The following is a 115,343-nucleotide window of genomic DNA, read 5'->3' on the forward strand; positions in this document are numbered from 1 at the left end:
CATTTCACGGTACCAATGATGCTAAGGGAATTGAAAAAACAATAAGAAACGTTGTACCACAATTAATTAGAGATACGATTGGCGATATGATTGATACAGAAATGCAAACCATGTAGGAGGGTGGAGTTTGATGTGGTTTTGAGAGTGGAATTTATAGAAAATTGTTCCATAATGTTGCCTTTCCTATTATGAATGACTGGGAGGTGATAAAGATGAAAATAACAGAATTAGATTACAACAAATTAGCTAACGCACTCTTAAAAACTCCGTTAGTTTCTATGAAACTAAATCATAAACATTTAAGTAGCTCTTTAAGAGATTATGTTTCACCAGATGCAGGATTGGAAGTTGAATATGTCAGAGATTTGTTTACTTTGACTACTGATGAAATCATTACGAAATGGTATGGTGGAGATGAAAAAGCCCCCGAGTTACTTTCAAATTTATAGCATTTAGGACTGCGCTCTATAAGAGGCAGTCTTTTTATTTTTTATTAAGCAACTAGCATAATGGGGTGATGCCATTGATTGAACGAAAATTAAATCCAAAGCAACAAGCCTTTGCTGACTACTACATTGAGTTTGGGAATGCTACTGAAGCTTATATTAAAGCAGGATATAACGAAAAGGGTTCTCGTGCTAATTCTGCAACATTGATAGCAAATGATAGCGTTAAAGCCTATATAGACAATCTTATGGAGGAGTTGAGCAGTTAACCAAGAAGAGATGAAGGAAGATGACTGATATTTATGTTTCTTGTAAAATATTTGATAAATCAAATAATAATGGAGGTATGGTTGTGGCTAAAAAAAACGAAATAAACCAGGTTAATATTGAGGTTAAAATAGCTGAACTCGAACTAGAAATTGTTAAATTAAAAATTCAGCAGGTAGCGGAAGAGGCATTTTTACAAGGAGTAGAGTATGGAAAGCAACAGCATAAATGGCCTCCTTTGTTAACCAATTCGGATTTAAAAGAAATATTTCAGTGTAGTGATACTGTAGTACATCAATTAAAAAAAATATCCGGCTTTCCGAAATTCCCATATATGCAAGCTAGATACCCAAGAGACGAGGTATTCGAGTGGATAAAAAATAATTCAATTTAATAGCTTACAGCATGTTTCACCAATTCAAAAGTTTCGAAGTCGTTAGTGAGAGACTAGTAGATTACCTGTATCAAAGCAGCATTTGAAATATAGCTTATATTGAGCATTCAATACGACGTTACAACTAATCCATAAACAAAAAATGCATCCGCTCTATAAGAGTAGATGCTTTTTGTGATGTATTTAGATTTTGTCCCCATCTTCCAAGAAGAAAAATCCTTCATATTTAATGCCTAATGCTTCAGCAATCTCAATCAATTCTTTCTCACTAAAGTTGTCACGTTTAAATTTATTGTATAAGTTTTGAGGTTTAGTGCCTAATTTTTCAGCGAGATCAACTGCAGATATTCCTTTTTTGATTAAAAGAATTTTAATTTTTTCAGCCATCATTTTATAACCACCTCCTATAAGTATTATAACATTAAAAAGTTTGTTTTTGTAACTATTAAATTTAATAATGTAACTAATATGTGTTGACAATGAAACTGTTTAGTTTTATTATGTAATCAATAAGTTACATTTTTTGTTTAGTAGACCATCAATGGTTAGTCGGTGAATGGACAAGAAATAGCCGACGTGTTGCAGGAAGGCAGGTGAGACAGATGATGTACTTTGGTTTTGTAATCAGTCGTGAAGATGAAGCGAATTTCCCTCACTTCTCAAATGTGACTGAGGCGCGTGCTTATTTTCAAAAGCGCTATGGAGATCTTTATAACCTCGGAAGTAGAGAAAGACAATTCGATGGCTACTGGGGTGGTTATATTTATTTTGATGATGTTGATGGGCAACCGGTTCAAATCGGTGAAGATGGATCCGTGCATGTAGTTTATTAATTTATGAGGATTAGAAATCGAGGAGGGAGTGAGGATACATGAAAGTAACAGCTAAAGAATGGTGTGCCATGTCAGACCGCAACAAGCAATTACTTTTGAATGCAGTAGCTAGATAAAGGACAAGGTGGACTTCATAAAGCAATTAACAGACAAGGCTAGCAAAAAATAACAAAAGCTATGTTAAAAGGGTATATGTGCTACTTACACAGCGCATTAAATAATGGTTGAAAGCGAGGAATATTGTAATGGCAACGAAAAAACCTAACTACTTTATTCGTAGCAAGTACGCAGACGGATATTTACTACTGGAAGCGGTGCACGTTGAAACTGATATAGTTTTTCATAACTATCAAATTATTGCCGAAAATGAGCAAGATGCGAATCTCACAATAGAAGCCTACAAGCGTTTTATGTCTAAAAATGACAATGCTTTACGCTTTATGGCGTTGCATTTGGCGGATACTTTAGAAGTGGATTATAAAGGAAAATCTGCTAATGAAATAGCATTTTTAATAGTTGCTAAAATAAAAGAATCTGATATACGAGGGGAGCAATGATAATGAAATTACGGCAGTTCGTGGTAGAAAATTATCGTGTTTCGTTACATTACAAAGCTGGTATAGCAAAGGTGGCTTTAGAAAGTACGGATAACCACTTTGCGGTGCATTGCTATTGTACACAAGTAGAAGATATGCGTGAAGCGTTTATTTTGTATCAGGCATATAGTCGATTCATAGAAAGTCATTATGTTTATGTTTTACTAAATTTTGCTATATATGAGCATTATGGGGCGGAAATAGTTGGGTGTTATTTGGATGAACTAACTTCTGAAATCCAGACAGTAGTACAACAAATGAAAGAGGTGCAAGCAGATGAGAAACATTAAAAATATTGATTTTATGGAAGGTTCAAACTTAGCCATTTTAGAGGAATATTGTACAGATCGTTGGAACGCATTGGCTGAACGTACTAACACAGAGTCATTCATTCGTATGACTGGTAGACAACCAGTGAACTATGAAGAAGTGCAAACGTGGGTGAAAGGATTGTCAGAAAGAAAAGAAGTAGCCGCAGCGTTGGCAGACGCTACAGCCGAATTGATTCATGCCCTTTGATGTGCAGGGATAGTTTATCATACAGTTTTATTATATGGCAATTAGAAGAGTCTTACAGTACAATGTAAGGCTTTTTATGTTGTTTTGAACTGCCTCAAACAGCCAAAATACTATGAAATGAGAATGAAGAGTTAGGTGTTGCTTTGAGGGCAAAAAGTTATTACATATATTTCATCTTCTGGGTTATGATTGGGTGGGGGTGAATTGAAATGAACAATATCTATCTAATTACTATTCAAGATATTTCTATTTTGGAACTTGAAGAGGGGGAAGAATTTTGTGATTTTGAGGAAGCTAACATGGGTTATTTTTCAGGTACAGAAATAGAAGTCCAAAGTAAGTGTAGAGAATTGGAAAATAATATGTCAAACAGACATTTTATAGATGAAAATAATATATTCCCTAGATTTGTGTACGAAAAATTAAATGAAATAAAATAAGTGCAAAATTTTTCAATATAGACGAAAGTTTAATAATGAAAATAAATATCCTTCGGGATGTTTTTAATTTGCATAATAAAATAGGTACTAACTGCCTGCCTTCATAATTTTAAGGTATTCGGTAGAACTTTTGAAATTGTAATATTGTATCAAAATGTTATTTCAAATTTTAAAAAAATTGGATTATTATTTTATTTTATAATATTTTGTAAATGAAGATGAGGAAGATATAAAAAAACAAATCATTCTGTAAATATTCAAAAAGGTATACACATTGTGGATGGTCAGGTGATTAAAGGAATGGTTAGACATATCCCGTTCGAATTAAATTTCTAAAGGAATTAAACGGAATATGTGGAATAAATAATGGTGATAATGGTAGCATAAAATTAAAAAGATAAGTATAATTTTTATGCTTAGGGCTGTTTAAATTGTGGAGGTGAAGAAAATGCAAATTTACAAATTATTTTATAAAAATCCAAACCTGAAGGATATTAGTAAAATTGTTGGTGGTGCGCCGGTGATTATCGGGAAATCCTCAGAAAGTTTTGGTGTTAGGGTTGATCCGGAACATTACCGTGAATTTATAAATGGCATTAGTAAACACTTGAAAAATGCAAAAATTAAGCAGCATATTATGACCGATTTTAAATTTATAGAATTAATCAAGAGGATGGAAACATTAAATATCTGTGTAAAAGATATTAATTTCTATGACGCAGACCAATTACAGGACGATGAAATTGTACAGGAATTAAAATCAGCACTATGGAAAGAGAGTAATAATGAGATAAAAGAGCTTATTATAGAAGCTGTAGAAGCTGGTATGAAAATCCAAAGTATAATAGTTTATCTGGATAAAGGTGATCAAAGTCAAGAAAGAGTTGGGATTTTTTCAAATGGAACAATTACTATTGAGAATTCATCCACGTTAAAAAAAGAAAATTTACGGATAATTGATTTTTTAGTAAAGGGGCCAACTGCCATTTGAAGAAAAAAATTGTACCTATTTTGATTCAAGCCGGATCTAACATATTAGCTCTTTGGTTTGTTTTTGTAAAACAGGAAGGCTTTTTCATTAGTGTCCTGCAAAAGTTTGATATAAACACCCAAGCTGCACAACGCGGTATTTTGGCTGCATTGGCTGTATTGTTTGCTAGTTTAACTATAAATTTTTTAGAGTGGTTAATTTTCGAAATTATTTTTAAGCCTGTTGAAATTAAAGTCAATTTCAAGAATATAAAAAATAATCAAATAAAAAAACTTCTTATTAATTATTCTGCATCTAAAATGTTGGAAGCAAAAGCTGTTTACTTATTTCATATAAATATAAGTGGAGGTAATAAACTAACCAACATTTTATTAAACTGTTTGAAAAGCGATATTATTATTAAATACAGACCTGAATATTATCAAACTGAAATAAGTAATGGTTGGATTGATGAAAAACCAAGTAATCAAAATTTTGTATATAAAGACAAAAAAGAGAATACTAGAATTTATTGGACTCACGTTGTTCAAAAATCAGGGGAAATTGAAGATTCTATTGAATTAAGACCTGAACTAATTATTTGTCCTACGAACTTCAATTCACCCAAGTCACAAGTGGAATATGTAATAGGATCACATTATCATAGTTTTAAAATTTTGAGATTTGTATTTAAAATAATTAATAGATATTTAGTGAAAATAGATAGCAACAAACTACAAATTATGCTTAAGGAGGAAAGGAACTAGTGGCAGGTACTACTATTTTGAGTATAAACGAAGAGATTAAAACTCTAGAACAAGTTGAAGAAAAGATTTTGAGTATAAATTGTTCAAGTACTATAAAGCACGTTAGTGAACAAGTATTAGAAGCATTATCAGAGCAAGAAAAGCAATTGCTCTCATTATGGCGTAGAAGTGATGATTTCCCTGGGGAAATTCAAAATTTTACTTTGCCAAATGAAATACAAATTCGTTATTTAGTAAGGGAAACTTTCATAGAGACTTCTAGAAGAAAGGTTAACATGTTTGATGAAGAAGGTAAATTATTACCTAAATCTCAACGTACTATTACGGATTCTATTCAGACAGTTTTTTTTGAAATTGGGGATCGTATTTATGTCATATTAAACTCCACTAATTTGATTTCAATAAATAAATCAAAAAAACTATTTGGTGATAAGTTGAAAGAGACTGCTGCAGGAGAAATCGAAATTACAGAATATATGATAGATCCAGATTTGTTTTATTGGTTATTTTTTAAACATGAAAAAGATAATGGAATATTAGAACCACGGTTTGAAGTATCGGATATTGCTGGTTTTGTAGGTAATATTGCAGATGAAAATCACACTATTAAAGGGAATAGTGTGGATACACCATCGTTGTTAGTAACAAAAGCCTTTGTTAGTAAATTTCACCCTTTCAGATCATTGCATGTTGTATTAAAGTATCAGAATTATACTTTAGATTTTATACTAAATGATCGTTCGGAATGTTATATTAATCCTGGTTGTTCAATACCGAATATAAGAATTGATAAACAAATTGCAGCTAGTATAATTATCTATGGTTTTATTATACCTAGACTATATGAAATTTTTAGTGAAGATGAAGTTTGGAAAAGAGATACCACAAAGCAGGATTTTACTAAGAATATGGGTCTTGAAGTTATAAAAGAAATAGCTGATTTTCATGGAATCAGTGCAGAAGAAATTAAAGCTTTGATCAAGTCTGAAGATGCAAAAGAAGCATAATAAAAGAAAGGTTGAATCAGTCATTTAATGATTCGATCTTTCTTTTATTTATTAACTATTTACTACGTTATAGTTAAGCGCTTTATTCTAATTCGGTTACATACCCATTCCTGTACACACGCTCGCCATTTTATTATCCAGTCTCATTCAGTCACACATTAGCCCCACTTAGCCCCAAAACAATGCTATTACAAGCAGTATTTTGCATTATAAAAAATTGGATAGATACTTAAACTGTTGATATATCAATGGTTCATTAGACTTTCGTGTTCACTTTGCAACCGTCCCATATTAGGCTGGGTAAAATAAATAAGACATTGTAAATATGATTGGTTGAATGGGGTTAGCTATGAGCTAGCCCCATTTTATATTTTTGAAATGAAGAATGAGCCTTAGCATAAAATTGAAACTTATTTTATTTTGTTGCGTAGATAAAATAGGTAATAGTTTATATATTACAAAAGAGAGAAAGATTGTTGAAAATAAAATGTATGTTTCTTCAATTTAAATAAAGGAAGGAGGAGTATTATGATTTGGTCACTTCTCATTAATGATTTATTCATTTTTGTCAGTTCAATGGAATACTTTTGGCTATTAGCATCTTTGGTTTTAACTGTACTAAGTGTTCATTTGCATCTGTATCTTGTTCATGAAATAACCGTTCAAGAAGTGAAGGACGAAGAGTTTGAAGTTGACTATAATATCACTAATACTTGGACTCCACCTATGCTAACGTGGTTTGTATTGTGTATTAGAATGTCAGAAAACAATGAGGAAGAAAGTGTATCTCCTAGTTTGAATTAAACTATAAACTAGGAGGAAAACCATTGTTAACATTTTTAGCACAACCTATTATTAGTCTCATTCATTTCATCCATTCTTTTACAGGGAGCTATGCAGTGAGTGTCATTGGCATAACGATTGCAGTCAGATTAATTCTTATGCCGTTATTTATTCAATCGGCAAAACACCAAAAACACTCAAAAGAATTAATGACTACCATTAAGCCTGAATTAGATGCGCTTACAGACAAATATAAGAATAGTCAAAGCGAATCTGAAAAAAGAATGGTACAACATAAAATCCAAGAGCTAACTTCAGATTCATTGAAAAGTTCTTTATTAGGATGTTTACCAATTATCATTCAATTACCGATATTATTTTCACTGTACTACGCAATTAAGCTAGATTCAGTGATAGCCAGTGAAAATTTCCTTTGGATGAATTTAGGTACGATTGATATGGGGATTTCGATGATTGCTTGTTTGATTTATTTCATTCAAAGCTGTATAGCCCTAGAGAAAAGTCAACCATTAAATATGAAGATAATGGTATTTATTAATCCAATCATGATCCTCATTTTTAGTCTGTTCAACCCAGCGATTATCCCCATCTATTGGACTGTTAGTGCTTTATTGTTAATCGTTCAACAATTGATTATAAAAAAATGGTATAGATAAAATGAAATCCTCTCTCTCCGTTATTGGAAGGAGAGGGTTTTTATTTTCTCTAATAAACTTGTTATGGAGCTTTACATCACTTCTATCTTGAAAAACCATAAGTATTCATCCTATAATAAAAAGGTTATAGTAAAAGACTAAAAAGGGGCATCCGTTATGACGAACGAAGTAAGATCGCAGGTGAACATTAAGCTCATTTCTACCATTCGTCCAAATGATGGGGAGTCCGAAAGTTATGAAATGTGGCTCAAAGGGCAACTACTTGAAAAAGCGGGAAGCTTGTATTTGAAATATGATGAGGTGCAGGAGGATAAAACTATCCGCACAACGATGAAGTTAGGTCATGAGAAGGCACTCATTATGCGTGCTGGAGCGGTTAATATGCGGTTACCACTGAACATAATCGAACACCAAAAGGGGCATTATGAAAGTGAGTTTGGTTCTATGCCACTTGTGATTGATACGAAAAATATGATGTTTACAAAACAGGCAACAAGCGGAGATTTCCATGTACAGTACGATTTACTAATGGGTGGGCAATCGGTTGGCAATTATACATTAGATATTACATTTACGGAGGTACAATGATGAATGCAGTAGAACAAGTACAACAGGCTATTAAAGCAGCGATCGTGCAGGCTGTTGAAAAAGCTGGCTTAGTTGAGTCTGGCACAGAATTATCGATTCACTTAGAAACACCAAAGGATAAAGCAAATGGTGACTATGCAACAAACATTGCGATGCAATTAACGAAGTTAGCTAAAAAACCACCTCGTGCTATCGCGGAAGCTATTTTAGAAAACCTTGATACAACAGGCACAGATATTGAAAAGATTGATATTGCTGGTCCTGGCTTCATGAATATCACAGTGCGTAAAGATTTCCTAACAGCGGTAGTTACGCAGGTGCTTGAGCAAGCTACTGACTATGGCCGCTCAAATGCTGGCGCTGGGGAAAAGATTCAAGTGGAGTTCGTTTCAGCAAATCCTACTGGAGATCTTCACCTAGGACATGCTCGTGGCGCTTCTGTTGGTGATTCCTTATGTAATGTGTTAGATATGGCTGGTTACAGTGTCTCTCGTGAATATTATATTAATGATGCAGGTAATCAAATTAATAACTTAGCTTACTCATTAGAAGCTCGTTATAAACAAGCATTAGGAATGGCAGCTGAGATGCCTGAAGATGGCTATCATGGGCAAGATATTATTGATATTGCGGGTAAATTAGCTGAGGAGCATGGTGAAGCGATTCTAGCAAAATCAGATGAAGATCGTTTTGCCTTCTTCCGTCAGCATGGTTTAGCTTTAGAATTAGATAAATTAAAAACAGACCTAGCAAACTTCCGTGTAAATTTTGATGTCTGGTATTCTGAAACATCTCTATATGAAAACGGGAAAATCGAAGTAGCATTAGATAAATTAAAAGCTAATGGACATGTGTTTGAAGAGGATGGTGCCACTTGGTTCCGCTCTACAACATTTGGTGATGATAAAGATCGTGTACTAATTAAAAATGATGGGTCATTCACCTATTTAACGCCAGATATTGCTTACCATGAAGATAAAATTGTCCGTGGCTTCGATAAATTAATCAATATTTGGGGAGCGGACCATCACGGTTATATTCCACGTATGAAAGCAGCGATTCAAGCACTTGGCTATGATCGTGATACGTTAGAAGTGGAAGTTATTCAAATGGTTCAGCTTTATAAAAACGGTGAAAAATTCAAAATGTCTAAGCGTACAGGGAATGCAGTAACAATGCGTGAGCTTGTAGAAGAGGTTGGCCTTGACGCAGTTCGTTACTTCTTTGTCAAAACAGCTGGCGATTCTCATATGGACTTTGATCTTGATCTTGCAGTATCACAATCTAATGAAAATCCTGTGTACTATGCACAATATGCGCATGCACGTATTTCGTCTATTTTACGTTCAGCAAATGAACAAGGCTTTGCTGCTACAACAGTACACCTCAATTTGTTAACAGCAGAAAAAGAAATTGATTTACTGAAAAAGATTGGCGATTTCCCAAAAGTGGTAGCTGAAGCAGCGAAACACCGCACACCACATCGTATCGCAAACTATATTCAAGAGACAGCAGCTGCATTCCACAGCTTCTATAATGCAGAAAAAGTATTAGATGCTTCAAACAAAGAGTTAACAGAGGCTCGTTTAGCATTAATCACGGCAGTGCGCACAACAATTGCGAACGCACTACGTTTAATCGGGGTATCTGCACCTGAAAAAATGTAATTAGATTTTAAGCTCCTAACATTTAAAAGTGTTTGGGGCTTTTTTTTCTTGGATAAAGTGCTAAAAGTGGCGGATATAACGGTAAAAGTGACGGATAGAGTGTCAAAAGTATGGGATAGACCGTGGGGAATTAGCTGTCTCAAACTTTATTTTTCTGTTAATTTCGAAAATTTTGTTGAAGTTTACGTTAACGTCAATGGTATACTGTTGCCAATTAGGAAAGGGGAGATGGTTTTGAAGACGATTCAGGAGGTAGCAAAGGAGTTTAATGTGTCTACGCGGACAATTCGTTATTATGAGGAACTTGGACTTCTTTGTCCCCATCGCTCATCTACCAATCAACGAACCTTTTCCAAAAAAGAATTGGCGAAGCTCAAGCTTATTTTCAGAGGTAAGCGTTACGGATTTTCGTTGGAAGAAATCAAAGAGATGGTTTTACTATTTGATTTTGATCGCTCGGGGATTCAGCAACTAGAGCGAACGGTTGAATACGGAGAACAAAAAATTCAAGAGATTGAGAGTAAAATAGCTGAGCTGACGCAGATGAAACATGAATTACAACAAATGCATGGCATGTTTAGTGAAAAATTAGCGACTTTTAAGGGAGAGATGCAAGATGAATAGTTCCAATTTGTTAGCACGTAATGCCCGTAAATATCCGAAAAATGAAGCCGTTATTTGTCATGGCAGAAGAGTAACCTATCAAGATTTAGATCAGCAGGTGACATGCTTCAGTCATGCTTTACTAGAGCAGGGAGTAAGGCAGGGGGATAAGGTTTTAATTTTTATGCCAAACGTTTTAGAGTTTGTTGTTAGCTACTTTGCTATTCAGCGTATCGGAGCGATCGTTGTGCCAGTCAATGCAAAGTTTACATTACAGGAAGTAGAGTACGTGGCGCAGCATGCCGAAGCCAAGGCCATTGTCGTACATGAGGCTATTTTTGCAGCAGTTGAACAGCTAGCTGGTATTCCGATAAAAATTAAAACAGGTCAAGAAAAAGCAGGATGGTATCAGTATGAAACAATGCTACAAAATGCTAGTACACAAACGATTGATTGTCAGTTGCAGGAGGATGATCCTTCCACGATTTTATATACATCTGGTACGACAGGAAAACCAAAGGGTGTGTTATTTAGCTACCGTAATATTTTAACAGTGGCGCAAATGATTGCTGTTGAAATGGAGGTAAAACCTGAGAGCCGTATTTTGCTCATGATGCCATTAACACACTCAGCACCATTACATTTATTTTTAATGGCTGGTGTATTGGTAGGCTCAACAAATGTATTAACACCAACTTTTACACCCGATTTATTCATTGATTCCATTGAAAAGGAGAAAACAACACATTTCTTTGGTGCACCTGTTGCTTATTTATTAACGGCACAGCTGCCAAGACTCCATTCGGCAGATTTGTCTTCTATGAAATGGTGGGTCTATGGAGGGGCACCGTTATCTCAAAGTGAGGTTCGATTCATTCAGCAGGCATTCCGCACAAATAATTTGACTTGTGTATATGGATTAACAGAGGCAGGTCCAAGTGGTTCATTATTATTTGGCAAGGAGCATGAAGCAAAGGCAGGAAGTATTGGTCAGCGGGCGCCACTTGGTACAGAGTTGCGTATTGTGAATGACAGTGGAGAAGATGTAAATGTAGGCGAAGTGGGGGAAATTGTCTTGTTGGGTGAGGGCAACATGCTTGGCTACTATAAGGATGAAGTAGCTACTAATGAAGCCTTTATTGACGGTTGGTTAAAAACAGGAGATCTAGCTCGCAAGGATGAAGATGGTTTTATTTGGATCGTTGATCGTAAAAAGGATGTCATTATTTCGGGTGGTGTCAACATTTATCCGAAAGAAATTGAAGATTGTTTATTGAGCTTTGAAGGGATATTCGAGGCTGCGGTAATTGGTGTACCACATCCGCAATGGGGGGAAACTGTAAAGGCGGTGTATTCTGCTAAACAAGACATCGATGAGGAAGCTTTGAAAGCTTATTTAGAAGAACATCTTGCAAAGTTTAAAATACCACGTATTTTCGAAAAAGTGGAAGCGCTACCACGCAATGCATCAGGCAAAATATTAAAACAATCTTTGAAGGGGCAAGAGGTGAGATAGCATGAAAGTATTACAACAAGAAGAAATGCGTACTTCGAACTTTTTTACCGAGGATGAAACGCTTCAAAAAATATTAGAAATGATGTTAGATAAAGAGTTTTTATCCTATGCACATCGAGAGTTAACAGATTTTGGTGAGCTATGTGCAGGTGATATTGATACGAGGGCAAAGTATACAGATCGACAGGGAGAGCCTCGCCTTCAAAGATATGATGCCTATGGTGAAGAGATATCAGAGGTTTGGGTTAATGATGGCTATAAAAAGACGATTGAAGAGACATATAATACAGGGATTGTCGGTTATGTACACAAGGATATTCCGCAGCTAGGTCACAAGGGTAATTATGTTTATAGCTTTGCGCAAGGTTATATGCTATCACATGCAGAGCCTGGTTTTTACTGTCCCGTAACATTGACGATGGCTACTGCCTATCTATTAGATCATTATGCGGATGAAGAGGTAAAGCAGCGTTTTTTACCACATGTTTGTGCAACAGGTGACACAGATTTATATGAAGGTGCGACATTTTTAACAGAACGTCAAGGAGGCTCTGATGTTGGTGCAAATGTGGTGGAGGCTAGAAAGGATGGCACTGCGTATCGTCTATATGGTGAAAAATACTTTGCCTCCAATGCAGGCATGTGTGGTGTAGCGATGGTATTGGCGCGACTAGAAGATGCGCCAGCAGGTTCCAAAGGCTTAACGTTGTTTGCAGTTCCATGGCGCAAAGAAGATGGAACAGCGAATCATCTACGTATTCGCCGACTGAAAGATAAACTAGGGGTTCGGGCTGTTCCCTCTGGTGAGGTAGAATTTGAAGGTGCACTTGCCTATGTTGTAGGAGAGCAAAATAAAGGGATTTATTACATGCTAGAAGCACTAAATCTATCAAGAATTTGTAATGCAGTCGCTTCAATTGGTATTATGCGCCGCGGCTTCTTAGAGGCAAAACATTATGTAACCAATCGACATGCATTTGGCAAGCCCTTAACACAATACCCTATGATTCAGGATGCTTTAGGTAAATTTGCAGCTAAGTTGCACGTGGAGGTAGCGACAGTTTTTGATCTTATTCAGTTATACGATAAAGTGACGAGTGGACAGGGAACACAGCAAGACCTTATTATGAATCGTTTATATATTGCCATTATGAAAAAGGAAACGGCAGAGCAAGCCGTTCATTATGCTAGTGAGGCAATTGAATTACACGGAGGTAATGGCTATATCGAAGACTTTGTAACGCCACGCTTATTAAGAGACGCGCAAGTGTTGACGGTGTGGGAGGGGACGGCTAATATTTTGGCCTTAGAACTCATTCGTTTGGTAGATAAGTTCCATGCCCATGAATTGTTTGTACATGAGATGAAGGAACGATTAGACAAATTAGCTGACAGCTCATTGGTACAAATCGTTAAAGAAAAATTGGAGGATATGTCTGCGAAACTACAACTCTTTAGCGCTTTAGACGAAGCGACGAAAACTTTTGAAGCAAAAGATATGGCGAAAAAGATGGCTCATCTTTATGAAAGTGTTGTAGCGGTTGAATGGGCACATAAATTTGGTGGGAAATATGAAAAACTTGCGGACGTTTATTTAGAGCAGACATGGTCATTAAGAGAAATGGGTGCTCAAATGAAAACAGTCCAATACTTTTCTGAAATTGTATAATAGCTTGGAAGTCGTCTTGAATGGAGGCGACTTCTTTCATTTTCATGTATAATGAAATCAACTGAATATTATAAAGGTTCTTTACTTAAGTAAAGTGAAAAGGGAAATCGGTGTAATTCCGATGCGGTCCCGCCACTGTAAGTGTGAGTTTTTTCAAATGATGCCACTGAATATTTCGGGAAGGCTTGAAAAATCGCAAGCAGCACTAGCCAGGAGACCTGCCTTTATAACGACATACAACCTACGAGGATAGGGTGGTGGATTTTGTATCAGTTTTTTGGTGCGATTTTGACCCCTCATCTTTCAAAGATGAGGGGTATTATTTTGATTAGAATAAGAAATATCGCACGGATCAACCAAGGAGGATTCACATGAAGAAATTTTGGAAAATAGGATTATCAGCATTTTTAGCAGTGGGCTTGCTAGCTGCTTGTGGACAGGAAGCAAAGGATAACAAGCCAGCTAATGAGCAGCAAACACAGCAAGAAAAGGCACAGGTGGATGAAGCAACATTCCCAATGACAATAACAGATGCCCTTGGTAAGGACATTACACTCGAAGCACCTCCGGAGAAAATTGTTTCACTTATTCCAAGTAACACTGAAATTCTTTTTGGACTCGGTTTAAATGATGAAATAGTTGGTGTTACTGACAACGACGATTATCCACCAGAGGCAGCTGAGAAGGATAAGGTTGGCGGCATGGAATACGATATTGAAAAAATTATTGCCTTAAAACCAGATATCGTTTTTTCTCACGAATCTAGCATGTCTCTTTCAGAAGAGGCTATTGCACAGCTTGAATCGGCAGGTTTAAAAGTATTTGTAGTAAAAAATGCACAAGACTTTAATGAAACATATACGACAATTGAGCAGCTTGGACGTGCTACAGGAAAATTACCAGAGGCAGAAAAAATTGTCGCTAATATGAAGGCTAAAGTAGAAGGAATTTTGACTAAAGTCAAGGACGTTGAACCAAAAAAAGTGTTAGTTGAAGCATCGGATGAGCCAGATATTTATACAGCTGGTAATGGCACATTTATGAATGCAATGCTTGAAATGCTCAATGCAGAGAATGTAGCTGTAGATGGCGATAATTGGTATAAAATTGATGCAGAGCAAATTATCGCGAAAAACCCAGATGTCATCGTGGTGACATATCATTATGTACCAGATATTTTAACGAAGATACCAAAACGTGCGGGCTTTGATACGATTAATGCCGTGAAAAATAATGCGATTGTGCAGGTAGATGAAAGCACAACAAGTCGTCAAGGACCACGTTTAGCAGAAGGTCTAGAAGAATTAGCAAAAGCGATCTATCCTGAGGTATTTAAGTGAAAAAAATAGCACTAGCCTATACACTAACATGTACGCTTCTTCTTATTAGCATCTGGTGTGGCGTAGCAATAGGCTCAGTTCATATTCCACTAGAAGTATTGTGGAATAAGGCGGTTGATGAAACAGCCGCCAATATCTTTTGGAAAATTCGTTTGCCTCGCGTGTTATTAGCGGGACTAGTAGGCGCATCTCTAGCTATTGCTGGAGCAGCATTCCAAGGTTTATTAAAAAATCCATTAGCAGATCCATATACACTAGGGGTTTCATCAGGGGCTTCTGTTGGTGCTGTTTTAACGATCTTTTTTAGTATTTCTATACCTGTTGTCGGTTTGTATGCGCTGCCAACCTTCAGTATGATTGGTGCTATCATCACGATGGTAGTTGTTATGAGCTTTGCTAGACTCGTAGACCGCTCATTGAAAATGGAAACGTTGATATTAACAGGTGTTATTTTTAGTTCATTTTTAGGTTCCCTTATTTCATTAATGATTGCCTTATCTGGTGAAGAATTACGTCAGGTAATAGGCTGGCTACTTGGTTCTGTTTCGATGCGTGGTTGGCCATATGTCCAAATGATCATTCCATTTGTGATTGTAGGTTCAATTATGCTATGGACGCAAAGACGAGAACTAAATGTTTTGTTGTATGGTGAAGAGCGAGCAAAACATTTAGGTGTTAATGTAAAGCGCAGTAAATATTTGATATTAGCAGGTGGCTCCATGTTAACTGGAGCGGCTGTAGCGGTTTCTGGCACAATTGGCTTTGTAGGATTAGTGGTGCCGCATATGACAAGGATGATTTGGGGTTCTGATCATCGCCACTTATTGCCATTATCTTTTTTTAATGGTGCAACATTACTTATTATTTGCGACTTAGTAGCACGAACAATCATTGTGCCAAGAGAGCTACCAATTGGTGTAATTACGGCATTTATTGGAGCACCTGTTTTCTCCTATATTTTTTATAAGCAGCGAAGAAGCAAGGGGGTACGGGCATGATTGTTGTTGAACATCTATCAGGTGGCTATGAAGATATACCAATCGTCAAGGACATTAGTTTTACCGTTGAAAAGGGGAAAATTCTTGGCATTCTAGGGCCGAATGGTAGCGGGAAATCTACATTATTAAAAGTAATGAGTGGTATTTTACCTGCTACTGCTGGAACCATTTCGATTGATGGACAAAATATTCTTTCTTATAATGCTCGTGCTTTGGCGAAAAAAATGGCTGTATTACCACAGCTTCATGCAAATGCTTTCTCGAACAGTGTGAGAGAGGCAGTTTCACTAGGGCGCTATCCGCATCAAACAGGCTTTTTCTCAAGTTGGTCTACACAAGATGAGCAGGCTGTTCAACATGCTATGCTTCAAACAGGTGTAAAGCGATATGAGCATACACCGATGGAATTTTTATCTGGCGGTGAACAACAAAGGGTATTTGTAGCACAGGCCTTAGCTCAAGCTGCAGAAATCCTATTACTGGATGAACCAACTAATCATTTAGATATTGCACACCAACGTCAAATTTTAGATATGGTTCGGAAGGAAGCTTTGGAATGTGGTTTAACGGTTGTTATGGTACTACATGATATGAATCTAGCGTCGCTTTATTGTGATGAATTGTTACTTATGGAGAGTGGGCAAGTGAGAGCAATGGGGGTACCCCATGAAGTATTAATTGCCTCTCAAATTGAAGAAGTTTACCAAGCACGGGTGACTACATATGCACATCCTGAAATACCAAAACCACAAATTACCATGATGCCGGCAGCTACTAACTACCAGCAGCGCGCTGTCATTACAAAAGAGCACTTTACGATAACCGAGCAATATATCAAACTTCAAGCAGAGCTTCCTTTGAAGACCGTATCCTCTGCAGTTCATAACCCAGGTATTGGCTGGCATAATTGCTTATTAAATCGCTCAGTTCTTGGTGATTATGTTATCAGCGATGTAAAAAGCGAAGTTAGTGATTTTTTAAAAAGGGAAAATTTTTCACCTACAAATACTGTTGTTATGCTAACAGCAGTACCAACAGCTCTAGTGGCCATTAATGAATTTTCAGCTCCTTTTGGCAGTTTAATCGTAGCTGTAACAGCTGGCGTAGGCAATGCAGTTGATGTATCTCGGGTGCATGAAAGACAAGATGAGCCATATATTGGTACTATTAATACATGGGTTATCATTAATGGTTGTTTATCGGAAGAGGCATTTTTTCAGGCATTAATGACAGCAACTGAGGCAAAAACAAAGGCGTTGCAATCAGAAAATATTCGTGATGAGCGCAGTGGAACCATTGCAACAGGTACTGCTACAGATAGTCTGTTAATTGCTGCAACTCAAAAAGGGGAAGAAATGCTGTATGGTGGCCCAATTACGGAAGTTGGTAAAATGATTGCAAAGGGTGTCTATGAAACAACAGTTCAGGCGATTAGGAATTATAAAAACCAGTTTTAGGAGATGAGAGAAATGAAGCTTTACACGAAAACAGGCGATACGGGGAAAACAAGTCTTATTGGAGGACGTGTTGATAAAGATAGTTTACGTGTGGAAACATATGGAGCAATTGATGAATTAAATTCCTTTATTGGGAAGGCTGTAAGTGAATTAGATCAAGCGCTTTTTAAAGATATTTTAACAGACCTAGAAACAATTCAGCATGAGCTGTTCGATGCTGGTGGAGACCTTGCTAATGTGATGAAAGAACGCCATTATAAATTAACAGAGCAACCGATTGAAGTACTTGAAGCTCGTATAGATGCTTTATCAGACGAAGCGCCACCTTTACAACGTTTTATTTTACCAGGAGGCGCACCAGCAGCGGCAACTTTACACATTGCCCGCACGGTTGCACGTCGAGCAGAGCGTGAAATGGTGACGCTTATGAAAGAAGTTGAAGATGTGCCAAAGGTTGTACAAAAATATTTAAATCGATTATCAGATTATTTATTTGCAGCTGCACGTGTTGTAAATGCGCGCTTAAACGTAGCGGATGTTGAATATATTCGCAGCGGAAATGTTTTTAAAAAATAAAAGTTTGATTTAGTAAATGTTTTTGTAGTCATATTAAAAGGTCAGATAATAAAGCCTCCTTTCCCCTATGAGGGATAGAGGCTTGTTTGCTTTTTTTAGCAATGTTCAAACGTTTACTGAATCTATGATATTCTGTAAGTATAAATTGATAAGGAAAGTAAAAAAATGCTACCTTGGAAAAATGAACTGCTCCCTGTCAAGTAGACAGTGGAAATAATAAAAAATGTATTAAGCGGCTTGAGCCCTGAATTCTAAAGGACTCAAGCCGTTTAATCGTTTCTGATAACGATAGTAATTATAAAAATGAATATAATCATCAATCGCTAGTTTTAACTCTTCATATGAATCGAACTTATGCAAATAATACTTCTCACACTTCAATGTGCCCCAAAATGATTCAATTGGTCCGTTATCAATACATCGACCAACACGGGACATACTTTGTGTCATATTGGCTGTTTCCACAATTCGTTTAAATCCCTTCGATGTATATTGAAAACCTCGATCACTATGTATTAATGGCTGCTCGCCTGATTGTAATGATTGAATAGCTGATTTTATTGTTTTGAAAACAAGGGAATTATTATTCGAATGACCGAACACATAACTTACAATTGAACCATCATATAAATCGATAATTGCACTTAAATAAGCTTTTTTCCCGTTTCCATACTTAAACTCTGTGACATCTGTACACCATTTTTCATTTGGCTTTTCCGAGGTAAATGCCCGATTTAATACGTTCTCCGCCACATGATGTGCTGGGGATTTACGATAAGGCTTTCTCTTTCGCCTAATAACGGACTTCAATCCACTCACCTGCATTAAACGATAAATACGCTTTTCGTTAACCGTCGCTTGATTATTTTCTTTTCGTTGACGATTGATTGTCAACGTCATACGACGATAGCCGTAAATGCCATCTACTTGGTGGTAAAGGAGATCAATATCCTTTGAAATGGCTTCATTTTCAACTTCTCTGTTAGATGGCTTGCGACTTAGCCACTTATAGTAAGCAGCGCGCGAAACACCCGCGATTTCACATAATAAAAGAATCGCAAGTTTCTCCTCTTGGTGTAATTCTTGAATTGCTAAATAGCGTTGTTGTAAGCGAATTTGGCTTAGTGACTCCTCCTTTCGATTTCCTCTAACTTTTTTAAAAATAGATTTTCAGCACGTAAGCGCTCATTTTCACGCTCGATTCGTTTGATTTCTAACCTTAATTTTTCTTCGGCTGTTAATTCAACTTCATTTTTTGTTCGACCGCGATGATCACGTAATCCCTCTTCACCAGTCGCTTCAAATTTCTTCACCCAATGGTATACCTGTTGATACGAAACATCATAGGCTTGTGCTGCTAATTGATAATTTTTCTGGCTCTTTAAACAGTAGTTGACAATTTGAATACGTTCCTCAAACGTTGTCTTTCTTCCTTTAGTCATAGTTTGGCTCATTCCTTTACCCGAATCTTTTATTTCACTATGACTAGTATACTTTTTCACCCAGCTTTTTAAAACAGAGATACTGCTAATCTTATATTGAGCGAGAATCTCCAGTAAAGTTAACCTTTCTTTAAGATAATCTTCTACCGCTTCTAGTTTTAATTCTTTGGAATACTTCGTCCAAGAGGTTGCTTCGATAAGTCCCTCTACTCCGTGTACTTCATATTTAATCTTCCAAATTTGAATAGTTTGCTTAGTTACTAAGAATTTTTCACATAATTCGTTGATAGAATAATAGCCTTCATTTAATAAATGAAGAACGTTTAATTTCACTTCAATTGTATGCTTACTTCGAGCCATGAAAAAACTCCCCTTAGATAAACAGATTTTATTTTTTAATCTGTCTACCTAATGGGGAGCATATCAAAATTCAGGGTGGCTTTTTTTCTTGTAAAATGTAAGAATATAAAATTATCAGAAATATTTCCGTTTTATGTTGACTGAATGCTCACTCATTTATTAGAATAGGAATATAATGATAAAGTGAAGTACATTTCTGTATGAACTAGCAAATTCGTCACAAAGAGAGAAAATTACGACAAACTAAAGGGGGGACCAACCATGAGTCCATTATTAATTGCTAACATTGTCTTAACAGTCGTGGTTGTGCTTTATGCAGTAGGATTGTTCTTCTACCTGTTGAAAACACGCTATAAGTATGTGCAATTGGGGAAAAAGGTTGAGTTTGATGAAAGTGTTAAAGAACGACTTCGTTATATTATGGTCAATGTATTTGGTCAAAATAAGCTATTAAAGGATCCAAAGAGTGGTTTAATCCACGTTATGTTTTTCTATGGATTTTTGATGGTACAGTTAGGGGCCATTGATTTAATTTGGAAAGGACTAGCACCAGAATCACATCTGCCATTAGGCATTTTCTATGGTGTCTTTACATTCTTCCAAGAGCTTGTAGTTTTAATGATTTTAATCGCGGTAGTGTGGGCATTTTACCGCCGCTATGTTGAAAAGCTGGTGCGGTTAAAACGAGGATGGAAAAATGGTCTTGTATTAATTTTCATTGGGGGATTAATGGTATCTACATTATTCGCTAATGGTATGGGATTAATTTGGCATGGTGAGGGATTAACTTATACGGAGCCAGTTGCTTCAAGTATTGCTGCTATTTTTGGCTTCCTACCTACATCAGTTGCCGCTGGCGTGTTTTATGTAATGTGGTGGGCACACCTTTTAATTCTATTAACGTTCCTTGTGTACGTACCGCAGTCTAAACATTTCCACTTAATTGTCAGTCCACTTAATGTTTACATGAATCGTTTAGATCGTACGGGCACATTAACACCAATTGATTTTGAGGCCTTAGAAGAAGCAGGAGAAAATGCTGAAAGCGAAGAGGATATGCCTTCTATTGGGGTAGGACGCATACAGGACTTCACGCAAAAGCAAATGCTCGATCTATACTCTTGTGTAGAATGTGGACGTTGTACAAACATGTGTCCAGCAACAGGAACAGGAAAAATGCTGTCTCCTATGGATTTAATCGTGAAATTGCGTGATCATTTAACATTTACGGGCGCTGTTGTAACAAAACAAAAACCATGGGTGCCTTATCAATTCTTTGCCAATACAAAGGGTAATCAACTTGCAATGGCAGCTGGTGCTGAAGGTGCTGTAATTGAGGATATTTACAGTCCATCTTTAATTGGCGATGTCATTACAGAAGAGGAAATTTGGGCTTGTACGACATGTCGTAACTGTGAAGATCAATGCCCAGTAATGAATGAGCATGTTGATAAAATCATTGATCTACGTCGTTATCTAACAATGACTGAAGGAAAAGTAAATCCTGATGCTCAACGTGCAATGACGAATATCGAACGACAAGGTAATCCTTGGGGCTTAAACCGTAAGGAAAAAGAAAATTGGCGTGATCTAGATCCAACAATCCAAATCCCAACTGTAAAAGAGCTAAAAAAATCTGGTGAGGAAATGGAATATTTATTCTGGGTTGGTTCGATGGGAGCTTTCGATAACCGCTCTCAAAAAATTGCTTTAGCTTTCTGTCGCCTATTAAACGAAGCTGGTGTGAAGTTTGCAATCTTAGGTAATAAAGAGAAAAACTCTGGGGATACACCTCGCCGTTTAGGGAATGAATTCTTATTCCAAGAGCTGGCTACAGCGAATATTGATGAGTTTGAGAAAAATGACGTGAAGAAAATTGTAACAATCGATCCTCATGCTTACAATATCTTTAAAAATGAATATCAAGACTTTGGCTGGAAAGGCGAAGTGTATCATCATACTGAGTTATTAAATCAGCTAATTGAGGAAAATCGTCTAGCGCTAAACTATGAGGTTCATGAAACGATTGTTTTCCATGATTCCTGTTATTTAGGCCGCTACAATGATGTGTACGATGCCCCACGTGAAATTCTTCGAGGTATCCCTGGCGTGAAGCTTGTTGAAATGGAACGTAATCGCGAAACAGCGATGTGCTGTGGTGCTGGTGGTGGCTTAATGTGGATGGAAGAGCATGTAGGAAATCGCATTAACGTAGCGCGAACTGAGCAGGCTCTTGCAACAAATGCATCAGTTATTTCATCGGGCTGTCCTTACTGCCTAACAATGCTAGAGGATGGTACAAAGGCTAAAGAGGTTGAAGACTCTATTGGAACATTTGATGTTGCAGAATTACTAGAGCGTTCCGTGTTCGGTGAAAAAGTAAAGGTAGTTAATCCTTCTTCAGAAGAAACAGAAGAAACATACGAAGAAGTGGTAGCATCTATAGAAAATGCTCAACAAGACGAGAATACGGAAGCAAACGCAGAAAAATGATTGCTATTGCAGAAATATTTTAGTTATCTGAAAAATATAAATTGCACAATAAAAAATTGTTTTGTAGAATAAGATTAAATGGGAATGGGAGTTGAGATAATAAACTCCCATTTTTCCTCGATAGAAGTCGAGCGAGCGTTCAGTCAATGATGCTTTGCAGCTTCATCGAGAACGTAAAACAAAAGGGGTGTTTTACTTGAATAGAGCTGTAATTTTAGCAGGAGCTAGAACTGCATTTGGTAAATTTGGAGGTTCATTATCAGCATTACATGCAAGTGATTTAGGTGCGATTGCAATCAAAGGGGCATTAGAGAAAGCAAATCTTGCACCTGAAGAAGTGGATGAGGTAATTTTAGGTTCTGTTTTACAAGGGGGACAGGGTCAAATTCCTTCTCGACAGGCTGCACTGAAGGCCAATTTACCAACAGCAGTAAAAACAGAAACAATCAATAAAGTTTGTGCTTCAGGGATGCGTGCGGTGACATTAGCAGATCAATTGATTCGTTTAGGGGACGAAGAAGTGATTATTGCGGGTGGCATGGAATCTATGTCCAATGCACCATATTATCTTCTGAATGGTCGAAACGGTTTGCGTATGGGAGATTCTACAATGGTAGATGGCATGCTATATGACGGCTTAACATGTGCTTTCGATAAAGCAAGACCGCATATGGGTAGCTATGGTAATGCAACAGCTAAAGAATTCTCGCTAAGTCGAGAAGAACAGGATACTTGGTCAGTACGCAGTCATGAACGCGCGCTAGCGGCAATTGAAAAAGGTTATTTTGCTGAAGAAATCGTACCAGTAGAGATTCCTCAACGAAAAGGTGAACCACTTATTGTTGATATAGACGAGGCGCCAAGAGCAGGAACGTCTTTGGAAATACTGGCGAAGTTAAAACCAGCCTTTGACAAGGATGGCACGATTACAGCAGGTAATGCACCTGGGGTTAACGACGGTGCATGTGCACTTGTCGTCATGAGTGAGGAACGTGCAAAACGTGAAGGTAGAGAACCATTGGCAGTAATTATTGGTCATGAAGAGCTTGCGCTTGAGCCTGAAAACTTCCCACAAACACCAGGTCTTGTTATTAATAAATTACTGAAAAAGACCAATAAATCATTAGCAGATATTGATTTAATTGAAATCAATGAAGCCTTTGCGGCGGTTGCTTTAGTTAGCAAGCAGTTGGCAGATTTAGATGCGGAAAAAGTGAATGTTAATGGTGGTGCAGTTGCTTTAGGTCATCCTATTGGGGCATCTGGTGCACGTATAATATTAACACTTGCACAGGAATTGAAGCGTCGTGGCGGTGGCATCGGCATTGCTGCAATCTGTTCAGGCGGCGGTCAAGGTGATGCAATTATGATTGAAGTACCAAAAACAGGGGGACTGAACTAATGGGAATTCAAAAGGTAATGGTCATTGGTGCGGGGCAAATGGGCTCTGGCATTGCCCAAGTTTGTGCACAAGCAGGCTTTGATGTGAAATTGAACGATATCAAACAAGAATTTTTCGAGCGTGGATTAGGGGTTATTACGAAAAATTTATCACGTGATGTAGAAAAAGGTCGTAAAACAGAAGATGAGAAGGCTGCTGTTCTAGGTCGAATTAGTATGTCACTAGATTTACAGGATGCTAGTGATGTAGATATTATCATTGAAGCAGCTGTAGAAAATATGGAAATTAAGCAGTCTATCTTTAAGCAACTTGATGGCATTGCGCCAGCACATGCTATTTTAGCTACGAATACATCTTCACTGCCTATTACGGAAATTGCAGCAGTAACAAAACGTCCAGAGCAAGTAATTGGTATGCATTTTATGAATCCTGTACCAGTTATGAAACTTGTCGAAATCATTCGAGGCTTAGCAACAACAGATGAAGTGTACAAAGCTGTTGAAGAGATGACGGTTAAATTATCGAAAACACCTGTAGAAGTGAATGATTTCCCAGGGTTTATTTCAAACCGAATCCTACTACCAATGATTAATGAAGCGATTTACGCACTTTACGAAGGTGTAGCGACAAAAGAAGCAATTGATGATGTGATGAAGCTTGGTATGAATCATCCGATGGGGCCATTAACATTGGCAGACTTCATTGGTTTAGATACTTGTCTTTACATCATGGAAATTTTACATGAGGGTCTCGGAGACAGTAAATATCGCCCTTGTCCACTGTTACGTAAATATGTTGCGGCTGGCTGGCTAGGTAAGAAATCAGGAAGAGGCTTTTACGTTTACGAATAATCCTATGGGGATGGGGTTATTTAGATGTTTTGGGACAACTTAGAGGGGTGACATTATAGATGCATTTGCAATTTACAGATGAGCAAATTATGATGCGCGATATGGTTCGTCAATTTGCTCAGGAAAAAATTCAACCATGGGTGGAGCGAATGGAAGTGGGAGAATTTCCACGTGAGCTTCTACAGCAAATGGGTGAACTTGGCTTAATGGGGATTACGACTCCAGAACACTTAGGTGGCTCTGGTATGGATTTTACATCTTATATTATTGCGATTAATGAACTATCAAAAGTAAGCGCTGTAATGGGTGTTATTTTATCCGTCCACACTTCAGTTGGAACGAATCCAATTATTTACTTTGGGAATGACGAACAAAAGAAACGTTATGTACCAAAGCTTGCAACAGGCGAATATTTAGGCGCATTTTGTTTAACAGAACCAAGTGCAGGCTCAGACGCTGGCTCTTTACAGTCAAAGGCAGTGCGTGATGGTGATGAATATGTGATTAACGGCTCCAAAGTATTTATTACAAATGGTGGAGAAGCTGATGTGTATATTGTATTCGCCTCTACTAACTCAGCTGAAAAAACAAAGGGTATCTCGGCATTTATTGTTGAAAAGGGAACACCTGGTTTAATCATCGGAAAAGATGAGCATAAGATGGGCTTACACGGCTCACGTACAGTTCAGCTGACATTCGATAATTGTCGCATTCCAGCCGACAACCTACTTGGGGAAGAGGGAGAAGGCTTTAAAATTGCGATGGCCAATTTAGATGTTGGACGAATCGGCATTGCGGCACAGGCGTTAGGAATTGCTGAGGCGGCACTAGAGGCGTCTACTACTTATGCTAAAGAACGCATTCAATTTGGCAAGCCGATTGCCGCACAACAAGGTGTTGGCTTTAAGCTTGCGGATATGGCAACGGCTGTTGAATCTGCAAAACTGTTAGTCTATCGTGCAGCTGATTTACGTGCAAAAGGTTTACCATGTGGAGCAGAAGCTTCAATGGCTAAACTTTTCTCATCACGAACAGCGGTACAAACGGCAATAGAAGCTGTTCAAATATTTGGCGGCTACGGCTATACGGAAGATTATCCAGTAGAGCGCTATTTCCGCGATGCAAAGGTGACAGAAATATATGAAGGTACAAGTGAAATTCAACGACTAGTCATTAGTAAACATTTACTGAAATAAAGCCTGATATTAGGAATGGTACAAAGTGGTGGAATCATTCCAGAGTGAGGGAGACACGCTCATAGAGGGTGTATATCTGCTCTAAAAAGTGAGAGAAGCGCTCAATCCAACCTAACAATAATCAGGTAACACAAAACAGAGTCTAACTAAAAAGGGGAAATGGACAATGAACTTTCAGTTAACAGAAGAGCATGAACAATTACGTGAAATGATTCGTGATTTTGCTATAAATGAAGTGGCGCCAACAGCTGCTGAACGTGACGAAAATGAAGAATTTGACCGTGCGATTTTCGACAAAATGGCGGAGCTTGGGCTTACTGGTATTCCATGGCCTGAGGAATATGGTGGTGCAGGATTTGATTACCTTGCATATGTCATTGCTGTTGAGGAACTATCACGTGTTTGTGCTTCGACTGGGGTAACTTTATCTGCACATACTTCACTGGCAGGTTGGCCTCTTTACAAGTTCGGTACAGAAGAACAAAAACAAAAATATCTTCGCCCAATGGCTGAAGGTAAACATATTGGTGCCTATGGTTTGACAGAACCTGGCTCTGGCTCTGATGCGGGCGGCATGAAAACTTATGCAAAACGTGATGGCGATGATTATATTTTAAATGGCTCAAAAATCTTTATTACGAACGGTGGAGTAGCAGATACATATATTGTATTTGCAGTAACAGATCCAGAAGCAAAACATGGCACATCCGCATTTATCGTGGAAGCTGGATTTGAAGGTTTCTCTGTAGGGAAGAAAGAAAAGAAATTAGGAATTCGTTCATCTCCAACAACAGAGATTATTTTTGATAACTGTCGTGTTCCAAAGGAAAATCTATTAGGAGCTGAAGGGGAAGGCTTTAAGATTGCGATGACGACACTGGATGGTGGACGTAATGGTATTGCGGCTCAAGCAGTAGGAATTGCACAAGGAGCTTTAGATGCAGCAGTTGACTACGCCAAAGAACGTGTGCAATTTGGTAAACCGATCACTGCAAATCAAGGTATTTCCTTCAAATTAGCAGATATGGCAACTCAAATAGAGGCTTCTCGACTTCTTACATACCAGGCGGCATGGTTAGAATCTAATAACCTACCATATGGTAAGGCATCTGCAATGGCGAAATTAATGGCTGGCGATACAGCAATGAGTGTAACGACAGAGGCGGTTCAAGTATTTGGTGGCTATGGTTATACAAAAGATTACCCAGTAGAGCGCTTTATGCGTGATGCTAAAATTACACAAATTTACGAAGGTACGCAGGAGATTCAACGTCTTGTAATCTCGCGTATGCTAACGAAATAATTGATGACTGAAAAAGATAAAAGGCCCCAAGTCCAGTCAACCGTAAAAGATGAAAATCTAATCGCCATTCGTCGTGAACAAATGATTCAAGGAGCTATTAAGTTATTTAAAGAAAAAGGCTTTCACCGTGCCACGACGAGAGAGATTGCAAAAGCTGCTGGCTTTAGTATCGGTACTTTGTATGAATATATTCGAACGAAAGAAGATGTTCTATACCTTGTTTGTGACAGTATCTATCACCATGCAATGGAGCGTCTTTCAAGTTATGAGATTAAAGCAGGAACTATTGATGAGCTAAAAGAAATGATCCGGGAATACTTCCTGCAAATCGATAGTATGGTTGATGAGCTAACAATCATGTATCAAGAAACAAAATCATTGTCAAAAGAAGCACAACGCTATGTCTTTAGTAAAGAATTTGAAATGGTTGCCACATTTGAACGCTTATTACAGCGATGCGTGCAGTCTGGCGAACTAACAATGACAGACAAGCAAATCCATTTAGCAGCCAATAACTTAGTTGTTTCAGGACAAAGTTGGGCGTTCCGCAAATGGGCTTTACATCGTCAGCATTCTATAGACGAATTCATTGACATGCAAATCACCTTGTTCATTTCAGGCATAAAGGGGTTCTAATATTTTGTAAGGGGTTTGTCAGCAATTGCATATAGCGATATTGCAATTGCTGGCTTTTTTTATTTAATAAGGGGAGAAAGTGGGGATTTCATATGACAAAGGTAGAAGTATATCGTCCAAAAAATCACGTACGTTTTGTGACAGCATCGAGTCTTTTTGATGGACATGATGCTTCAGTCAATATTATGCGACGCATTTTACAATCGAGCGGTGTAGAAGTAATCCATTTAGGTCATAACCGTTCTGTTGAAGAAGTCGTGAATGCTGCGATACAAGAAGATGCACAAGGGATTGCTGTTTCTTCTTATCAAGGCGGACATATGGAATACTTTAAATATATGTATGATTTACTGCGTGAAAAAGGAGCACCACATATTAAAATTTATGGCGGTGGTGGAGGAGTTATTTTACCACGTGAAATTAAAGAGCTTCATACGTATGGTATTGCAGGGATATTCTCACCAGAGGATGGCCGTGTTTTAGGGCTACAGGGAATGATTAATGAACAAATTAAAGGAACAGATTTTCCGACTGCAACAGGTAATTATTTAGAGAAATTAAAGGCTTTAACGACAGAGACGCCTGAGATTTTAGCCAATCTAATAACAGCAGCTGAGTCAAATGACGATGAAGCTACGAAAGAAATGCTAGCAGAGGCAAGAAAGCTTTCAAAGGGTACGCCTGTAATGGGGATTACGGGAACAGGTGGTGCAGGGAAATCATCCTTAACGGATGAATTGATTCGCCGCTTCCTAAAAGAATTCCCAGATAAACGTGTAGCCATCCTATCCGTTGATCCAACAAAGCAAAAAACGGGTGGAGCATTGCTTGGGGATCGTATTCGTATGAATGCTATTTTTAATAACCGCGTTTATATGCGTAGTTTAGCAACACGTGGCTCACGTACTGAATTATCTGCATCAATTGGTGATGTGCTAGATGTAGTACGTGTAGCAGGTTATGACTTAATCATCGTAGAAACAAGTGGAATTGGTCAAGGTGATGCCGAAATTACTAAATACACGGATCTATCCATGTATGTCATGACAAGCGAATTTGGTGCACCTACACAACTTGAGAAGATCGATATGATTGACTTTGCAGATGTTATTGCGATCAATAAATTTGAGCGAAAAGGCTCAGAGGATGCCCTTCGACAAGTACAAAAACAATATCAACGTTCACGTGAGCTTTGGGATGAATCACTTGATAGCATGCCAGTCTACGGTACAATTGCTAGCCAATTTAATGACAAAGGAACAAATGCATTATTTGCCGCCCTCGTTAAAATAATTAATGAAAAAACAGGCTTTAATTGGGAAACAAGCTATGAGCAATTTGCGAAAACGCAAAAGCAAGATGTTATCATTCCAAACGATCGCCGTTATTATTTACGTGAGATTACGGACACTGTCCGCGGCTATCATAAAAAAACAGAGCAGCAGGTGGGATTTGCTCGACGACTATTCCAATTAGAAGGTGCTATTGCAGCAGTTCAAGAAAAAGCGCCAGATGATGCGCTTGTGGCATCGCTTACTTCTTTAGCAGAAGGTGTTAGAGATGAATTAACAGCAGAATCCAAGCGTATATTGGATAATTGGCAGGCATTAAAAGAAGCTTATGCTGGTGATGAGTTTGTGACTAAAGTTCGCGATAAAGAAATTCGTACCATCTTAAAAACAACTAGTCTTTCTGGCACGAAAATTCCAAAAGTAGCATTACCGAAGTTTGAAGACTATGGTGAAATCTTGCGTTGGGTTTATAAAGAAAATGTTCCTGGAGAATTCCCATATACGGCAGGTGTTTTCCAATTCAAACGTGAGGGTGAAGATCCGAAGCGTCAATTTGCTGGCGAGGGAACACCAGAACGTACAAATAAACGCTTCCACTATTTATCGAAGGATGATGATGCAAAACGATTATCTACAGCCTTTGACTCCGTGACATTGTATGGGGAGGACCCAGATTACCGACCAGATATTTACGGTAAAGTCGGAGAATCAGGTGTATCGATCTGTACACTAGAAGATATGAAAAAGCTTTACGCAGGGTTTGATTTATGTGCACCGTCTACATCTGTATCAATGACTATTAATGGACCAGCACCTATTATTTTAGCAATGTTTATGAATACAGCAATCGATCAACAAGTTCAATTACGTGAGCAAGAGCTAGGACGAACTTTGACAGTTGAAGAGTTTACCGAGACACGTGAAAAAACATTGCAGGTTGTACGTGGAACAGTGCAAGCCGATATTCTAAAGGAAGATCAAGGACAGAATACATGTATTTTCTCAACAGAGTTTGCTTTACGTATGATGGGCGATATTCAGCAATACTTTATAGACCATAAAGTACGTAACTATTATTCTGTTTCCATTTCGGGTTATCATATTGCGGAAGCTGGCGCAAACCCTATTTCTCAATTAGCCTTCACCTTAGCTAATGGCTTTACGTATGTAGAGTATTATTTAAGTCGTGGCATGAATATCAATGACTTTGCACCAAATTTATCATTCTTCTTCTCAAATGGACTAGATCCAGAGTATACAGTAATCGGTCGTGTCGCACGACGTATTTGGGCGATTGTAATGCGTGATAAATACGGTGCGAATGAGCGCGCTCAAAAGCTAAAGTATCATATTCAAACGTCTGGGCGTAGTTTACACGCACAAGAGATTGATTTCAATGATATTCGTACAACATTACAGGCTTTAATGGCATTACAAGATAACTGTAATTCATTGCATACAAACGCCTACGATGAGGCCATTACTACACCTACGGAGGAATCTGTAAGACGTGCTATGGCAATTCAAATGATTATTACAAAAGAGCATGGTCTAGCAAAAAATGAAAACCCACTACAAGGCGCGTTTATTGTTGAAGAATTAACAGATCTTGTGGAAGAAGCGGTTCTTGAAGAGTTTGATCGTATCAATGATCGTGGCGGTGTGTTAGGAGCTATGGAAACACAATACCAACGTGGTAAAATTCAAGAAGAATCTATGTACTACGAAATGTTAAAACATTCAGGAGAGTTACCAATCATTGGTGTTAATACTTACTTGAACCCAAATCCACCTTCAGATGCTGATATAGATAATATGGAAATTGCTCGTGCATCGACAGAAGAAAAAGAGACGCAAATTCGTAATTTACAAGCCTTTTGGAAAGCACATGAAGAGGAAAGTGAAGCTGCGATTGCACGTCTACAAGAAGTGGCTGTCAATAATGGTAACATTTTTGCTGAGCTGATGGAGTCAGTAAAAGTAGCAAGTTTAGGGCAAATTACAAAAGCTTTATATGAAGTTGGCGGACAATATCGTCGTAATATGTAAGCAAGGTTGATCAAAACTTCTTGTATTCTACTTCAAGCATCATGCTTCTCTAATTTCTAGTGTCTAGTCTTAAGATTAGGCACTTCTTTTTATTTTCGTTATAATAGAAATGTAAAAAAAGGGGAGGCGCAGTAGAGGATGAAATCAGCTATTCACTACATAATTATATTAGCTTTAGTATTGGGAGCCTTTTTCCTGTATAATAAGCAAATTGGCGCTATTCCTTTACTACTATTATCTGTCTATTTGTTTTATCTTGGAATAAAAAAAATGCGTAATATAAAAAACAGTAATTGAAGCTAGCAAAGGGGCTAAAACTTTGTATATAATGGGTATTATGCTTATTGTATGGAAAGTACCTTTTGCGTGGCCTTTTTTGCTGCGCTTGGAGAATAAAGCACCATGTAATTTTAAAACGTCCATTGTGACGAGGGAAAGGAAGTGCACGAATTGAATTTTCGTGAAATGACAAAGGAACAATTAACAGAAGAATCGTTAATTAACTTAGCTTATGCAATTTTAAATGAAAAACGTGCCTCAGTGTCTTTTAATGATTTATTAAAATTAATTCAAGAGCTTGTGGGCTACAGTGATGCAGAAATGAAATCCCGTCTGTTACAATTTTATACAGATATCAATATTGATGGTCGCTTCTTATATAATCAAGAAGCAGGCTGGGGCTTACGTGAATGGTTTAAAGTAGAGCAAATCGAAGAAGAAACAGCACCTTCTGTTAAAACTCAAAAGAAAAAATCTAAAGCTGCCTTTGATGATGAAGATCTTGATGAAGATGTAGACTTAGATGAAGAAGATATCGACTTTGATGAAGACTTTGAAGAGTTCATTGATGAAGAGGATCTTGAGGAAGAAGATGACGATAAAGAAGATATCGACTTTGACGATGAAGAACTAGAAGAAATTGATGAAGAAATCGATGAAGAGTTTATTGATGAAGAGGAAGAAGAATTTGAAGAAGAAGAGGAAGAGATCTAATACAGTACTCTTAGAATTTTCTTTCTTTTAAGCTAGAAGCAAAAAATCTTGACTTCTATCGCGGTTACGTTTAATCTTTTACTTGGGCTCCTTAAAAGAAGGAGAAAGACCGTGTATATAATACGCTCCCCCTGCAAACCTATGCAGGAGGAGCGTTTTTTTGTTTTTAACTTTAATCATTTTAGTTCTCCCATACTTTTAATACCGATATGAATATAAATGTTTTTAATTATTCATGATGTATAGTAAACGGTGACTGAAAAGTTATTAGAGTTTTATGGTTTAAAGGAAAGTGGAAAAGAGATAGAACCGATTACAGCTTCGAATCGACTACATTTTGTAGACATTCTCGGCTTTTCTTTTTTTAGGGTATTAGAATGTAAATGGTTCTGATCCCCCCTAAACGCACTAATATTTTAGAACATCATAAGGAGGAATTTATTCATGACGAAGTATATTTTTGTAACAGGTGGGGTTGTATCATCACTTGGAAAAGGGATTGTTGCAGCATCTTTGGGCCGTTTATTAAAAAATCGTGGGTTAGAAGTTACGATTCAAAAATTTGACCCATATATCAATATTGACCCAGGTACGATGAGTCCTTATCAACATGGTGAGGTTTTTGTAACAGATGATGGTGCTGAGGCTGATTTAGACTTAGGACACTATGAACGTTTTATTGATATTAACCTAGGGAAACATTCTACAGTAACTTCAGGTCGTGTTTACCAATCTGTATTACAGAAAGAACGTCGTGGAGATTATAACGGTGGAACTGTCCAAGTAATTCCTCATATTACAAACGAAATCAAAGATCGTATTCAACGTGCTGGTCGTGAAACAAATGCAGACGTTGTCATTACAGAGGTTGGTGGAACAGTAGGTGATATTGAATCATTACCATTCCTAGAAGCCATTCGCCAAATGAAAACAAATTTAGGGCATAACAATGTAATGTATATACACTGTACGCTTATTCCTTATATTAAAGCAGCTGGTGAACTTAAAACAAAACCTACACAGCATTCTGTTAAAGAATTACGCTCTTTAGGTATTCAGCCAAATATTATCGTAGTCCGTACAGAGCAAGAAGTACCACAAGATATGAAAGAGAAATTAGCATTATTCTGTGATGTTCAACCACATGAAATTATTGAGTCTCGTGATGCTGAGCATTTATATGAAGTACCATTAAACCTGCATGCGCAAGATATAGATGATATTGTTTTAGATCATTTTGGCATTGAAGCACCAGAGGCAGACATGGAAGAATGGCGTGAACTTGTAGAAAAAGTGAAAAACTTACCAAATAAAAGAAAGATAGCATTAGTAGGGAAATACGTAGAACTACAAGATGCTTACATTTCTGTAGTTGAGGCATTAAAGCATGCAGGATATGCATTTAATTCTGATATTGAAATTGACTGGATTAATGCAGAACACGTTGATGCTGACAATGTTGCCACGCTATTAAAAGGTGCTGACGCTATTTTAGTACCAGGCGGCTTTGGTGATCGTGGTGTTGAAGGTAAAATTTTAGCGACGCAATATGCACGTGAAAATAATGTTCCTTTCCTAGGCATTTGTTTAGGTATGCAATTAGCAACAGTAGAATTTGCACGTAATGTTCTTGGTCTAAAAGGTGCTCATTCTACAGAGCTTGATGCAAATACAGAGTATCCAATTATCGACTTCCTACCAGATCAAAATGATACTGTGGATATCGGTGGTACTTTACGTTTAGGCTTATATCCATGTAAATTAAAAGATGGTTCGAAAGCAAGCAAAGCTTATGGGAAAGAGCTTGTTTATGAGCGTCATCGTCACCGTTATGAATTTAACAATGAATATCGTGAGGCAATGGAAGCAGCTGGCCTTGTCTTCTCAGGTACAAGCCCTGATGGCAAATTGGTTGAAATTATTGAGCTACCAGAAAACAATTTCTTTGTAGCATGTCAATTCCACCCAGAGCTAGTGTCACGTCCAAATCGTCCACAACCATTGTTCCGTGACTTTATCGGCGCAACATTTAAATAGTCAAAAAAGTTGTCTCGTGTATAACGAGACAACTCTTTTTAAATTGATCACTACAATTCTTCTTCATCTAACCCAAGCATTTCATCATAAGCCATTTTGACAGCTTCATAAACAAAGAGTCCTGCAAGTGCATGTGGTATAACAATACGTTGACCTAGATCATTGGGTATTAAACCGCCTTTAACGCGTGTAGAGACATACGTATAGGCTAAATCTGCAAGAGGGTTTTCTACACTAGCTGCTTCACTAGCTACAGCAGCAAAGGGAATAAATTGTGTATTTAATTTTTGAGCTAAGACGAGTGCTTCTTCATCATTTGCACTACGAGTAAAAATGCAAACACGATCAGCTTCTGTTAAGCTTGTGTCTGAAGTCCATGGTGCTAACTTGCTAAACGGTTCAACTGCTTGAAGTGCATTTAATTCCACAATCTGCATTTCTCCAAAGCAAGCAAAATAGACATTTCCTTCGCCAATTGCGGCTTGTGCTAATAACCTTGCTGTCTCTTCGATAGCATCTTCTTCATTTTGAGTAATTCTTTGTAATAATCCACTTAATTGTGTTGTTAGTATTTTTGACATGTTCCCACCTCTATTCATATTATAGGGGGTAAAAGGTAGAAAGCAAAAGCAGATAATTTATAATACTAGAAGGTATTAAGCTGAAAAAGGAGAATTATACATAATAAAGAAAGTTTTTGTGTAAGAATAAAACTAAAAAGGGCGGAATGCGATGTGAAACGATTACTAATTGTCGATGATCAGCAGGGAATTCGTTTACTTTTAAATGAAGTGCTGAAAAAGGAAGGGTATATTACATATTTAGCAGCTAATGGTTCAGAGGCATTAAAGTATGCAGACGAACAAGAGATGGATTGTGTTTTGCTGGACATGAAAATTCCTGGAATGGATGGTATTGAAATTTTGAGACGTTTAAAAGAGAAGTTTCCGAAGCTGCCTGTTTTTATGATGACAGCATACGGAGAGCTGGATGTTGTGCAAGAAGCGTTAGAATTAGGAGCCATTCGTTACTTTACAAAACCATTTGATATTTTCGAAGTGCGTGATGAAGTAAATAAAGCTTTACAAGCTTAAAAAGCAGGCGGTGGACACACGGCCTGTTTTTTTATGTTGATTAATAGCCCCTGCTTTTCAGGTGCGAGGACTTCGTTGCGTTCCACTTCACTTCGTCAACCCTGCCGCTTCATTACATTCCGCTTTCGGGTAGAAAATAATAGCCCCTGCTTTTCAGGGGCTAGCAGACTGTAGACAAAAGCCATCGAGAGGTTCACTCTCGATGGGCTTTTGTCATTTTTCTTCCTATTTTATCTTTAATATTTGGTAATATACTACCAAATTCAACATACTCTTCGAGCATAGCTACCTTCTTAAGCTGCCTGCCACGTCCAAGTAGCCAGTTTCTTTAAATTCATGGCAGCAAAAGTAAGCATCGCCTGCATGGACAATTTTTTCAGACCTCTTAAGGTTGTCCATCGCATACCATGCTTTTCTTTTGCATCGGCAAAGACACGCTCAATCGTTTCTTTGCGCTTTGCATAAATTTGTTTGATGTCATAGGAATGGCGTAAATGTTCAGCTTCCTCCACATACGACTCCCAGATATGGCGTTGAATGAGTTTTTGATGATGCTTACTTTCTGTACATTGGGAAAGGCTTGGACACTTCGCACAAATCAAAGGATTCGATTTATATTGACGATACCCTTCTTTAGTCGTTGTCGTATACTTCAATATCTGTCCTTGTGGACAAAGATAACAATTATAGTGCTCATCATATATATACTCATGCTTTCGGAAGAATCCATCTTTCGTTTTAGGACGTGTATAAGGAAGAACAGGCAACATTTGATTCTCTAATAAAAAATTCGTAATCGCTGGTGTTTTATAGGCTGCATCTGCCGCAACAGCTAATGGTTTTTGAACGTTTTCAATGACTTTTTCCACAAGTGGCTGTAATACATGACTATCGTGCACATTTCCCGGAGTTACAATGGCACCCAAGACAAAGCCCTTTTCATCTGTCGCTGCATGAAAAGAATACGCAAACTGCTTCGTACGTTCATCCTTCACGTAATAGCCACTTTCAGGATCTGTCGTGCTTTCCTTTATTTCTTTCCATTCTTCCTTTTCAAACTTCTCCGGGGGAAAGGGCTTTTTTCCGTGTTCCTCACGATCCATATTTAACTCTAATTGAAGTTTCTCTTCATAAGCCCGTGTTTCTTTTCGCACAACTTTTTTATCATACTTTCGTTTATTCGCACTCGCTTTCACATGCGTAGAATCGATAAATAAATGGTCTGCATGGAGGAGTCCTTGATGCATAATCTCTTTTAATATACGATAGAATATCTGCTCAAATATATCAGTGTCTTGAAAGCGACGGACATAATTTTTACCGAAGGTAGAGAAATGCGGGACTTCTGTATGGAAGCCAAATCCTAAAAACCAACGATACGCCATATTCGTTTCAATTTCTTTGATGGTTTGACGCATGGACCGTATACCAAAAACGTACTGAATAAACGTCATTTTAAAGAGAACAACAGGATCAATACTAGGGCGTCCTTTAGCAGAGTAGAGGTTTTCTACTAAAGGATAGATAAATGAAAAATCAATAGCCGCCTCTAGTTTTCGTACTAAATGATCTTGGGGAACTAATTGATCAATCGTTAGCATTTCTAATTGTTCACGTTCATTGATTTGATTTTTCGTCATCATGGTTGATCACCTCGAAAGTGTACTTTTTATCAATAATTCTTTATGTAGAAGTTGATTGGAACGAAGGGTGGCGACTCCTGCGGGAAAAGCGGGAAAGTCGAGATCCTGGACTGAGCGAAGCGAGGGAAGCAGCTCGACCCCGCCCGCGGAAAGCGTCCGCCCGTAGTGGAAATCAACGGCTTTACTTTATTTTATTGTAAAAGAAAAAAGACTGTAGGCAAACTCAAAATTCATTGAGTTTGTCTACAGTCTGATAGCCCCTGCTTTTCAGGGGCTAGGACTTCGTTACGTTCCACTACACTGCGTCAACCCTGCCGCTTCATTACATTCCGCTTTCGGGTAGAAAATAATAGCCCCTGCTTTTCAGGGGCTAAGACTTCGTTACGTTCCACTACACTTCGTCAACCCTGCCGCTACGTTACACTTCGCTTTCGGGTAGAAAATAATAGCCCCTGCTTTTCAGGGTCTAAGACTTCGTTACGTTCCACTACACTGCGTCAACCCTGCCGCTACGTTACACTTCGCTTTCGGGTAGAAAATAATGGGGCTGGGACAAAACCCATCTCTAAACTAAAAAGCCGATGAAATTTTACGATTAGTAAAATTTCATCGGCTTTAAATTTTTTCATAAATAATAAGGACCACTTCTGATAAAATTAAGTCACCACAACCAAATTATACAGAAAGAAGGATCCTTATGTTTAAAGATTATAACATGAATCAATTAGTTTTGCCTTTAGATTTAGAAGTAAAATTACAAAAGAATGATATTGCCTTCCATGTCCATCATTTAGTCGAAAGTGTCCCGCCTGAAGCGTTTGAACCATTCCTTCGAAATGAGGGCTGTCCTGCCTACCATCCACGAATGATGCTTAAAATTATCTTATGCGCCTACACGCAATCTGTCTTTTCTGGTCGTAAAATTGAAGCGCTTTTAAAAGACAGTATTCGGATGATGTGGCTAGCTCAAGGGCATGAACCAACCTACCGCACAATCAACCGATTCCGTGTCCAACCAGACGTAAAAGAGTTAATTCGTCAATGCTTCGTTCAATTCCGCTGCCAGTTGGTACAAGGGGGATTAATTGACCAGGAAGCTATTTTTATTGATGGAACAAAGATTGAAGCGAATGCGAACAAGTTTACATTCGTGTGGAAAAAGTCGATTGAGAAATACCATAACGGACTAATTGAAAAGTCAAACCAGCTATACGATGAGCTGCTTGAAAAAGAAATCATGCCAGAAATTGAACGGGAAAATGAAAATGAATTAGCATTGGAAGACCTCGCTCGAATGGTTGAAAAAGTAGATGAAGTGATTTCTGAATATGATCGAAAAATTGAGGATTCATCAGATGTAGCAGAGCGAAAGGCTTTAAGAACGGAACGGAAATTCCCAAAGCAAGCTCGGAAAAAATTAATCGACTATATTGAACGCAAACTAAAATATCAAAGAGACTTCGAAATCTTTGACGAACGAAATAGTTATTCGAAAACAGACCCGGATGCGACATTTATGCGTATGAAAGATGACTATATGAAAAATGGTCAATTGAAGGCAGGTTATAACATACAAGTGGCAACAGAAGGTCAGTATGCGCTTGCCTACAGCATTTTTCCGAACCCAACAGATACACGTACATTAATCCCATTTTTAGATGAAATCGAACAACGTTATTTTAAGTTACCCAAACACATTGTCGCAGATGCCGGATATGGCAGTGAACAAAATTATGATGATATCCTTTCGAATCGTAAGAGAGAAGCCTTAATCACGTACAATATGTATTTAAAAGAACAGAAGAAAAAGCATAAGCAAAACGAATTCAATACAGCGAACTGGGATTATGATAAAGAACATGATCGATACACTTGCCCAAACCAACAACAGCTTGTATTTAAATATCGTACCACGAAAACGGATCAATATGATTTCAAGCGTGAGTTTAAGATATACGAATGTGAAGACTGTTCCGGATGCCCTCTCCGTTCATCGTGTACAAAAGCAAAAGAAGGAAATAATCGTAAGATAATGGTGAATGAGAAGTGGGAAGAACAAAAAGAATATGTGCGAGCAAAGCTTTCAGAAGAAAAAACAAGTACCATTTATCGTCAACGTAAAATTGACGTGGAACCAGTTTTTGGATTCTTGAAGGCTAATTTGCGTTTCACCCGATTTTCTGTACGAGGAAAATCGAAGGTTGAAAACGAGATGGGCCTCGCATTAATGGCCGTGAATTTAAGAAAATTCACAGCCATTAGCTAAGATCTATAGGAAGACTACATAAAAAATAGAGAAATCCGAATTTGAATTCATTCAAATTCGGATTTCTCACTAATTGAAGCTAGTTATGTCCCAGCCTCAAGACTTCGTTACGTTCCACTACACTTCGTCAACCCTGCCGCTACGTTCCACTTCGCTTTCGGGTAGAAAATAATAGCCCCTGCTTTTCAGGGGCTATTATTTTTGCTATGATTGAGGAGCATGTTTATGTAGAAAGAATAGTCCTATGAGGAGGATTTTTAGTATGGCATTAGTATCTATGAAAGAGATGTTAATTAAAGCAAAAGCAGAAGGTTATGCTGTTGGTCAATTCAACATTAATAACCTTGAATGGACTCAAGCAATTTTACAAGCAGCTGAAGAAGAAAAATCTCCAGTGATTCTTGGTGTTTCTGAAGGCGCAGGTAAATATATGGGCGGATTTATTTCTGTTGTTCATATGGTAAAAGGTTTAATGGAATCTTACGGTACTACAGTTCCTGTAGCGATTCACCTTGACCATGGTTCTAGCTTTGCAAAATGTAAAGAAGCAATTGATGCAGGCTTTACTTCCGTGATGATTGATGCATCACATCACCCATTTGAGGAAAATGTGAAAATTACTTCAGAAGTAGTAGAATACGCACATGCTAAAGGCGTTTCTGTGGAAGCAGAATTAGGGACAGTTGGTGGAGATGAAGATGGCGTAATCGGTGGTATTATTTACGCTGATCCCGAAGAATGCCGCAAAATGGTTGAACTAACAGACATCGATTGCTTAGCGCCAGCACTTGGTTCTGTACATGGTCCTTACAAAGGAGAGCCAAACTTAGGCTTTAAAGAAATGGAGGAAATCTCTAAATTGGCAGATCTTCCACTTGTTTTACATGGTGGTACAGGTATCCCAACAAAAGATATCCAACGTTCTATTTCATTAGGTACGGCTAAAATCAACGTCAATACTGAAAATCAAATTGAAGCAACAAAAGTAATTCGTGAAATTCTTGACAATGACAAAGTTGTTTACGACCCTCGTAAATTCCTTGGTCCAGCACGTGAAGCCATCAAAGCTACGGTTATTGGTAAAATTCGTGAATTTGGAAGTGCACAAAAAGCATAATTTTTGCATTTAATATGTTACAAAAGCATAGATAAATACACATAATAAGAGAAGTGTTGATGCTTTCAATCGACCTTCTCTTGTTTTTGAAATAAAGAAATTTTGGAAAATATTTAATAATATAAGAAAAATGATCAGGAGGAAATAATATGAAATTTTTCATTGATACAGCAAACTTTGAAGAGATTAAAGAGGCACATGCATGGGGTATTTTATCAGGAGTGACAACAAACCCATCGTTAGTGGCTAAAGAAGAAAATGTTTCTTTCCATGATCGTCTTCGTGAAATCGCAGAGCTTGTTGATGGCTCTGTAAGTGGGGAAGTTATTGCACTTGATGCAGAAGGTATGATTAAAGAAGGTTTAGAATTAGCTGCGATTGCGCCAAACATTACTGTAAAGCTTCCAATGACTCCTGCTGGATTAGAGGCATGTCGTTTCTTTGCAAACAAAGGCATTAAAACAAATGTGACATTAATCTTTAGTGCTAACCAAGCATTAATGGCTGCGCGTGCAGGTGCTACATACGTATCACCATTTATCGGCCGTTTAGATGACATTGGTCAAAATGGTGTTGAGTTAATTGAAACAATTGCAGATATTTTTACAATTCATAATATCGATACACAAATTATCGCTGCCTCTGTCCGTCACCCACAACACGTTACAGCAGCAGCTTTAGCAGGTGCACATATTTCAACTACTCCGTTTAAAGTATTAAAGCAGCTTTTCCACCATCCATTAACTGAAAAAGGAATTGAAGGATTTTTAGCGGATTGGAATAAGAGAAAAGGCGAATAATAAGATTATAAAGTGTGCAAATTGCAAAAATACTACTTTCCAATCATGAGGGAGAACGCAAAATGGATGTTTATAAAATTACTGGCGAAAATCGTCTACAAGGTACAATTAAAGTTAGTGGTGCAAAAAATAGTGCAGTCGCCTTAATTCCTGCATCAATTTTGGCGAACTCTCCAGTGACTATTGGAGGGATACCCGAAATTTCAGATGCTTGGACGTTAAAGGCTCTATTAGAGGAGATTGGTGGAGAAGTTTCATTTGAGGATGGGAAAATGACAATCGATCCAACAGAGATGATTGCATTGCCTTTACCAAATGGCAACGTTAAAAAATTACGCGCTTCTTATTATTTAATGGGCGCTATGCTTGGACGTTTTAAAAAAGCAGTCATTGGTTTACCTGGAGGCTGTTTTTTAGGACCTCGACCTATTGATCAACATATAAAGGGCTTTGAGGCTTTAGGAGCTAAAATTACTAATGAACATGGAGCCATTTATTTACGAGCAGATGAGTTAATAGGGGCAAAGATTTATTTAGATGTGGCAAGTGTCGGGGCTACTATTAATATCATGCTGGCTGCTGTCCTTGCTAAGGGACGTACTGTCATTGAAAATGCTGCAAAAGAACCTGAAATAATTGATGTTGCGACACTTCTAACAAATATGGGTGCCAATATTAAAGGTGCAGGTACAAGTGTTATTCGTATCGAAGGCGTAGAAGAGTTACATGGTACTGAGCATACAATTATACCTGATCGCATTGAGGCCTCCACATTTTTGATTATGGCTGCAGCAGTCGGTGATGGAATAACGATCGATAACGTTATTCCACTGCATTTAGAAGCAATTATTGCCAAGCTTCGTGAAATGGGTGTAAAAATTGAGATTGGTGAAGAAAGCATTTATGTACCAAAAACAGACCTCTCAACATTACAGGCAGTGGATGTCAAAACATTGGTATACCCTGGATTCCCAACGGATATTCAGCAACCGCTTGCCGTGCTAATGTCACAAGCATTCGGTTCCTCAAAAGTAACAGATACTATTTACACAGCTCGTTTTAAGCATATTGATGAGCTTCGTCGTATGAATGCAGATGCTCGTGTAGAAGGAAACACAGCAATTATTAAAGGGCCGAGTAGATTACATGGCTCCACTGTAACAGCTACAGATCTTCGTGCTGGAGCAGCTTTAGTGTTAGCTGGACTCTTAGCAGAAGGAGAAACTGAGATTCAAGATATCTATCATATCGAACGTGGCTATAGCTCACTTATTGAGAAATTACGTGATTTAGGCGCTGATATTCGACGTGAAACAATTGTGGCACGTGTAGCTGAGACAAAGGAATAATGAGAGCTAAAAGTTTTCAACCAATTATGTTACAATAGAGGTAATTTGAATGTTTTGGCACGAAAAGATGCCGATAACGGGAGGCAAAGCAACAATGGAACGTAGTTTATCGATGGAAGTAGTACGAGTAACAGAAGCAGCAGCAATCGCATCCGGGAAATGGATGGGGCGCGGTTTGAAAATTGAGGCAGATGATGCAGCAACAACAGCGATGCGCAAAATGTTCGATACAATTCCAATGCATGCTACAGTAGTAATTGGTGAAGGTGAAATGGATGAAGCACCGATGCTTTATATTGGTGAAGAACTTGGTTTACGAAATGGTGGTCCTAAAGTAGATATCGCTGTGGATCCTTTAGAAGGTACAAATATTGTAGCAAAAGGTACAAATGGTGCGATGACAGTTCTCGCTATTGCAGATAAAGGGAATCTGTTAAATGCACCAGATATGTACATGGAGAAAATTGCTGTAGGACCAGAAGCGGCGGGCAAAGTGGATATCAATGCTTCCGTTACTTATAACTTATTACAAGTTGCAAAAGCTAAAAATAAAGATATTTCTGATGTTGTAGCTACTCTTTTAGATCGACCACGTCACCAAGCGATTGTTGATGAAATTCGTGAGGCTGGTGCACGTATTAAATTTATCCAAGATGGTGATGTAGGCGCTGCAATCAATACAGCCTTTGATGAAACAGGTATTGATATAATGTTTGGAACAGGCGGCGCACCTGAGGGTGTTATTGCGGCAGTAGCTTTAAAATGCCTTGGTGGAGATTTCCAAGCAAAACTAGTACCAGAAGATGAAGAGCAATTAGAACGCTGCACGAAAATGGGTGTGGATGTTGAAAAAGTTCTTTATTTAGATGACCTAGTAAAAGGTGACGATGCTATTTTTGCAGCGACAGCTGTAACAGATTGCGAGCTTTTAAAGGGTGTTCAATATAAAGGTGCTTATGCCTTAACTCATTCAGTAGTTATGCGTGCTAAATCTGGTACGGTTCGCTTTGTTGAAGGCCGTCATGCTCTTGAGAAAAAACCTAGATATTAATGTTATTTTCTTCTAAAATATACCTAGTACATCTATTGTGCTAGGTACCTTCTTCTTTAAATAACCATCCCATATTTTTAAGGCAATGTTTAGTTATATGGTGGAACAATAGATATTATTTAAGGCAACCATATAAGCGTTAGCAAAGCCAATCGTAAACTTCAATGATAACCCCATTAAATTGAATTATATTTTGAAAAAGACTGGAGTTGTGCATATGTCTGCATTGACAATCGCTCAATTAGAAAACATGACGTTAAAAGAGCTTTACGCCCTTGCACGTCAATATAAAATTTCTTATTATAGCAAGCTAACGAAAAAAGAATTGATATTTGCTATTTTGAAAACGCGTTCAGAGCAAGAGGGCTATTTCTTTATGGAAGGCGTATTAGAAATTGTTTCGCAAGAGGGCTTCGGCTTCCTTCGACCAATCAACTACTCACCAAGTAAAGAAGATATTTATATTTCTGCATCCCAAATCCGTCGCTTTGATTTGCGTAATGGGGACAAGGTGTCAGGAAAGGTGCGTCCACCGAAGGAAAATGAACGCTATTATGGCCTATTACAAGTAGATGCTGTCAATGGCGAGGATCCTGAAGTAGCGAAAGAACGAGTTCATTTCCCAGCACTAACACCCTTATATCCAAATCGACAAATTAAGCTAGAAACAACACAACGCAATTTATCCACTCGTATAATGGATTTAGTGGCACCAGTAGGCTTTGGACAACGCGGATTAATTGTAGCCCCACCAAAGGCAGGGAAAACGTCTTTATTAAAAGAGATTGCAAACGCTATTACAACCAATCATCCACAAGCGGAGTTAATTGTCCTACTGATTGATGAACGACCTGAGGAAGTGACAGATATTGAACGTTCTGTCAATGCAGATGTTGTCAGCTCAACATTTGATGAAGTACCTGAGAATCACGTAAAAGTGGCTGAAATAGTATTAGAACGTGCACGACGTTTAGTGGAACATAAGCGTGATGTAATTATTTTAATGGACTCCATTACACGTTTAGCTCGTGCTTATAACTTAGTAATTCCGCCAAGTGGACGTACACTTTCTGGTGGTATTGATCCTGCAGCATTCCATAGACCGAAACGTTTCTTTGGTTCGGCTCGTAATATTGAAGAAGGCGGTAGTTTAACAATTTTAGCGACGGCATTAGTAGATACAGGTTCTCGTATGGATGAAGTTATCTATGAAGAATTTAAGGGAACAGGGAACTTAGAGCTTCATCTTGATCGTCAGTTAGCAGAACGCCGTATATTCCCTGCACTTGATATTCGTCGTTCGGGTACACGTAAGGAAGAGCTTCTTCTGGAGCCAGAACAACTTGAAAAGCTATGGGCAATTCGTAAAACGTTTTCTGATGCACCTGATTTTGCAGAGCGCTTCCTGAAAAAAATCCGTACAACAAAATCAAATGAAGAATTTTTTGAAAAGCTAAACGAAGATATGAAAAAGGCAACAAAGGGAAAAGGACTTTTATAAATGGCATCACCATTGACAAGGAAATTGTCAATGGTGATTTTTTTTGTATATGTTTTATTTTATAAATGTATATTGAAATTGAGAATCATTATCAATATAATAGTGAGTAAATATGTGTTCTGAAGGAGACGAAGATGAATTATGATGCCTATATGCTTCTTTGGCAAAATGCATTTATCCAGTTGAAGCAAATCGATTACATAAATAAATCAGATGTTCATGTGTCAAAGGTTTTAACATATAGCTCGTTTCTTATTGTTACAGAAGGTGGTGCACAGATTGTCATTGATGATCAATCTCATCATGTGCAGCGCTTCAGTATTTTTCATCTAGGTAAATCTCAATGTCTTCACATTAGGGCGCAGCAGAGTGTTAGCTATTTTCTCATTAGCTATAAGGGAGATGTCATGTACAAAGATGCCTTTATGCAGCATTTGTACATGCACTATCAACCATTCCAAACACATTTCTCTTGTGTACCCGCAAATCCGATAGTCATTCACAATATCCTTCAAGATATGTATAGCAAATGGCAATCTGGCTCTATACAGGAGCATTTATCTGTAAGGGCATCCTTCTATGAGCTTATCTATCATGTCTTTCGAGAATTAACAGAAGGACAAGGGAAACCACATGAAATTGATAAGGCAGAAGCCGCACGATTATTTATAAAGCAACACATTCATCAACCATTATCTATCCAGACATTAGCAGATATGCTTCAGATTAGTACACGGCATTTATTACGCATCTTTAAAGCTCGCTATGAAATAGGTCCACAAATATATTTACAACAATTGAGAATAGAGCAGGCTAAGCAGTATTTATTAACCAATCAATATGGCATAAAAGAAATTGCCATATCTCTTGGATTTGAAGATGAATATTATTTTAGTCGTGCTTTTAAAAAAGCAACAAATCTGGCTCCAAGTAGCTTTAGGCTGAAATATGCATCTAATATGTCCGAAATTACCATTACAAATGAGAATCATTTTCATTACAATGATAATCAGCTCGCGCAAGCAAAACGATTTGAGAATGGAGAAAATGAAATCATGATGCAGAAGATGATTCACCATATAAAGCTACCTTTTTTATTAAGCCTTTTCGTTTTACTGGCAGCGTGTAATGAAGAGACAAGCCACTCTAAGATTGATGAACCAATTACGCCCGATAAGGCAGAGACTAGAACCGTAACAGATGATAGTGGACGCGAAGTAGAAATCCCAATGAAAGCAGAGAGAGTCGTAACTGATTGGTATCTGGGGCAAATTTTAGCGTTAGATGTTGTACCTGTTGGAGGCGTAACGGCTAACCTTGATTATGCTGCTTTCTTAAAGCAACACTATAAGGATGGAGAAATTACGAATATTGGTACGGATGGTAAGGTGTCATTAGAAAAAGTTTTAGAGTTAAAGCCAGACTTGATTATTACTTGGAATGTGGAAGATGTAGCAAAGTATGAAAAAATTGCCCCAACAATTGTCTTTGCTGAAGATGCCCATCAATCAGTGACTGAGGAGATTAAGGCAATGGGGAATTACTTAGGTAGACAAGCAGAGGCTGAAGCCTTTACAAAGGAATTTGAAAATCGGATAGCAAAAGCTAAGGAAAAGATCATGAATATAATTCCGAAACATTCCACATTTACTACTTATGAAATGTTTGAAAAAAATGCAACGATTGTAGGGAAGTCAAGTGTATCGGGTGGTAGAGCACTTTATCAAATTTTGGGCATGAAGCCACAGGGAAAAGTGCAGGAGCTATTTGATACAAAGGAAGCAAGTAATGGACGGTATGAGGTTTCCTATGAGGTAGTCGGTGATTATGTAGGTGACTATAACTTCATGATTAATTTCTTTAACAAAGAAGGCCAGTTGCCAGCAACATGGACAAATTTAGATGTCGTTAAAAATAATCAAGTATTAGAGCTTCCTTCTGAATATTATTTTGCTTCTGATCCGCTCTCTGGCTTACACCAAGCTGAAGAACTAGCTGACAAAATAGTTGAATTTACAAAGGCTCAACAACAATAACTGAGATAACAGGAGAGCTATTGTAGATAGCTCATTTATAGAGACGTAAAAAGAAATCACAAAAGGAGGCTACACCATGTTATTACAGCGCTTTTTTTCATATTATAGGCCCTATAAAGGTTTATTTATTTTAGATTTTAGCTGTGCCATATTAGTGGCGCTAATTGATCTAGCGTTTCCAATTGTTTTAAATAAGGTAATTGATGATATTTTGCCAGATGGGGAATTAAAGTGGATCATTATGGCAAGTTTATTGCTGTTTGCATTATATATTTTTAACTCCATTCTTCATTTTATCGTTTCGTATTGGGGACATATGCTGGGCATTAATATTGAGACGGATATGAGAAAAGAATCCTTCAGCCATGTACAAAAGCTATCCTTTAGATATTTTGATAACAACAAAACAGGGCATCTTGTGTCTCGTTTAACGAATGATTTAATGGATATTGGCGAACTTGCTCACCATGGTCCAGAGGATATCTTTATAGCAGCAATGACGATTGTTGGAACATTTGGTGTTATGTACTATATTGATCCAACCTTTACGATTCTTATTTTCTTACTTGTACCGATTATCTTAATCTTAACCATTATTTTCGGAAAATTAATGTCCAAGGCATTCCGTCAAATGTTTGGAGATATTGCAGATTTCAATGCACGTGTTGAAAACAATGTAAGTGGTATTCGTGTTGTACAGGCTTTTACAAATGAAGATCATGAGATTAAACGCTTTAAGGTAAATAATGAAAGATTCCGTATGACAAAGCTGTTTTCCTATAAAGTAATGGCTTGGAATGAAGCTATTTCAGGCATACTCACGAAGGTGTTATCACTCTTTACTTTATTTGTTGGAGCTTACTTTGTATTAAATGGGCATTTAACAAATGGCGATTTTATCGCATTTATTTTACTTTCAGGTATTCTCTTAGGCCCAATTAACAAAATCAATATGTTTATAGAAAGCTATCCAAAGGGCATGGCAGGATTTAGACGCTATATCGAATTCCTCGAAACGGAGCCCGAAATTGCGGACCGTCCAGAAGCGAAAATAATTGATGAAATTGATGGTGAAATTACTTTTTCTAATGTATCGTTTGGCTACGCTGCCAATAATCGTGCCTTACATCAAATTAATTTAAAGGTACGTCCTGGTGAAACGGTTGCCTTAGTAGGACCTTCTGGTGCAGGGAAATCTACGATCTGTAGCCTATTGCCCCGTTTTTATGAAGTGAATGAAGGCTCCATTAAAATTGATGGCGTTGATATACGAGATTTTAAACTGCAATCTTTACGTTCGCATATCGGGATTGTCCAGCAAGATGTCTTTTTATTCGATGGTACCATTCGTGAAAACATAGCCTATGGTGATTTAAATGCCAGTGAAGAAGATATTTGGTATGCCGCACAACGAGCACAACTGACGGATGTCATCAATGCTTTACCAGAGGGCATGGATACACTCATTGGTGAACGTGGTGTCAAATTATCAGGTGGACAAAAACAAAGATTATCAATTGCACGTATTTTCTTGAAAAATCCAAAAATCTTAATACTAGATGAAGCAACATCTGCATTGGATACAGAAACAGAACAAGCGATCCAGCAAGCCTTAAACGAGCTTTCTATCGGTCGTACTACATTAGTGATTGCCCACCGTTTAGCAACGATTAAGGATGCAGACAGAATTGTTGTGGTATCGAAAAAGGGCATTATTGAAGAAGGTACACATGAGCAATTAATGGAACGCCAAAATGCTTACTATGGCTTGTATACAGCCCAATTTGGTTTACAAATTTAAAAGTAATAGCATTCTCAAAAGTGAAAGGAAGTTAAAGATGTCAGTACTTGAAATAGATCATGTTGCGATTGGTTATTCCTCAGCGCTCATCGTCAATGATTTAAGTGTGGAGATTCCGAAAGGCCAGATCTCCACGATTATTGGTCCAAATGGTTGTGGCAAATCTACTTTATTAAAGGCTGTTGCACGTGTATTACGCACGCAAAATGGAGCTGTCTATTTAGATGGCAAAGCTATACATCAATTAAAAACAAAAGAAGTGGCCAAAAAAATGGCTATTTTACCTCAGACAGCAACAGCACCAGGAGGATTAACGGTTTTTGAACTAGTATCCTATGGTCGTTTTCCTCATCAAGTAGGGTTTGGTACATTGCAAAAGGAAGACTATGAATATATTCATTGGGCTATTGATGTTACGGGGCTAAGAGAACTTAGTGATCGACCAATCGAAGCATTATCAGGTGGTCAGCGTCAGAGAGTATGGATTGCCATGGCGTTGGCGCAAGGCACGGATATTTTAGTACTGGATGAGCCAACAACTTATTTAGATTTAGCACATCAGCTCGATATTTTATTGTTGCTACAAAAGCTAAATAAGGAAGAAGGACGAACAATTATCATGGTTTTACATGATTTAAATCATGCATCACGCTTCTCTCATTTTATAATGGCCATGAGAGACGGCAATTTAATGGTGAATGGCAGTCCAAAAGAAGTGATGACAAAAGAAAATTTACAAAAGGTATTTAATATCGATGCAGAAATGGCTGTATGTCCCTATAGTGAAAATCCAATTTGCCTATCTTATCAGTTGTACGATATGAAAAAATAAAAGCTTGTTGGAAGCTATGGGGAGGAAATAAAATGACTACGTCGACAGGAGTAGGAGAGCTCAACGATTTAGAAGAGCTACAGAAGCGATCTCATCCGATACGTGGAGTAGTGACTTTAATCGTAGGAGTAATTGGATTAATAATTGCCATTGGTTTATCAATTTCTTTTGGTGCTGCAGATATTTCATTGGGTACTGTTTGGACAGCAGTTACCCATTTTTCGCCAGAATTAACAACACATCAAATTATTCATGATATTCGCTTACCACGGGTACTAGGAGCAGCATTAGTCGGTGCAAGCTTTGCGGTAGCGGGTGCAATCATGCAGGGGATGACACGTAACCCTTTAGCTGACTCCGGATTATTAGGGTTGAACTCAGGAGCTGCCTTTATGTTGGCTGTGTGTTTTGCCTTTTTCCCTGGTCTACCTTATATGTATTTAATTTTATGGTCCTTTGTAGGTGCAGGTCTTGGTGTTGCCATCGTGTATGGTATTGGCTCACTTTCTAAAGGTGGCTTAACACCTATGCGACTAGTTTTAGCTGGTGCTGCTGTTAGTGCATTACTTGGAGCGCTAGGAGAAGGGGTTGCTCTTTATTTTCGTATTGGACAAGACCTCGCATTTTGGTATGCGGGCGGAGTTTCGGGCACAAAATGGAGTCATCTACAAATTTTATCTCCATGGATACTTGTTGCGATGATAGGAGCGCTTGTCCTATCGCGTTCCATCACGGTGCTGAGCTTAGGTGAAGAAATTGCAGTCGGTCTTGGGCAACGTACGGCTGTAGTAAAAATTTGGGGAATGATCATTGTTTTAGTTTTAGCAGGTGCAGCAGTATCTGTTGTCGGTGCAGTTGGTTTTGTAGGGTTAATTATCCCTCATTTAACGAGATACATAGTTGGTCATGATTATCGCTGGATCATCGCTTGTTCCTTGGTATATGGAGCATTGCTTGTTGTGTTAGCAGATTTAGTAGCACGTGTTATCAATCCACCTTATGAAACACCAATTGGTGCGCTCATAGCCTTTATCGGTGTCCCATTCTTCCTTTATTTAGCTCGTAAAGGAGGAAAAGAACTATGAATAACAGCTATTTAACACCAAGTCAACTGAAGGCGAAAAGGAAAAATTTCTCCATCCTTGCGACGCTCATTGTGTTAATCGTCATTACCTTTGTTATAAGTATGAATACAGGGGTTATTAAACTGACACCAATGGAAGTTCTTCGGACTCTTTTTGGTCAAGGTGACGCACAACAGCAGCTTATCTTATATGAATTCAGACTTCCAAGAATAGTGATTGCTGTATTAGTAGGTATGGGGTTAGCTATTTCAGGCGCTATTTTACAGGGCATTTCCAAAAATGCTTTAGCAGACCCAGGAATCTTAGGGATTAATGCTGGAGCAGGTCTTGCTGTCATGCTCTATGTGTCGTTTTTCCCAACTACGAAAGCAGCACCTGTTTATTTACTGCCGATACTGGCTTTTGTGGGGGCAGGTTTGACAGCTGTACTGATTTATTCACTTTCTTACCGACGTCATGAGGGTATTACACCAATGCGTTTAATTTTAACAGGGGTAGCTGTAGCAGCAGGGATTAGCTCGGCTATGATTGTGCTAACGCTACGTCTATCACCAGAGAATTATCAATTTGTAGCAATATGGCTTGCAGGTAGCATTTGGGGCTCAAATTGGAGATTTGTTCTGTCATTATTACCATGGTTAGTGATTTTATTGCCATTCGTTTATTCAAAATCACGTGTATTAAACGTATTGAATTTAGGTGAATTAACAGCAGTAGGACTAGGTGCCTCGATTGAAAAAGAGAGACGCTGGTTGTTGGCTGCTGCTGTTGGTTTGGCTGGAGCTAGTGTTTCTGTAAGTGGTGGTATTGGTTTCGTAGGACTTGTTGCGCCACACTTAGCGCGACAGCTTGTTGGGGCCAAACACCAGTTTTTATTGCCAACTGCAGCATTATTAGGAGGTTTTTTAGTGTTAATGGCTGATACAATCGGTCGTTCCATTTTAGAACCTTCAGAAATTCCAGCAGGGATTGTTGTAGCAGTTTTAGGAGCACCTTATTTCTTATATTTACTAGCACGATTAAAAGAATAAATGACGCTTTTTCCTTTGTGTATGAATAGTATTGCCATCAGGGGAAAGAATAGACGGTTATTAATACATCAGATTAGAAAGGAAATATCAGAAGAACTATATGATGTAACGATTGTTGTTGGTGGTCCAGCAGGGCAGTTAGATTAATAGCTGGCGCATTTACCGATGGATACTAGCGTTAAATAGTGCAAAACTATACACTTGGAGCAAGATGCATCGAAAGTAGCCTATGTATCAACACATAATATTCGCATCAAAGAACGAACTGAGTAAATGGGGATAGTAATATTTTTTACTTGAAAATGATAAAATGTCTATGCTATACTTCAAAAGTATGCAACGTGTACATATGTAGCTGACGTTCCACTTCGACACATATTTTGTAGTCGACATATTCGGGCTATGTAAGGTACAGTTCGATAATACTCTGTTCCAGATGGTTCAGGGCGAGAGGAGAAAACGAATATGAAACAAGGAATTCATCCAGACTACAAAGAAGCAACAGTAACTTGCTCTTGTGGGAACACTTTCAAAACTGGTTCAGTAAAAGAAAACATCGTTGTCGAGTTCTGCAACGAATGTCACCCATTCTACACTGGCCGTCAAAAATTCGCGTCTGCTGATGGTCGCGTGGATCGTTTCAACAAAAAATACGGTCTTAAAAACTAATGTTAGTTTAATACCTGCCAAGCATGCGCTTGGCAGGTATTTTTTTCAGTAAATAATACACGTTGATGCAAGTCTTTTCAAAATCCAGATAGACACAAAGAAAGGGAGAAGACAAAATGGCACAGCTATATTTTAAACATGGTGCAATGAATAGTGGGAAATCAATAGAAATTCTAAAAGTTGCCCATAATTATGAAGAACAACAGAAGCCTGTAATGATGTTTACTTCAGGTCTAGATACGCGTGATGAGGTGGGCTTTGTTTCCAGCCGAGTAGGTTTAAGACAACAAGCCATTCCTGTTTATGAAGATACAAATATTTATGAATTAGTGGAAAATAATGCTGTCAAACCGTACTGTGTGCTTGTGGATGAAGTTCAATTTTTAAAAAAGGCACATGTTTTACAGCTAGCTAACATTGTGGATCAATTGGACATTCCCGTTATGGGCTTTGGCTTAAAAAATGATTTTCAAAATGAGCTATTTGAAGGCAGCCAGTACATGCTTACATATGCAGATAAAATTGAAGAAATGAAAACAATTTGCTGGTTCTGTCATAAAAAAGCAACAATGAATTTGCGAGTAGATGAAAGTGGAAAGCCAGTTTACACAGGTGATCAAATTCAAATCGGTGGCAATGATTCGTATTACCCTGTTTGCCGAAAATGTCATGCACATCCACCACTTTAACGCTAAATAGCATGACACGGTGCTAAGAAAAAGTAGCATACATGTGAAAATTTCCTTATACTAAGTAGTGGAAATAAGAAATGAAAAAGCCATTACGCCTAAGCGTAATTTTGATGGAAGCTGCTTCTCTGTAAAAAGGAGCATCTTAAAAAACTAAATAGAGGTGAAATCCATGTTTGATCGATTACAGGCAGTGGAAGATCGTTATGAAAGGCTTACTGAGCTTTTGAGCGATCCAGATATTGTTAATGATAATAAGAAATTACGCGAATATTCTAAGGAACAATCAGATATCCAAGAGACCGTAGATACTTATCGTGAATATAAAAGTGTTAAAGAGCAGCTAGTAGATACGCGTGAAATGTTAGATAGCGAAAAAGATCCTGATATGCACGAAATGGTAAAGGAAGAATTTAACCTATTAAAAGCACAACAGGAAGAGCTAGAAGAGCGTTTACGTATTTTATTGATTCCGAAAGATCCGAATGATAATAAGAACGTTATTATGGAAATCCGTGGCGCAGCTGGCGGTGACGAGGCTAATATTTTTGCGGGTGACTTGTTCCGTATGTATTCTCGCTATGCAGAAACACAAGGCTGGAAAATTGATATTATGGAAGCTACACCAAACCCAATGGGCGGCTATAAAGAGGTAATCTTTATGATTAATGGACAAGGGGCTTATTCAAAATTCAAATTTGAAAATGGCGCACACCGTGTTCAACGTGTCCCTGCTACAGAATCACAAGGCCGAATTCATACATCAACAGCAACAGTTGCTTGCTTACCTGAGGTTGAGGAAGTAGATGTTGAAATCCATGAAAAGGATATCCGTGTAGATACATTTGCGTCTTCTGGTGCAGGTGGTCAATCTGTAAATACAACGATGTCTGCTGTTCGTATGACCCATTTACCAACAGGTGTTGTGGTTTCGATGCAGGATGAACGTTCACAAATTAAAAACCGTGAAAAAGCAATGAAAATTCTTCGTGCTCGTGTAGCAGATATGTATATGCAGGAAGCGCAAAAAGAGATTGATGCTACACGTAAATCAGCTGTGGGATCTGGTGACCGATCAGAGCGAATTCGCACATACAATTATCCACAAAACCGTGTAACTGACCATCGTATCGGCTTAACGATTCAAAAGCTAGATCAAATCGTAGAAGGCAGACTAGATGAGATTATCGATGCTCTTATTTTAGAAGAACAAGCATCGAAGTTAGAGCGATTAAATGATGATTTATAAAAATGTGATGGAGGCCCTTGAGTGGGCTTCTTCTTTTTTAGTGGATAATGGTCGTGAACAAACAGCAGCGCGGATTGTTATGCAACATGTGCTTGGTACTAGTTATGGAGAGGTCATGTTGCATTTGCAGGAGGAATTAACACCAGCACAGCAAAGGCAATTTAATGAGCTTATAAAAGAACATGCAAGTGGACGCCCTGTCCAATATTGTGTTGGGTGTGAGGAGTTTTATGGCCGTTCATTTTTAGTCGATGAATCTGTCTTAATACCGCGACCTGAAACAGAGGAATTGGTGCTTGGAACAATTAATCGACTACCGAAACTATTCGCAACGCAAACTTTGAGGCTGGCTGATATCGGTACAGGTAGTGGGGCCATTGCTATTTCAATGAAGCTGGAATGTCCGCCATTAACAGTCATAGCTACCGATTTATCAGAAGCAGCATTAGTGACTGCCCAAAAAAATGCAAAGCAATTAGAGGCAGATATTGATTTTAGATTGGGAGATTTAGCCGCTCCACTTGCAGGAGAGAAATTTGATATTGTTTTATCGAACCCACCATATATCGCATTGGATGAGGCCCAAGAAATGTCAAGCGTTGTGCTAGAGCATGAGCCGCATAGTGCCCTCTTTGCAGAGGAAGATGGTCTTATTTTATATAGAAAATTAGCTGAACAATTACCAGCTTATATGAATAGACCAGGGTTAATTGGATTAGAAATCGGTTATACACAAGGGGAGAAAGTAGCCAAATTCTTTCAAGATAGTTTTCCACAGGCGACAGTTTCAGTAGAAAAAGATATTAATGGTAAACCTCGAATGATTTTTTGTGAAATACATGTATAAAGTTTCTGGATCTTGCCAACAATGTTGAGCAAGGAGGGATTTTTATGTTAAACGAATACAAGATTATTAGATTACCTAAACAAAATATCTTTCTAGCTTTTGCTAGACTAGTATTAATTGCGATTGTTTTACAGTTATGTGTTTTATATATTCCATCATTAGTAGGTTTGGCGAAGGAATCTTCCGATGATGTGCAAGAAAAAGATTTTCGTATACGTGTTATTGCCAACAGTAATACTGCACAGGATCAGCTAGAGAAACAGCAGCTTGTCCAAGATTTAAAGCCGTACTTTCTACAAGTGAGTACCGCTGGATTTGCAGGGAATGAGCAAATTCTTTCGTTAAAACAACAAATTGAAGCTGAACTGAGCGAAAATTATCCACAATTGGATACACAGGTTGTTGTTGGGGATAACTTATTCCCGCCAAAAAGACAAGGTGCTGTACTTTATCCACAAAATGTCTATCAATCAATTGTTGTAAAGATCGGTGATGCACGTGGAGATAACTGGTGGTGCAGTATCTTCCCATCTATCTGTGAGCCTGATAAAGAAGAGGTAAAAGAAGAAGTAGAAGAAGAAAAAGAACAAGTTACATTTTTTATATGGGAATGGATTAAAGGACTTTTTGAATAAATTGTGCACAAATTCAGACAACTTATACACATTTTTTAATAAGTTATAAACAATATGTGGATAATTACGTTAAAACGAATAATGAAGGTAGGTATTAATCATGGAAACCGTTTGTAAGGTTGTGGACAGTAATGTGAATAGTCAGATTAATTATACACAAGCTGTGGATATCTTAAATGCAGGAGAGGTAGTCGCATTTCCGACAGAAACGGTTTATGGCTTAGGAGCAATTGCCACAAATGATCTGGCAGTTAAAAAGATATTTAAAGCAAAAGGTCGACCTTCAGATAATCCTTTAATTGTCCACGTTGGTACAAAAGAGGAAGTAGCAATCTATATCGACCATATTTCTGACATAGCTAAACAATGCATGGATTTATTTTGGCCAGGACCATTAACACTGGTGATGCCAGCGAAGCCAAATGTATTAGCTAGAAGTGTCACTGCTGGATTATCAACAGTTGGCATTCGAATGCCTGATCATCCAGTAGCGCTTGCTTTACTACAACAGCTCCAAAAACCGCTTGCTGCACCGAGTGCTAATCGTAGTGGAAAGCCAAGCCCTACAGAAGCTGTTCATGTTTTAGATGATTTAGAAGGGTACATACCTTATATTTTAGATGGAGGTTCTACAGGCATTGGGCTTGAATCCACTGTACTAGATGTTACACATGAACCTCCAGTAATTTTACGTCCAGGTGGTATTACGAAGGAAATGCTTGAGGCTAAGATTGGCCCTGTTATTCAACCAACTACAATAGAGCAGAAGCTAGACACAACGCCTAAGGCACCAGGAATGAAATATACGCATTATGCACCAAATGCTCCAGTGTATTTAATAGACTGTGATGTTGAGAAAGTCAACGAAGCGGTTCTACATTTACAGAGACAAGGACATCGCGTAGCACTACTTGCACCTGTGAATTTTGAGGAAATCAAAGTTGATTTTTACTTCTCCATTGGTGAAGCAGGAAGTAAAGAAGAAATGGGTGCGGCCTTATATAATGCACTTAGAGCATGTGATAAAACTACCGCTACCGTAATATTAGCCACAACTACTTCAAAAGAAGGAGTAGGAGCAGCTATTATGAATAGACTTGAAAAAGCCTCTGGAGGTAAATGGTATTCACTGTAAATAATAATAGAATCATTATAGACAAAAGGCATTGAACAACCACATGTTTTTTGTCTTTTTTTGTCCTATTAAAATGAAAAACAATAGTAAACAGTTATGATAATAATGTATTTTCGAGCATAAAATGATAAAATATTAGGGAGCGAAGGAGTGCATTCTTGCAGGGTATTCTTGCAGGTATATTAACGTCTGTTGATGTGATTGGTCTATATGTTTTGCTGCCAAATGTTAGATATCGATTATTTTTATCATTATGGACGGCTGCATTACATATGCTTTTCCCTTTATTAGGATTTGAATTAGGAAACTATTTAATTCGATTTCTATTAGAATGGGGACAATGGATTTCAAGTATTTTATTATTTTGTATCGGTATGCATTTACTCTTATTTTCTCACAGAGATGAAAAAGTAACGATTTCACCTGTACTTTTAGCAGTGACTGCAAGCCTAGATACCTTTTCAGTTAGTGTTTCTTTTGGTATGCTTAACTTAGAAAAGACGATTTTTATTATGAGTGCAGGCTTAAGTGCATTAATTTGTGCTTATGGGTCATTAGTTATAGCACGTAGGAGCCAAGTCTTTTTTGGCAATAAAATTCAAATCATTGCTGGCATTATATTTATAATCATGAGTATTCTAGCTATTCAACAATAGATCAAATTGGAGAGTGATAAGTGTGAAGATATTATTTGTTTGTACAGGCAATACTTGTCGCAGTCCGATGGCAGAAGCTATTTTAAAACATAAACAAATAAACAATGTAGAAGTGCGCTCAGCAGGTATTTATGCGATGCCTAATGCACAAATGTCAGCACATGCACAACAAGTGTTAAATGAAGCCCAAATATCCCATCAACATTTTGCGACCCAATTATCACAAGCTGAAATGGTATGGGCAGATTTAGTTTTAACGATGACGAATGCTCACAAAGATACCGTCATTTCCAATTATCCAGAAGCTGAGCATAAAGTATTTACATTGAAAGAATATACAAATGAGGGCAGTTTGGAAAATGTAGGGGATCCTTATGATGGTAATAGAGCAATTTATGAAGCAACATTTGCAGAATTAAAAGAACTGGTTGATCAATTAATACAAAAACTAGAAAAGAATTGAGGGGTCCTATGAAAAAACAATTTGGTTTACGCCTAAAGTTGGTGTTATTTGTTAGTGTTCTTGCACTAATCACCTACAGTGTCAGTTTTATATTCATTGAGTTTTTACAACCTACCTTCTTCCCTGACACAAATCGAAAAGTTTTTGAAGTGATTACGTATGCGTTAGGCATAACTTGGTCAGGGATATTAGCTGCCTTTTTAAGTGTAATCCTCATCAAGCCGTTACAGCAGCTTGAACACTCAGCAACACTTGTGGCAGAAGGAAAAATAGGACAGGATGTACAAATGCCTAATACAAATGATGAGATTCGATCTGTTGCAGAGGCATTCCAACAAATGGTGTTAAACTTGCGTCAAATGGTGGAAAGTATTGATCATAACTTCCAACAAACGAATCAATCGATTATCCAGCTTTCAGATGAAGCAGGAGTGGCAACAAGAAAGGCAGAAGGCATTGCATCTACCGTAAAGCATATTTCTACAGGAGCAGAAGCATCTGCAACTGCTGTACAAGATACTGCTGAAGCGATTGAAGATGTAAGAACGCTTGCAACAGAGGTAAATAGTAGGGCAGAAGCATCAGCATCACAAACTAAAGAGATTCTACATAATTTATCGACAACAACAAAAGCCATCGAAACATTAGTGAATAGTATTCAACAAATTGCGACAGGCAATAATGAGGCATTAAAAAGCATTCATGCGCTAGAAGAGAACGCGGGACAGGTAGAACGTATAATTAGCTTAGTTGGTGACATTGCAGCACAAACCAATCTGTTGGCACTAAACGCCTCTATAGAAGCTGCCCGTGCTGGAGAGCATGGAAAGGGCTTTGCGGTAGTGGCTGAGGAAGTCCGTGGTTTGGCTGATGAAAGTGCAAAAGCAGTACAAGGGATTACAGCTTTAATTCAAACCATGCAGCAAAACGTAGAAGTAGTTGTGAAACAAATGAATGAACAAGTAGCCTTTGCTACAAAGGAAGCTGATCGAGTTTCTGAAACAACGACAGCAGTAGAAAATATGGCTTCTAATGTACATGAAATGGCATCATCAATTGTTGAGATTTCTTCTTTAATCGAACAGCAAATGCATAATATTGAAACGACAGCTCGACAATCCCAGGAAGTTGCTGCCATTGCAGAACAAACGTCAGCGGGTGCACAGGAAGTTCGTAGTGCTGCTGAAGAGCAAGCCTATGCAATTGAGCAAGTCGAGCATCTGGCTCAAAGTTTGAAAAAGCAATCGGAAGCATTGCATAAAATGATTCAACAATTTGATAGACAAGCATAGTCCTAAAGGTTATACATAAATCCATGAAAAATCGGATTTATGTATAACCTTTTTTATTAGAGGACAATTTATGTCCACTGTAAGTAAAAAGCTAAAAAAACTTCAGAAGATGGAATATTACAACAAAAGACCATTATCCGAACTTATTAACATGATATTCACATTATCCACAAAAATATAGGTTTAAAAGTGAATATTTTTATGTTAATATACAATTAATGTTCGTCTTTCGGGAAAAATCAGCGTAAAAATACAAGAAAAATCGTGTTATTCTTCAGAAAGAAGTGGTACACTAAGGTTGACTATAATTCGAAAAGAGGGAACCCAGTGAGAATAGCAATTTCTTCTGATCACGGAGGCAATAACTTACGTCGTGAGATTATGCAGCTATTAGATGAACTTCAAATTAGCTACGAAGATTTTGGTCCACAATCTGCGGATTCAGTAGACTATCCAGACTATGCAAAACCTGTATCTGAAGGTGTTGCGAACGGAGAATTTGATAAAGGCATTTTAATTTGTGGCACAGGAATTGGTATGTCCATAGCCGCTAATAAGGTCAAGGGCATACGCTGTGCATTAGTACACGATGTATTTAGTGCCAAGGCAACGCGTTGCCATAATGATTCGAATGTTTTAGCAATGGGTGAGCGTGTTATTGGCCCTGGTCTTGCACGTGAAATTGTACAAGCATGGCTAGAAACTGATTTTGAAGGTGGCCGCCATGCGCGCCGAATTGAAAAAATTACTGAACTAGAGCAATAGTAGTTTTGTTATTCCATCTATGGCATTCGTATAGGATGTCATAGATGGCGTGATTTTAATGGATATAGATGAAGGAGCTGAGCTTAATGGTTGTAAAACAAATACGAACACATTTGACTCAGTTACTCAGTGAATTTGAAGAGCAGGTAACGTTACGACCCCATACAATTTTTGTAGTAGGGTGCTCTACATCTGAAGTGATTGGTCAGAAAATTGGCACAGCGGGAGCGTTGGAGATAGCAGAAGCTATTTTTGAGCCGTTACAAGAATTTGCAGCAAAGCATCAATTGCTTTTAGCATTCCAAGGTTGTGAGCATATAAATCGCGCCATTACTATGGAAGCATCAACAGCTGAAAAATTTGGCTATGATCCAGTAGCAGTTGTCCCAGTACGCACGGCAGGCGGCTCAATGTCAGCATATGCCTATACGCAATTTGATAACCCAGTGATTGTTGAAACAATACAGGCACATGCAGGTATTGATATTGGACAAACATTAATCGGTATGCATTTGAAAGCAGTAGCTGTACCTGTTCGAACATCAGTAAAAATGGTAGGAGAAGCTGTTGTGACGATTGCAACAACACGTCCTAAGCTAATTGGCGGAGAACGTGCAGTATATAAATAATTACCACCCTATTTAGTGGTAAAGATGAATAACGATACTTTAGGAGGCTTTTTCAAACATGGCATATGAAAAATTAGCAGTACAAGACAAAGCAGTATTAGATGGAATTCTTGCAGAAAAAACACGTCAGCAAGCAAATATTGAATTGATTGCATCAGAAAACTTTGTATCCGAAGCAGTGATGGAAGCGCAAGGATCTGTACTGACAAATAAATACGCTGAAGGTTATCCTGGTAAACGCTATTATGGTGGCTGTGAGCATGTAGACGTAGTAGAAGATATTGCACGTGATCGTGTAAAAGAACTCTTCGGAGCAGAATATGCAAATGTACAACCTCACTCAGGTGCACAGGCAAACATGGCTGTTTACCATACGATTCTAGAACCAGGTGACACAGTTCTTGGTATGAACCTTTCACATGGTGGTCACTTAACACATGGTTCTCCAGTAAACTTCTCTGGAATTCTATATAATTTTGTAGAGTATGGAGTAACTCAAGATACACAAGTGATTGATTATGAAGATGTACGACAAAAGGCTTTAGAGCATAAACCGAAACTTATTGTTGCAGGTGCATCTGCTTATCCACGTGAAATTGACTTCTCTAAATTCCGTGAAATTGCAGATGAAGTGGGTGCCTATTTCATGGTGGATATGGCACACATTGCTGGACTTGTTGCTGCTGGCGAACATCAATCACCAGTGCCATATGCTGATTTTGTTACATCAACTACACATAAAACATTACGTGGACCACGTGGTGGATTAATTCTTGCTTCAAAAGAATGGGAGCAAAAATTAAATAAATCTGTATTCCCAGGAATTCAAGGTGGCCCATTAATGCATGTTATCGCTGCAAAAGCTGTAGCATTTGGAGAAGCTTTACAACCAGAATTTAAAGACTATGCAAAACAAATTAAAGCCAATGCAAAGGCTTTAGCAGAAGTATTAATTGCTGAGGGTGTTGAAATTGTTTCTGGTGGTACAGATAACCATTTATTATTGCTAAATGTTAAATCTCTTGGCTTAACAGGTAAAGTAGCAGAGCACGCACTAGATGAAGTGGGTATTACAACAAATAAAAATACAATCCCTTACGATACTGAATCTCCATTTGTCACTTCTGGAATTCGTATTGGTACTCCAGCTGTCACTTCTCGTGGCTTTAAAGAGGAAGATATGAAAGAAGTAGGAGCAATTATAGCAGCTGTTCTTAAAAACCCTGAAGATGAGGCAGTTAAAGCAGATGCAAAAGATCGTGTGAAGGCATTAACTGATAAGCATCCACTATATGTATAATCAATAGAATAATAGCTGTGTTTAAAGTACAAAATTTACTTTAAATACAGCTTTTTATTTTGGAAATGAAAGATTAAACTGTAAAAAACATCTTTTTTCTAATAAAGTAGAATAATCCTCTTATTTTTGAATAAATTTACATAAAAACGGTATAAAGGGATATATTATAGTAGGCAGAGGACAGATAGTGTCCTAGAAAAGAAGTTTTTTTTAATAAAAGTGAAAATTTAATTAAATTTTATGTACAATGGAAATGAGATGAAGTGATAGAAAAGGAGGGGTTGGATGGTCACTAAATCGTTAAACACAGATTATGATGTATTATTAAACAGCATTCGCAAATTAGGGAATAATTCTAAAGAAAGCTACGTTATTTTTGATGCGACAAAGCATCATTGCATATTGGAGTGTAATGATTCTTTTTGTATGCTTACGAATGCTGCACGTTCACAAGTTCTCAATACTGATTATTTTTCATGGCTATCTATGGACGAAAAAAAGACAACCATTGAAATGATTAAAGAAAAAATACATAACGGAATAATGGTGCAGGCGAAGCTATATCATAACGGCATCAATAAACCTCCCTTCTGGGCAGAAATACAAGCATTACCATTTTGCAATGATGCAAATATAACGCAATTTGTTTTAGTATTTGTGAAGGATGTTACATATTATCATACGGAAGACTTCTTAATGCGTTTAGAAAATGATATGTACAGGGCAATTGAGAAGGAGTTTACTTTCGAACAAAAGATGAAGATTATTTGTCACGGTCTCGATGAATTTTTTATGCCAAATATTGCGAGTATGGTGCTTATAAAAACAGAAGTAAACCAATTACAAGTTTTCATAGGAGATAATCAAACAGAGAGCGTACCAAGATGTTGTGCAAACAATGATTTCTTTAATAAGGTCATGCAATCAGAAACATCTACTTTCATAGAGAACTTAGATGAAGTGAATATTCCTGAAGAACATAAGCAATATGCTTCGCTAGCGAAAAAGCCGCATGGATGGTTTATACCTATACGCAATCAACAGCGGCAAGTAATAGGTGTTTTTTCGATCTTTAGCCAAAAAACACAAAGTGACCAAATGTTTAAAAATATGTTTCGAAAAATAGGTGCTCTTGTTGCATTGGCTTATTCGTATGCAAGGACGCAGAAAAAAATTTGGGATTTAGCCTATACAGACATTACAACAGGTTTACCTAATCGTCACAGCTTTGTTAATACGATTGAAAGAGAAGTTCAACAGGGTCAAAGCGGCTTTATTAAAATATTAAAACCTAGTGAATTTCATCAAGTAGTTGAACTGTATGGCCGTGAAATTGGTGATGAACTATTAAGACAACTTGCCAAACGTCTTGAGCAAGACAAATCGGAAAATAATGAGTATGTTGCTAGATTTACAAGCTCTAGTTTGATTATGACTACAATGTCACTTCATGAAAATTTGCATGATTATGAGATGAGAATAAAAGAAACGATTCGCCAGCCTTTTATTATAGGAGGAAAGCAAATCTATATTACATTAAAAACAGGAATTGCTTCCTATAATGATGACATAAATATTAATGATGCGATCCGTTTTGCAGATAATGCGTTATCCTTTGCAATTGATCGACCAGGCACACATACAGAAATATTTACAACAGAGAAAAATGATGTGCTTGTACAGAAGATGACGGTCTTGAATCATTTATCAGAAGCCATCAAAAATAAAGAAATTACAGTCCATTTACAACCTAAAGTAGATTTACGCAATGGAGAAATTCAAAGTATTGAAGCGCTTGCAAGGTGGATTTCTCCAAAATTAGGTTTTGTTTCACCAGCAGTCTTTATTCCAGTAGCAGAGAGTGCTGGTAAGGTTCGAGAAATTGATGTGCTGATTTTAGAGACGGTACTCTCATGGCTTTCAGAACGACAACGCTTGGGAAAGAAATTAGTGAAAATAGCTGTCAATATTTCACCTGATCATTTTTACTACACACACTTTGTTCAGGACACGCTGAAACTTGTGCAGAAATATAAAATTGACCCTAGCTACATTATCTTAGAAGTGACAGAAAATATTGGTTTAGTAGATTTTCAATCAGCCTATAAGATCATTCAAGAGCTAAAGAGCTATGGCTTTAAAACATCCGTAGATGATTTTGGAACAGGCTTTTCTTCATTAAGCTATTTGCAACAACTGCCATTTGCTGAATTAAAGATTGATCGTAGCTTTATTAATGCTATTGAAGATCCTGCAACACTTGCTATTGTTCGCTCTATCATTCAGTTAGCATTAAATTTAGGAATGATTTCAGTGGCAGAGGGCATAGAGACAGAGGAACAGGTTGAGATTCTACGTGCGCTAGGTTGCACTGTAGGACAAGGTTATTTCTATTTTAAGCCGATGCCAATTGAACAATTAGATATAATCCTTGATCAATAATTTAGTTTTGACAAAAGAATAGATGATAAATGGAGTTGTCCTAAATTTATTTTTGAGGCGACTCCTTTTTTCTGTTATACTAGTTGAGATAAAAATGAATCCGAACGGTGAGGAGAGAATCCCTTTGAGCAAAGTCTATGTATTTGATCATCCACTAATCCAACACAAATTAACTTATATTCGCGACAAGAATACAGGAACAAAAGAATTTCGTGAGCTAGTAGACGAAGTGGCAACACTAATGGCATTTGAAATTACACGTGATATGCCAGTAGAGGAAATTGAAATTGAAACACCTGTAACAATTGCAAAAACAAAAGTACTTTCTGGTAAAAAACTTGCAATCGTACCGATTCTACGTGCAGGTATCGGCATGGTGGATGGCGTATTAAAGCTTATCCCAGCTGCAAAAGTTGGTCATATTGGTCTTTATCGTGATCCAGAAACATTAAAACCAGTTGAATATTATGCAAAACTTCCTGCAGATGTTGAAGAACGTGATTTCATCATTGTAGATCCAATGCTTGCAACTGGTGGTTCTGCAGTGGAGGCAATTCATTCATTGAAAAAGCGTGGAGCTAAAAACATTAAATTCATGTGCTTAATCGCTGCTCCAGAGGGTGTAAAAGCTATTCAAGAAGAACATTCGGATGTAGATATTTACATTGCTGCACTTGATGAAAAATTAAATGACCATGGCTATATTGTACCTGGCTTAGGTGATGCGGGAGACCGCCTATTCGGTACAAAATAAAAATCAATACATGATATTTCCTCATTTAGGAAACTAATAACTTGTGAAAGCGTCCTTCAAATTGAAGGGCGTTTCATAGTATGTGTAGGTAAGTAAACCCTCATCAACGGGTAGATTGACCTTACATACAATAACAAAAAGGACGGTGCAGATCGTTTTGACAAAGAAATGGAAAGTAATGACGATTTTTGGTACAAGACCAGAAGCAATTAAAATGGCTCCTCTTGTTTTGGAGTTACAAAAGTATCCTAAGCAAATAGAATCTATTGTAACGGTAACAGCACAGCATCGCCAAATGCTCGATCAAGTATTAGAGACATTTAGTATTACACCAAACTATGACTTAAATATTATGAAGGATCGCCAAACATTAATTGATGTAACGACAAACGCCTTACAGGGTTTAGATAAAGTAATGAAAGAAGCACAACCAGATATCGTTTTAGTACATGGTGATACAGCCACGACTTTCATTGCGAGTCTTGCTGCGTTCTATAACCAAATTGCTATAGGGCATGTAGAAGCGGGACTTCGAACATGGAACAAATATTCACCATATCCAGAGGAAATGAATCGTCAACTAACAGGCGTGATGGCTGATTTACATTTTGCGCCAACAGAAGTATCTAAAAAGAATCTATTAGATGAAAATAAAAATCCAGAAACAATTTTTGTTACAGGAAATACAGCAATAGACGCATTAGCAACAACGGTCAGTGAACACTACACACATCCGGTATTAGATAAAATAGGCGAAGATCGTATGATTTTATTAACGGCACATCGTCGCGAAAATCTTGGTGAGCCAATGCGCCATATGTTTAAAGCGATTACCAGAATACTAGCAGAACATGAAGATGTTCAAGTTGTTTATCCAGTTCATATGAATCCGGCTGTAAGAGAAATTGCGAATGAAATTTTAGGGAATAATAAACGAGTGCATTTAATAGAGCCTCTTGAAGTATTTGATTTCCATAACTTTGCAGCAAATTCATATATGATCTTAACGGATTCAGGTGGTGTGCAAGAAGAGGCCCCTTCATTAGGGAAGCCAGTACTTGTACTTAGAGATACAACAGAACGTCCAGAAGGAATTGCAGCAGGAACATTAAAGCTTGCAGGCACAGAAGAGGAAACAATTTATGCCCTAGCAAAGGAATTACTAACAGATAATAATGCCTACGAAGCAATGGCTAAAGCATCAAATCCATATGGTGATGGACATGCATCTAAGCGTATTGTTGAAGCGTTGCTAGGATTTTTACAAAAAACTAAATAAAATACTATATTTTATAATAAAAATAAGTCTAATGTACCTGTTGAAATGGGTAAGCTAATTTACGAGCATAATCTTGTCGTAAATTAGCTTTTTTTATGCGTGAGCAGGTTTTGAAATTTTGAAACTATGAAATTTCATACACAAATTTGTCAACAATTTGACAAGAGTATAGAGGCTGTGAAGTTTTTCTCCTTTACCAATTGACTTCAAATATCACCTATTGTATGCTTACAAAGGGTAAGAATGATAAGGGTTTCTGTTCATAAATAGGACGTTGAAACACTTGTTATATCAACTTTCTACTAAATTGACAGTTCAAAATAAAACTGTCGATTTGCAACGTTTTGTGCGTTTCGGTTTTTACCGAGTCGGTAAGGGGTGTAAGTTATTTTTTTGGGCATTTACACCTGTAATTGAAATGACTCTCCCATTACTATTCCGCTGTGAGTAGTGCTTTTCACTGCTCTTTTCTGATTTCACATAGTGGTCAGCAAACGTTTTCATTACTCGAAAAAACGATTCAGGAGATTACAACCAATGCTAGATTTGCATCACATTTTTGCTGTGCAGAAGAGGGCGTTATTTTTTTTGCTTGCACTCTGCGCATTAGGCTGGGGATTTACCCCCTATCAAACTGTTTTTGCGGGCATCGCAGTCGGTGCATTCTTTGGTACGTATAATTTTTGGATTCTAGTTCGGCGTATGGAGAAGTTTGACAGATCCATTAGTGAAGGGAAGAAAATAGGCTCACTTGGTACAGCGCTTCGCTTTGGATCAGGTGTTGCGGCAGTCGCAATAGCCATTTCGTTGCCAAACTATTTTCACTTAATTAGCACGGTTATAGGGCTAATGATTCCGTACGTTTTTCTCTTTGTCGAGAGAATTGTGTCACATGTAAGGAACCGCTAATGTGCTTTAAATTAGAAAGAGAGGTGAAAAATAACAATGAATCATGAAGCTCCGTTACTAGAAGTCGGTTTTTTAACATTTAACTTATCGACAGTTATGATGTTACTAGTTGCAGCAATTATCGTATTTTTAATTGCCTTTATTTCAACTAGAAGCCTAAAGTTAAAACCTACTGGTATGCAAAACTTTATGGAATGGATTATGGATTTCGTTAAGAATATCATTAAAAGCAACATGGATTGGAAAACTGGTGGTCGATTCCACGTTCTAGGTATCACACTAATTATGTTTATCGCAGTATCTAACTTACTAGGTCTTCCTTTCTCAATTGTCTATGGGCATGAGCTATGGTGGAAATCACCAACAGCTGACCCTACAGTAACGATGACGTTAGCAGCAATGATATTAGTCTTAACGCATTTCTATGGTGTAAAAATGAAGGGTACAGGTCATTATGTAGGTACATTCTTCAAACCAATGTCATTCATGTTCCCACTTAAATTAGTAGAAGAATTTGCAAACACATTAACATTAGGTTTACGTCTTTACGGTAACATTTACGCGGGTGAGATTTTACTTGGCTTACTTGCAGGTTTAGCATCATCAGGTGCTGTGGGATTCATCGGGGCAATCGTTCCTATGATGGCATGGCAAGGTTTCTCAATTTTCATCGGCTTTATCCAAGCCTTTATCTTTACAATGTTAACAATGGTTTACATGGCTCATAAAGTGAGCGATGACCATTAATATAAAGCATATACCCTATGCTTGAACAACAAAAACAAACAATTCCAAGGAGGAAATTTTCAAATGACAGGTTCATTAGGTTTATTAGCAGCAGCAATCGCAATCGGTTTAGGTGCACTTGGTGCAGGTATTGGTAACGGTCTTATCGTATCAAAAACAGTAGAAGGTATCGCTCGCCAACCAGAAGCTCGTGGCGTTCTTCAAACTACAATGTTCATCGGGGTTGCATTAGTTGAGGCCCTACCGATCATCGCAGTAGTAGTAGCATTCATCGTAATGAACAAATAATTCAGTTGAACACTGAATTTTACTAGTGGCGAAGCAGGATTCTCCAGATGAAACTTCGCCCTTCATTTTGGAACGGATAAAAGCTATGTGTAAATATAGCTTTTTAAAATAGGTAGTTTTTTAGTCACTATATTATGTTGAAGTTAAAGCTCTTGAAGGGAGTGAAACAATCGTGTTTTTAGATAATCTTGTACTAGGTGCAGGCGGTGCTTCGTTAAATAGTGGAGATATCATCGCAACATTAGTTATTTTCATAGTATTAATGTTACTACTTAAGAAATTCGCTTGGGGTCCACTTATGGGCATTATGCAACAACGTGAAGAATTAGTAGCGAGTGAAATCGAAGCAGCTGAAAAAGCGCGCAAAGAATCGCACCAATTTTTAGAAGAACAAAAGAGCCTTCTTAAGGAAGCTCGTACAGAAGCACAATCGATTGTTGAGGGCGCTAAGAAGCAAGGCGAATTACAAAAAGAAGAAATTCTTACTGTAGCTCGTAATGAAGCAAACCGCTTAAAAGAATCGGCTTTACGTGAAATCGAGTCTGAAAAAGAAAAAGCTATTGCAGCTGTACGTGATGAAGTCGTTTCATTATCTGTACTTGCAGCATCTAAAGTCCTTAGCAAAGAGATTTCTGAGGCAGACAACCGTGCTCTAATTGAAGAGACGATTGCGAAGGCAGGGGAAGCTCGATGAGTAATTCAACTGTAGCAAAACGTTACGCTCAAGCGCTTTTTGAATTGGCGCAACAAAAAAATATTCTTACTGAAGTAGGAGCAGACTTAAGTGAACTAACAAAAGTAGTAAAAGAATCTCCTGATTTTTTAACGCTTTTAAATGCACCTAAGTTCTCCGTGGAACGAAAAAAACAAATGGTAGCTGACATCTTTAATGGTGCAACACCAGAAGTTTTACACACTGTTCAACTTCTAGTCGAGAAAAAACGTGTAAACGAGATGACACAAATTGCTAAGGCATATGCTGAACTTGCTGCACAAGCACAAGGCACTGCAGATGCAACAGTATTTTCAACACGTGCACTTTCTGCAGAAGAAAGCGCTAATATTTCAGCAGCGTTCGCGAAACTTGTTGGAAAACAATCATTAAATATTACAAACGAAGTTGATCCATCTTTACTTGGTGGTATTCGTGTTCAAATCGGTAACCATATTTATGATAGCTCAGTAGCAAACAAACTAGAGCGTCTAAAACGTGAATTAATCGGTTAATAATTTAGAAATGTGAGAGGTGACATACATGGGCATCAAGGCTGAAGAAATCAGCAGTCTGATTAAACAACAGATTGAGAATTATGAATCTGAACTTAAAGTAAGCGAAGTTGGTACAGTTATCCGTATTGGTGACGGTATTGCTCTTGCTCATGGCCTCGACAACGCCATGGCTGGAGAACTACTAGAGTTCTCTAATGGTGTTATGGGTATGGCTCAAAACCTAGAAGAAGGTAACGTTGGTATCGTAATCTTAGGTCCATACACTGACATCAAAGAAGGCGATGAAGTTCGTCGTACAGGTCGTATCATGGAAGTACCAGTTGGTGAAGAACTAATTGGTCGTGTTGTAAACCCACTTGGACAACCAGTGGATGGACAAGGTCCTATCAACACTACAAAATCTCGTCCAATCGAAAGTCCTGCTTTCGGTGTAATGGCTCGTAAATCAGTACACGAACCACTACAAACTGGTATTAAAGCGATTGACGCATTAGTACCAATCGGTCGTGGTCAACGTGAGTTAATCATCGGTGACCGTCAAACTGGTAAAACATCTGTAGCTATCGATACAATTCTTAACCAAAATGACCAAAACATGATTTGTATCTACGTAGCAATCGGTCAAAAAGAATCTACTGTACGTGGTGTTGTAGAAACTCTTCGTAAACATGGCGCTTTAGATTACACAATCGTTGTGACAGCTTCTGCTTCTCAACCAGCTCCATTATTATTCTTAGCACCATTTGCTGGTGTATCTATGGCTGAAGAATTCATGTTACAAGGTAAACACGTATTAATCGTGTATGATGATCTTTCTAAACAAGCATCAGCTTACCGTGAACTTTCACTTCTTCTTCGCCGTCCTCCAGGTCGTGAAGCATATCCTGGTGACGTTTTCTACTTACACAGCCGCTTACTTGAACGTGCTGCGAAGTTAAATGAAACATATCAAAATGGTTCAATTACAGCTCTTCCATTCGTTGAGACACAAGCTGGGGATATCTCTGCATACATCCCAACTAACGTAATCTCAATCACTGATGGACAAATCTTCTTACAATCTGACTTATTCAACTCAGGTGTACGTCCAGCGATTAACGCCGGTCTTTCTGTATCACGTGTAGGTGGATCTGCTCAAATTAAAGCGATGAAAAAAGTTGCGGGTACACTACGTCTTGACTTAGCTGCATTCCGTGAGCTTGAATCATTTGCTCAATTTGGTTCAGATTTAGATAAAGTAACACTTGCTAAACTTGAGCGTGGTAAACGTACGGTTGAAGTTCTTAAACAAGACCTTAACAAACCACTAAAAGTTGAAAAACAAGTTGCGATCCTTTACGCATTAACTAAAGGTCATTTAGATGATATTCCAGTACAAGATATCGTTCGCTTCGAATCAGAATTCTTAAGCTGGTTAGATTCAAACCACACAAACGTTTTAGATCATGTTCGTACTACTAAAGAGCTTGCTCCTGATGCGGATTATGAAGCAGCAATCAATGCATTCAAAAAAACTTTCGCTAAATCAGAATAAGTTCTAGCTAGTCACTTGATTAAAAAACAGAAGGTGGTGAAATACCAGTGGTAAACTTACGCGAAATTAAAGGTCGTATTACTTCAACAAAGAGTACGAAGCAAATTACAAAAGCAATGCAGATGGTTTCTTCTTCTAAGTTACGTCGTGCAGAGCAAAATGCTAAAGCTTACGTTCCTTACATGGAAAAAATTCAGGACGTAGTAGGCGCGATCGCTTCAGGCACAAAAGACAGCGGACATCCAATGTTAACTGCTCGTCCTGTTAAGAAAACGGCTTACTTAGTCATTGGTTCTGACCGTGGTCTTGCAGGTGCTTACAACTCAAGTATCCTACGTCAAGTACAACGTACAATTAACGAGCGTCATAAATCAAAAGACGAATACGTTATTTTAGCAGTAGGTCGTGTTGTTCGTGACTACTTTGTGAAACGTGATCATAATGTCATCAGTAATGTTGTCGGTCTACCTGACCAACCGACATTTGCTGATATAAAAGAAATCGCTCGTAATGCTGTTGGTATGTTCATTGATGGTACGTATGACGAACTTTATATGTACTATAATCACTTTGTCAGCGCTATTGCTAGCGAAGTGACAGAGAAAAAACTTCTTCCATTAACAGATATTGCCCCTGCAAGCGGTACTGCTTCTTATGAATTCGAGCCATCTGGTGAAGCAATTCTAGAAGTTTTACTTCCACAATATGCGGAAAGCTTAGTTTATGGCGCATTATTAGATGGAAAAGCAAGTGAACATGCTTCTCGTATGACGGCTATGAAAAATGCAACAGATAATGCAACTGATCTTATTTCAGACCTTTCTTTGCAATATAACCGTGCACGTCAAGCGGCGATTACACAAGAAATTACAGAAATCGTTGGTGGAGCTGCAGCCTTAGAATAGGCAAGCAGCTTCCCAATGTCGTATAAGAATACGATAGGAGGGTATACAGTAATGAATAAAGGACATGTTATTCAAGTAATGGGTCCAGTTGTTGACGTTAAATTCGACAATGGCCAATTACCAGCAATCTATAACGCTTTAACTGTTAAGATTGAACGTCCTAATGAAGAACCAACAATTCTTGCATTAGAAGTTGCGCTTCATTTAGGTGATGATTCTGTTCGTACAATTGCGATGTCATCTACTGATGGCTTACAACGTGGAGCAGAAGTAACAGACTTAGGAAAAGCTATCTCAGTACCAGTTGGTGAAGTTACACTAGGTCGTGTATTCAACGTACTTGGAGAAGTAATTGACTTAGGTGAAGAGATTCCAGCAGACGCACGTCGTGATTCAATTCACCGTGAAGCACCAACTTTCGAGAATCTTTCAACTACAGTTGAAATTCTTGAAACAGGTATCAAAGTAGTAGACTTACTTGCACCATATATCAAAGGTGGTAAAATCGGTCTATTCGGTGGTGCCGGTGTAGGTAAAACTGTATTAATCCAAGAATTAATCAACAATATCGCACAAGAGCACTCTGGTATCTCTGTATTCGCTGGTGTAGGTGAGCGTACTCGTGAAGGGAACGACTTATTCTTCGAAATGAGCGATTCAGGCGTTATCAAGCAAACAGCGATGGTATTCGGTCAAATGAACGAGCCACCTGGTGCACGTATGCGTGTAGCTTTAACTGGTCTTACAATGGCGGAATACTTCCGTGATGAGCAAGGCCAAGACGTACTTTTATTCATCGACAATATCTTCCGTTTCACACAAGCAGGTTCTGAGGTTTCTGCCCTATTAGGTCGTATGCCTTCTGCGGTAGGTTACCAACCAACACTTGCTACTGAAATGGGTAAACTACAAGAGCGTATCACATCTACGAACAAAGGATCTGTAACTTCTATTCAAGCGATTTATGTACCAGCCGATGACTATACTGACCCGGCTCCAGCTACAACTTTCGCCCACTTAGATGCAACAACTAACCTTGAGCGTAAATTATCTGAAATGGGTATCTATCCAGCGGTTGACCCATTAGCTTCGACTTCTCGTGCATTATCACCTGAAATCGTAGGCGCTGAGCACTACGCAATTGCTACTGGTGTGCAACGTACAATCCAACGTTACCGTGAATTACAAGATATCATTGCAATCTTAGGTATGGATGAATTATCTGATGAAGATAAACAAACAGTAGAACGTGCTCGTCGTATTCAATTCTTCTTATCACAAAACTTCCACGTTGCGGAACAATTCACTGGTCAAAAAGGTTCTTATGTACCTGTAAAAGAAACTGTTCGTTCATTCAAGGAAATCCTTGATGGCAAATGGGATCACCTACCAGAAGATGCTTTCCGTCTAGTTGGTTCAATTGATGAAGTAGTTGAAAAAGCGAAAAGCATGGGCGTAGAGGTTTAATACTAGGGACGAGGAGGAAAAAATATGAAGACAGTTCTAGTCAATATTGTCACTCCCGACGGCCCAGTATACGATTCTGAAGTATCAATGGTAATCGCTAAAACAACTTCAGGAGAAATCGGTGTTCTTGCAGGCCATATTCCAATGGTAGCTCCACTTGCAATTGGTGCAGTGAAGCTTAAAAAAGAAAACGGTTCGACTGATATTGTTGCTGTAAGCGGTGGTTTCATTGAAGTTCGTCCAGAAAAAATCTCAATTTTAGCGCCGTCTGCTGAAATTGCTGAAAACATCGATGTTCAACGTGCTAAAGAAGCCGTTAAACGTGCTGAAGGACGTCTTCAAAGTAAACAAGACAACATTGATTTCAAACGTGCTGACCTAGCATTAAAACGTGCGTTGAATCGTATCAACGTTCATGAGGGTAATATCTAATTCATTTTTAACGGGCAGATATCGCATCTGCCCGTTTTTTAAGGTGAACAAACATATTGAAGGAGAAATGGAGGATGCTATATGGAGATATATGAAGCAATCGGACAAGAAGCTTTATTGGGTATTTTATCCCACCTATTTTTTATTGCTATTACTTTTTATGCTTTACAAGCTTTTATGATCGAAAAACTCTTTAAAAAGAATCGAGTTTTTCAAATTCAGCTCATTTATATATTACTTAGTATTGCGATAGGCTCAGCAGTATCTAATTTCTTTCTTCAAATCTCTAGCTGGTCAGGCAAACTTCCTTATTTATTTTAAAGAATTCGTTTCTCTTTTAAATAAATTCATATGTCTACATGCTTCAAAGGACTTTATAATACCCTTTGTGTGGCCCTTTGAACTATGTAAAAAGACTGATCAACACTGGATACGCAATCTAATGACGCCAACACATTAGATTATTATAAGCTTTACGCTATTAGCTACCAAGATAGCCATTGATAAATGTACGATAATAGGTGCCCACCACTTTTTTTATAGAAATTAAGTGAAAAGTTGTTTTTTATTCATATATCTTTGGGTATGTATTAGAAGCGAACGGGTTATTGGTCATTCACAAAAAAAAATTGGCAGCGTACAATAAATAAATAGCAAAATATCTAATAATGGCTTAAAATAGTGATTTGGACGCTTGAACGAGCGTTAGAAAAGTTGTACTATAGAGTTGTTTGTTTACTGATTATGACATTATACTTCTTTATTAAAATAAAAATTCGATAGGTTAATAGATTGAATTCGGAGGGACATAGGGTGGATAAAATAATAGTGACTGGCGGCCAAAAACTACAGGGAAAAGTACGTGTAGAGGGCGCAAAAAATGCAGTGTTACCAATCCTTGCAGCAGCTTTACTTGCTTCAAAAGGAGAAAATGTAATTAAAGAAGTCCCTAATTTAGCAGACGTCTTTACAATAAATGAAGTACTTAAAAGTTTAAACGCAGCAGTTACATATATACCTGAAGATAATGCCGTATATATAGATGCAACAAAAGAACTTTCAAGTGAAGCTCAATTTGAATTTGTTAGTAAAATGCGTGCATCTATTTTAGTAATGGGATCTCTACTTGCTCGTAATGGCTATGCTCGTGTGGCACTTCCTGGAGGCTGTGCAATTGGATCACGTCCGATTGAATTACATTTAAAAGGCTTTGAAGCAATGGGTGCAAAAATCTCATTTGGCCATGGCTATGTAGAGGCGAAGACAGAGGGTCGTTTAAAAGGGGCTAATGTGTATTTGGACTTCCCGAGTGTTGGGGCAACTGAAAATATTATGACAGCTGCATCTTTAGCTGAAGGGACAACTGTAATTGAAAATGCTGCGAAGGAACCTGAAATCGTGGATCTTGCAAACTTTATTAATAGTATGGGTGGCCGTGTAATCGGTGCGGGGACAAATACGATTCGTATCGAAGGAGTCGATACATTATATGGAGTAGAGCATCATATTATTCCAGACCGTATTGAAGCTGGTACATTTATGGTAGCAGCAGCCATTACTAGAGGAGATGTGGTGATTGAAAACGCAGTTCCTGAGCATATGACTGCTTTAATAGCTAAAATGCGTGAGATGGGCGTAGAAATTACAGAGTTGGATGAAGGAATCCGTGTACGAGTTCCTCAAACCCTAAAAGCAGTTGATATCAAAACAATGCCACATCCTGGTTTCCCAACAGATATGCAATCACAAATGATGGCGTTAATGCTTACTGCAGAAGGTACGAGTATTATTACAGAAACGGTATTCGAAAACCGCTTTATGCATGTTGAGGAGTTTCGTCGCATGAATGCTGGCGCTAAAATAGAGGGACGTTCTGTGTTTATCGAGGGGCCTGTGGATCTTCAGGGAGCTGAGGTTATGGCAACGGATTTACGAGCTGCGGCTGCATTAATTTTAGCAGGTCTTGTGTCTGAAGGCATGACACGTGTTACAAAGCTTCACCATTTAGATCGTGGTTATGTTGATTTCCATGGCAAATTAGCATCACTTGGTGCGAATATTGAACGTATTACAGAAGAAGTGGTGACAATTGAAGATGTAACAGTTGAATTGCCTACAAATTAAATAGATTTCAAAACCCTTTGCTTTTATGCAGAGGGTTTTTGTTTTCTCATAACTAAAAGAAATCTAGCATATTATTCCTTATGAAAAAATGGATGATTAGTATTGGTGTCATTTGCTTAATTGGGGCATTATATATGCTTCCTATAGTAGGGTTTAGTGAAAGACAAGAGGCTATCAAACCTCAAGCTAGTGATAAGAATGCTTGTGAAATATTTATAGAAGTGGAGGGGCAAGAAGAAAAAATCCCTTTGGAAACGTATATTACAGGGGTAGTTGCTGCAGAAATGCCTGTTTCTTTTAAAAAAGAGGCACTGAAGGCACAAGCCATTGCAGCACGCACATATGCGTTGAAAACGACAAATTACGGAAAAATTGCGATTGCTCCTACTGTGGCAAAGCAAGTCTTCTATGATGAAGAGCAAAGAAAGGCGAATTGGGCTAGCAATTTCCTGGGAAATGAAAAGAAAATTGTCGAAGCTATCAATGAAACGCAAGGACAAGTTATTCTTTATAATAATGAATTGATTACAGCCATGTTTCATTCAACAAGTAACGGTAAAACAGAAAGCGCTTATGGATATGGTGGAAATGATATTCCATATTTGCAAAGTGTTGCAAGTATATCAGATCAAGCATCACCAAAGTTTGAGGCTGTGCAAGAGTGGACTTTAGCTCAATGGAATAAGCTCTGGCCTATCCAATGGCAACCTAGTGATTTTAATCGTATCCAGTTATTTTATAATGACTCAGGGCGAGTAGAGCGTTTACAATTAGGAAATAATGTCTGGACAGGGAGAGAGGTAAGAACGCTTCTTGGTATTCCATCAACTGATTTCACTATCATCTTTAATGCCAATAAAAGAAAGGTTCAAGTGAAAACTCAGGGTTATGGTCATGGAGTGGGCATGAGTCAGTATGGAGCTGAGGCAATGGCAAATGAAGGGAAAACAGCTGCCGAAATTTTACACTATTATTATCAAGATATTGAAATAAAAAAAATAGATGCATGTTTAAAATAACTTCTAGTTGTTCACACTGCAACTAGAGGTGATGAAAATGAGAGAGGATAAAAATAACAAAGCTTCTCAAAACCAAGATCCAAATCAAAAGGAAAATGGCCAATTACAAAAGAAACCGTGGTTTTGGCCAGTAGTTTACACAGGTGGTGCACTTGTTCTAGCAGGATTGTTATTTGGTTACAATAGTCTCGTATCAAAAGTAGAAGAGGCTCCTTTACCAGATTTAGCTGAAGTAGATCCAGGTCCTGTAGTGGAAACTAATGCACGAACTGAAAACATGAAGTATCCATTCAAAGAAGAGAATTTTAGTAAAGTACAAGTCTTACAAGAATTTTACGAGTTAGAGGCAAATGAAGAGTCTCGTGAAAATGCACTAATGGTATTTAATCAAACATTTACTACATCTTCAGGAATCTCTATTGCTATGAATGGTGAAGAGTTTGAAGTACTAGCTGCTATGAGTGGTAAAGTACTAGAGGTAAAACTAGACGCATTTACAGGCAATAAGATCGTGATCGAGCATCCAAATGGTATGCAGACACATTATAGCTCTGTGAAGGATATCGCTGTTAAAGAAGGCGATGAGGTTACACAAGGTCAAGCATTAGGAAAAGCGACTGACAACGAGTGGAATCAAGCGGCTGGCGTCCACATGCATTTCGAAATTCTTGAAAACGGAAAATATATCAATCCGAAAAAATTACTAGCTTTTTAATGAGAAAAGCTAGTAACGCATAAAAAGTCAGCATTTTATCAAGAAAATGCAAAACGTGTTCTGAATAGCTTTGTCCTCACATAAGGTGAAGAAATGCGCAAATGTGCATCTGATTGCCAAAGCATTTTGTGAAATTGTGTGGAAAGGACGAAGAACGTGCATGAGCACATTCGGAAGCGCTGCATACGCCTCGGTGAATTACTGATTGAGACGCGTGAGACTGTGCGTGTCCTCGCGAAAATGACTGGTTATTCAAAAAGTACGGTGCACAAGGATTTAACAGAGCGATTACCAACAATTCATGAAGGATTAGCTGACCAAGTGAAAGAAATACTCGCCTACCATAAGGCCGTACGTCATATTCGCGGAGGAGAAGCAACGAAAAACAAGTGGAAAGAAAGAGCGAGTCAAGAATGATTCGTTCTTTTTTGCTGTGTTGGACAAGCATAAGTAATGATTTTCTAAGAATAGTAATTCTATATTATAGCCGTTCACTGCCTAAAAAGAAAACAGTCTTATTCACTAAATTTAGGTGAAATTACCAATAGAATATGATAAAATATTCTAGATAAAGAGATAAAATGAACGTTATGTAGTTGGAACTGGCGGGAAGGAGAAATTATAAAATGTTTTCGAAAGATATTGGCATTGACTTAGGGACTGCGAACGTATTAATCCACGTTAAGGGGAAAGGGATCGTCCTCAATGAACCATCTGTTGTGGCGATCGATAAAAAGACAAATAAAGTATTAGCGGTTGGGGAAGAAGCCCGCCAAATGGTAGGGAGAACGCCAGGTAATATCACAGCTATTCGTCCACTAAGAGACGGAGTCATTGCAGATTTTGATGTGACAGAGGCGATGTTAAGACATTTCATCAATAAATTAAACGTAAAAGGATTTTTGGCGAAGCCACGCATATTAATTTGTTGTCCAACGAATATTACAAGTGTTGAACAAAAGGCAATTCGTGAAGCTGCTGAAAAATCCGGTGGTAAAAAAGTATATTTAGAGGAAGAGCCAAAAGTTGCAGCAATAGGTGCTGGAATGGATATTTTCCAACCAAGTGGAAATATGGTAGTCGATATCGGGGGCGGAACGACAGATATCGCAGTTCTATCAATGGGTGATATCGTAACAAGTGAATCCATTAAAGTAGCAGGCGATGTGTTTGATAACGATATTTTGCAATATATTAAAAAAGAATATAAATTGCTGATTGGAGAACGTACTGCAGAGGCAATCAAAATGACAATTGGTACAGTTTTCAAAGGTAGTCGCAATGATACAATGGATATTCGTGGCCGTGATATGGTAACAGGTTTACCACGTACAATTACAATTGAGTCTGAAGAAATTGAACGTGCACTACATGAGTCAGTAGCCATGATTGTCCAGTCAGCTAAAAATGTCTTAGAAAAAACACCACCTGAACTATCAGCCGATATCATTGATCGTGGAGTGATTATAACTGGTGGTGGTGCATTGTTACATGGAATGGACCAGCTATTAATAGAAGAGTTGAAGGTACCTGTTTTCATTGCAGAGAGACCTATGGATTGTGTAGCCATTGGTACAGGTATCATGCTTGAAAATATTGATCGTGTGCCAGCATCCTTATAAAAATAAAATGAGGTGATTTCTTTGTTTAAAGGATTTTATACAGTTGCAACAGGTATGATCACGCAACAAAGAAGAACAGAATTACTTACCAATAATTTATCAAATGCGAATACACCAGGATTTAAGGCAGATCAATCTACGATTCGCTCATTCCCAGATATGCTAATGTCTAGCATTGGAAAAACAAATGCTCCTGCTCACCAACAAGCCGGCGCTGAATATATGAGTCAAGTAGGAGCTTTAAATACAGGGACATATTTACAAGAAACATTGCCAAATTACATACAAGGCCAAATCTATAATACTGATTTTACAACAGATATGGCATTGATTAATGGAAACTTACCACAAAATGAAGATGGGGTTATGGGTTCAATTTTCTTCCGACTAGAACATCCTGCTGGTGGTGAGGCTTACACACGTAATGGTAATTTCACGTTAGATGGGCAAGGCTATTTAGTTAATGGTCAAGGATTATATGTACTAAATGATGCTGGGCAACGTATCCAGCTACCAAATGATGATTTCCGATTAGATGAAAGTGGCGCTATCTTTGTAAATAATCAACAAGTAGCTCGTGTTGGTGTATCATTTGCTGCAAACCCGAACATGCTACAAAAACAAGATAATGGCCTTATTCGTACAGAAAATGGTGAGAACTTGCCAACAGCTTATGGAGCGAATGGTGTTTCCTTTACACTACGTCAAAACTTTTTAGAAGGGTCAAACGTAGATTCTGGTCGCACAATGACAGATTTAATGACTGCCTACCGTGCATTTGAAGCAAATCAAAAAGTATTACAAGCTTATGATCGTAGCATGGAAAAGGCTGTAAATGAAATCGGAAAAATTTAATGGGCGAACAGGAGGCTTTTATCAATGCTACGTACAATGATTACAGCTACAAACACAATGGGGCAATTACAAAACAAACTGGATACCATTAGTAATAACATTGCTAACAGTAATACAACGGGCTATAAAACAAAGGAAGCATCCTTTAATGAATTACTTTATCAGCAATTTAATAATGATAAGCAGGATCGCGCAGAACGACAAACACCTGTTGGTATTCGCTATGGATCTGGCGCAATGATTGGGCAAATTAAATCCAATGAAAAGCAAGGTTCATTACAAACAACTAATCGTGATTTAGACTTAGCTTTCACAAAAGCGAAACAATATTTCAATATTTTGATGCCAGATGGTGAAAATGGAACTGAAACAGTGTATACTCGACAAGGTGACTTTTATTTATCTCCATTGAATAATGGAACAGTTATGCTTGTAACAGCAGAGGGTTATCCAGTAGCTAACGCTGCAGGACAAGCTATTACATTACCAGACACGGTTCAAAAGTTTGCTGTTCGAGATGGTGGCGTATTAGAAGCATCTTATCCAAATGGGGATATTATTCGTACGGATTTAGCTGTAACAGAATTCCAAAAGCCGCAATTAATGGAGCATGTTGCCGGTTCTTATATGGGATTACCTAATAATTTAGCTGAACTTGGCTATACGCAGGCAGAAGTTTTGACAGAGTTTGTGGGAGCCAACCGTCAGCAAATTGGCATGCAAAGTGGTACACTAGAAATGTCCAATGTTAACCTCTCGAAAGAAATGACAGAACTCATTCAAACACAACGTTCTTATCAATTCAACGCAAGAGCGGTGACATTAGCAGATCAAATGCTAGGACTTATTAATGGCATTCGATAGGAAGTTATCCAAAAACGCATAGTAAGGAATGAAGAGGAGTACAATCTATGACAAACGATTCACGTCGACGTTCTGTGCCGACACAAGAAACCGATACGCAACCGCAACCAGAAAAGAAAGAACGCCGCTCGACTGGAGAGCAACGCGAGGTTCGATGGGTGCAAATCCGACTGATTCCGATTTGGTTACGCATTGTAATTGTTCTCATTTTAGTCGTTGTTGCCGCAGCATTAGGCGCAATGTTTGGCTTTAGCGTTATTGGAGAAGGCAATGCTATGGATATTTTTAAACGAGAAACATGGCAGCATATATTTGATATTATGAATGGTAAAGAATAACATTATTCTTTACCTTACTTTGTGTATACATACTTAAATTTTTGAGGGGGAAATGACATGTTAACTGCAGAACAAATTCAAGCAATTTTACCACACCGCTATCCTTTTTTATTCGTCGATCGCATCATTGAATTAGAAGAAGGGAAACGTGCAGTAGGATTAAAAAACGTTTCAATTAACGAAGATTTTTTTAATGGGCACTTCCCAGGTTATCCAGTTATGCCAGGTGTGTTAATTGTGGAAGCTTTAGCTCAAGTAGGTGGAGTGGCTTTATTAAATGCTGAAGAATTTAAGGGTCGTTTAGCATTTTTAACGGGTGTTGATAATTGTCGTTTCAAGCGTCAAGTCGTACCAGGCGACCAACTTAAATTGGAAGTGGAGTTTGTAAAACTTCGTGGCGCAATGGGTAAAGGTCATGGTGTAGCAACTGTAGATGGAGAACTTGTATGTGAGGCCGATATTCTATTTGCAATTGGGCCTGAACAGCCTAAACAAGCTTAATTTGCATTTGTAGACCAAAAGATATAAAATAGATAAAGTCAAGTCAAAAATAGATTAGTAGGTTCTTAAATTGCGATGGTAAATAAGCGATTGTGAATTGAAATAGATGTAATTTTTAGGTTTTACAAACGTAGGAGGATTATTAAGATGTATAAGGAATTGTCTTCAGGTATTAAAATTAGCATTACTCGTTCGATTTCAACATCTTTTGAAGCATACTTAGCAAGTATTGGTTGGGATGAAGAGCGCTTTTCCATGGAAGACTTCATTGCAAGCTGGCAGACTTATTTTCAGGAGAATGCCGCATGGATCGAAAAAATCCCTGCCGATACATTGATGAGCGCACAGTTTCATGAAGAAATGGCACAAAAAATCGATGAGGTTATTGCCAAAATTTTAAATGAAGAACCAACAGCGCAGCAAATCGAAACAATCGAAGCATTGCAAAAAGAGCTAGGCACAAACTATAGCTACGACTGTAAAGCAGAGGCAGCATATATTGAACAGTTATTAAAAGAAAAACAAAAATAGTTTGTACAAAAATCGGATAGTTCCCTCCTTTCTCGGGCAATCTATGTAGGATCACAAATACAGTAGATGTATTTGATGACATAGTACCCAAGAAAGGAGGTTTTTTACTATGTGGAAAATGTCATTTTTAACCATCATTCTTGCAACTGCATTCCTTGGAGGTTGTAACTGGGGAAATAATGCAGTAGAAGATCACCCTGTTCGAGAAGCCGAGAATGACGTACGTCGTGGTGTTGACAACGTCGAGGATGCATTAGATCCGAATAGACGAGATAATGCATACGATCGCAATAATGTAAATGGGAATGGTGTTGATCGAGGTACTGTAAACGATAATACAACATTACCTGAAGCAACAACACCTGGTTCTAATGCTGATATCAACAGCACAAACGGCTATGACAACACACCAAATGCAAACGGTGTAAACGGTGTTGAACGTAATGACAACATAAACAGCAATAACAATAATAATGTTGTCGACGATAAAGTTAACAACACTGAAAAATACCGTGATGGTATGAACAACCGATAACATAAAAAAGAGTGTTTCCTTTATGGAAAACACTCTTTTTTCAATTTAGAGGGAAGCGAAGCGAATATCCGCGGGAGGAGAGTGAATACCCGCGGAAGGAGGGTGAATACCCGCGGGAGGAGAGAGAATACCCGCGGGAGGAGAGAGAATACCCGCGGAAAGAGAGTGAATACCCGCGGAAGGAGAGTGAATACCCGCAGAAGGAGAGCGAATACCCGCGGAAGGAGAGCGAATACCCGTGAAAGAGAAGCGAATACCCGCGGAAGGAGAGTGAATACCTGCGAAGCTAAGCAAAACCTCCATCAAAAATAATTTTTCATATGTTCCAGTAAATTTTCTGGTAAATGGTAAACACGATTCTTATAGGTACCGGTATATGGAAACTTAAACTTCCGTAGCAATCGAGTAGCTGCATCGTTAGAATTAATTCTAAAAAACGCTCGTAACTGTTTATTGGTAATAGAATGACTAATCAATAACCGATAATCAAGCAAAGCCTCTGCGAAAATTTCTATACTTCTATAATGACAAAATGAACATTTCCAAATGCCACGATGGAAGTACATATTATTTTGATAGGTACATTTTGGACAAAGAACACCGTGTCGAAATCGTGATGGGGCAATTGATGTATGAATCTGAGGAATAATTTGTTTAGAAAGTAGTAGGTGCACTAATTGGGTTAATTGATTATCTATTAATTTTTTAGGGTGCTTTTTAAAAAGCGACTGGAGATACTTATGAAGTCCGGACGCATGAAAAATGGGAAGAGTACTAGTTGAATTGACGATGATTGTGGAAGGATTTGCTATAACAACAGCCCCTTCAACAGGAAGGGAATAACTTGTAATCAGATTTTTAAGAAATTCCATATGACGCTCAGTTTGAGTAAGAGCATTTGGAAATCCTTCAACAGTACCATCAACCCTTGTGCGTGTGCATTGATGTGTGTGTTGATCAAATTCAAGACGACCATGTATGTTTTTGATTTCTACAACCAACATAAAATGTGGACAAATAAAAAGCGTATCAATCTGATGCAGATGTTGAGCCGTGTTCATAAGACATAAATTATGTAAGACAAAAAAGGTATTTGGATATATTAATTCATGCCATACGCGATCAACCTTTTGCTCGCCAGCAAACCCTGCATCTAGTCGACGATACTGCTCTTGATAATAATGATATTCTACATCATCCTTTAAAAGACGCCTCATCAAAGCCTCAAGCCATAATAATTTTAAAGGCTTCTTCCTTATAGCAACCACCAAATGTAACCCTCCTTTTTTAAATTGTATTGTACAAAAAAATTACTGCTTGTCCAATAAAAAAACGATGCAAAAATTCGCATCGTCAGTCATTTTTTAATTTTGGTCGCTTTTTCATATCTTGTGTAAAGCGATCCAGTAAATCCTCTAAAGAAACACCCTCAGCAAGTAGCTCGGAAAGTAATTGTTCTGCATATTTTGATCGTTTAATTTTAAGCGTACCTTTTAATAGGACTGAAACATGATTACCGATTTCTTCAACAGTATGTACGATCACCTGAAAAGGAGCGGGTTCATTATCTGGAAATGAAATAACTGCACGTACATTGAAGACTGTAGCATTTGCTAAGAGCTCATCAAAGGTTGAGCGATATTGTTTTTCCATAAACAATTCAAGTACCCAAGATTGATGGCTATTTTCCTGATTAATAATGATGCCATCGATTAAAGGGAATGGTTGCACGCCATCTTTCGTGACAAGGTCAAAGGAAAGCATTTTAAAGGTTTTCACTATGTATATTCCTCCTAAGTCTGTCATTCTTTTAGTATAACACATGAGACAGCTGTTGTTTGTGATGCGCACCTGTGACGGTTTTTCAAAAACTGCGAAATTGCAGTTTTCATGGAATAGCATTTGCCATTACAGCCTAAAGCATTCAGCTAGAAAATTAATAAAAAATAGAAAAATAAAAATGCCGATTTACCCAATTTATGCACAAAAACTGAAGGAAATTAACAATATTGATTTTTGCGAATACCGGAATCATTTTGTAAGATGAGAGCAATCAAAAGCAAAGGAGGTGAATGAATGAATCAAGTCGGATTGGTTGGAAGGTTTACAAAAGACCCGGTGTTACGTTACTTATCTGGAAATCGTGTGCAAACTCATTTCTCACTAGCCATTAATCGTAATTTTAAAAACAATCAAGGGGAAGTAGATACAGATTTTGTTTTCTGTACAGCTTGGGGAAGGCTTGCAGAGAATATCGTTAAATATTGCGGTAAAGGTTCATTAATCGGTGCCACTGGCCGTATTCAAACAAGGTCATTTGTAAATGAGGAAAGCACTAAGATTTTTATGACAGAGATAGTGGTTGAGGATGTTAGATTTTATCAACTTAAACAAAGAGATAGTGACGAAGCAGTTACTATACCGCCACAGCCACCGAATGAACAGGAACACTTAAAGGATTTTGTTTTACCTTAGCAAGTATAGCTTACATACGGGGCAAGAGAACATTCATTGTCTGATCCGCCATTCTCCTTATATTTCTTGCACCGTAACAAACAGAAAGGAATGATGTGGAACACTATAATCAACATTGCTGAAGACCGCACAGCAATGGGATTTTCAACACAACTAAATATGAATGATGAAGTAAGTAGGGAAAAGAAGTAGCAAGTTCCACTAAAAGAGCGCCAAGAATTTGCTCTTGGCGCATCTTCATTATTATATATCTAATGTTATTAAATCACGGAGTTCTTGATCTTCTAACTCGGTCAACCATTGGCTTGACTGAATAAGCTCTTCGGATAATGCAGATTTCTGCACCAGCATCTTATCAATTTTTTCCTCGATCGTGCCAATTGTCACAAATTTATGGACCTGCACAAATTGTGTCTGTCCGATGCGATAAGCACGATCTGTTGCTTGATTTTCAACAGCAGGATTCCACCAGCGATCTGCATGTAAAACATGATTGGCTGCTGTTAGATTAAGTCCTGTTCCACCAGCTTTCAAAGAAAGGATAAATATAGGGAAATCTCCTGCCTGGAAAGCCTCTACTAAGCGGTCTCTCTGCTGCTTAGGCATAGCACCAGTTAAAAACGGTGCATCTACATTATATAATTCACTAAAGCAATGCTGTAGTAATTGTCCCATTCCAATATATTGTGTAAAGATGAGACATTGCTCTCCATTGTCCACAATCTCTGCTGCCATTTGTACAATGCGCTCTAGCTTAGCTGAACGTGCAAGCATTGTTTTGGCATCCTCGAAAGGTTCCTTTAAATATAAGGCAGGATGATTACATAGTTGCTTTAATTTACTGAGCATCTTTAAGACGCGCCCCTTTTTTTGAAAGCCTGTTAACTGCTCTAGCTGATCAAGCGTCTCTAAAATATAGCCCTCATAGAGTGAAGCCTGCTCTGTTGTTAATGGACAATATTCATTCGATTCTAGCTTATCTGGTAAGTTAAGCTGTAAATGTGGGTCACGCTTTGTACGACGTAACAAGAACGGCTGAATTTTTGCTCGAAGCTTCTGTTTATGCGACTCTGATTCGTCCCGTTCAATAGGCAAAATAAATTCTTCATTGAAGCGGCCAAAGCTACCTAGATAGCCCTTATGAATAAAATCAAAAATAGCCCATAACTCAGATAAACGATTTTCTACAGGTGTCCCAGTGAGAGCAATGTGATGGTCACCTAGCAATTTACGAATGGCTTTTGATTGTAATGTTTGCATATTTTTTATATTTTGAGCCTCATCAAGTACAACTGCTGCCCAATCGATATTCTGTAAAAATTCAGTATCCTGTGACACAGTACCATAGGTTGATAAAATGACATGTGGTCTTTCTACTGTCACTAGCTGTTTAAACTCTTCATCCTTTGCTCGATTTGTTTGATAATGTGTATGCACAATTAGAGACGGGGCAAATCGAGCAAGTTCTTTTTGCCAGTTCCCAAGCACTGAAGTAGGACAAATAATGATGGATGGCTTTGTATAATCAGTTGATGACTCATAAATATGAAGTAAATAGGTAATCAATTGAACCGTTTTTCCAAGGCCCATATCATCAGCTAGACATGCACCGAAACCTTGTTGGCGCATAAAGACTAACCATTCATAGCCCTCTAATTGATAGGGGCGTAATTCGGTTTGTAAGGACAATGGAATTGAAACGGCAGGCAAGCCTTTCTTCTCTAGAAGCTGCTCCATGTATGCTTTTAATGATTGTTGTATTTCTAGTGCAAAGACTGGATCATCTCTCAGTGCATCATCTGCATCCTCTTCCTCAAGAGGGGCAGACAAGTCTTCTGGTAATTCTCTAAATAATAATTCTCGAACAGTCCAACTTTCATCTTCTGCCTGCTGCATTAATTCACGCATTTCTTGCATCCAATTGGCATCTACTCGGAACCATTCAGTACCAATACGAATAAATTCACGTTTCTCATCCACGAGCTTTTTAAATTGCTCAGCCGAAATCGTTTGTCCGTTCATAGAAAATTGCCATTTAAACGTTAAAATATCATCTAAACCTGCTACCTTCCTTGTAGAGACATTGCTAGTTGTGACGCGTACTCGAATTTTAGATTGTTTTAAATCCTTTAGCCATGCTGGGAGTACAACATCGAAACCAAGAGCCTGTAATCTAGCGAGATCCTCACGTAGGAATGAGCGAACTTCTAAATCTTCCAGTGTCACACGAATAAAGATATCACTATTGATCGTATCAGTGGATAGAAGTTCTACAATTTGTTGTTGTTGCTGCGCAATTTCAGTTGCAAACATTCGCCATTTTGCAGGTAGTGCCTCTTCTATAGGTAAAGATTGTTTACGAATAGCAGGTGTCCAATAGTTTTTGGTTGTAGCGGTGCTTAGGACCGTTTCTAATAACCATACATCTGTCTCTTCCTCGGGCTCACTTAACCGTAAAGAAACGGAAACGGCTCCAGCCTGACGAGCTTGATCTAATGGCCAGCCACCTCGTAGGAAAAAAGGTAGTAACTTTGGTAAATCAGCTAGTATTAGACCAACCTGAGAAAGCTTCTGCTGTACAGCTGTTTCCAATAATGCTGAATCTATATGATCAATAGGGAAACTTAATGATAAAAAATCATCTGCAATCACAGCATGTGACCAAAGGGACGGCTCTTGCCAGTATTCCTGTAATGCGAATACCTTTTTCAGCCATTCCATACTTTCTTCATTTGCACCAATCCAATTGATGAAAGGGTGCTGGAAGCTTGTTGAAAAAATATCTAGTAACTCAGCTGTAGAAACCTCAATTGTATAATCAGTCCGATTTGTTAATAATCCATAAACATTTGCCTCATAAGTAAAGAATAGCGAAGAAATTAGTGTATCAACATCAATTGTTGCACCATTTGCAGTAAAACCCTGCAACGTAAAATATCCTTCCCGAGCTACTTCAATACGGAGCTGTTGTGTTTTGGAAAAAGGGGAAGGAGCATTTATTGTCATCATACTAAGTTTCCTTTCTCAATTTCTTCTTGTAACGCACGTAGTCGTTTATATTCTGCACGAATGGTTTGCATATATGTTTCAAAATAAGCTGCTTTGCCAGCTCGCTTTGCAGCACTCCGCATACTTTTCCAAATACGCACAGCCTGTTTATAATTTAAGCGTGATTTTTGAGCAATTTCAGCCATTGCATAGACATGATATAAAGGTAAAACAGTTGCAGGTTCAATCTGCAATACATCCTTTAATCCACACATTTCTAAATAGGATAGAGAGGATGGGTTTAATTGATGTAGGGCTGCCCATTCTCGATAGCGACCTTTTTTAATTAAAAAACTTGAGAACGGCTGTAGTCCATACACACCAAAGGCACTGTATAGTATTGCTTCCTCTTCCTCCGTAAGCTGGATCTCATCAAATAGAAGTTGGAATTGCCTTACGTATTGGGCACGTTGAACGACCGGAACGACCTCCTGTAGAAATAATTCAGTCAAAGGTAAAATTGCTCGTAAAATGACTGCTAATGAATAGGACTCTCCTGCACGTTGAGCAAAAGTAGCCAGTTCAAACAAGTCCTGCATTTGTGGTAAATCAATTTGTGCCAAACTTTCAAGCAGCAAATTCTCTTTCTGTAATAGCACATAAAATAATAATTTTAGCGATTGTAGAGAAATTTCTGCTGAAGGGTGATCAAGATTATTTATATATGCCAATTCCTTTTCGCGTCGAGGCTTCTCATAAAAAAGCACTGCCCATAGCAGCATGTATAGACGAAGTCGGTTGGCGAAAAGCCCTTGTCGTTCTAATAAAAATTCTCTTACTAGCTCTTGGATGGCGTCATAAAATGGGTCAGTCGCAAACAGACGTGACCGATTAGAAAGCTCTGTGAGAATGCTCTCAAAAGATTGAGTGCTTTGATCGATAAAATATTTCATATAAGATGAATCTAAAGAATGACCAGGTGTTTCATTTAAATGCCGCCATATCGAATTTAAAATGGCTAGTTCCATATAGAGCTTATAAAGGGGTTGCCATTCACGCTCAAAGGGCATATGCCGACGAAGACGCTCTAAAGCATCGGTTCTTACAGCGGAAAGCCCATAGCCCTCTAGTATACGCCCAGACGGTAATAATCGTTTCATCACCTCATCCACCATCATCGACCAGCTTTGCGGGCTGCGTTCATCTGCTAAAGATTTTAACTGAACTGATTTTTGAGCACGCCAAGCACTCGACCAATTTTGAACAGAATCAAAATATTGGTAGAGAGCGAGTAAAGCACCTACTTGATGTCGGCACCATTTTGCTTGGGGACAGCTACAGTGTAGCTCTTCCTTGGAAAAATCAATTTCAACAGAAGCGGGTCTGACATCTTGAACACTTGCATATAATATAGAACTTGCTCCATTAAATCGTTCAAAAACAATGGATTTATTCCTTACTGAAAAGACAGCACGGCGCACTAGTTCCTCATCTTCTGTGGAGGAAGGATGTAACCCTTGTTCAGCTTCTTTTAATTTAGTCAGCACAAATGCTTGATGTTCCTTAGCTAATTGCGATATAGATAATGCCATAACCTCACTCCTTTCATCATGTATGGCTATAGTTAACATAGTTAATTGTAAAAAAGGAAAAAAAGACTGTCCTTCCATTATACGATTAAAATGCAGTAATGATAAGCTGAATGATCAGAAAGAAAAAAATGAGTTAAAGATAGTTAACAAGGCTTTTGATTTGTGTTAAAATCTGAATAATCAGATAATTAGGGAGGGATGAAGGATGATGCAAGTTCAATACATGAAGCCGTTTTACACAAAAGTTACTGGAGATAAATTACGTCTCGTATTTGCTTATCAATATTTCTCTATTTTAAAAGAGAATGAGATTTTCCATTTCATTCCCATAGAAGGTAAAGAGATGATCATCAACATGAAGACACAGCAGATTGAAAATTTATCTGAGGTATTTGTTTTCCAAAAAGGAAATCGCTTTATTCGATTACCACTTTATCAATTATTGCTTATTACCAATGTACATGAGCATTTAGCACCAATACTTGAAAGCGCTACACCAAAGCAACAAATTCCGATGGTTTCTACTGTGACAGTTGGCGAAATCGATCAGCTTATCGCAGAGCTAGAGGACAGAAATTGGGATCATTTAATTGATCAAGCATTACTAGAGAATGATAAAGCACTCTTTTTCGAATTGCTACAGCAAAAGAACCATCAACATGGGGGTTTCAAAATTGAATAGAAGGCATGTCCAGTAAGCACCTACTTTTCATAAATGACAAGCAGGTGCTTTTATGATGTGGTTGATCAACTATAATATGTTAATAACTCATAAAAAATTAGAAACCATTTCCAAAAAGGTCAATAGATGAGATGATAGACCGATATATAGGTTAAGAAGGTGGTGAAATCATGCTTGGTAAGTGGTCAGCAACGGGGATGGCAATCCTGAATAATATGAATCATCATTATGGGGCGATGAGTAAAGCTATGCTGCGAATTTCTTCGGGTTATCGCATTAATAGTGCGGCTGACGATCCAGCTGGACTGGCGATTTCTGAAAAAATGCGTGCACAAATTCGTGGCTTGAATATGGCAGCTAAAAATATACAGGATGGTATTTCTCTTGTGCAGACGGCAGAGGGGGCACTGAATGAAACACATGCCATGATTCAGCGTATGCGTGAGTTAGCAGTGGAAGCAGCCAATGATACATTAACGGATGATGATCGTAAAAAATTAGATTTGGAATTTCAGGAATTAAAAAAGGAAATCCAGCGCACATCGACCGATACAGAATTTAATACGAAGACATTACTTAATGGGGATTATGAAACAAATGGCATCAAGATTCAAGCAGGCGCCAATGCAGGACAGAGTATAGAATTATTTATCAATGGGATGGGGTCCGAGGAACTTGGGGTGAAGGATGCTTCTATTGCTACTCGTGAGGATGCGGAAAAAGCTATGTCTTCAATGGATGAAGCCTTAAAACGTGTTTCCAATGAGCGCTCACGTCTTGGTGCCTATCAGAACCGCTTGGAACATGCCTATAATGCTAATGTGAACACGGCAGAGAATTTACAAGCAGCAGAGTCTCGTATTCGAGATGCAGATATCGCAAAAGAGATGATGAATATGGTGAAGGCGCAAATTTTAATGCAAGCAGGTCAATATGTTTTAGCCATGCATATGCAACAGGCCCAGTCCATTTTAAAATTATTAGAAGTAGGAAAAAAATGATGAATTTCAATTAACATTGAAATTCATCATTTTTTAATGTTTATTTTGACAAAGCATCAATTGCTAATTTAGCAGTTGCAGTTGCTTCATCTTGTAATGGGATGACAGCCTGGCGCATTTTTTCTTGAACCGTTGTATAGGATTCGAGGATTGCCACAGCTTGTTCAAACAATGTCACACCATTCCAATCATCAACCTCAACATGGCCGATGACGGGCTGATCAACGATATCAGCAAACGCATCAATTTTCGGATCATAGGAAATCGCAATAAATGGTGTTGCATAGATTGCCGAGAAAATTAAGGAGTGTAGTCGCATACCTATTAATAGTTGCGATTGACCAATCACTGCGATTTTTTCCTCAATGGATAAATCAGCAGGAGCAATTAAGCTCTTTTCCTTCATAAGTGCTGCTATTTCCTGTGAAGTGATAAAATCATGCTCACCATGCATAGGGAGGAAGACGATTTGCTCACCCTGACGTACTAATTCATCTAGGCTGTGTGCAATTTTCTCTTTGTAGGCAACAGCGGAAGGCCAATCTCGAACGCTTACAGAGATATAGCTATCGGCTGATAAAGAAACACTTTCTAGCCAATCACAATGAAAGTCATTACCGTTTAATCCCATCACAGGATCTGGTACGATCTTTGTTTCTTTTCGTACACCGATCTCTGTTAAAAGAGCTAGAGAGGCTCTATCTCTAACCGTTATTTGCTCAACCTTATTAAAAACTGTACGAACAATGAATTTACTAAGCGGATGATTAATCGGACCCATACCTTGGGCGTAAACAAATACTGGCTTCTTTAACCATTTTGCGATTTGAATAACGCCCGCATAGTAAGGAATAGTTTTCATGCCTGTTTGATCCTGCATAAGACTACCGCCACCACTAATCAGTCCATCCGCTGTTTTAAGTAATTGGCGAATTTCTTTCATTTTCCAACGATTAATGGCTTTGACACCATATGTTTGCTCAGTAGCTGCTGGATTATTCGATAATACCGTGATCTCTATATCACTTTGCCACTTTTTTAATGATTGGATAATGGACAGTAGAATGGCATCATCTCCGACATTATCAAATCCATAATAGCCAGATAAAACAACGTGCATTATGACCACCTCGCGATTGCCTTAGAAACCCAACGATAACCGATTTTGAAGATTAGGATAAACACTAGTCCTACTACAAGACCTAGAGATACGCTGTATAGTGTACGTAACACAGAAACAGCCACTGGGATGTGTAGGTGAGTAAATGTATTCATGATGGATAGGAAACCGATAACACCTGGTACAAGAAGAATACTACCCCATTTACGATTAATACCCATTACATATAACGCTAAAATGAAGAATGGGAAACCAATTAAAAATTCCTTCGTTCTTGGTCGAACATACAATGTATTTTCTAGCCATTGTCTAAAGGCTAGTTCCATATCACTTACAGAACCAGAGTTTCCTGTTCGGCTAATGTAAAATAATCCGACACCAGCCAATACAATGAGTAGTAGCACATGCCAATATTTTAATTCTTTATTTAACAATGTTACCGTATTGGATAAAGAGTTCTTAATGTTTTGATCAGCTAGTCGGTTCATCTCAATTACTGTAAATAATAAGACACCCATAATTGGAATAAGATAAACAAGCTTAACCCCTTTAAATACAGCAAAGCCTGTTATAAAAGCATTACCATTCAATAAGCCAATGACAATAACGATCCCAATAACGCTAATTGCTACTGCCTTTAAATATTGGACAATTATGTTAGATAGCTTTGTAGAACCTTGTGCTGATTTGATGACTGCATAGGTTGGTGCAAGGACAGCAATAATGAGTGCAAATGCTTGTAAGAATAGAGTACTTTTCAGAATAAAGTACGCAATCGCTAATACAGCCATAAAGCCAGCTGCCGCGATACGAAGAGGCATCCATTTTACTAATTCTGAAATGATAAAGGTAAATAAAATACCTGCTACTAATACGGCTGCTTTGACCCAAGCTGGCACTGCAACTTTATCAAATAGCTTTGGTTCACCTGCTTTGAAATGATCTGGCATTGTGTCATGCACACCATTTAAGTAATCAATCGTTTCTTCAACATTTTCTTTGGCATTTCCTGTTGTTTTAATATGATAGAAGATAGAGCGAATATTACGCTCTTTGACAGCTCGTGTTGTACGATCAATACTTGCATTTAGCTTTAATTTAGTCTCTCTGTTCACATTGATGCTATGCAAACGAATCATATTGTAATCCGTCATTTGAGCGATTTTACTTTCGCCTTTAAGTGGGTTACTTTCAATTGTGTAGAAGTAATAGCCAGCATCATTTAATTTTTCAACTAATTGATTGCCGTTTTCTTGTCCAAATCCAATGGCTTCATCACCTTGGCCAAGTAAGCGGCCTGCTGAAGCCTCTTTTAAAGCGACTAATTGATTAACCAACTTTTCATTAGCTACTTCATTATCTGCATTTTCTACCTTAAAGATATGCGCCAGTCCATGCTTACTAATCATGTCAATCGCAGGCTGATCGTAGCCAATTGGTGTTTTTAAATCAAAATTGTGGTTAGAAGCAGGAAGGAAATAAAAAGCTTCTTCACCTATTTGTACTTCCTCTGGTGTAACGCTCTCCATGATCAGCTTTTGGTAGCTTTCATTTTCAGGTACTCGAATATAATAGCCGCTATTTGAGATATCAACAGCATCTTTATAGGGTGTAAACAATAATTGTGCTGCTAACTCACTTTCCTTATAAACGGTAATTAAGTTTTGTTTGTCCATTTCCTTTAATGTTAAGGGCTCTAGACTCACAGTATTCAGCCCAGCATCCTTTAAGGAGGAAAGGATTTCATCCATTGTTAGATCGCTATTTTTTTCTGCGGTTTGTATTTCATCATAGGGAATAACAATCTCATAAGCATCATTCGATTGCTCTGCATTCCACCTCATCATGATACCTGTAGAGGAAACGACGAGTAAAAGAACAATGATCCCCCAAAGCCATTTCTGTTTTGACATAAGTGTCCTACCTCTCTTATTTATGAAAATCTTTTTCCGATAACAGGGATTTTCTTTAAATCTTGTTTATGAATAGCTTTCATTAGCCATAGTAGAAGGAAGTAAAGAGCCCCTCCAACTACGATTGCGACAGTTAGATAGCCCATAGCTAACATTCTTGACCAATGTGTAAAGTCAAGCCAAAGTGTTGGTAATCCAACTGCTGCTCCCATTACAATTGAAGACACAATCATTTTCACCGTATCTTTTCCAAGGACAGTAAAGCGAATCGTACGATAAATAAAGACAGAATTCACAATAAATAACACAAAATACACTAGCAAAGTTGCATAGGCAGCACCATCTAAACCGAATGCCTGAATAAGGAAGATGTTGGAAAACACCTTAAGGACAACACCACTCAAAATAATGAGGGCTCCTGTTTTGGCAGCATTCATACCCTGAAGAATACCTGTTCCAAGTAAAGTCAGAGATGTAAAGACAGAGCTAAGGTTGATGATGGCTAACATTAAGCTTCCCTCTAAGTCTTTAAAAAGAGCTAGATTTAAAGGCAAGGTTAAGGCTAGTAGCCCAATCGCAGCTGGCCATGAAATAAGGTGTGTCATACGATGAGTTTGCTCAATAATAGTGCGTGTTTCATCCAATTTACGCTCAGCTAGCTTCGTTGTAATCAAAGGCACAAGCGGCAAGATAATCGAAGAAGCAAAAACAGTCGTGATTTGAACTAATGTTAGTCCTCGACCATAAATACCATAAAGGTAGCTAATTTCACTCGCATCTGCACCAGCACTTCTTAAGCCATATGTAACCGTAAAGGAATCAACAAAGTTAAAGAGTGCCATTGTGACAGAACCAATCGCAATTGGAATAGAAATTTTTAAAATGGTTTTACTGTATTTAGAGAAATCCTTACCAGAATATTTCTCCTTACTCGTCACTTTTACCGAAGAACGGAAATATTTAAAGAGTAAATAGAAAAGTGACCCTAGGGCTCCTAATACAGAGCCTGCCATAATTCCACCAGCTACGATGTCATTTGAATAATCCATTGCTACTAGGAAATAAGCAACGATTAAAATTAACGCAACACGTACTAACTGCTCAATCACTTGTGAGATGGCAGTAGGTCGCATATCCCCAAAGCCTTGGAAAAATCCGCGATAGACAGCCATATAAGGAGCTACCAGTAATGTAAGGGCAACAATAATTAAGGCGATCTCTGTTGATGGCCCACCAAGTGCATTTGCTATCTGCTCTGAAAAGCCGTAAATGATTGTAAAACTAATGACGCCAAAGGATAATGCAAGGATTCTTGCAGTCACATAAATTTTCTTAATTTTGGCAGTATCCTGACTCGTCTTGGCTTCCGCAATCAGCTTAGAAATAGCGATAGGGATACCTGCAACGGATAAATAAAGGGCTACCATATAAACAGGATAGACAAGACTAAAAATACCGAGTACTTCATCACCAGCAATATTTTGAAGTGGTATACGGAAGATACTACCGATTACTTTAGAAAGTAAGGTTGCTATCGTTAGGATGAGTGTGCTTTTAACAAATGTTGACTGACTCATTTTGTTTTGCCCTGACCTTTAAGCTTTAATGCAAACACCTTTAAAGCAAAGCGTGGGAGTACAAGCATTCTGCCAAATCGACTTGGCTGGCGTAACAGTCGATAGAGCCATTCAAGATTTAACTTTTGCCAAAGTACTGGAGCACGTTTTACAGTGCCAGCGATGACATCGAAGGAGCCACCTACACCGATAAATACACCCTTTGAAAATTTCTCGAGGTTTTCCGTTATCCATTTTTCCTGTCTTGGTACACCTAATGCCACAAATACGAGATCCGGCTGTAAAGTTGCAATTTCTTTTGCAAAATCATTATTATTCCAGTCGAAGTAGCCATCATGATAGCCAACGACATCAACGTTTGGATAGTTCTTATGAATATTGGCAACCGTCTTTTCAATGGTTTCCTTTTGAGCACCTAATAAATAGATTTTAAAACGCTTTTGATGACCAACTTCCAACAGACGTACCATCGTATCATAGCCAGTTACACGCTCTGGAAGTGAATCACCAAGGATTTGTGCAGCCTTAACGACACCAATGCCGTCCGCACAAATGTAAGTTGCCTGCTTTAAGTAATTCATGACAGTTGGATTTTCATTTGCCTGCATGACAACTTCAGGATTGGCTGTCACAACGAAAGTTTTTTCTTGCTGTTCAATACGATTAACGAGTAAATCAACAAACCCTTGCTGACCAATATGTAAAAAGGGTATGCCCATAATCGTTACATGCCTCATATAGTGTTCAAACCTTTCTGTAATTCCATTTTCACTGCAATCTATCATACCATAAAAGCAATATTGACAGGAAATTTTCGATAATGGGTTTAACGGGGACTAACTAGGGTATAGCGCTAATAACTGAACGAATGTTAAAAGAAATAGCACACGCCTATTAAGCTTTTTAGGACACTATTTTGACGTAGATAACTACTAAATTTTAGGAGGATAGTTTGAAAATTATATCCTAAAATTTCGAGTTTCTTCTATTATATAGCGCTTTCATCTAGGTGATAAAAAATGACTAACAAAAAGAGTGCGAATCATCATCGCACTCTTCTTTTGCGCATCCTATTAAAATCATTTTTTTACAATATAATCGCCATGTACCCAGCCTGTTTTTCCGTTGAAAAGCACCTGATACCAGGCACCATTTTTTATAAACTCACCTTTATCGTCTACAACACCGATAATAAAGCCATTCGGTTTAACAGTACCTAAAATAGCACTTGTAGTAGATGGTTCGCTTCGAACATTGAGTGTAATGTTCATATTGACAATTTGTAAGCCATTTTCAAGACTCACATAATCATCAAGCACCCAGCCCTCTTGTCCATTGACACTTACTTTCAACCAACCACCATTTTCACCAAGAACTTTAAAGGAGGTATCCTTTGGCAAATTCGTAATAATCGAAGCATTATCTGCTGTATTCGGATACGTTCTCATATTGAGATTAATCGTCGTTTTACCTGCTGCCCCCGCTAACCCTAAATCCAATGCGTATTGCTTCGATGGACTCGGTAATGAAGGAGCGGAAGATTGACTTTGATATGCAGGCACATCAAACACTAGGTTAGTTGTCGTATGAGCACCAATTAATTCATAAATATCATAGATCTTCTTCGCTTGAATGACAGCCCACATCACATGTGTTGCATACTGGTGGACTGTCGGATTATCAGGATTCCAACGCATTTTATAAAGCGTATCCTGACCCTTGCTAATATACTGATCCTTTACAAATTGGGCACCTCCGATAATAGCATCCTGAACAGTAAACCATCCATTTGTATAAGCACGCTCCGCACCATACTTATTAGCATCAGCATCAATAGCGCCAATACCGTAAGCATTGTAGGTTGTCTTAATAGCAGTTAATTTATCGCGATTTTCTGGTGTCGCCATCATCGGTTTGCCATTTGTATCTAAGCCAACCTCGATCCCTTTAATAAGTGCAGAAGCCCCATTGGCTGTTTCATGCAAGGCATGGGAGACTAAATAAATAGCATTGATCTTATTGTCTACACCAGCCTGGATAAAGGCATCCGCTGTACCTGCTAAGCTACCTTTATTCGCAAGTACTTTATCGTTCAGCTCTTTTGCACTCAGGTTATTAACGACAGTAGATAATTTTAGGAATTGATAATAAGATGGGCTATCCTGCATAAAGCTTTTTGGGTGTACATAGTATGACACTAGTGCCTCACTAGCCGTGAAAATGCCAGCACCATCGACCTTTGGATTATTCATTGTTTGTTTACTCACTACAGAAGAGTAATCATGTGAGTAATTCGTCGTCATGTATTGCTTACCACCTGCCCCAGGCGCCTCTAGATGGATTAAACGATAGAGCACGGTAGCTGCCTCAGCACGAGTTGTTTGAGCAAGAGGTGCAAATTGATTATTTGGCTTCCCAACAAGTAGTCCTGTTGTGACGACAGCTTGTACATCTGCATAGGCCCATTTGGCAATGCGCGCATTATCACTAAAAGCAATAGGGGAGGAAGAAGTATTGATGTTTTGATAAGTAAGAGCTCTTTTTAACATAGCCGCCATTTCCTGACGATTAATGTGATTATTCGGATGGAATTTGCCTTGCTCATCACCTTTAATTAGCCCGTGATAGCTTGCTTGCTCGACTACTCCGTAATACCAGTCACCTTTTTTAACATCTGTAAAGGTTGCCTGACTAGAAGCCGCTGGCAAGTTCAGTGTTCTAACAAGAAAGGCTGCAAATTCAGCACGAGTGACAGCATCATTCGGACGATAATTGCCGAATTCATCACCCTTCATTAAATCGTGGGTAATAAGATAGTTCATTTCATGGTAGGCCCAGTGCTTTGAAATATCTTCTGCAGAAGCGGAAGTTGGCGCAAGATATAACATGCCTGCCAGCACGGCCCCATAAAGAGGAAATTTACGTTTCATTTTTTAAGCTCCCTTCAATAGCTGATATGTTCTATCAAACTATCAAAAGTGTAGCATAAAAAGTGGCAATCTATTATTACAACATGGGGACATTATTTACTTAATAAAGAAGAAACTCATAAAGTTGGTGGGGAAGAGGCAGAATTCGCTAAGAAACGCCTTCTATATTTCTGTTTCTTTACAATTATAACTAAAATATTACGGGAGTCTTTAATTTTTGACAATTTAGTAACCATTCCAGAAAATGCTTGGTTATTATTGAGAGTAAGGTATAATAGGTAACGGAACTATATGTTACCAATCCAAATGAGGATATAATTAGTTGTAAGTTTACTGGGTTCTACTAAATACCATAGTAGGTATGGTAAAAAAATCTTATATAACTAAATTTATATCCCAATGCTTGAATTTAGGAAAAGATAGTGTTATATTATTGTAGAAAGTGAATAAACTTACTAGAATGGTATTCTACTACGCTTTTTCTAGTAAATTTACTAACAAATTTGCTTTAGTTTTGTATTATTCAAGAAAGCTATAATACATACATTTAGGTAACTAGGCGGTACTATAGTTTTCGTTGGATTAATATCAATTTAAGGAATTTTAGGGAGGAATACATTAATGGCAAAGCAAAACAAAGGCCGTAAGTTCTTCGCGGCATCAGCAACAGCTGCATTAGTTGCATCGGCAATCGTACCTGTAGCATCTGCTGCGCAAGTAAACGACTATAACAAAATCTCTGGATACGCTAAAGAAGCAGTTCAATCTTTAGTTGACGCTGGTGTAATCCAAGGTGATACTAACGGGAACTTCAACCCACTTAACACAGTTACTCGTGCACAAGCTGCAGAAATCTTCACGAAAGCTCTAGAATTAGAAGCTGATGGAGATGTAAACTTCAAGGACGTTAAAAAAGGCGCTTGGTACTACAACTCAATCGCTGCTGTTGTAGCAAACGGAATCTTTGAAGGTGTTAGTGCAACTGAATTCGCACCAAACAAATCTTTAACTCGTTCTGAAGCAGCTAAAGTTCTTGTAGATGCTTTTGGTTTAGAAGGTAGCGAAAGCCTAAGCCAATTCGCTGATGCTTCTCAAGTTAAACCTTGGGCTAAATCTGCTCTAGAAACTGCTGTAGCAAACGGAATCTTCACTGGTTCTGAAGAAAACGGCAAATTAAACCTAAAACCAAACGCAGCAATCACTCGTCAAGACTTCGCAGTAGTATTCGCTCGTACGCTTGACCTAGTTGACGCTGAAACTCCAGTTGACGCTTCAATCAAAGCTATCAACAACACAACTGTTGAAGTAACATTCGACGAAGAAATCGGTGTTGATAACGTAAACGCAAGCAACTTCAAAATTGATGGTTTAGAAGTTAAAAATGCTTCTGTTAAACAAACTAACAAAAAAGTTGTTGTTTTAACTACAGCTGCTCAAACTGCTGATAAAGAATACGCTCTTTCTTATAAAGACGAAGAAATCGGTAAATTCAAAGGTGTTGCTGCTGTAATTCCAACAGCTGTTAAACTTACAACTTCATCTGTACAAGGTGTAATTGGTAACGAAGTAACACTTAAAGCACAAGTTACTGTAGCTGAAGGTCAATCTAAAGCTGGTATTCCTGTAACTTTCAACATCGTTAATGACAAAACTACTAATGATAAAGTAGAAGTAGAAGCATTAACTGATGAAAATGGTGTAGCTACTTACTCTTACACTCGTTACTACTCTTCAGTTGATTCTGTAACTGCTTATGCAACAAGCAAATCTTCTGTATACTCAAGTGCAAAAGTTTACTGGGCTAACACTCTTCAATTAACTGTTAAAGACATTACTGAGGCTACAACTTTAGTAAATGGCGCTAAAAAAGTATACGAAATTAACTCTAAAGACAACGCTAATGGTTATGTATTCGTAGCATTCGAAGAAAACCTTGATGTTGCTCCTAACAAAGCTGTAACAGGTGCTAAAGTTGAAGGTCTAAACACTTATGTTTTAGATTCAGCTGGTAAATTAACTGCTACTACAAATGTAAATGGATACCCATATGCATACACTACAGGTGGTAAAGCTGTAACTGCAGTGAAATTAGATGGCAATGGTAAAGCAAACTTAGTTGTAACTGGTAGCAATGCTGCAGTAACTCCTATCGTATACGCTAAAGGTTTTGTAGATGCTACTAAAACTTTAGTAGGTGTAGATGCTGATTACTCTGCAACAGCATTACAAACTAAAGCTTCAACAGTTAAATTCGAACTTAAACATGAGTTAGGCTTAACAATTAAAGCTGAAGGCGTTCAAAATTCTGCAACTTACTTAAATGATACTGAAACTGGTGGTCGTGACTACACAGTAACTTACACTGATAAAGATGGTAAAGTTGCTGCACCAGGTACAAAAGTTAAAGTTGCTATCGATACAAAAGGTATCAACGGTACATTACACGTATTAGATGCTGACAATAAAGAGCTTACTTATACTACTTCTGCAACAACTCCAGGTACTCGTTACTATGAAGTAACTGTAGAAAAAGAAGGCAAAGCTTCATTCACTGTATCAAGCACAAACGTAAATGATTATGTAACTCCAGTTGCATTCATCGACAACGGTAAATCTACAGCAGTTGGTGCATTAGACGCTGACGATTTACAAGCTCAAGGTGAAATTACTTACTTCGTAGCTGACGTAACATATTCTGCTAAATTATCTGCTGTAGATGCTAATGGTAAAACAGTTAAAGCTGTAGTAGCTAATGGTGTTGAGTATGCTGACTTTGTTTACGCTTTAGTTGACCAAAATGGTAAACCACGTCGTTCTAAAGACGGTAATGCTACAACTGTATCATTTGAAGTTAAAGCTGGTACTGGTACTGTAACTGTTGATGGCAATACTGTAATTCAACCAGGTGGTACTAAAACAGTTAACGCTACTATTCCTACAAATGGAACAAAAGCTAGCGTGCGTGTAGTAGCTCAAAACCCATCTTCAGTAACTGTTAGCGCTACTGGTTCTCGTGCAGGTGTTGTACTTCCATCTACAAACCCAGCATCAGTAACTGTTGACTTCTCTCAATACGGTACTGCTGAAGTAACTGGCGTTGCAACTAATGTAAATACATCACTTGATGTTCTTACTATCAACAACGTAGTATACAGCTATGCAGATGCTACTTATAAATACAATGGTAACAAAATTGATGTAACTACTTTTGAAAATTACATTAAAACAAATGTATCTACAGTTTCTATTACAAAAGACGCTGATGGCAAGTTTACATTTAACGTAATTGATACTTCTACAGGAGTAAATGGTATTATCAATCAACTTAATAATGCTGCAACAGATGCTGCTAAAAAAGCTGTCTTAAAAGCATATTATACTGAGTTAACAGATCTACAGATTGATGCACTTTTAGTACCTGTAAAAGCTTCAGCAGTTGCTGGTATTTTAAACCCTACAAATCTTCAAGCTGCGTATGATAGTCTATTTGTTACTGTTAAATCAGCAGTAGCGTTTGATACTAACAATGACGGCAATGTAGATCAACTTAAAATTACATTTAACGAAAATGTTGTAGCTGCAGAAAAAACTGCTATTGAAACTGCCATTGCTCAGTTAACACTTGATAATGGTACATTAGTTGTTCCTTCTACTCAAGCTGTGGCTGGTGATGATACATTAATCTTCAACGTTACAGGTGCTACTGGTTTATCAGTAGGTAAACTTAAAGTTACTGCATCTACTACAGCTAACATCAATAATGAATGGTTAGTAGGAAAAACTATTAATGTTGCGCCAGCTACTTATGTAATCCCTGTTGCTGGTGGTGTTACTGGTACTAATGTTCAAACAGTTGGTGCTGATGCTAAATTTGAAGAATTCACAGTAACTCCAGCAGTTCCAACAGCAAACGGAACAGCTACATTAGGTTTCGTAGCTTCAGATGTAAATAATGGTGCACCTATTAACATTCCTGTTGCAGTAGCAACTAGTCAAACAGCTGCAGCAGTAGGTACAGCTTTAAAAGCTGAAATCGATAAAGCTAATTACAATGCTATTACTGATAAATACACTGTAACTGTGAATGCAACAACTGGTGTACTAACATTTAAATCAAAAACAGCTGGTGCATACACAACAGCACCTACAGCTACTCTTACAGGTGATGCTACAGGTGTTACTGCATCTGTAACAACAGGGGCTGCTGCAACTGCAGAAGTTAACACTATTACATTTGCTAATGCAGTTACAACTGCTGGTAAAGTAACTGTTAAAGTTGGCAATGTATCAGTTGATACTTTAGTTGCTGCTGCTGATACTCCTACAGTAGTTGCTGGTAAAGTTTATGATCAGTTAAAAGTTTCAGCAATTGCAACAACTCACACAATTACAATCAATGGTGCAGATGTTGTGTTAACAAACAAAACTACTGGTAATGTTACTACTACTATCACAGTAACTCCTTAATTTAAGGTTTATGTAACTAGTTTACTAGTAGAGATAAATATCTAAGTAAAAAGGCAACCACTTATGTGGTTGCCTTTTTTAATAGTTATACAATTTTGAGGTACTTACTATTTATGGAGTTTATACAAATAGATAAATAAAAGGTGTGCATACATCAGAAATTTCAAAAAATATTTCTGCAAAATTAAAGAGTTTTATGTTTAAAGAAGTAGAGAAATATAGATAGTATTTTGTAATTTTTAGTCTAATTTCTTGTAATAAAATAAATTAATATAAATTAAAAATAAATATTCTATTATTATATACAAGAGTGAAAATATTATTGCTTGAAGCAGCAACCTTTAATAAATCATAAGTAATTACTTTAATAATATATAAGAATTATTAAATATTAAATTTATTCTACATGTATGATATTACGAAAAAACTATAGGGAAGGGGTTTAAAATCTTGTAACCTTTTTATATGATAACAAGTCTACTTAAAAGAAGAGTTCGATGGGTATTAATAGAATGTATATAAAAAATAAGCTAATCTCCTTCCAAATTATTCACACATAGATCAATTTGAATTTGATAACAAGTCAGCTTCATTACGCTAAAACTCAATATATCGAAGTCTTTATAAAAGGATTGATTTAAGCAGTAATAAGTTTGATAGAAAATATTCATGGAATTATGGAAAACCTTTTTGTTTTATATGAAGCTTTCGAAGGAGAAAGGCTAGCACTCTAGTACCGTATTCTACTCTTTTCGATAAAAATCCCACATTTTAGGGGTTTTTCGTGTTAAGATGATAAAGACTATGTAAGAGGAAAAAGGAGATTAAGATGTTTAAGAAACTTAGGACTACATGTATTGTATCAGCAGTTGCGTTGGCTACGATTTTGCCAGGACAAGCGTCTGCATCAGCTACTAGTAACAAGGGAATTCAGATAAAAAACAATGTTTCGATTACGATTAATGGAGAAACAATCAATGTTAATGATCCGATTTTAAATAAGTCAGACTTCTTATTATTACCAATGCGTGCATTATATGAAGCGGTTGGTGCAAGTGTGGATTGGGATAAGGAAACGTTGACTGCATCGGCGATTCGCAATGGTAAGATGGTTGATTTAACGATCGATTCGAAGACGGCTTTAGTAGATGGTCAAGAGGTTACGATGGATGTTGCACCATTTATGTATAAGGACCGTACTTATATGCCATTACGTTTTGTCAGTGAAAACTTTGATGGTGTTGTTAATTGGGATGAGGCTACCCAATCAGTAGATATTACATTATCAGATGAAACAACAGCACCACCGCAGGAAGACCCATATATCTTACATATCAATAACAAGCGTATTGTCATGAAAGATCCGATTGTTTCAAAGGATGGAAGAACCTATTTACCTGCTAGCTATATTTATGATTATTTAGATGATTCATCTGGTACTTGGCAGCCTGATGGTTCCTTTGAATTGTTAATTGGTGGGATGAGCTTTATTTTCAAGGATAACAGCAATCAGGCCTTGGTTAATAATGAAGCAGTGACAATGATCGAAAAGCCATTTATACAAAAAGGCAAAATGTACATTCCTACCAAGTTTCTTGTGGATGCATTAGGCGGAAATTTACGTTATATCACAGAGAAAAAAGAAATGTATATTTATGTTTACCGTTATATGTTCACAAGCCCCTTCCTAGATAAATCATATGGCACTACGTCATCACCACAGGTTGTTCCTTCTGCTCGTTTAGAGGGGGATCGTGATTTATTTATTAGTGATAATCCAGAAACGCTAACACGTAAGCTTGTACCAATGAATAATGCGACGCTCGCACAATATGATGTCAAACCAACTGCGGCTACGAATAAGCATCGTATCTTTGGCTGGCATTACAACACATTAGGTACGGATGTCAATCTTGGGATTACCGTTCAAAATAAGTCTACGACTGAGAGCATTAAAGTGACTGACTCGAAGGGCATTAGCCAAAAAACGGGTAATAGCTGGGTAGGTCATGACCTTGGCTTGACGATTGCGGATGCTACTTTAAATAACAAGCTTCAAAAATCGGAAAGTAGTGGTATTGTCATTGCACCAGGGGAAACAAAGGTCATTGAAACATACGATTTACATTATGATTATATTATCGGCTTTTTACATGATTTAGATATTCAAGCAGTCAATGGTGGAAAGCCAGAGTATACAATCCGTACAGTACTTTCGAAAGATAATACAGATTTAACAACTATCCAATCGGACCAGGTTGCCGTGGATGAGTATGCGAAACATCCAAGAGGCGCGTGGCCAAGTGCTACAATTCTAGCAGAGCTACCGGCCTATACAGTAGATACTCCTGAGGTAGGCTATAACATTTCTAATGGGCGTACAGACCATCTACAAACGGCTGAAAATTCACTTTCTCAAATTAATGGTGCTGTAGGAAACCCAGGTCACTTCGGTATGAACTACAAAGTTTCCATTCCAGTTGTCAATCCAACAGGCTCTACAAAAACGATTAAGCTGAAACTAGCTGGTCGAGGAGGATTATACAGCGGAGCGATTAAGGTGAATGGCCAAGTGTATTTAGTGCCTTCTTTAAGAGTAGGGGCAGAGTATGTTGAATTACCAGATTTCAAGATGAAGGGTTCAAAAGATACGATTGAATTAGAACTAATGCATGCTGGTGGTGTCAATCTTCCAGTAGCGGTTTATGTAGAAACAAAATAAAAAAGTCACTGGCACGGGCCTTGTGACATGGTACGTGCCATACTTTGAATTAATTCGGAGTGAAAAATGGCAAGAAAACTAATAACGATTATTGTAGTCCTATTCATGCTTACACTAACAGTTAGCCCCATCAATGGCCAAGCTGCTGGTTTAGGCAATAAAGTCAGTGAAGTTAAAACAGAGGTTTCACCACAGGTAATCCATTCACAGCAAAACTATACGTCAGGTTCTATACGTCAGTTTGTAAATGTTTTAGATGTCAATTTAAATAATACATATACAAAACTAGAAATTGGTATGCCTAATCCTATTAATTCATTAAAGACAACATCAGCGATGGCTAAGCAAAACACCTTTGATGGGCATCGCGTTGTTGGGGCTGTTAATGCCTCTTACTTTTTAGGAAATGGTATGCCTGCGAACTTGTTAGCAGAAAATAATGAAATTGTGAACTATGGTATTTTGGGAGATACATATGATAGCCCAACACAAAAGCCAGTTGCATTTGGTTTATCGAAATCAGGGAAAGCGATAGCAGACTATTATTCTACGAATCTAACTTTCCAAGTGAATGGCAAAAGCTATCCTATTGATCTTATAAATAGTGAACGAGGAACAAATAAAAACGTTTTATATACACCTGATAAAAGATCAACAGGGACAAATACATGGGGTGTAGAACTTGTTGTGTCGGGCGCAAGTCAAGATACAAACACTTTGCATTTTGGTGACCAGTTCTCAGGCACAGTATCTCACGTAACAGCCTATGGAGCAGAAGGTAACTCGTCCGTACCAGCAGATGGCTTTGTCATCTCTGTACAAAATAAAGAATTAGCTGCTGAATTAAGTAGTATTACAGCAGGTACTAGCGTGGATGTTAGCTTATCGATCGATCAAAAATGGATGGATGCACAGTTCATTTTAGCAGCTGGACCAATGCTTGTGCGTAACGGTAAAGTGGATATTTCTATGCCAACGAATTCAGGGTTTGCTTCCACACGTAGCCCACGTACAGCAGTAGCTATCGATGCTACAGGTACAAAGGTATCTCTTGTGACAATTGATGGTCGCATAAGTGGTCATAGTAATGGTGTTAATTTATCAGATTTAGCTGCTCATTTAATTTCGGTGGGTGCTACTTCGGCTATTAACTTAGATGGAGGCGGCTCTACAGCAATGGTCGTGCGTAATCCAGGGGGGTATTTCGCCAATCTTGTAAATAGACCATCAGAGGGCAGTGAGCGTCGTGTATCAGCGATTTTACAGGTTGTGAATACAGCGCCACCAGGGAAAGTAAAATCAATTACGTTAAGTAGTGTTGGTCAGGTAATGAAAGGATCTTCGGTAGATATACAGGTTGCAAGTGCCTATGATCAATACTTGAATCCAATGACCATCAACCCAGCAAATATGAACTGGACAGTTGAAGGCAATATCGGCAAAATGGACGGTGCAACCTTCACAGCAACACAAAAGGGTGAAGGGAAAATTATTGGAGAGTATGAAGGAATGCGTACGTCTACAGCTGTGAAAGTAGTAGATCTAGCAGAAAAACCTATTGTACTAGATAGCTTTGATAATACGTCATCTTGGACAACAGAAGTGGCGAAAGCTAATGCTTCATTAGCAAGCTCTAAAGAGTATGCAAGACAGGGAACGGCTAGCTTACAATTAAACTATGATTTCACAACAGCAGGCACAGGCACAAAAGCAGCCTATATGGTTGCGAAAACACCAATTGCTATTTCAGGGCAGCCTAAAAATATCGGTCTTTGGGTATTTGGTGATGCTGGTAAGCATTGGCTAAGAGGCGTTGTGATTGATGGTACTGGAGCTAAGCATACAATTGATTTTACAAGCCAGGGTGGTTTAGACTGGAGTGGTTGGAAGTACGTAACGGCGAATATTCCGAGTGACTTACCTCAGCCATTGAAATTCGAGCGTATGTATGTTGCTCAGCCAACAGCTTCTCTTCAGAAGAAAGGTCAGCTGTATTTCGATCAGTTACAAGCAGTTTATAAAGACAATCATGAGGAATTAGTTTATACAGATGTGACAAAAGGGCATTGGGCATTTTCAGAAATCCAAAGTCTATACGATCAATCCCTTATTAAAGGATACTCAAATGGAACGTTCCAACCAGAGGCTTCCATTACACGTGCAGAGGCAGCTACGATTATTGCCAGAGCGCTGAATCTAACGACTACGAAGGATTCTAGCTTTAAAGATGTAAGTAAGAGCCATTATGCATACAGTGCCATTGCCGCAGTCGAGCAGGCTGGCATTATTAAAGGGCAAGAGGCAGGAAAGTTTAATCCAAACGGACAGCTTTCACGTGCTGAAATGTCTGCCATTTTAACAAGAGCCTATAAATTAACAGGTACAAGCAAAGTAAGCTTCTCAGATGTGAAATCAACACATTGGGCATACAGCCATATCCAAGCGCTTGTTGCAAATGATTTAACTGGAGGCTTCCCAGATAACACATTTAGACCAGATGCACAAATTACACGTGCTCAATTTGCAAGCTTCTTAAATAGATGCTTATCTTTAAAATAAAGAAGACAAATCCTCTGTAACAGCTACAGAGGATTCTTTATGTTGTCTTGAAAAACAAAATTAATTAACAGAATTTTTGTGAAAGTTAAGTGGATATCCGTTGCTTGCTTACCTGTGGGCAAGCTAAAAGCACACCAACCCACAAAATGTTAACTTTTTAGAAAGGTTTTCACTAATCATTTTATTGAGAAGTGCTGTCACTCATCACTTCTCCACATTTTTCACTACTGTTAGTATGAAAGAAAAGGAAAAGCCACTTATTCTGCATGGTTGCTTAGAGTGGAGGCAGCGTCACTCCTAGGGGATTTAGCGGCTCATCGGACGGGACGCTGGCGGAACGAAAATCAACCCATCGCTCGTTTTGCTAAATGTTTTTTTAGTGTCATCATCCTCTTGTATAACAAAAAATCCGCCTTGTCCTTTTACGGACAAGGCGGATTTAGATTAGAAAACGATATATTTCACATATTGCTTCCAAGTTAGCTCTTTAAAATGGCTCCATTGGATTTTCTCAACAGGTAATGTTCTGAAGGTATAGGCTTCGGTATTACGTTTCTCATTCGAGAGCATTGGCGTACCTTCATCAAGATAATCCATAAAAATAGCTGACTTAGCCGTTTTAAATTGCACATTGACATCAATTAGCTGAATTTTACCGTCCTGATTGATAATATAAAGCTTTTTGTTCCCTTTTTTAGCTGTGGCTAGCCATGATTTATCGACTTTATAAGAATCGAATGCCTCGTTGACAATAATAGAGGCTTTGCCAGTTGTCGAAAATGGGATGTCCTCTAATGGGGCATCCTGCTGCAATGTTACTTCATAATTAGTTGGTTGTGGTAAGGTAGCAGTTTTAGCCAGTTCATTTGCCCAAACTGTCTGATCGTCAGTAGCAATCGTTTGTTTTTCTAATACTACGCCAGATAGATCATCTTTGACATGTTTCACCTTAAAATCAACAGTTTGCCCTTCTTGAACCTTTTGCCATTCCTTTTCTGATAAATAGGCATACATTGCTTTTTCATTGGAATAAATTTCAAAAGTTAGCGCACCCGCTTCTTCCTTAATTGCTGACACAACACCATCAATAGGGCTGACAATACCCTGACGAGATTGAATTTGTGTAATTTGGGCTTCAAGTAGCCCAATTTGACGATTTGTTTCGGCAATATGTCGGTTTAACAGCGCAACTGCTGTCGAAGCAGAATTTTGTTGAGCAAGCTCTAATTTTAGCGTTACGGATAGCTTATCATTGATTTGATCCGTATTAATGGAGCTTTTTGGATTAGAAGCGTCTCCATATTCATCCTCAATTTGATCAAGTGCATCCTCTAAATCTTGTAATTCTGTTTCATAGGCTGTGCGTTCAGATTCAAGCTTCGTTAACTCCTCGTCCACCTCATCTGTTTTATAGGTAGCGAGTACATCATTCATCATCACTTCTTGGCCACGCTTTACATTCACAGCTGATAAGTTAGTTGCATCCGCAGTAATTGTGTATGTCTCAGCAGGTGCTACAATAGTTTCTTTAGTAACACGCTCTGTATTTGTGCCGACATAAGCCTTTTGAAACTCATCGATAAAGTAGGATCGTGTCACACTGCTATTATCTTTAAAGACAAAATAAGCATTTATACTGATTACTAGCAATGCTAACACGATGGTCATAGTTGTCCATGGTCTTGTTTTGATAAATGCCATCATCCTAACCCCCTAGCAATCCATTCTTTAATTGGTAGCACACTGATCAAGCCTACAAAAAGGGCCATAAATAGCTGCACAGCAATCAATTTGATTACTAACATTTTTCTACTAGCTTCTTCCTCCCATTTCGATAGGAAGAGATACTGTACAATAATGATTAAAACCGTTGTTACCGTCAACTGATTGATCGTAAATAACACGAAATCTGTTTCAATCACCTGTAAGGCAGCAGGAGCCAAGGAGAAGAAAGAAAACATGGTCGTATAGCCTACTGCATAGAAAACAGCGAAGAGGACTGCTTTTTCAATTAATAGAAAGGCCACAACATAAAGCTGGACTCTTTTTATCCAAGTATAAGGAATGTCCGTTAATAGATGTAATAGATAGGTAACACCATAATAGTGGAAGCAAAAATAGACGATTGCCCATAAAATGGCACCAAGCATCGAAAGGATACGTGCTACATAGTATTCATTTTGTAAATCCTTAGCGAATAAGGACGTTAAATTTTCTGTCCCCATTCCCCAATATTCGCGAGCAGCAAACAACAGGATGAAAAGAATGAACACCGTTAGTACTCGTTTTTTATATCCGATGACCTCGCCTTCCTCTACGATGCTAGTAAAGTAGGTAGGATTTTTTAAACTATGCCAGAACTTATAATGGTAAAACATTAAACAGCGTCCTTTCTTCCAAAATAGGATATCAAAGTTGTAGTATACACCTTGTAAAGATATTATGACATATGAAAATAGCTGTTTTTTTCCAATAAATTCATTGAAAAAACATATTCTCTTATTATATGTCGATTGGTGAAAACCTCATATAACACCATTGTATAGTATAATTGAAATAACTTCCTGTTTTTCTAGCTAGTAATTTAGAAAAATTACTTTTGATATGTCTCAATTTGTAAATATATTAGAATGGCTTGAAATCAAGCAATTTACACCGATACTAAAGTCATAAATTCTAAATGAAAATGAGTACAATCATTTTCCTATACATAAACGATGAAAGGGTGGTTCGATTGAATCGAAAATTGACAGCAGGGGTCATAACGGGTCTTTTATTGGCACCTACGGCTATAGCGAACGCACACGCACAGGACAACGAAGGACAGGAGCACATCTCAATACAATCAGAAAAGGTAGCTTATGCAAATGAGGTTGCAGCAACTATAGCAAGGGAACAACTTATTGCACAATTTGGCAAGCTATCAGAGAATTCATCAGATAATGAAATGGTTATTGCAGATGGTGATATAACGATTGTACAAAATTCAGCTGATTTTAATGCCGATGAAAAAGCTTTTATACAAGCGAAATATGACTATGTAGTTAAGCAACGACTACTGTTAAAGAAGCTTAAGGAAATTAGCGATAAGATGGGTACTATTTCATATACCAGCAAAACATTTATTAACGATGTGAAAAATGTACAAAGCCAATATGAAACATTTTTAGGAGATGAATCAACAGCGACATCCTATCAATATGTGCAAGACCAATTCAACCAAGTTGTTCTTGCTGCACTTAATAATGGGGCGAAGGATATTGCCTCAACAGTTCGTGGCACAGTGTTGCAATATGGCTATGATGAAATAGCACGCAATGTCTATTTTAAAGGCAAGGGAATGGATGTTGACAAGTTAAGTAAGCTGAAAGTGGACGTAGCAAAAGTAGAACCGGTCATTACAGAATTAGATCAGTTAGTTGAGTTATTGGAGAAATCTACGGATTATTCAGCTATTTCTCCTGGAATGAATAGTTTTACCACGAATTATAATGCGCTGACAGCAGAGCAAAAGAAAGTGGTCGAAGCTTATAATCCAAATGATGATAAAATCACACCTTTTAAGAAGTATAAGGATGCCTTGTCAGGTTTATCTGCTTTAGATAAAGTGACTTCCAGCATTGTACAGTTAAAAGGTAAGCAACCTGCAGATTTCACTTCAGCCTCAAGCTTTATTAGTGCTGTGACGGCTATTGAGAAAGCCTACAATAGTCTGGATGCAGCCTCCAAACAATTATTAAAAACGGAATATGAAAGTATTGCACAATATCTTAAAGCAGCAAATATTTCGAAAAGCATTTCAGGGTTGCGTGTATCCAAAGAAGATGTATACCGTACAACAGTCAAAGACATAAAAGCGGAATACGATCTCTTAACGGAAGGTAAAGGTTTTGTTAAAAACATAGGAGACCTAGATCTGGCGTTAGCAAATATTGCATATGCAGAGGATATTGAAGGAAAGATTAAAGCCATTAATGTTGTAGAAGAAGCTAATAAAGTAGCTGCTATTAAAGCTGCACGCGAAGCCTATAATAATCCTTCAGGCACAAATATCAATGCGTCCAATGTGAAAAAAATCGTCAATAATCTAGCAGAGCTCACAGCGTGGGAGAAAAATTTAGGTGCTGCCTTAAAGGTAGATAAGTTAATTGATAGCCTTGATCCTGCCGCCAAAACATTTGAAAGTAAAACTTTATCTGCGTGGACTGCCTTTAATAAGCTCACTGAAAATGATCAGAAGCTAGTGCAGGGAGCGACAAAGCTAATGCTGTTTCAAACATACGCAGAAGCATCGAAAACGATTAATACATTAAAGCCGACAACTGACTACGGTACACAGCTTACCAAGTTGAAAGAGACAGTGGAGAAATTAGATACGACTTTGCAAGGGCATGAAACAGCTCTTACTAATTTGAAAACACAGCTGCAAAACAAAATAGATGCTTTAGTTAAAGAGGAAGAAGCGGTACAGGCTGTTACAACGGAAATTGATCTGTTAAATAGCAATATAGCTATTGAAAAAATATTGGATGCACGAGCTCACTATAATGCGTTATCATCAACAGCTAAAAAGCGTGTAACAAATATTAAAGTGTTAACAGATTTAGAGAAATCCTATAAATCAGTCGTTAATGTTATCTCTCTCTTTGAAAAACTAGATTCTAATTCAAAAAGCTATATTTCTAAAGCAAAGTCAGCTTATACGGCTTACGCGAAGCTAGATGATAAGAATAAGACGTTTGTCCAAAATTATAAAGATTTAAAAGATCTAATTCCTGCGATTGATGTAATGGTACAAATTAGTGCATTAAGCCCTTCTAAAAAAACGTATAAAGATGATGTGGTAAAAGCACAAGAAGCGTTTAATAAATTGGGTGAATCTCTTAAGGCAAAGGTAGTAAATAGCCAGGACCTAACAAACGCACAAGGCTATATCAATACGGCCAAAGCATTTGATGACCGTATTCTAGCCTTAGCAAATGAAGGCCCTGACACATTTGTCAAAAAGGTAGCAGAACTTACATTAGAATATAAAGCAATGGATAAGAACGCGCAGAAGCTAGTGGAGCAAGCCAAAGTGTTAAGCTCCTACGAAAAGGATAATAAGGCGGTAATCAAGGTGATTCAAATGATCGATGCCTTAAACCCAACAAATAAGGATTATACAAAAAAGGTTCTTGATGCACGTAAAGCCTATAATGCACTTGATCAAGTTTCCCAAAAACGTGTAACAAACTATGCTAATCTCACAGCTGTAGAGGATGTTGCTTCCTTGATTGGTCTTATTGCGTCGTTAAAGCCAACAAGTAAAACTTTCTATCAAGATATGAAAACAGCGCGTGAGCTTTATGATGCCTTGCCAGCAGAGAAGCAGCAAGCGATCGTAAACTATGATGCACTGGTAGCAGCAGAGAATGAACAAGGATTAGCACAGAGTGTAGTCGAGCTAATTAAATTAACAGAAGTGCAAGATGCTGACTATTTAACGAAGCTGATGAATGCGCGTGTAGCATACGATAAGCTGTCATCTGACCAAAAGAAATTAGTGACGAATATTAAAGATTTAACAACACGTGAAAAAGCAGTGAAACCAATTTTAAGTGTGATGGTTCAAATTAATGAACTAGATCCAGAATCAACAAACTTTGTTAGTAAGGTAAACTCAGCACGTAAAGCGTATGATAAATTATCGAAAGATCAAAAAAAATACATCGATAATATTAATATTCTCTTAAAATTCGAGCCTGTCTCTAATGTAATGGAATTGATTAGTAAACTTAAATCTTCAAGTAACACATTCCTTCAAGATACATCACGAGCACGCTCACTTTACGATGCACTACCTGACGATATGAAGCAATATGTGACAAACTACTACTTATTGCAAGCAGCGGAGTCTAGTATTTTAGGGGCTGGTAATGTCATGCAAATGATTGATGACTTACCATCCGTTGATCCAAAGCAATATGTGAAACGTATTCAAGAAATCCGTGCTGCTTACAATGCTTTACCAAAGGATCAGCAACGGGCTGTTCAAAATTATAAAGTGCTACAAGATCAGGAAAAGCTAATAAAGCCTGTAATGAGTATTGTAGAAGATATAGACCGATTGCTAACGGCAAAA

102 protein-coding genes and 1 riboswitch (2 of these 103 only partly in view) are annotated in these 115,343 nt (G+C 38.0%); of the genes, 87 read left to right on the plus strand and 15 right to left on the minus strand.

Annotation, left to right across the window (positions count from 1 at the left end; all coding sequences use genetic code 11):
• From MKZ14_RS02560 to MKZ14_RS02575, 4 genes are all read left to right on the plus strand, one after another.
• A protein-coding gene (locus MKZ14_RS02560) for a hypothetical protein (protein WP_333006408.1) crosses the window boundary here: on the plus strand, window positions 1-116 show its 3' portion. It extends 2,092 nt beyond the left edge of the window; 116 of the gene's 2,208 nt are visible here — the last part of the coding sequence; its start codon lies beyond the left edge, outside the window; it ends in the stop codon at window positions 114-116.
• Window positions 117-212: 96 nt separating this feature from the next.
• Window positions 213-449, plus strand: a complete 237-nt coding sequence (locus MKZ14_RS02565; protein WP_333006409.1) for a hypothetical protein — start codon at window positions 213-215, stop codon at window positions 447-449.
• Between the two features lie 74 nt (window positions 450-523).
• A complete protein-coding gene (locus MKZ14_RS02570) occupies window positions 524-715 on the plus strand; it encodes a terminase small subunit (RefSeq protein ID WP_333006410.1) in 192 nt (63 codons plus the stop codon).
• A gap of 20 nt (window positions 716-735) precedes the next feature.
• A complete protein-coding gene (locus MKZ14_RS02575) occupies window positions 736-1,107 on the plus strand; it encodes a hypothetical protein (RefSeq protein ID WP_333006411.1) in 372 nt (123 codons plus the stop codon).
• Window positions 1,108-1,290: 183 nt separating this feature from the next.
• Here MKZ14_RS02575 and MKZ14_RS02580 read toward each other — a convergent pair whose 3' ends face one another.
• Window positions 1,291-1,497, minus strand: a complete 207-nt coding sequence (locus MKZ14_RS02580; protein WP_333006412.1) for a helix-turn-helix transcriptional regulator — start codon at window positions 1,495-1,497, stop codon at window positions 1,291-1,293.
• Between the two features lie 215 nt (window positions 1,498-1,712).
• On the opposite strand from MKZ14_RS02580, the gene MKZ14_RS02585 reads away from it, so the two are divergent.
• The 19 genes from MKZ14_RS02585 (at window position 1,713) to MKZ14_RS02675 (ending at window position 18,113) form a co-directional block, all read left to right on the plus strand.
• Window positions 1,713-1,940, plus strand: coding sequence for a hypothetical protein (locus tag MKZ14_RS02585; protein ID WP_339280600.1), 228 nt, complete (start codon window positions 1,713-1,715; stop codon window positions 1,938-1,940).
• Window positions 1,941-2,185: 245 nt separating this feature from the next.
• A complete protein-coding gene (locus MKZ14_RS02590) occupies window positions 2,186-2,497 on the plus strand; it encodes a hypothetical protein (protein WP_333006414.1) in 312 nt (103 codons plus the stop codon).
• A gap of 2 nt (window positions 2,498-2,499) precedes the next feature.
• Entirely contained in the window at window positions 2,500-2,826 is a 327-nt protein-coding gene (locus MKZ14_RS02595) for a hypothetical protein (protein ID WP_333006415.1), read from the plus strand.
• Entirely contained in the window at window positions 2,813-3,055 is a 243-nt protein-coding gene (locus MKZ14_RS02600; RefSeq protein WP_333006416.1) for a hypothetical protein, read from the plus strand. Before MKZ14_RS02595 ends, MKZ14_RS02600 begins: the two co-directional genes overlap by 14 nt.
• A 209-nt stretch (window positions 3,056-3,264) precedes the next feature.
• On the plus strand, window positions 3,265-3,495 hold the full coding sequence (locus MKZ14_RS02605) for a hypothetical protein (protein WP_258859109.1): 231 nt from the start codon (window positions 3,265-3,267) through the stop codon (window positions 3,493-3,495).
• 448 nt (window positions 3,496-3,943) lie between these two features.
• Entirely contained in the window at window positions 3,944-4,486 is a 543-nt protein-coding gene (locus tag MKZ14_RS02610; protein WP_258859108.1) for a hypothetical protein, read from the plus strand.
• Window positions 4,483-5,232 carry a hypothetical protein gene (locus tag MKZ14_RS02615; RefSeq protein ID WP_333006418.1) on the plus strand — a complete coding sequence of 250 codons (750 nt, stop codon included), beginning with the start codon at window positions 4,483-4,485 and terminating at the stop codon, window positions 5,230-5,232. The genes MKZ14_RS02610 and MKZ14_RS02615 overlap by 4 nt, the downstream gene beginning before the upstream one ends.
• The gene (locus MKZ14_RS02620) at window positions 5,232-6,239 is read left to right on the plus strand and encodes a hypothetical protein (protein WP_258859106.1); all 1,008 of its coding nucleotides are present in this window, start codon (window positions 5,232-5,234) and stop codon (window positions 6,237-6,239) included. The genes MKZ14_RS02615 and MKZ14_RS02620 overlap by 1 nt, the downstream gene beginning before the upstream one ends.
• A gap of 528 nt (window positions 6,240-6,767) precedes the next feature.
• Window positions 6,768-7,043, plus strand: coding sequence for a hypothetical protein (locus tag MKZ14_RS02625; RefSeq protein WP_016994177.1), 276 nt, complete (start codon window positions 6,768-6,770; stop codon window positions 7,041-7,043).
• A 23-nt stretch (window positions 7,044-7,066) separates the two neighbouring features.
• Window positions 7,067-7,699, plus strand: a complete 633-nt coding sequence (gene yidC / locus MKZ14_RS02630; RefSeq protein WP_016994176.1) for a membrane protein insertase YidC — start codon at window positions 7,067-7,069, stop codon at window positions 7,697-7,699.
• 156 nt (window positions 7,700-7,855) lie between these two features.
• A complete protein-coding gene (locus tag MKZ14_RS02635; RefSeq protein WP_016994175.1) occupies window positions 7,856-8,287 on the plus strand; it encodes a DUF1934 domain-containing protein in 432 nt (143 codons plus the stop codon).
• Window positions 8,287-9,954, plus strand: coding sequence for an arginine--tRNA ligase (gene argS, locus MKZ14_RS02640; protein WP_333006420.1), 1,668 nt, complete (start codon window positions 8,287-8,289; stop codon window positions 9,952-9,954). The genes MKZ14_RS02635 and argS overlap by 1 nt, the downstream gene beginning before the upstream one ends.
• A gap of 234 nt (window positions 9,955-10,188) precedes the next feature.
• Window positions 10,189-10,578 (plus strand): MerR family DNA-binding transcriptional regulator, encoded by a 390-nt coding sequence (locus tag MKZ14_RS02645; protein ID WP_244905044.1) that lies wholly within the window; start codon window positions 10,189-10,191, stop codon window positions 10,576-10,578.
• The gene (locus tag MKZ14_RS02650; RefSeq protein WP_333006424.1) at window positions 10,571-12,073 is read left to right on the plus strand and encodes a long-chain-fatty-acid--CoA ligase; all 1,503 of its coding nucleotides are present in this window, start codon (window positions 10,571-10,573) and stop codon (window positions 12,071-12,073) included. Before MKZ14_RS02645 ends, MKZ14_RS02650 begins: the two co-directional genes overlap by 8 nt.
• 1 nt (window position 12,074) lies before the next feature.
• Window positions 12,075-13,742, plus strand: a complete 1,668-nt coding sequence (locus tag MKZ14_RS02655; RefSeq protein WP_333006425.1) for an acyl-CoA dehydrogenase family protein — start codon at window positions 12,075-12,077, stop codon at window positions 13,740-13,742.
• A gap of 57 nt (window positions 13,743-13,799) precedes the next feature.
• A riboswitch (cobalamin riboswitch) is annotated at window positions 13,800-13,983 on the plus strand.
• A gap of 130 nt (window positions 13,984-14,113) precedes the next feature.
• A complete protein-coding gene (locus tag MKZ14_RS02660) occupies window positions 14,114-15,082 on the plus strand; it encodes an ABC transporter substrate-binding protein (RefSeq protein ID WP_036078226.1) in 969 nt (322 codons plus the stop codon).
• Complete coding sequence (locus MKZ14_RS02665) at window positions 15,079-16,080, plus strand: iron ABC transporter permease (protein WP_004231533.1); 1,002 nt, start codon at window positions 15,079-15,081, stop codon at window positions 16,078-16,080. Before MKZ14_RS02660 ends, MKZ14_RS02665 begins: the two co-directional genes overlap by 4 nt.
• On the plus strand, window positions 16,077-17,537 hold the full coding sequence (locus MKZ14_RS02670; RefSeq protein ID WP_333006427.1) for an adenosylcobinamide amidohydrolase: 1,461 nt from the start codon (window positions 16,077-16,079) through the stop codon (window positions 17,535-17,537). Before MKZ14_RS02665 ends, MKZ14_RS02670 begins: the two co-directional genes overlap by 4 nt.
• A 12-nt stretch (window positions 17,538-17,549) precedes the next feature.
• Window positions 17,550-18,113 (plus strand): cob(I)yrinic acid a,c-diamide adenosyltransferase, encoded by a 564-nt coding sequence (locus tag MKZ14_RS02675; protein ID WP_004231536.1) that lies wholly within the window; start codon window positions 17,550-17,552, stop codon window positions 18,111-18,113.
• 228 nt (window positions 18,114-18,341) lie between these two features.
• Here the strand turns inward: MKZ14_RS02675 and MKZ14_RS02680 are convergent.
• Window positions 18,342-19,915 (minus strand): IS3 family transposase gene (locus MKZ14_RS02680; RefSeq protein WP_128568306.1). Its coding sequence is split into 2 segments (ribosomal slippage): window positions 18,342-19,273 and window positions 19,273-19,915, totalling 1,575 coding nucleotides; the frame shifts between segments, so codons are not numbered across the junction.
• Between the two features lie 261 nt (window positions 19,916-20,176).
• Between MKZ14_RS02680 and MKZ14_RS02685 the strand changes: the two genes are divergently transcribed.
• From MKZ14_RS02685 to MKZ14_RS02725, 9 genes are all read left to right on the plus strand, one after another.
• Window positions 20,177-22,408, plus strand: a complete 2,232-nt coding sequence (locus tag MKZ14_RS02685) for a heterodisulfide reductase-related iron-sulfur binding cluster (RefSeq protein WP_016993592.1) — start codon at window positions 20,177-20,179, stop codon at window positions 22,406-22,408.
• 196 nt (window positions 22,409-22,604) lie between these two features.
• A complete protein-coding gene (locus tag MKZ14_RS02690; RefSeq protein WP_016993591.1) occupies window positions 22,605-23,810 on the plus strand; it encodes an acetyl-CoA C-acetyltransferase in 1,206 nt (401 codons plus the stop codon).
• Window positions 23,810-24,661 carry a 3-hydroxybutyryl-CoA dehydrogenase gene (locus MKZ14_RS02695; RefSeq protein WP_333006894.1) on the plus strand — a complete coding sequence of 284 codons (852 nt, stop codon included), beginning with the start codon at window positions 23,810-23,812 and terminating at the stop codon, window positions 24,659-24,661. The genes MKZ14_RS02690 and MKZ14_RS02695 overlap by 1 nt, the downstream gene beginning before the upstream one ends.
• A gap of 59 nt (window positions 24,662-24,720) precedes the next feature.
• Window positions 24,721-25,857, plus strand: a complete 1,137-nt coding sequence (locus MKZ14_RS02700; protein WP_333006896.1) for an acyl-CoA dehydrogenase — start codon at window positions 24,721-24,723, stop codon at window positions 25,855-25,857.
• Window positions 25,858-26,023: 166 nt separating this feature from the next.
• Entirely contained in the window at window positions 26,024-27,160 is a 1,137-nt protein-coding gene (locus tag MKZ14_RS02705) for an acyl-CoA dehydrogenase (protein WP_016993589.1), read from the plus strand.
• 3 nt (window positions 27,161-27,163) lie between these two features.
• Window positions 27,164-27,796, plus strand: coding sequence for a TetR/AcrR family transcriptional regulator (locus MKZ14_RS02710; RefSeq protein ID WP_016993588.1), 633 nt, complete (start codon window positions 27,164-27,166; stop codon window positions 27,794-27,796).
• 92 nt (window positions 27,797-27,888) lie between these two features.
• The gene (icmF, locus tag MKZ14_RS02715; protein ID WP_016993587.1) at window positions 27,889-31,137 is read left to right on the plus strand and encodes a fused isobutyryl-CoA mutase/GTPase IcmF; all 3,249 of its coding nucleotides are present in this window, start codon (window positions 27,889-27,891) and stop codon (window positions 31,135-31,137) included.
• Between the two features lie 450 nt (window positions 31,138-31,587).
• Window positions 31,588-32,130 (plus strand): DNA-directed RNA polymerase subunit delta, encoded by a 543-nt coding sequence (gene rpoE / locus MKZ14_RS02720; protein ID WP_088364077.1) that lies wholly within the window; start codon window positions 31,588-31,590, stop codon window positions 32,128-32,130.
• 444 nt (window positions 32,131-32,574) lie between these two features.
• Window positions 32,575-34,167 carry a CTP synthase gene (locus tag MKZ14_RS02725; RefSeq protein WP_333006899.1) on the plus strand — a complete coding sequence of 531 codons (1,593 nt, stop codon included), beginning with the start codon at window positions 32,575-32,577 and terminating at the stop codon, window positions 34,165-34,167.
• A gap of 50 nt (window positions 34,168-34,217) precedes the next feature.
• Here MKZ14_RS02725 and MKZ14_RS02730 read toward each other — a convergent pair whose 3' ends face one another.
• The gene (locus tag MKZ14_RS02730; protein ID WP_036078238.1) at window positions 34,218-34,748 is read right to left on the minus strand and encodes a DUF2529 family protein; all 531 of its coding nucleotides are present in this window, start codon (window positions 34,746-34,748) and stop codon (window positions 34,218-34,220) included.
• Window positions 34,749-34,901: 153 nt separating this feature from the next.
• On the opposite strand from MKZ14_RS02730, the gene MKZ14_RS02735 reads away from it, so the two are divergent.
• Window positions 34,902-35,261, plus strand: a complete 360-nt coding sequence (locus tag MKZ14_RS02735) for a response regulator (protein WP_016995617.1) — start codon at window positions 34,902-34,904, stop codon at window positions 35,259-35,261.
• A gap of 293 nt (window positions 35,262-35,554) precedes the next feature.
• On the opposite strand, the gene MKZ14_RS02740 is transcribed toward MKZ14_RS02735, so the two are convergent.
• Window positions 35,555-36,904 (minus strand): IS1182 family transposase, encoded by a 1,350-nt coding sequence (locus MKZ14_RS02740; protein WP_339280244.1) that lies wholly within the window; start codon window positions 36,902-36,904, stop codon window positions 35,555-35,557.
• A gap of 697 nt (window positions 36,905-37,601) precedes the next feature.
• On the opposite strand from MKZ14_RS02740, the gene MKZ14_RS02745 reads away from it, so the two are divergent.
• From MKZ14_RS02745 to MKZ14_RS02975, 47 genes are all read left to right on the plus strand, one after another.
• The gene (locus tag MKZ14_RS02745; RefSeq protein ID WP_339280601.1) at window positions 37,602-39,170 is read left to right on the plus strand and encodes an IS1182 family transposase; all 1,569 of its coding nucleotides are present in this window, start codon (window positions 37,602-37,604) and stop codon (window positions 39,168-39,170) included.
• Between the two features lie 262 nt (window positions 39,171-39,432).
• Entirely contained in the window at window positions 39,433-40,287 is an 855-nt protein-coding gene (locus MKZ14_RS02750; protein ID WP_004269446.1) for a class II fructose-bisphosphate aldolase, read from the plus strand.
• Window positions 40,288-40,436: 149 nt separating this feature from the next.
• Window positions 40,437-41,087: a fructose-6-phosphate aldolase gene (fsa, locus tag MKZ14_RS02755; RefSeq protein ID WP_004269447.1), complete on the plus strand. Its 651-nt coding sequence runs from the start codon at window positions 40,437-40,439 to the stop codon at window positions 41,085-41,087.
• A gap of 62 nt (window positions 41,088-41,149) precedes the next feature.
• Window positions 41,150-42,436 carry a UDP-N-acetylglucosamine 1-carboxyvinyltransferase gene (locus MKZ14_RS02760; RefSeq protein ID WP_016992737.1) on the plus strand — a complete coding sequence of 429 codons (1,287 nt, stop codon included), beginning with the start codon at window positions 41,150-41,152 and terminating at the stop codon, window positions 42,434-42,436.
• A 94-nt stretch (window positions 42,437-42,530) separates the two neighbouring features.
• Window positions 42,531-43,487 (plus strand): class II fructose-bisphosphatase, encoded by a 957-nt coding sequence (gene glpX / locus MKZ14_RS02765; RefSeq protein WP_004269449.1) that lies wholly within the window; start codon window positions 42,531-42,533, stop codon window positions 43,485-43,487.
• 217 nt (window positions 43,488-43,704) lie between these two features.
• Entirely contained in the window at window positions 43,705-44,988 is a 1,284-nt protein-coding gene (gene rho, locus MKZ14_RS02770) for a transcription termination factor Rho (protein WP_016992739.1), read from the plus strand.
• 134 nt (window positions 44,989-45,122) lie between these two features.
• Window positions 45,123-47,024: a helix-turn-helix domain-containing protein gene (locus MKZ14_RS02775; protein ID WP_333006234.1), complete on the plus strand. Its 1,902-nt coding sequence runs from the start codon at window positions 45,123-45,125 to the stop codon at window positions 47,022-47,024.
• Window positions 47,025-47,100: 76 nt separating this feature from the next.
• Complete coding sequence (locus tag MKZ14_RS02780; RefSeq protein ID WP_333006233.1) at window positions 47,101-48,825, plus strand: ABC transporter ATP-binding protein; 1,725 nt, start codon at window positions 47,101-47,103, stop codon at window positions 48,823-48,825.
• A gap of 37 nt (window positions 48,826-48,862) precedes the next feature.
• On the plus strand, window positions 48,863-49,657 hold the full coding sequence (locus tag MKZ14_RS02785) for an ABC transporter ATP-binding protein (RefSeq protein ID WP_036076077.1): 795 nt from the start codon (window positions 48,863-48,865) through the stop codon (window positions 49,655-49,657).
• Window positions 49,658-49,689: 32 nt separating this feature from the next.
• The gene (locus MKZ14_RS02790; RefSeq protein ID WP_036076079.1) at window positions 49,690-50,742 is read left to right on the plus strand and encodes an iron ABC transporter permease; all 1,053 of its coding nucleotides are present in this window, start codon (window positions 49,690-49,692) and stop codon (window positions 50,740-50,742) included.
• The gene (locus tag MKZ14_RS02795; RefSeq protein ID WP_036076080.1) at window positions 50,739-51,773 is read left to right on the plus strand and encodes an iron ABC transporter permease; all 1,035 of its coding nucleotides are present in this window, start codon (window positions 50,739-50,741) and stop codon (window positions 51,771-51,773) included. Before MKZ14_RS02790 ends, MKZ14_RS02795 begins: the two co-directional genes overlap by 4 nt.
• Window positions 51,774-52,238: 465 nt before the next feature.
• The gene (gene rpmE / locus MKZ14_RS02800) at window positions 52,239-52,442 is read left to right on the plus strand and encodes a 50S ribosomal protein L31 (RefSeq protein WP_004269457.1); all 204 of its coding nucleotides are present in this window, start codon (window positions 52,239-52,241) and stop codon (window positions 52,440-52,442) included.
• 116 nt (window positions 52,443-52,558) lie between these two features.
• On the plus strand, window positions 52,559-53,131 hold the full coding sequence (locus tag MKZ14_RS02805; RefSeq protein WP_016992744.1) for a thymidine kinase: 573 nt from the start codon (window positions 52,559-52,561) through the stop codon (window positions 53,129-53,131).
• A 172-nt stretch (window positions 53,132-53,303) separates the two neighbouring features.
• On the plus strand, window positions 53,304-54,380 hold the full coding sequence (prfA, locus tag MKZ14_RS02810; protein ID WP_016992745.1) for a peptide chain release factor 1: 1,077 nt from the start codon (window positions 53,304-53,306) through the stop codon (window positions 54,378-54,380).
• Complete coding sequence (prmC, locus tag MKZ14_RS02815; RefSeq protein ID WP_339280602.1) at window positions 54,367-55,227, plus strand: peptide chain release factor N(5)-glutamine methyltransferase; 861 nt, start codon at window positions 54,367-54,369, stop codon at window positions 55,225-55,227. The genes prfA and prmC overlap by 14 nt, the downstream gene beginning before the upstream one ends.
• A 44-nt stretch (window positions 55,228-55,271) precedes the next feature.
• The gene (locus tag MKZ14_RS02820; RefSeq protein WP_016992747.1) at window positions 55,272-55,862 is read left to right on the plus strand and encodes a stage II sporulation protein R; all 591 of its coding nucleotides are present in this window, start codon (window positions 55,272-55,274) and stop codon (window positions 55,860-55,862) included.
• A gap of 100 nt (window positions 55,863-55,962) precedes the next feature.
• The gene (locus MKZ14_RS02825) at window positions 55,963-56,997 is read left to right on the plus strand and encodes an L-threonylcarbamoyladenylate synthase (RefSeq protein WP_339280603.1); all 1,035 of its coding nucleotides are present in this window, start codon (window positions 55,963-55,965) and stop codon (window positions 56,995-56,997) included.
• A gap of 158 nt (window positions 56,998-57,155) precedes the next feature.
• Window positions 57,156-57,653: a manganese efflux pump gene (locus MKZ14_RS02830; RefSeq protein ID WP_339280604.1), complete on the plus strand. Its 498-nt coding sequence runs from the start codon at window positions 57,156-57,158 to the stop codon at window positions 57,651-57,653.
• 22 nt (window positions 57,654-57,675) lie between these two features.
• Entirely contained in the window at window positions 57,676-58,116 is a 441-nt protein-coding gene (locus MKZ14_RS02835) for a low molecular weight protein arginine phosphatase (protein WP_339280605.1), read from the plus strand.
• A gap of 8 nt (window positions 58,117-58,124) precedes the next feature.
• The gene (locus MKZ14_RS02840; protein ID WP_333006226.1) at window positions 58,125-59,408 is read left to right on the plus strand and encodes a HAMP domain-containing methyl-accepting chemotaxis protein; all 1,284 of its coding nucleotides are present in this window, start codon (window positions 58,125-58,127) and stop codon (window positions 59,406-59,408) included.
• A 327-nt stretch (window positions 59,409-59,735) separates the two neighbouring features.
• Window positions 59,736-60,173: a ribose 5-phosphate isomerase B gene (rpiB, locus tag MKZ14_RS02845; protein WP_036076084.1), complete on the plus strand. Its 438-nt coding sequence runs from the start codon at window positions 59,736-59,738 to the stop codon at window positions 60,171-60,173.
• Window positions 60,174-60,259: 86 nt separating this feature from the next.
• Window positions 60,260-60,802, plus strand: coding sequence for a TIGR01440 family protein (locus MKZ14_RS02850; protein WP_016992753.1), 543 nt, complete (start codon window positions 60,260-60,262; stop codon window positions 60,800-60,802).
• Between the two features lie 58 nt (window positions 60,803-60,860).
• Window positions 60,861-62,102 carry a serine hydroxymethyltransferase gene (glyA, locus tag MKZ14_RS02855; protein ID WP_036076085.1) on the plus strand — a complete coding sequence of 414 codons (1,242 nt, stop codon included), beginning with the start codon at window positions 60,861-60,863 and terminating at the stop codon, window positions 62,100-62,102.
• 285 nt (window positions 62,103-62,387) lie between these two features.
• Entirely contained in the window at window positions 62,388-64,544 is a 2,157-nt protein-coding gene (locus MKZ14_RS02860) for an EAL domain-containing protein (RefSeq protein ID WP_036076086.1), read from the plus strand.
• 124 nt (window positions 64,545-64,668) lie between these two features.
• Window positions 64,669-65,298 carry a uracil phosphoribosyltransferase gene (gene upp / locus MKZ14_RS02865; protein ID WP_004269470.1) on the plus strand — a complete coding sequence of 210 codons (630 nt, stop codon included), beginning with the start codon at window positions 64,669-64,671 and terminating at the stop codon, window positions 65,296-65,298.
• Window positions 65,299-65,455: 157 nt separating this feature from the next.
• Window positions 65,456-66,577: a UDP-N-acetylglucosamine 2-epimerase (non-hydrolyzing) gene (wecB, locus tag MKZ14_RS02870; protein WP_036076087.1), complete on the plus strand. Its 1,122-nt coding sequence runs from the start codon at window positions 65,456-65,458 to the stop codon at window positions 66,575-66,577.
• Window positions 66,578-67,114: 537 nt separating this feature from the next.
• Window positions 67,115-67,486 carry an ATP synthase subunit I gene (locus tag MKZ14_RS02875; RefSeq protein WP_004269472.1) on the plus strand — a complete coding sequence of 124 codons (372 nt, stop codon included), beginning with the start codon at window positions 67,115-67,117 and terminating at the stop codon, window positions 67,484-67,486.
• A 36-nt stretch (window positions 67,487-67,522) separates the two neighbouring features.
• Entirely contained in the window at window positions 67,523-68,233 is a 711-nt protein-coding gene (gene atpB, locus MKZ14_RS02880; protein ID WP_016992758.1) for a F0F1 ATP synthase subunit A, read from the plus strand.
• Window positions 68,234-68,296: 63 nt separating this feature from the next.
• Window positions 68,297-68,521, plus strand: coding sequence for a F0F1 ATP synthase subunit C (atpE, locus tag MKZ14_RS02885; protein WP_004269474.1), 225 nt, complete (start codon window positions 68,297-68,299; stop codon window positions 68,519-68,521).
• A gap of 172 nt (window positions 68,522-68,693) precedes the next feature.
• A complete protein-coding gene (gene atpF / locus MKZ14_RS02890; RefSeq protein WP_016992759.1) occupies window positions 68,694-69,215 on the plus strand; it encodes a F0F1 ATP synthase subunit B in 522 nt (173 codons plus the stop codon).
• Entirely contained in the window at window positions 69,212-69,748 is a 537-nt protein-coding gene (locus tag MKZ14_RS02895; protein ID WP_036076089.1) for a F0F1 ATP synthase subunit delta, read from the plus strand. Before atpF ends, MKZ14_RS02895 begins: the two co-directional genes overlap by 4 nt.
• Window positions 69,749-69,776: 28 nt before the next feature.
• The gene (gene atpA, locus MKZ14_RS02900; protein ID WP_004269477.1) at window positions 69,777-71,285 is read left to right on the plus strand and encodes a F0F1 ATP synthase subunit alpha; all 1,509 of its coding nucleotides are present in this window, start codon (window positions 69,777-69,779) and stop codon (window positions 71,283-71,285) included.
• Window positions 71,286-71,332: 47 nt separating this feature from the next.
• Window positions 71,333-72,190 (plus strand): ATP synthase F1 subunit gamma, encoded by an 858-nt coding sequence (atpG, locus tag MKZ14_RS02905; protein ID WP_004269478.1) that lies wholly within the window; start codon window positions 71,333-71,335, stop codon window positions 72,188-72,190.
• Window positions 72,191-72,241: 51 nt separating this feature from the next.
• Window positions 72,242-73,657: a F0F1 ATP synthase subunit beta gene (gene atpD / locus MKZ14_RS02910; RefSeq protein ID WP_004269479.1), complete on the plus strand. Its 1,416-nt coding sequence runs from the start codon at window positions 72,242-72,244 to the stop codon at window positions 73,655-73,657.
• Between the two features lie 24 nt (window positions 73,658-73,681).
• Window positions 73,682-74,089 (plus strand): F0F1 ATP synthase subunit epsilon, encoded by a 408-nt coding sequence (locus tag MKZ14_RS02915; RefSeq protein ID WP_016992762.1) that lies wholly within the window; start codon window positions 73,682-73,684, stop codon window positions 74,087-74,089.
• A gap of 81 nt (window positions 74,090-74,170) precedes the next feature.
• Window positions 74,171-74,410 carry a DUF1146 family protein gene (locus MKZ14_RS02920; RefSeq protein WP_004269481.1) on the plus strand — a complete coding sequence of 80 codons (240 nt, stop codon included), beginning with the start codon at window positions 74,171-74,173 and terminating at the stop codon, window positions 74,408-74,410.
• A 492-nt stretch (window positions 74,411-74,902) separates the two neighbouring features.
• Window positions 74,903-76,213 carry a UDP-N-acetylglucosamine 1-carboxyvinyltransferase gene (murA, locus tag MKZ14_RS02925; protein WP_036076091.1) on the plus strand — a complete coding sequence of 437 codons (1,311 nt, stop codon included), beginning with the start codon at window positions 74,903-74,905 and terminating at the stop codon, window positions 76,211-76,213.
• Between the two features lie 80 nt (window positions 76,214-76,293).
• Entirely contained in the window at window positions 76,294-77,232 is a 939-nt protein-coding gene (gene spoIID, locus MKZ14_RS02930) for a stage II sporulation protein D (RefSeq protein WP_036076092.1), read from the plus strand.
• 37 nt (window positions 77,233-77,269) lie between these two features.
• Window positions 77,270-77,947 carry a M23 family metallopeptidase gene (locus MKZ14_RS02935; protein WP_048395635.1) on the plus strand — a complete coding sequence of 226 codons (678 nt, stop codon included), beginning with the start codon at window positions 77,270-77,272 and terminating at the stop codon, window positions 77,945-77,947.
• Window positions 77,948-78,103: 156 nt separating this feature from the next.
• Window positions 78,104-78,364: a sporulation transcriptional regulator SpoIIID gene (locus MKZ14_RS02940; protein WP_004269485.1), complete on the plus strand. Its 261-nt coding sequence runs from the start codon at window positions 78,104-78,106 to the stop codon at window positions 78,362-78,364.
• 209 nt (window positions 78,365-78,573) lie between these two features.
• Window positions 78,574-79,569, plus strand: a complete 996-nt coding sequence (locus MKZ14_RS02945; RefSeq protein WP_004269486.1) for a rod shape-determining protein — start codon at window positions 78,574-78,576, stop codon at window positions 79,567-79,569.
• Between the two features lie 21 nt (window positions 79,570-79,590).
• Window positions 79,591-80,424, plus strand: coding sequence for a flagellar hook-basal body protein (locus MKZ14_RS02950; protein WP_066036934.1), 834 nt, complete (start codon window positions 79,591-79,593; stop codon window positions 80,422-80,424).
• Between the two features lie 24 nt (window positions 80,425-80,448).
• Window positions 80,449-81,288, plus strand: a complete 840-nt coding sequence (locus MKZ14_RS02955; protein ID WP_305193504.1) for a flagellar hook-basal body protein — start codon at window positions 80,449-80,451, stop codon at window positions 81,286-81,288.
• Window positions 81,289-81,335: 47 nt separating this feature from the next.
• On the plus strand, window positions 81,336-81,626 hold the full coding sequence (locus MKZ14_RS02960) for a DNA-directed RNA polymerase subunit beta (protein ID WP_004269489.1): 291 nt from the start codon (window positions 81,336-81,338) through the stop codon (window positions 81,624-81,626).
• Window positions 81,627-81,683: 57 nt separating this feature from the next.
• The gene (gene fabZ / locus MKZ14_RS02965; protein WP_016991806.1) at window positions 81,684-82,127 is read left to right on the plus strand and encodes a 3-hydroxyacyl-ACP dehydratase FabZ; all 444 of its coding nucleotides are present in this window, start codon (window positions 81,684-81,686) and stop codon (window positions 82,125-82,127) included.
• A gap of 147 nt (window positions 82,128-82,274) precedes the next feature.
• On the plus strand, window positions 82,275-82,658 hold the full coding sequence (locus MKZ14_RS02970) for a hypothetical protein (protein ID WP_016991807.1): 384 nt from the start codon (window positions 82,275-82,277) through the stop codon (window positions 82,656-82,658).
• A gap of 109 nt (window positions 82,659-82,767) precedes the next feature.
• Window positions 82,768-83,193 carry a hypothetical protein gene (locus MKZ14_RS02975; protein ID WP_036076101.1) on the plus strand — a complete coding sequence of 142 codons (426 nt, stop codon included), beginning with the start codon at window positions 82,768-82,770 and terminating at the stop codon, window positions 83,191-83,193.
• Window positions 83,194-83,495: 302 nt separating this feature from the next.
• On the opposite strand, the gene MKZ14_RS02980 is transcribed toward MKZ14_RS02975, so the two are convergent.
• Together MKZ14_RS02980 and MKZ14_RS02985 are read right to left on the minus strand one after the other, a co-directional pair.
• Window positions 83,496-84,461: a nuclease-related domain-containing protein gene (locus MKZ14_RS02980; protein ID WP_339281001.1), complete on the minus strand. Its 966-nt coding sequence runs from the start codon at window positions 84,459-84,461 to the stop codon at window positions 83,496-83,498.
• An 85-nt stretch (window positions 84,462-84,546) separates the two neighbouring features.
• Window positions 84,547-84,972, minus strand: a complete 426-nt coding sequence (locus MKZ14_RS02985; protein WP_048395644.1) for a YwpF family protein — start codon at window positions 84,970-84,972, stop codon at window positions 84,547-84,549.
• Window positions 84,973-85,269: 297 nt separating this feature from the next.
• Between MKZ14_RS02985 and ssb the strand changes: the two genes are divergently transcribed.
• Window positions 85,270-85,668, plus strand: coding sequence for a single-stranded DNA-binding protein (gene ssb / locus MKZ14_RS02990; protein ID WP_004269495.1), 399 nt, complete (start codon window positions 85,270-85,272; stop codon window positions 85,666-85,668).
• 243 nt (window positions 85,669-85,911) lie between these two features.
• Here ssb and MKZ14_RS02995 read toward each other — a convergent pair whose 3' ends face one another.
• On the minus strand, window positions 85,912-88,677 hold the full coding sequence (locus MKZ14_RS02995; protein WP_258859088.1) for a DEAD/DEAH box helicase: 2,766 nt from the start codon (window positions 88,675-88,677) through the stop codon (window positions 85,912-85,914).
• Window positions 88,674-90,248 carry a hypothetical protein gene (locus MKZ14_RS03000; protein ID WP_258859087.1) on the minus strand — a complete coding sequence of 525 codons (1,575 nt, stop codon included), beginning with the start codon at window positions 90,246-90,248 and terminating at the stop codon, window positions 88,674-88,676. Before MKZ14_RS03000 ends, MKZ14_RS02995 begins: the two co-directional genes overlap by 4 nt.
• A 205-nt stretch (window positions 90,249-90,453) precedes the next feature.
• On the opposite strand from MKZ14_RS03000, the gene MKZ14_RS03005 reads away from it, so the two are divergent.
• On the plus strand, window positions 90,454-90,930 hold the full coding sequence (locus tag MKZ14_RS03005) for a hypothetical protein (protein WP_036076109.1): 477 nt from the start codon (window positions 90,454-90,456) through the stop codon (window positions 90,928-90,930).
• Between the two features lie 170 nt (window positions 90,931-91,100).
• The gene (locus MKZ14_RS03010) at window positions 91,101-91,931 is read left to right on the plus strand and encodes a flagellin (protein WP_339280606.1); all 831 of its coding nucleotides are present in this window, start codon (window positions 91,101-91,103) and stop codon (window positions 91,929-91,931) included.
• 40 nt (window positions 91,932-91,971) lie between these two features.
• Here MKZ14_RS03010 and csaB read toward each other — a convergent pair whose 3' ends face one another.
• From csaB to MKZ14_RS03035, 5 genes are all read right to left on the minus strand, one after another.
• Entirely contained in the window at window positions 91,972-93,051 is a 1,080-nt protein-coding gene (gene csaB / locus MKZ14_RS03015) for a polysaccharide pyruvyl transferase CsaB (RefSeq protein ID WP_339280607.1), read from the minus strand.
• Complete coding sequence (locus MKZ14_RS03020; protein WP_339280608.1) at window positions 93,051-94,964, minus strand: DUF5693 family protein; 1,914 nt, start codon at window positions 94,962-94,964, stop codon at window positions 93,051-93,053. The genes csaB and MKZ14_RS03020 overlap by 1 nt, the downstream gene beginning before the upstream one ends.
• A gap of 20 nt (window positions 94,965-94,984) precedes the next feature.
• Window positions 94,985-96,541 (minus strand): polysaccharide biosynthesis protein, encoded by a 1,557-nt coding sequence (locus MKZ14_RS03025; protein WP_333006216.1) that lies wholly within the window; start codon window positions 96,539-96,541, stop codon window positions 94,985-94,987.
• A complete protein-coding gene (locus MKZ14_RS03030; RefSeq protein ID WP_339280609.1) occupies window positions 96,538-97,278 on the minus strand; it encodes a WecB/TagA/CpsF family glycosyltransferase in 741 nt (246 codons plus the stop codon). Before MKZ14_RS03030 ends, MKZ14_RS03025 begins: the two co-directional genes overlap by 4 nt.
• Window positions 97,279-97,620: 342 nt before the next feature.
• A complete protein-coding gene (locus MKZ14_RS03035) occupies window positions 97,621-99,471 on the minus strand; it encodes an S-layer homology domain-containing protein (RefSeq protein WP_339280610.1) in 1,851 nt (616 codons plus the stop codon).
• A gap of 621 nt (window positions 99,472-100,092) precedes the next feature.
• Here MKZ14_RS03035 and MKZ14_RS03040 point away from each other — a divergent pair.
• The 3 genes from MKZ14_RS03040 to MKZ14_RS03050 all read left to right on the plus strand — a co-directional run bounded on the left by MKZ14_RS03040 (window position 100,093) and on the right by MKZ14_RS03050 (window position 109,219).
• Window positions 100,093-103,938, plus strand: coding sequence for an S-layer homology domain-containing protein (locus tag MKZ14_RS03040; protein WP_339280611.1), 3,846 nt, complete (start codon window positions 100,093-100,095; stop codon window positions 103,936-103,938).
• 829 nt (window positions 103,939-104,767) lie between these two features.
• Window positions 104,768-106,660: a stalk domain-containing protein gene (locus MKZ14_RS03045; RefSeq protein ID WP_339280612.1), complete on the plus strand. Its 1,893-nt coding sequence runs from the start codon at window positions 104,768-104,770 to the stop codon at window positions 106,658-106,660.
• A gap of 66 nt (window positions 106,661-106,726) precedes the next feature.
• Complete coding sequence (locus tag MKZ14_RS03050; protein ID WP_339280613.1) at window positions 106,727-109,219, plus strand: S-layer homology domain-containing protein; 2,493 nt, start codon at window positions 106,727-106,729, stop codon at window positions 109,217-109,219.
• A 444-nt stretch (window positions 109,220-109,663) separates the two neighbouring features.
• Here MKZ14_RS03050 and MKZ14_RS03055 read toward each other — a convergent pair whose 3' ends face one another.
• Both MKZ14_RS03055 and MKZ14_RS03060 read right to left on the minus strand, forming a co-directional pair.
• Window positions 109,664-110,920, minus strand: a complete 1,257-nt coding sequence (locus MKZ14_RS03055; protein WP_339280614.1) for an HlyD family secretion protein — start codon at window positions 110,918-110,920, stop codon at window positions 109,664-109,666.
• The gene (locus MKZ14_RS03060) at window positions 110,920-111,597 is read right to left on the minus strand and encodes a hypothetical protein (RefSeq protein ID WP_016993688.1); all 678 of its coding nucleotides are present in this window, start codon (window positions 111,595-111,597) and stop codon (window positions 110,920-110,922) included. Before MKZ14_RS03060 ends, MKZ14_RS03055 begins: the two co-directional genes overlap by 1 nt.
• Before the next feature lie 347 nt (window positions 111,598-111,944).
• On the opposite strand from MKZ14_RS03060, the gene MKZ14_RS03065 reads away from it, so the two are divergent.
• Window positions 111,945-115,343, plus strand: the 5' portion of a protein-coding gene (locus tag MKZ14_RS03065; RefSeq protein WP_333006690.1) for a cell wall-binding protein. The gene runs 600 nt beyond the window's last position; only the first 3,399 of its 3,999 coding nucleotides appear in the window; its start codon is at window positions 111,945-111,947; its stop codon lies off the right edge, out of view.

This window comes from Lysinibacillus sp. FSL P2-0066, assembly GCF_037969495.1.
Classification (GTDB): Bacteria; Bacillota; Bacilli; order Bacillales_A; family Planococcaceae; genus Lysinibacillus; species Lysinibacillus boronitolerans.

Excerpts from the sequence above, each read along its gene's own strand:
- argS (WP_333006420.1), top strand. The coding sequence starts at position 8,287 with ATGAATGCAGTAGAACAAGTACAACAGGCTATTAAAGCAGCGATCGTG.
- atpE (WP_004269474.1), top strand. The coding sequence starts at position 68,297 with ATGACAGGTTCATTAGGTTTATTAGCAGCAGCAATCGCAATCGGTTTA.
- MKZ14_RS02650 (WP_333006424.1), top strand. The coding sequence starts at position 10,571 with ATGAATAGTTCCAATTTGTTAGCACGTAATGCCCGTAAATATCCGAAA.
- MKZ14_RS02995 (WP_258859088.1), bottom strand. The coding sequence starts at position 88,677 with ATGATGACAATAAATGCTCCTTCCCCTTTTTCCAAAACACAACAGCTC.
- MKZ14_RS02730 (WP_036078238.1), bottom strand. The coding sequence starts at position 34,748 with ATGTCAAAAATACTAACAACACAATTAAGTGGATTATTACAAAGAATT.
- MKZ14_RS02635 (WP_016994175.1), top strand. The coding sequence starts at position 7,856 with ATGACGAACGAAGTAAGATCGCAGGTGAACATTAAGCTCATTTCTACC.
- prfA (WP_016992745.1), top strand. The coding sequence starts at position 53,304 with ATGTTTGATCGATTACAGGCAGTGGAAGATCGTTATGAAAGGCTTACT.
- MKZ14_RS02585 (WP_339280600.1), top strand. The coding sequence starts at position 1,713 with ATGTACTTTGGTTTTGTAATCAGTCGTGAAGATGAAGCGAATTTCCCT.
- MKZ14_RS03005 (WP_036076109.1), top strand. The coding sequence starts at position 90,454 with ATGATGCAAGTTCAATACATGAAGCCGTTTTACACAAAAGTTACTGGA.
- MKZ14_RS02590 (WP_333006414.1), top strand. The coding sequence starts at position 2,186 with ATGGCAACGAAAAAACCTAACTACTTTATTCGTAGCAAGTACGCAGAC.
- MKZ14_RS02790 (WP_036076079.1), top strand. The coding sequence starts at position 49,690 with ATGACTACGTCGACAGGAGTAGGAGAGCTCAACGATTTAGAAGAGCTA.
- MKZ14_RS02785 (WP_036076077.1), top strand. The coding sequence starts at position 48,863 with ATGTCAGTACTTGAAATAGATCATGTTGCGATTGGTTATTCCTCAGCG.
- MKZ14_RS03060 (WP_016993688.1), bottom strand. The coding sequence starts at position 111,597 with ATGTTTTACCATTATAAGTTCTGGCATAGTTTAAAAAATCCTACCTAC.
- MKZ14_RS02970 (WP_016991807.1), top strand. The coding sequence starts at position 82,275 with ATGTATAAGGAATTGTCTTCAGGTATTAAAATTAGCATTACTCGTTCG.
- MKZ14_RS03030 (WP_339280609.1), bottom strand. The coding sequence starts at position 97,278 with ATGAGGCATGTAACGATTATGGGCATACCCTTTTTACATATTGGTCAG.
- MKZ14_RS02920 (WP_004269481.1), top strand. The coding sequence starts at position 74,171 with ATGGAGATATATGAAGCAATCGGACAAGAAGCTTTATTGGGTATTTTA.
- MKZ14_RS02610 (WP_258859108.1), top strand. The coding sequence starts at position 3,944 with ATGCAAATTTACAAATTATTTTATAAAAATCCAAACCTGAAGGATATT.
- glpX (WP_004269449.1), top strand. The coding sequence starts at position 42,531 with ATGGAACGTAGTTTATCGATGGAAGTAGTACGAGTAACAGAAGCAGCA.
- fabZ (WP_016991806.1), top strand. The coding sequence starts at position 81,684 with ATGTTAACTGCAGAACAAATTCAAGCAATTTTACCACACCGCTATCCT.
- MKZ14_RS02955 (WP_305193504.1), top strand. The coding sequence starts at position 80,449 with ATGCTACGTACAATGATTACAGCTACAAACACAATGGGGCAATTACAA.
- MKZ14_RS02975 (WP_036076101.1), top strand. The coding sequence starts at position 82,768 with ATGTGGAAAATGTCATTTTTAACCATCATTCTTGCAACTGCATTCCTT.
- MKZ14_RS03025 (WP_333006216.1), bottom strand. The coding sequence starts at position 96,541 with ATGAGTCAGTCAACATTTGTTAAAAGCACACTCATCCTAACGATAGCA.
- rpmE (WP_004269457.1), top strand. The coding sequence starts at position 52,239 with ATGAAACAAGGAATTCATCCAGACTACAAAGAAGCAACAGTAACTTGC.
- MKZ14_RS02875 (WP_004269472.1), top strand. The coding sequence starts at position 67,115 with ATGCTAGATTTGCATCACATTTTTGCTGTGCAGAAGAGGGCGTTATTT.
- MKZ14_RS02595 (WP_333006415.1), top strand. The coding sequence starts at position 2,500 with ATGAAATTACGGCAGTTCGTGGTAGAAAATTATCGTGTTTCGTTACAT.
- MKZ14_RS02725 (WP_333006899.1), top strand. The coding sequence starts at position 32,575 with ATGACGAAGTATATTTTTGTAACAGGTGGGGTTGTATCATCACTTGGA.
- MKZ14_RS03050 (WP_339280613.1), top strand. The coding sequence starts at position 106,727 with ATGGCAAGAAAACTAATAACGATTATTGTAGTCCTATTCATGCTTACA.
- MKZ14_RS02600 (WP_333006416.1), top strand. The coding sequence starts at position 2,813 with ATGAGAAACATTAAAAATATTGATTTTATGGAAGGTTCAAACTTAGCC.
- MKZ14_RS03045 (WP_339280612.1), top strand. The coding sequence starts at position 104,768 with ATGTTTAAGAAACTTAGGACTACATGTATTGTATCAGCAGTTGCGTTG.
- MKZ14_RS02695 (WP_333006894.1), top strand. The coding sequence starts at position 23,810 with ATGGGAATTCAAAAGGTAATGGTCATTGGTGCGGGGCAAATGGGCTCT.
- atpD (WP_004269479.1), top strand. The coding sequence starts at position 72,242 with ATGAATAAAGGACATGTTATTCAAGTAATGGGTCCAGTTGTTGACGTT.
- prmC (WP_339280602.1), top strand. The coding sequence starts at position 54,367 with ATGATGATTTATAAAAATGTGATGGAGGCCCTTGAGTGGGCTTCTTCT.
- spoIID (WP_036076092.1), top strand. The coding sequence starts at position 76,294 with ATGAAAAAATGGATGATTAGTATTGGTGTCATTTGCTTAATTGGGGCA.
- MKZ14_RS02760 (WP_016992737.1), top strand. The coding sequence starts at position 41,150 with ATGGATGTTTATAAAATTACTGGCGAAAATCGTCTACAAGGTACAATT.
- MKZ14_RS02580 (WP_333006412.1), bottom strand. The coding sequence starts at position 1,497 with ATGATGGCTGAAAAAATTAAAATTCTTTTAATCAAAAAAGGAATATCT.
- MKZ14_RS02805 (WP_016992744.1), top strand. The coding sequence starts at position 52,559 with ATGGCACAGCTATATTTTAAACATGGTGCAATGAATAGTGGGAAATCA.
- csaB (WP_339280607.1), bottom strand. The coding sequence starts at position 93,051 with ATGCACGTTGTTTTATCTGGCTATTATGGATTTGATAATGTCGGAGAT.
- MKZ14_RS03020 (WP_339280608.1), bottom strand. The coding sequence starts at position 94,964 with ATGTCAAAACAGAAATGGCTTTGGGGGATCATTGTTCTTTTACTCGTC.
- atpB (WP_016992758.1), top strand. The coding sequence starts at position 67,523 with ATGAATCATGAAGCTCCGTTACTAGAAGTCGGTTTTTTAACATTTAAC.
- MKZ14_RS02700 (WP_333006896.1), top strand. The coding sequence starts at position 24,721 with ATGCATTTGCAATTTACAGATGAGCAAATTATGATGCGCGATATGGTT.
- MKZ14_RS02575 (WP_333006411.1), top strand. The coding sequence starts at position 736 with ATGACTGATATTTATGTTTCTTGTAAAATATTTGATAAATCAAATAAT.
- MKZ14_RS02915 (WP_016992762.1), top strand. The coding sequence starts at position 73,682 with ATGAAGACAGTTCTAGTCAATATTGTCACTCCCGACGGCCCAGTATAC.
- MKZ14_RS02895 (WP_036076089.1), top strand. The coding sequence starts at position 69,212 with ATGAGTAATTCAACTGTAGCAAAACGTTACGCTCAAGCGCTTTTTGAA.
- icmF (WP_016993587.1), top strand. The coding sequence starts at position 27,889 with ATGACAAAGGTAGAAGTATATCGTCCAAAAAATCACGTACGTTTTGTG.
- MKZ14_RS02945 (WP_004269486.1), top strand. The coding sequence starts at position 78,574 with ATGTTTTCGAAAGATATTGGCATTGACTTAGGGACTGCGAACGTATTA.
- MKZ14_RS02960 (WP_004269489.1), top strand. The coding sequence starts at position 81,336 with ATGACAAACGATTCACGTCGACGTTCTGTGCCGACACAAGAAACCGAT.
- MKZ14_RS03000 (WP_258859087.1), bottom strand. The coding sequence starts at position 90,248 with ATGGCATTATCTATATCGCAATTAGCTAAGGAACATCAAGCATTTGTG.
- MKZ14_RS02780 (WP_333006233.1), top strand. The coding sequence starts at position 47,101 with ATGTTATTACAGCGCTTTTTTTCATATTATAGGCCCTATAAAGGTTTA.
- MKZ14_RS03055 (WP_339280614.1), bottom strand. The coding sequence starts at position 110,920 with ATGGCATTTATCAAAACAAGACCATGGACAACTATGACCATCGTGTTA.
- MKZ14_RS02625 (WP_016994177.1), top strand. The coding sequence starts at position 6,768 with ATGATTTGGTCACTTCTCATTAATGATTTATTCATTTTTGTCAGTTCA.
- rho (WP_016992739.1), top strand. The coding sequence starts at position 43,705 with ATGTCTGCATTGACAATCGCTCAATTAGAAAACATGACGTTAAAAGAG.
- MKZ14_RS02655 (WP_333006425.1), top strand. The coding sequence starts at position 12,075 with ATGAAAGTATTACAACAAGAAGAAATGCGTACTTCGAACTTTTTTACC.
- MKZ14_RS02750 (WP_004269446.1), top strand. The coding sequence starts at position 39,433 with ATGGCATTAGTATCTATGAAAGAGATGTTAATTAAAGCAAAAGCAGAA.
- MKZ14_RS02670 (WP_333006427.1), top strand. The coding sequence starts at position 16,077 with ATGATTGTTGTTGAACATCTATCAGGTGGCTATGAAGATATACCAATC.
- MKZ14_RS02605 (WP_258859109.1), top strand. The coding sequence starts at position 3,265 with ATGAACAATATCTATCTAATTACTATTCAAGATATTTCTATTTTGGAA.
- MKZ14_RS03035 (WP_339280610.1), bottom strand. The coding sequence starts at position 99,471 with ATGAAACGTAAATTTCCTCTTTATGGGGCCGTGCTGGCAGGCATGTTA.
- MKZ14_RS02565 (WP_333006409.1), top strand. The coding sequence starts at position 213 with ATGAAAATAACAGAATTAGATTACAACAAATTAGCTAACGCACTCTTA.
- MKZ14_RS02935 (WP_048395635.1), top strand. The coding sequence starts at position 77,270 with ATGAGAGAGGATAAAAATAACAAAGCTTCTCAAAACCAAGATCCAAAT.
- MKZ14_RS03010 (WP_339280606.1), top strand. The coding sequence starts at position 91,101 with ATGCTTGGTAAGTGGTCAGCAACGGGGATGGCAATCCTGAATAATATG.
- MKZ14_RS02740 (WP_339280244.1), bottom strand. The coding sequence starts at position 36,904 with ATGATGACGAAAAATCAAATCAATGAACGTGAACAATTAGAAATGCTA.
- fsa (WP_004269447.1), top strand. The coding sequence starts at position 40,437 with ATGAAATTTTTCATTGATACAGCAAACTTTGAAGAGATTAAAGAGGCA.
- ssb (WP_004269495.1), top strand. The coding sequence starts at position 85,270 with ATGAATCAAGTCGGATTGGTTGGAAGGTTTACAAAAGACCCGGTGTTA.
- MKZ14_RS02685 (WP_016993592.1), top strand. The coding sequence starts at position 20,177 with ATGAGTCCATTATTAATTGCTAACATTGTCTTAACAGTCGTGGTTGTG.
- MKZ14_RS02825 (WP_339280603.1), top strand. The coding sequence starts at position 55,963 with ATGGAAACCGTTTGTAAGGTTGTGGACAGTAATGTGAATAGTCAGATT.
- MKZ14_RS02705 (WP_016993589.1), top strand. The coding sequence starts at position 26,024 with ATGAACTTTCAGTTAACAGAAGAGCATGAACAATTACGTGAAATGATT.
- MKZ14_RS02675 (WP_004231536.1), top strand. The coding sequence starts at position 17,550 with ATGAAGCTTTACACGAAAACAGGCGATACGGGGAAAACAAGTCTTATT.
- MKZ14_RS02710 (WP_016993588.1), top strand. The coding sequence starts at position 27,164 with ATGACTGAAAAAGATAAAAGGCCCCAAGTCCAGTCAACCGTAAAAGAT.
- glyA (WP_036076085.1), top strand. The coding sequence starts at position 60,861 with ATGGCATATGAAAAATTAGCAGTACAAGACAAAGCAGTATTAGATGGA.
- atpA (WP_004269477.1), top strand. The coding sequence starts at position 69,777 with ATGGGCATCAAGGCTGAAGAAATCAGCAGTCTGATTAAACAACAGATT.
- MKZ14_RS02795 (WP_036076080.1), top strand. The coding sequence starts at position 50,739 with ATGAATAACAGCTATTTAACACCAAGTCAACTGAAGGCGAAAAGGAAA.
- MKZ14_RS02660 (WP_036078226.1), top strand. The coding sequence starts at position 14,114 with ATGAAGAAATTTTGGAAAATAGGATTATCAGCATTTTTAGCAGTGGGC.
- MKZ14_RS02745 (WP_339280601.1), top strand. The coding sequence starts at position 37,602 with ATGTTTAAAGATTATAACATGAATCAATTAGTTTTGCCTTTAGATTTA.
- MKZ14_RS02840 (WP_333006226.1), top strand. The coding sequence starts at position 58,125 with ATGAAAAAACAATTTGGTTTACGCCTAAAGTTGGTGTTATTTGTTAGT.
- MKZ14_RS02820 (WP_016992747.1), top strand. The coding sequence starts at position 55,272 with ATGTTAAACGAATACAAGATTATTAGATTACCTAAACAAAATATCTTT.
- MKZ14_RS02850 (WP_016992753.1), top strand. The coding sequence starts at position 60,260 with ATGGTTGTAAAACAAATACGAACACATTTGACTCAGTTACTCAGTGAA.
- MKZ14_RS02775 (WP_333006234.1), top strand. The coding sequence starts at position 45,123 with ATGAATTATGATGCCTATATGCTTCTTTGGCAAAATGCATTTATCCAG.
- MKZ14_RS02860 (WP_036076086.1), top strand. The coding sequence starts at position 62,388 with ATGGTCACTAAATCGTTAAACACAGATTATGATGTATTATTAAACAGC.
- MKZ14_RS03040 (WP_339280611.1), top strand. The coding sequence starts at position 100,093 with ATGGCAAAGCAAAACAAAGGCCGTAAGTTCTTCGCGGCATCAGCAACA.